Below are 114,465 nucleotides of genomic sequence, written 5' to 3' on the forward strand. Positions count from 1 at the left end.
GGCTACTACCGCTTCGTCAACCGCTTCAGCGGCAAGGCGCTCGATGTGTGGGAGTGGTCCACCGCCGACGGCGGCCGGATCTCCCAGTACGACGATCTCAACGGCTGGAACCAGCAGTTCCGGCTGGTCCCCGCGGACGGCGGCGGCAATCCGCAGCCGCCCGGCGGGCTGGAGGGCTGGGCCACCCGGAACGGCGGCACCACCGGCGGCGCCGGCGGCGCCACCGTCACCGTCAGCAGCGCCAGTCAGCTCGATGCCGCGCTGACCTCGACGGCCACCCAGACCATCCGGGTCAGCGGCACCATCTCCTGGTCGGGCATGCACCGGGTGGGGTCCAACAAGACCATCATCGGGGTGGGCTCCGGCGCCACCATCGCGGGCGGGGGCCTGAACCTCAACGGCTCCCACAACGTCATCATCCGCAATCTCACCTTCCGCGACTGGGACGACGACGCCATCAACATCCAGGAAGGCTCCACCAACATCTGGGTGGACCACAACACCTTCACCAACGGCTATGACGGCGCCGTGGACATCAAGCGGGAGTCGGACTACATCACCGTCTCCTGGAACCGCTTCTACAACCACGGCAAGACCATGCTGCTGGGCCACTCCGACAACCACACCGCCGACATCGGCCACCTGCGGGTGTCCTACCACCACAACTGGTTCGACGGCACCGGCTCCCGCCACCCCCGGGTCCGCTTCGGCAACCCCGTCCACGTCTACAACAACTACTACTACAACAACGACTACGGCGTGGCCTCCACCATGAACGCCGGCGTCCTGGTCGAGGGCAACTACTTCGAGAACGTCGACGACCCCACCCATGTGGGCTACGGCTCCTCCGACCCCGGCAGCCTGGTCGCCCGCAACAACCACTTCGTGGGCTCCGGCACCCCGGAAACCGCCGGCAGCACCGCATCCATCCCCTACTCCTACCACCTGGACAGCGCGAGCAGCGTCAAGAGCATCGTCACCGCCGGCGCCGGCGCCGGCCGGATCTGAGCCCCACATCCGGTCCGCAACGCACGCCCCGGCGGCACCGGCACCCCTCCCCGGGCGGAACGGCGCCCGGGGAGGGGCGCGACGGACTCAGCCGCGCGGCCCGGCCGTCCGCTCCGGCTCGCGCAGCTCGGCCAGCACCGCATCGGTGAAGAACGGCCACACCTCCGCCGCCCACGGCCCGAACGCCTGCCCGGTCAGCACCACGCACGCCGCGCCCGCCTCCGGATCGACCCACAGAAACGTTCCGGACTGGCCGAAGTGCCCGAAGGTGCGCGGCGAGGAGGAGGCGCCCGTCCAGTGCGGATGCTTGCCGCCCCGGATCTCGAAGCCCAGCCCCCAGTCGTTCGGCTTCTGGTTGCCGAAGCCGGGCAGCACACCGCTCAGCCCAGGGAACACCACCGAGGCCGCCTCCGCCACCGTGGCCGGGTCCAGCAGCTTCGGCGCCTGGAGTTCGGCCGCGAAGCGCAGCAGGTCCTCCACCGTGGAGACCGCGTCCTTGGCGGGCGAGCCGGTCAGCCCGGTGTCCCGCATGCCCAGCGGCTCGAACACCGCCTGCCGCAGATACTCCGGGAAGGGGATGCCGCTGGCCTTGGTCACCTGGTCGGCCAGCACCTCGAAGCCGGAGTTGGAGTAGATCCGGCGCTCCCCGGGCCGCGCCTGCACCCGAGTCCCCTCGAAGGCCAGCCCGGAGGCGTGCGCCAGCAGATGCCGGACCGTCGAGCCGGGCGGTCCCGCCGGCTCGTCCAGTTCCACCGCGCCCTCCTCGACCGCCACCAGCACCGCGTAGGCGGCCAGCGGCTTGGTCACCGAGGCCAGCGGGATGGGCCGTCCGGTCGGCCCGTGCCGCCCGGCCACCGTGCCGTCCGCCAGCACCACGCCCGCCGCCGTGTCCGGCACCTGCCACTCGTCGACCAGCGCCAGACTGCGCAGCGTTCCGCCCGCCCGGGCGCCTCCACCGGTGTCCATGCCCTGCTCGCTCCTGCCCGTGCCCGCCGTGTCAGCCATGCTCCGAGCCTAGCCCGGCGGGCCGCCTGGGCCCGGAGATCCCCGGCCGGACCGGCTTGCCTGGAGTGGACTCCAACTTTGTACGGTGCAGGCATGACCGTCACCGACACCGCTCCCACGGCTCCCACGGCAGCGAAGACCTCCGACGGCACCGGCCCGGCGGCCCCGGACGGTGACGCCTGCGTCACCGCGTCCGTCGCCCATCCCCGCCCGGACGGCCAGGACCACTACACCATCAGCGAGGTCGCCGCCCTGACCGGCCTGAGCGCGCACACCCTGCGCTGGTACGAGCGGATCGGGCTGATGCCGCACATCGACCGTTCGCACACCGGCCAGCGGCGGTTCCGCAACCAGGACCTGAACTGGCTGGAGTTCATCGGCAAGCTGCGGCTGACCGGCATGCCGGTGGCGGACATGGTCCGCTACGCCGAACTGGTCCGGGAGGGCGACCACACCTTCGAGGCGCGCCAGGACCTGCTCCGCACCACCCGGGACGATGTGCTGCGCCGGATCGCCGAACTCCAGGACGCCCTGACCGTGCTCGACTACAAGATCCGCTTCTACGGCACCGCCGCCCCGCCGGCGGCGGACCCCGCGGCCGGCACCGCGGAAGGAGCCGGCACCCCCGCGCGGACGCAGCGGAGGTAACCGTGCAGAAGGCGTGCCCCCCGATCGTCCTTCGGCGTTTGCCAACCCGAGAGCGCCGGACCGCTCGCTCCCGCGGGCCCGGCGCCGCGGCACAGGAGGGCACCAGCCATGCGACGACCCATCCGGCACCGGATGGACGAGTTCCCGATCCTCGATCCGGATCCGACCCGGCCCTACGTTCCCGACACCCCGGCCCTCTGGCACCTCGGCGGCCGTCTGCTCACCACACCCCGCCCCGCCAGACGCACCCACTACCACCTCATCCCGCACGGTCTGGCCTTCCACTGCGTGCTGTGACGTGACATGACGTATCGGGGCATGGTGTACCGGGCGCCCCGCGCCGGAGGGGCCCGCCGGGTCAGCCGGCCGCCGACTCCACCGTCAGGGGAACCGGGAGGGCGCCGGAGACCAGGACGGCCGCGAACTCGCCGGCGGACTCCTCGGTGAACGGCTCGGCCATGCCGCCCTGGATCTGGAGCGTGCCGCCCCCGATCCGCTCGTGCACGGACGGGGCGGAGACCACCTCGCCGTCCATCACGATGGCCACCTGGTTCTGCGGCGGGCCCTGGAGGGCGAGTTCCTCGGTGAGATCGCCGAACTGACCGGCACCGGCCTCGGACAGCTCGATCTGGACGAGCCAGCCCGTTCCGGTCTGCTGGTCCAGGACCGCCTCCGCCGCCGTCACCTCGGTGCCGGTCATCGCCGAGGGCCCCAGCAGATACTTCACCGGCGGTTGCCCCTCGGTGCTGCCCGGCCCGCAGGCGATCACCGGCTGCTGTGGGTCGTGGCCCCGGGCGGCCTCCGCGGCGGCCGTGCCGTCGGCGCAGTCCAGGGCGTCGAACTCCGCGGCCAGCGGCAGGCCGGGGCCGGCCGGCATCCCGCCGGAGCCGGCCGCCTGGTGGGAGAGGGCCAGCACCGGGCGGAAGTGCAGCGCGCCGGGCCTGGCCAGCGCCCGGAGGCTGCGCTCGCCCGCGGCCGGGCCGGTCAGCAGCACCCCGCCCCGTCCGTCGGTCTCCACCGTCACCTCGCCCAGCTCCAGCGCCTCGGCCCGCTGCCGCAGCTGGTCGGCGACCCGGCCGAGGCTCTCCTCGTCCAGCGGGGACCCGGGGGTGTAACGGACGGTGACCCGCTCACCGCCCGCCGCTTCCTCCCCGCCGGCGCCGGAGGAGGAACCGGAGGAGTCACCGGGGGAGTCACCGGAGGAGGAACTGCACGCGGTCAGCGCGGCGGCGGCCGGCAGCGCCAGCAGCACGGCGGTGAGTACGGGAACGGCACGGCGGCGGATTCGGATCGGACGCATGGTGCCCAGTCTCCCCATCGCCCGCCGCCCGCGCAGGAGTTCCGGCCATCACAGCACGGCGACGGCATAGCCGGCGAATCCCGCGGTGAGCACCGCGGCGATGCCGCGGTGGCCGGCCGTGGCACCGCTCCACGGCGCCTCGAAACGGCGCACCGCCCGGCCGGTCACCACCAGGAGCAGGGCGAACAGCGGCAGCCAGGCCAGCCGGGCGGCCACCCAGCCCGGCGAGGCCGGCGCCTCGGTCAGCCCGGGCAGCGGGCCGAACGGCGCGCTGGTCACGGCCACCGCCAGCATCGCGGTCTGGTGCCAGCACAGGATCGTCATGGCGGAGAGATTGACCACCACGACCGGAGCCCACAGCCCGGGGCGGCGGCGCAGCAGCCCGTCCAGCCGGCCGCGCAGCAGCACCGCCGCGCCCGACTGGGCCGCCGCCAGGGCGAGCACCAGCAGGGACGGCGGGTGGGAGTTGGTGCGCGTCCCGCCCGGCACGCCCACCAGGGAGGCCGGGTAGCCGAAGACCAGCAGCAGCACGGCGAACAGCGCCGCGCCCCCGGCCAGCAGCAGCCGGGCGGCGGGGCGGCGCAGCCGGCCGGTGCCCCAGGCCACGCCGAGCTGGTAGCCGAACAGCCAGCCGGGCAGCAGATTGAGCAGGCCCAGCCAGCCCGGCATCGCCGCCGCGTACGGGCCGTAGCGCAGGAAGTCCACGACGGCGACGGTGAGCAGCAGCGGGGCGGCCGAGCCGAGGCCGCCCAGCCGCTGCGCGGCACGCAGACAGAGCGGGGTGAGTGCGGTGATCACCGCATAGATCCCGACGAACCACAGCGGCTGCACCACCAGCACCACGGCGGTGCGCAGCGTGCCGTCCGGGACCCCGGCGGCGCCGAGCAGGGCCAGCAGCCCGGCCCAGACCGTGGCCACCCCGACCACGGGACGGCCCAGCCGGGCCAGCCGCCCGCGCAGCCAGCGCGCCGTGGGCTCGCCGCGCCCGGCGCAGCGCCGCAGCGAGCGGACCGAGGAATGGCCGCCCACCAGGAAGAAGATGCCCAGCATCTGGAACAGCCAGCTCGCCGGGGCGAGCTCGGGGAGGGCGGCGAGCGGGCTGGCGTTGCGCAGCGCGCCGTCCCCGGGGCCGAGGGTGAAGCCGCCCACCAGCCAGTGCCCGGCCGGGACGGCGAGCAGCGCCAGCGCCCGCAGCCCGTCCACGGCCCGGTCCCTGCCGGGCGGGGTGCCGGCCTCGATCCGGCGGCACAGCGACCGGGCGGCGCGCTCAGCGGCGGCGGGCATCGTGGCACTCCTGGGAGCCGGGGGAGCAGGTGACGGCGGTGTGGTCGCCGAGGGCGATCGCGGAGAAGTTGCGCAGCGCGTCGGTGCCGGGCTCCAGATAGCCGGCATGGCCGTCCACGGTGCGGGCGGTCACCACCCGGGCGCCGTATGCCGGGCCGGTGGGGTCGGGGCCGTGCCCCAGGCCCAGCACCTGCATATCCGGCACCCGGCCCACCCAGTCCTCCGGGGCGCGGGCCGCCCACACCCGGGCGGTGGTGCCCAGCGCCTCCGCGCTGCTCGCCCGGGTGCCGGGCGCCGCGAAGAAGACCAGGTCACCGGCGTCTTCCGGGGCCAGCCGGGCGGCGGCCAGCCCGCACACCACGGCGCCGTAGCTGTGGCAGAACACCGCCGGCGGGGCCGCGTCGGTCACCGCGGCCAGCCCGGCCAGGAACCGGGCCAGCCGGGGTGCGCCCGCCTCGGCCAGCCGGCCGGCCGCGGCGTCCGCCCCGATCTCGCCGGGGGTGGTGTAGCCGACCCAGGCGATGACCGCCGGGGCGGCCGAGGGGTCGTCCTGGGCCATCCGCCGCAGCAGCCCGCGGGCCATGGCGTCGGGGGTGGCGTGCCGTTCCAGGTCGTTGCCGGTTCCCGGCACGATCACCGCGATCCGCTCGGCCGCCGCGAGATCGCCGTACACCTCGGCGAAGGTGCCCCGGCCGCGCGGGTCGAAGGCCAGCAGCTGCCGTCCCGGCTCCGGTGGCTCGCCGAAGTGCGCCATCCAGGCGCGGGCGTTGGCCGCGTACCGCAGCTCCGGCGGCGCCCCGTCCAGATTGCCCGCCACCCGCGGGTGGCGTTCGGCCAGCCGGCCGGCCGCGGCCGGGCCGAGTGCCGCGAAATAGGCGGCGACCTCGGCGGGCGCGGCGCCGGCCGGGTCGGGCGGCCCGGCTCCGTCGGCCAGCCAGGCCGCGGTGCCGGGCGGCTGCCCGGTGATCAGCGGTGTGCCGAAGGCCGACCAGCTTCCCGTGCCCAGCACGGCGAACAGCGTGGCGGCGGCCACGGCGCGGCGGCTGCGCGGCATCGCGGTTCTCCCTCTCTCCTGCGGTTGCAGGGGGGAGACTGCGGTCGCGGCTGCCGCCGGGGCGTCACACCGTGGCGCCAAACCGCGCGTAGTACCCGGGTAGGGGGCGGGTGAGGCGAAACAGCGGCCTCGCCGCCGGGCGGGGCCCGCCTCACGGCCGGCCGGGGCTCAGGACCGGCCGGGGGTGATCAGGCCGGATTCGTAGGCCAGGATCACCGCCTGGGCCCGGTCCCGCAGGCCGAGCTTGCCGAGGATGCGGCTGACGTGCGTCTTCACCGTCTGCTCGGCCAGCACCAGGGTCTCGGCGATCTCGGTGTTGGACAGCCCCCGGGCGATCAGCTCCAGCACCTCCCGCTCGCGGGCGGTGAGGGCCTTCAGCCGCAGCGCCGGGCGGTCCGCGCCGCGCGGCGGGGCGGGCCGCCGGCGGGCGAAGTCGGCGATCAGCCGGCGGGTGACCGAGGGAGCGAGCAGCGCGTCCCCGGCCGCCACCACCCGCACCGCCGCGATCAGGTCGGACGGCGGCGAGTCCTTGAGCAGAAAGCCGCTGGCACCGGCGCGCAGCGCCTCGTAGACGTAGTCGTCCACATCGAAGGTGGTCAGCATCAGCACCCGGGGGCGGTGGGTGATGCCGCGCGGCGGGTCCAGGATGCGGCGGGCCGCCTCCAGACCGTCCAGCACCGGCATCCGCACATCCATCAGCACCACGTCCGGGTGGCGGGAGCGGGCCAGTGCCACGCCCTCCTCGCCGTCGGCGGCCTCGCCGATCACGTCGATGTCGCTCTGCGCGGCCAGCAGCGCGGCGAAGCCGGCCCGCACCATGCTCTGGTCGTCGACGATCAGTACCCGGGTGACGGTCACAGGGGCAGCGTAGCGGTGACCCGGAAGCCGCCGTCCGGGAGCGGGCCGGTCTCCAGGGTGCCGCCCACCAGCCGGACCCGCTCCCGCATGCCGACCAGGCCGTGGCCGGTGCCGGCCGCGCCCGCCTCCACGGCCGGGCCGCCGGAGGCCGGGCCGGGGGAGGGGCCGTTCCGCACCGTGACGTCCAGCGCGTCGCCCTCGATGCCCAGGGTCACCGTGGTGGGCGCGCCGGGCGCGTGCCGCACCACATTGGCCAGCGCCTCCTGAACGATCCGGTAGGCGCTCAGCCCGACGGCCTGCGGGACGGCCGGGACCGGGGGCGCCTCCGGGCCCTCCCCGGCCACGGCGGGCAGCCGCAGCTCGGTGGGGATGCCCGCCCGGCGGGTGGCGTCCACCAGGCCGGGCAGATCCGCCAGGCCGGGCTGCGGGGTGCGTTCGCCGCCGTTCTGCTCGCTGCGCAGCACGCCGAGCAGCCGCCGCATCTCGCCCAGCGAATGGCGGGCACTGGCCGCGATGGCCGCGAACTCCTCGCGCGCCTCGGGCGGCAGCCCGGCCAGCCGGTAGGGGGCGCTGTCCGCCTGCACGGTGATCACCGACATGTGGTGGGCCACCACATCGTGCAGCTCGCGGGCGATCCGGGCGCGCTCCTCCAGCAGGGTGCGCCGGGCGCGCTCGGACTCGCTGATGGTCTCCTGCTCGGCCAGCCGGCGCCGGGTGAGCATCAGAGCGCGCAGCGAACCGCCGAGCGTGAGCACCACGCCGGCCAGCACGGTCAGCACCACATGGGAGCCGGAGCTGCGCTCGGGGGCGAGCAGGCCGAGGACCAGCGAGACGGCGGCCGTGGCGGCGAAGACGGTGATCAGGGTGCGCCGGTTCTCGGTGAGCGAGAGCGCGGCGCACAGCAGCAGATAGCCCACCACGGTCATGGGCGGCCACGGCCAGGACAGCGTCCGGTCGTCGGCGGCCAGCAGGGCCAGCGCGGTGGCCGTGTCGGCGGCGAGGACGACGTACCAGACCTGGCGGGGGCGGGCGGCGGCGAACAGCAGCGGACCGGCCTGGAGGATGCCCAGCAGCCCGGCCAGGCCGCCGTCGAGCCGGTCCGGCCGGTCCAGCACGATGATGGTGACCGGCAGCAGGGCGGCGGTGGCGGCGAAGGCCAGGGCGTGCGGCAGCAGCCGCGGCAGCGGCACCGGGCGCGGCATCCGGCGGCGCGGCGGGACGGCGGCGGTCGCGCCGGCGTCCCGGGCCTGCTGCTGCTCCATAGCCCGCAGCGTACGGCCTGCGCCCCGCCGTGCGGCGGCGTGCCCGCGGCCCGGTCCGTTGCCGCCGCAGACCTTGAGCGGGCTAGAGCTCGGCCAGCAGGGCCTTCTTCTTGTCGCTGAACTCCTCGTCGGTGAGCAGTCCGGCGGAGTGCAGCTCACCGAGGTGGCGGATGCGCTCGGCGATGTCGGCCGGATCGGCCCGCCCGTTGCGGCGGGCCTGCGGCTGGACCGGCACCAGGTCCTCGGGCGCGGAGTTGCGCACCGCGTACAGCACGCTGGCGGCCAGCGGCAGCGATTCGTGGACCAGTCCGTAGCCGAGGCCGAACACCACGGCCGCCGGGTCCTGGTCGGCCGGGCCGGGCTCCTCCGGCTTGTCCGGCGCGCCGTCCGGGCCGCGCCGGATCAGCCGCAGATGCCCCCCGGCGATCTCCGGCGAGCGCCACTCCACACCGGCCAGCTCGCCGATCGCAAAGGTCTGGTCGCCGGCCTTCCACTTGGCCGAGGAGGCACCGGTCCAGAACCAGCGGAAGGCCACCGCCGTGCCGTCGAAGGTGACCTTGGCGTCGTACGCCTTGAACTGGAGCGGCGCGGCCGGCGCCGTGACCAGGAAGGCGGTGCAGGGGCGGTCGGCGTCCGGCCCGAGCCCGGAACCCAGCTCGGAGGCGTAGTACTCGGCCAGGGTGGCGCGCTCGGCGGGCAGCACCAGCCGGTAGGGGTCGGCAGCCTCACGGAGCTGCCCGGCGGCGCACTCCACCAGGGGATCCGCCCCCTTGCGGGGCACCGCACGCAGGACCACGGTCCCCCGCTTGGCCCCCGGTGCCAGTTCGACCGAACTCAGCGCCTCGTACGGGATGCGGCGCTCCCCCAGCACCTGGAACAGCCTGGGTGTACGGAGCCCCCGTTCGAAGCGGATGAGTACAGAATCGGTGTCGAACTCCCAGGAGGAGTGGATTCCGGCCAGCACATCACCCATAAGGGTCATCGTATGTGCCATCCGTGCGGTAGGGGCGGGTCCGGTCCGGGAGGGGGGCGGATGTGGCTCCCGGGGCATCCGCGCGGTGCCCGGAATGCCCCGGTCGGTACCGGCGGCCCGGGCCGTGGCCCGTCCCGGCGGGACCGGGGGGCCGGGGGGCCGGGGGGCCGGTCAGTAGGCCAGTGCGGCCCCGCCGCCGGCCGGCCCGCCGGTGCCCTCCGGGCGGAAGCGGCACCGGGCCGCGTCGGTGAACCAGCCGAGTTCGCCCAGCCGGCCGGTACCGACGCGGGCGAACGCGGCCAGACTGTCCGTCCCCGGTTCGAAGTACCCGGCATGGCCGCTGACCCGCTCGGAGCTGAGCAGCAGGGCCCCGAACTGGGGGCTGACCGGATCGATGCCATGGCCCAGCGGACCGACCGACAGATTGGGCACATCGGCGATCCAGTCGTCCGGCGCCCGCGTCGCCCACACCCGGGCCGTGGTGTCCAGCGCGGCGGCGCTGGAGGCCCGCATCCCGGGGCTGGCCACGGCCACGATGTCGGACACCCGGTCCGGCAGCTCGTCGGCGGCCATCCCGCAGACCACCGAGCCGTAGGAGTGGCAGATCAGGGTGGTCCGGGCGTCGCCGGGCAGCCCGGCCAGCAGGCCGGTCAGCCGCTCGGCGCCGGCCTCGGCCAGCTCGGCGGTGGCGGCGGCCACGCTCATGCCGTTGGGCGTGACGTAGTCGCCCCAGGCGATCACCGCGGTCGGCACCTCGGGGGCGGCCTTGCGCTGCTCCCGGTAGAGCGCGGTGGCCATGCCCACCGGGGCGGACCACTTCAGCGCGGTGCGCTCGAAGTTCAGCAGGTCGTTGTCGATGCCCGGCACGATCACCGTGATCCGCTCGGCCCGGTGCAGATCGCCCAGCACCTCGGCGGCCCGGCCGCGGCCGTCCGGGTCGAAGGCCAGGATCTGCCGGTGCGGCCTGCGCAGCGAGGCGTAGCGGTTGGCGCGGCGGTTCACCGCCCGCCGGCCCGCGGAGGTGAGCCGCTTGTTGTCCAGCCGGGTGCGTTCCTCGGCCTCGGCCTGGGCCAGGGCGTAGCTGTTGGCGGTGTAGCGCAACTCCACCGGGGCGCCGTTGAGATTGCCCACCACCAGTGGATAGTCGCGGGCCAGGGCGAGCTGCTGGAACCCGGAGAGGCCGCTGAAGAAGCCGGCGATCTCGTCCGCCGGGGCGCGGGGATCGGGGAGCGCGGCACCCTCGACCGTCTCTTTTCGCCAGGCGCCCAGCTGCACCGAGTAGGCGTCGGGCGGCGGCGATCCGCCGTGGGCCACCCAGCCCGAGGTGACCAGGACGGCGAACACCACGGCGAGTTGGAGCACTACACGGCGTGCGGCGGTCGTCACGCGACCGCCGGCGGGAGGAACGGGAGAAAGGGATGGTGCATGCACTAGTCCCGCATCATAGGCGGGACCTGCGGACAAACCGGGATCTGCCGGGGCGTGGATCACCCGGTGCGGGGGGCGCGCGGCGCCGGTGGCGCCGTGTCCCCGCCGTGACCTGCGCCGGTGCCGGCGGGCTCCACCGGGTGTGACGTGCCCGACATTTCGGCGATCCGGGCGCGGAGGGCGCGGACCTCGGCGGTGAGTTCGGCCACCGCCACGGAGAGTTCCTCGGTGCTGCGGTCATCCCGCTCGAAGCGGGCGATGAACCAGGCGGCGATATTGGCGGTGACCACGCCGAGCAGGGCGATCCCGCCCAGCATCAGGCCGACGGCCAGCAGTTTGCCCATGGGGGTGACCGGCGAGGTGTCGCCGTAGCCGACCGTGGTCATGGTCACGAACGCCCACCACACCGCGTCGCCCAGGGTTTCGATGGTGGAGCCCTCGACGCCGCGTTCCACTTCCAGCACGGCGAGTGAGCCGAACATCAGCAGCCCGGCGCAGCAGCCGGCGACATAGGTGGTCAGCCTGATCTGCGAGGCCATCCTGGCCCGTTCGCCGACCAGCAGCAGGGCGGAGACCAGCCGCAGCAACTGCAAGGGACGCAGGATCGGCAGCAACACGGCGAGCAGCGCGAAGGGATGGCGCCGGACGAAGTCCCAGCGGTCGCGGGAGAGCACCAGCCGCACCACATAGTCGCCCGCGAAGGCCGCCCAGACCAGCCAGTTGACCGCCTGGCACACCACGGTCACGGTGCGCGGCGGGTCGGTGACCACAATGGGCACGGCGTAGGCGACGCCGAACACCGCGGCCAGGGAGAGCAGCGGCACCTCGACGCGCCGCTCCCAGCGGGTCCGGGCGTGCTCGGCGGGCCGCGCCCCGGTTGCGGCGGCGGTCGGTGGCGTGGCCGCTTCCTTCGGCGGTCCGGGAACGGCGGATTCCGGCACAGCAGACATGCCCCGCATGCTAAGGCCCGCCACCGCCGGTCCCGCCACCCCCGTCCGTGTCCCCGCCCCCGGCCCGCCGCCGGCCGGGGGCACCCAGGGCGAAGGGGGCCGGTCCTCCCCCCGCCCAGGGCGGGGGGAGGACCGGCCCCCTTCGGGAGCCGTGCGCGGCGCATGCGCCGCCGTCGCGGGCCTACGCGTCGCCGCCCATGGTGCCCGGGTCGGCGGCGGTGACGTCCAGGATCTGGTAGCGGTCGATGGCCTGCTTCAGCGCCGAGCGGTCGATCTTCCCTTCCCGGGCCAGCTCGGTCAGCACCCCGACCACGATCGACTCGGCGTCGATGTGGAAGAAGCGCCGCGCCGCGCCCCGGGTGTCGGCGAAGCCGAAGCCGTCGGCGCCCAGCGACTGGTAGGTGCCGGGCACCCAGCGCGCGATCTGGTCCGGCACCGAGCGCATCCAGTCGGAGACCGCCAGCACCGGGCCCTGCGCGTCCTGGAGCTTGCGGGTGACATACGGCACCTGCTGCTCCTCCTCCGGGTGGAGCAGATTGTGCTCCTCGGCCGCGACCGCGTCCCGCCGCAGCTCGTTCCAGGAGGTCGCGGACCATACGTCGGCCTTTACGTGCCACTCCTCGGCCAGGATGCGCTGGGCGGTGAGCGCCCAGGGCAGCGCGACACCCGAGGCCAGGATCTGGGCCGGGATCTCGCCCCCTTCGGCCTGCCGGAACCGGTACAGGCCCTTGAGGATGCCCTCGACGTCCACGTTCTCCGGCTCGGCCGGGTGGTGGATCGGCTCGTTGTAGACGGTCAGGTAGTAGAAGACGTCCTCGGCGTTCTCCCCGTACATCCGGCGCAGGCCGTCCCGCACGATGTGTGCGATCTCGAAGCCGAAGGCCGGGTCGTAGGCGACACACGCCGGGTTGGTGGAGGCCAGCAACTGCGAGTGGCCGTCCGCGTGCTGGGTGCCCTCACCGGTCAGGGTGGTCCGGCCGGCGGTGGCGCCCAGCACAAAGCCGCGCGCCATCTGGTCGGCCATCTGCCAGAACTGGTCACCGGTCCGCTGGAAGCCGAACATCGAGTAGAAGACGTACACCGGGATCAGCGGCTCGCCGTGCGTGGCGTAGGAGGAGCCGGCGGCGATCAGGGAGGCCGTGCAGCCCGCCTCGCTGATGCCGTCGTGCAGCATCTGCCCGGTCGGGGTCTCCTTGTACGACAGCAGCAGGTCGCGGTCGACCGACTCGTAGGTCTGGCCCAGCGGGTTGTAGATCTTGGCGGTCGGGAAGAGCGAGTCCATGCCGAAGGTGCGGTACTCGTCCGGGGCGATCGGCACGAACCGCTTGCCGATCTCCTTGTCCCGCATCAGGTCCTTCAGCAGCCGCACAAACGCCATGGTGGTGGCGATCTGCTGCTGTCCGGAGCCCTTCTTCAGCGCCGCGTAGGTCTTGTCGCCCGGCAGGACGAGCGGCTTGGACCGGTCCACCCGGGTCGGCACATAGCCGCCCAGGCCCTTGCGCCGGTCGTGCATGTACTGGATCTCCTCCGACTCCCGCCCCGGGTGGTAGTACGGCGGCAGGCCGGACTCCAGCTCCTTGTCGGGGATCGGCAGGCGCAGCCGGTCGCGGAACCCCTTGAGGTCGTCCACGGTCAGCTTCTTCATCTGGTGCGTGGCGTTGCGGCCCTCGAAGTTGGGGCCCAGCGTCCAGCCCTTGATGGTCTGGGCCAGGATCACCGTGGGCTGCCCCCGGTGCTCGGTGGCCGCCTTGTACGCCGCGTAGATCTTGCGGTGGTCGTGGCCGCCGCGCCCGAGATGCAGCAACTGGTCGTCGGTCATGTTCTCGACCATCGAGCGCAGCCGCTGGTCGTCGCCGAAGAAGTGCTCACGGATATAGGCGCCGGTCTCCGTGGCATAGGTCTGGAACTGGCCGTCCGGGGTGGTGTTCAGCTTGTTGACCAGCACGCCGTCCCGGTCCTGGGCCAGCAGCGGGTCCCAGGAGCGGTCCCAGACCAGCTTGATCACGTTCCAGCCGGCGCCGCGGAAGACCGACTCCAGCTCCTGGATGATCTTGCCGTTGCCCCGCACCGGGCCGTCCAGCCGCTGGAGGTTGCAGTTGACCACGAAGGTGAGGTTGTCCAGGCCCTCCCGGGCGGCCAGGGTGAGCTGCCCCAGCGACTCGGGCTCGTCCATCTCGCCGTCGCCCAGGAACGCCCACACCCGCGAGCGGGAGGTGTCGGCGATGCCCCGGGCGTGCAGATAGCGGTTCATCCGCGCCTGGTAGATGGCGCCGATCGGGCCCAGGCCCATGGAGACGGTGGGGAACTCCCAGAAGTCCGGCATCATCCGCGGGTGCGGGTAGCTGGACAGGCCGTGCGGGGCGCGCGATTTCTCCTGGCGGAAGCCGTCGAGGTGGGACTCGCTCAGCCGGTCCAGCAGAAAGGCCCGGGCGTAGACGCCCGGCGAGGCATGCCCCTGGAAGAAGATCTGGTCGCCGCCGTCACCGGCGTCCTTGCCCCGGAAGAAGTGGTTGAAGCCGACGTCGTAGAGGGACGCGGAGGAGGCGAAGGTGGCGATGTGGCCGCCCACCCCGATGCCGGGGCGCTGGGCGCGCGACACCATGACCGCCGCGTTCCACCGGGTCGCGTTGAGGATCTTGCGCTCGATCTCCTCGTTGCCGGGGAAGAACGGCTCGTCCTTGGTCGCGATGGTGTTGACATAGTCCGTGCTGCGCATCTCGGGCACGGCCACCCGCTTCTCACGGGCCCGCTCGATGAGGCGGAGCATCAGGTAGCGGGCCCGTTCCCGGCCTCGCTCGTCGACCACGCCGTCGAGCGAGTCGAGCCATTCCTGGGTCTCCTCGGGATCGAAATCCGGGACCTGGCTGGGAAGGCCGCCAATGATGATCGGGTTGCGATCTGATCCGGAAGCCACGCTGTTCCTTCGCTGTTAGATGTTGCTCTGCAGGTGTCGCGCCGCCTTCCATCGTGGACCTCCGGAAGCGAAACGTCATCTCTACTGGGCGGTAATACCCACGGAGTGAGACGGCACCCCCTGCGCCGGGCGCCGGCCGCCGTACGGGGATGGCGGCAGCCAACCGGCCACCCTACGCCCGGCGGGCGGCGCCCCGGTGGGCCACCCGGCCGTTTCATGTGGCGGAGATCACGCAACCTCTGGTGCAATGCGGGAGGCAATACGCTGCCATCCGGGGTGATGCGGTGCGGTGTGAACCGCAAAGTCAACGTTTGGGCAGGCTCACGCCTCAGGTACTTGCGAGAATCAGCCCGCCCGTGTGGACTACGGCTCAATGTCCGCGCGGACGCGCGGGTGACCGGCCGGTTCCCCTCCCCGGGGGAGCCAAGCCCATCAGGCTGTCAACAGGAGCAGGAGGCCATCGGTGAGCGCGACCGCGGACCACGCGGAGGAGCGGACCAACCCCGCCGCAAAGCTGGGTTTCGAACCCGGACAGGTGGTCCAGGAGATCGGCTACGACGACGACGCCGAGCAGGAGCTCCGCGAGGCCGTCCGGGCCGTCATCGGCCAGGACCTCGTGGACGAGGACTATGACGACGTGCCGGACGTCGTACTGCTGTGGTTCCGCCAGGACGACGGTGATCTCACCGACGCGCTGGTGGACGCCACCGGTCTGGTCGACGAAGGGGCGCCCATCTGGCTGATGACCCCCAAGACCGGGCGCGACGGGCACATCGAGCCCAGTGATATCGGCGAGGCCGCCAAGACCGCGGGACTGGCGCAGACCAAGACCATCAACGCCGGCAAGGACTGGTCCGGCAGCCGGCTGGTCACGCCCAAGACCGCGGGACGGAAGTAGCCGGAAGCAGCCGGAAGCAGACACGCAGCCGCAGAAGGCTTCCCCACCGCCTGCCGGCCCTCGCCGCCGGCAGCCCTCATCCCGGGCCGGCCGGCCGCCCGGCCCGGGCCCGTACCCCGTGCGTGTTCCGCGCGGCCGTGCGCGGCCCGGTGCCGCGGTACCCGGCCGGCGCCGGGACGCCCCCCGCCCGGGCCGCCGGAGCCCCCGCCCTAGACTGTGCGCGTCCGGCCCGCCCCGGCCCTGGAGGGACCGCATGGCCAGCACGAGCACGCCGATCGCGCCCGGCGCCCCGGCCCCGGATTTCGCGCTGCGCAGCCAGCACGGCGAGACGATCGAGCTCGCCTCCTTCCGGGGCGAGAAGAACGTCGTCCTGGTCTTCTTCCCGTTCGCCTTCACCGGCATCTGCACCGGGGAGCTGTGCGCGCTGCGCGACGAGCTGCCCCGGTTCGTCAACGCCGGCACCCAGCTGCTGGCCGTCTCCAGCGACGCCCCGTTCGCCCTGCGGGTCTTCGCCGACCAGGAGGGCCTGGAGTACCCGCTGCTCTCCGACTTCTGGCCGCACGGCGAGGTCTCCCGCGCCTACGGGGTGTTCCACGAGGGCAAGGGGTGCGCGCTGCGCGGCACCTTCGTCATCGACCGGCAGGGCACGGTGCGCTGGAGCGTGGTCAACGGCATGCCGGACGCGCGCGACGTGAAGGACTACGCGGCGGCCCTGGACCGCCTCTGAGCGGGCCGCCGGGCGGCGCGGGGAACCCGCCGCCCCGGTTCCGCCGTTCAGCCGACGGGTGCCCCGGGCAGATGGGACAGTGGGCTGCGGCGCCCCCGGCGCGCCGCGGCCGGCGGCCGGGCCCGGGCGCGGGCGCGGCACGAGGCGGAACCGGAAGACATCTCCAGGAGGATCGGTGGCAGTCAGCCTCAGCAAGGGCGGCAACGTTTCCCTGACCAAGGAAGCGCCGAATCTCACGGCGGTCACCGTGGGGCTGGGCTGGGAGGCCCGGGCCACCACGGGCGCGGCCTACGACCTGGACGCCAGCGCCCTGATGCTCAACGCCGGCGGCAAGGTCATCAGCGACCAGCACTTCGTCTTCTTCAACAACCTCAAGAGCCCCGACGGCACCGTGGAGCACATGGGTGACGAGCTGGTCGGCTCCACCGGCCGGCCCGGGGCGGAGGAGGACGAGGAGGAGATCAAGGTCGCGCTGGCCGAGGTCGGACCCGAGGTGGAGCGGATCGTCTTCCCGGTCTCCATCTACGAGGCCGAGGCCCGCGGCCAGAACTTCGGCCAGATCCGCAACGCCTACATCCGGATCCTGAACCAGGCGGACGGGGCCGAGCTGGCCCGGTACGACCTCACCGAGGATGCCTCCTCCGAGACCGCCATGGTCTTCGGCGAGCTCTACCGGCACCGCGGCGAGTGGAAGTTCCGCGCGATCGGCCAGGGGTATGCCTCCGGTCTGCACGGCATCGCCCTGGATTACGGTGTCAATGTCTGATTCAGGCTGATGGAGATTGAACGAAAGCTGTTCCGAAAGCTGATCGAACTGTGCTGAAGTTGGCCGCTACAGCAGCCTGATGCCGTGATCTTTGAGCAGGAGACGGGAACACCGTGATTCTGAGAACCTTCGGCTGGTCCTTTGCCGTGACCGGCATCGGGATGGCAGCCGCCTACATCTTCTGGGGCTGGCAGGGCTTCGCCGCCGTGGCGATCCTGTCCGTCCTGGAGATTTCGCTGTCCTTCGACAACGCGGTGGTCAACGCGGGCATCCTGAAGCGGATGAGCCCGTTCTGGCAGCGGATCTTCCTCACCATCGGCATCCTGATCGCGGTCTTCGGCATGCGGCTGATCTTCCCGGTCGCCATCGTCGCCGTCACCGCGGGCGTGGGGCCCGTCGAGGCGGTGGAGCTGGCCCTGGACGATCCCGACCAGTACGAGCAGATGGTGACCGACGCCCACCCGTCGATCGCCGCCTTCGGCGGGATGTTCCTGCTGATGATCTTCCTCAACTTCATTTTCGCGGAGCGGCACATCACCTGGCTGGGCTGGCTGGAGCGCCCGCTCGCCAGGCTCGGCAAGATCGACTCCTTCTCGGTGGGAGTGGCCCTGTCGGCCCTGCTGGTCTCCGCCGTGGTCATGGCCCCGCACGCCCACCAGCACGGCGGCACCCACGCGGACAAGACCTCCACCGTGCTGCTCGCCGGCCTGGCCGGCATCCTCACCCACCTGGTCGTCGCCGGACTCTCCGGCTACTTCGAGAACCGGCTGGAGGAGGAAGAGGAACGGGCCGAGAAGGCCGAGGAGGCCGCCCGGCGGGCCGGCGGCCGGCCCTCGGCCCTGGTGGTGACGGGGAAGGCGGCCTTCTTCCTGTTCCTCTACCTGGAGGTGCTGGACGCCTCCTTCTCCTTCGACGGGGTCATCGGCGCCTTCGCCATCACCAACCACATCTTCTGGATGGCCCTGGGCCTGGGCATCGGCGCGATGTATGTGCGGTCGCTCACCATCTATCTGGTGCGCGAGGGCACCCTCGACGAGTACCGCTACCTGGAGCACGGCGCGCACTACGCCATCGGCGCGCTGGCCGTGATGCTGCTGATCACCATCCGCTGGCAGCTGCCGGAGGAGGTCACCGGCCTGGTCGGGGTCGGCCTGATCGCGGCGGCGTTCTGGACCTCGGTCCGGCACAACCGCCGGGACCGGGCACGCGAGGCCGAAGACCGGCCAGTTGTCACCTCCGGGGTGTGAGCGGCCCCCGAACGCGGAAACCTCATGGCGGGGCAGGCCGGCGCGAGCCGGGCCTGCCCCGCCAGGCGTGGGCACGGCCGGACACCGCCGGTGACGGCGGGATGGCGGACCGCCCACACCGTCCGGGCGGCAACGGCGCCGACGGCGACGGATGCGACAGATGCGACGGATATCGGGAAGCAACGGGCAAGGGGCGGCACGATGGGTTCCCTGTTGGAGTACTTGCGGCGCAGCCGCACGCCGGTGCAGAGGTTCGACACGGTCGGCGGCGCGCACACCTACGCGATGGAGCTGACCCGGCGCGCACCCCAGGTCTCGCTCACCAAGCACGGCGGCACCTCGGGCACCCTGCGGGTCAATCTCACCTGGCGGATGCGCACCTCCGACATGATGGGGTCCAACGTCAGAGGCGGCAGCCGCAGCCTGCGGGACGCGGTGCGCAATCCGCTGGCGCTGTTCAAACCGGCCGAGGTGGTCGGCCACACCCAGGCGGTGTCCTCGGTCGACTTCGACCTGGCGTGCCTGTACGAGCTGAAGGACGGCAGCCGGGGCGCGCTCCAGCCCCTGGGCGGACTGCACGGCGAATTCAACGAACCGCCGTACATCGAGCTCAGCGGCGACGACCGGTTCGGCACCGCCTCCGGTGAGGACCTGTACATCAACATGGACCACGCCGAGGACATCGCGCGGATCCTGCTCTACGTCTACATCAAGGACGGTTCGCCGGCCTTCGCCCGTGCCGATGTGATCATCAGCGTGCTGACGCCCAACGGCCTGACCATAGAGGTCGGCCTGACCGATCCCAATCCGCAGGCGCGGGCCTGCTCGGTGGCGATGATCGAGCATCACCGCGGCGAACTGGTGGTCCGCCGCGAGGTGCGGTACGTCTACGGCTTCCAGTCCGAGATCGACCGCCTCTTCGGCTGGGGCCTGAGCTGGGGCCGCGCCGGCACCGCCCGCTGACCCGCGGCCGCCCGCCGTTTCCCCGCCGCCCGGGCCGTCGCCGGTCAGGGGCCGGCGTGGCCGGGACGGAACTGCGGGCCCTGCGGCGGCAGGGTGAACGCCGGATCCGGCTGCGGGACCGGGGTCGTATCGCGCGGCGCCGGCGGCGGATGGCCGCCCCGCGCCGGGGCGCCGCCCGGCGGCGTGCCGCCGCCCGGCACCGCGCCGAAGGCCGCGGCCAGTTCCGCGGCACCGCCCGGGAAGCCGCGGCGGGTGGCCCGGAACATCCAGCCGGCCCCGCCCCGCGACACCTCGCCGCACACCAGGGCGGTGTCGCGCGGCGAGACCACCGCCAGCGGCAGTTCCCCCACCTCCCCGCCCGCCGCGTCCCGCAGCAGCAGCCGCAGCGGCCCGGCCGACGCCAGCAGCGCGCCCCCCGCGTCCACCGCCAGCACCAGCCGCTGCACATCCGGCGCCAGCCCGGCCAGGGCGAGCTGCACCGCGTCGAGGGGCGGGCCGCCCGCCGGCGGCGGCAGCCGCCGGACCTGGCCGCTCGGATGCTGCGTCCGCGGCCCGGCCACAAAGTCCTCCGGGCCGCGCACCCGCCCCGCCGGCCCCAGCAGCAGCACCGACAGCCGGGGCCGCGCCTGCGCCGCGCCGCCGCCGCGCGCCGGCCAGTGCGCCTCGGCCCGCAGCACCGGGGTGCCCAGCGCCAGCACCGAGCCTTCTCCAAGTACCCGCGTCATACCGAAATTCTGCCTGCCGTGCGGCGTGAAGCAGCATTGTCGTAACACATCGGACCGTACGATGTGCGCCGGGCCGGTATCGCTCAGATCCGGCCACCTCCCCCACCGGCCCTCCTGGCCATATCCGTTCCGTACCACCAGGACCACCGACCGTAAGGGGTGTCGCATGCGGCACTACGGGCAGCTCACGTCCGCCGAGCGCGGAGCGCTGTTCCACCGTGAGCCGGCCGAGTTCGGGCTGGACTCCGACGTCCGTACCCTGGGGACGGCGCTGGGCGCCACCCTCTACTGCCCGGCGACCCGGCCCCGGCTGGCCTTGGACATCCGCAGACAGGCCGCCGCCGGAGCGGTCTCCATGGTGCTGTGCCTGGAGGACTCCATCAGCGACGCCGATGTCCCCGGCGGCGAGGACAATCTGGTGCGTCAGCTCCGGGAACTGCATCACGAGGACGCCGCCGGCGGGCTGCCGCTGCTGTTCGTCCGGGTCCGCACCCCCGCCCAGATCACCGGGCTCACCACCCGGCTGGGACCGGCCATCGCCCTGCTGGCCGGATACGTACTGCCGAAGTTCACCGCCGAGTCCGGCCCCGCCTTTCTGGAGGCCCTGACCGCCGCCGAAGTGCTGTGCGGACGGCGGCTGCTGGCCATGCCGGTGCTGGAATCCCCGGTCCTGCTGCATCTGGAGACCCGCGCCCGGGCGCTGGCCGACACCGCCCGCCTGCTGGAGAAGTACCGCGACCGGGTACCGGCGATACGGCTCGGCGTCACCGACTTCTGCGCCGCCTACGGCCTGCGCCGCACCCCCGACATGACCGCCTACGACGTCCGGCTGGTCGCCTCCGTCATCGCCGACGTGGTCAACGTCTTCGGCCGCGCGGACGGCACCGGCTTCACCGTCACCGGCCCGGTCTGGGAGTACTTCCGCCCGCAGGAACGCATCTTCAAACCGCAGCTGCGCACCAGCCCGTTCAGCTACCGCGGCATGGAGCGGCTGCGCCACCAGCTCATCCAGCGCGATCTGGACGGGCTGGTGCAGGAGATCGAACTCGACCGCGCCAACGGCCTGCTGGGCAAGACCTGCATCCATCCCTCGCACATCCCCGTGGTGCACGCCCTCTCCGTGGTCAGCCACGAGGAGTACAGCGACGCCGTGGACATCCTGGGCACCGGCCCGGACGGCGGCGGAGTGCTGCGCTCCGCCTACACCAACAAGATGAACGAGGTGAAGCCGCACCGGGCCTGGGCGGAGCGCACCATGCTGCGCGCCGAGGCGTTCGGGGTGGCCAGGGAAGGCGTCGACTTCGTCGACTTCCTCACCACCGCCCGGGCCGCATGAACCGCACCCGGGCCGGCGCCGGACGGCCGCCGGACGCGCCCGGCGGGCACGGCACCGGCGGGCACAACAGGAGAGGGACCGAGGAATTGACGGCGACGGCCGAGGGAGGAAATCCCGGAATGACGGTCTGGGCGGGGGAGTGGGCCGCGCGGAAGCTGGGCCTGGAACTGCACGGCGACAGGCTGCACGAACTGCTCGGCCTGGCCATCCGGGACAACAGCAGACGGGCCCAGCTCCTGGTCTCCCTGGTGCTGGGCAAGCATGTGCCGCAGAGCCCGGCCGTGGTGCACGGCACCGGCCGGGAACTCGGCGAACGGGTGCGCCGGCTGCTGGGCGACGCCGAGGCGGACACGGCCGTGGTGCTCGGCTACGCCGAGACCGCCACCGCCCTGGGCCACAGCGTGGCGGACGGCATCGGCCGGGTGCCGTATCTGCACTCCACCCGGCGCCCGGTGCCCGGCCTGCCGCCGTACGGCGGCTTCGAGGAGGAGCACAGCCACCACTCCTCCCATCTGCTGCTCCCGGAGAACCCGCGGCTGCTGGCCGGGGACGGGCCGCTGGTGCTGGTGGACGACGAACTGTCGACCGGCCGTACGCTGCGCAACACCATCGCGACGCTGCACCGCCGCCACCCGCGGGAACGGTATGTGATCGTGACCCTCACCGATGTGCGCGGCCCGGCCGACGCCGCCGCCCTGGACAAGGCCGCGGCCGGGCTGGGCGCCCGGGTGGACGTGGTCTCGCTGGCCCGCGGCCGGGTCACCCTGCCCCAGGACGTGCTGCGGCGGGCCCGCCGGGTGCTGGACGAGCACACCGCCCGCCGGCCCCCGGCCGCGGACGCCCCCGGCACGCTGTGCGGCGAGATCACCACCGTGGACCTCGGCTGGCCGGCCGGGCTGCCGGACGGCGGCCGGCACGGCTTCACCCCCGCCCACGCCGCCCGGCTGGCGGCGGCCCTGCCCGGCATGGCCGCCCGGCTGGCCGCCGCGCTGCCCGGCGGGGCGCGGCGGGTGCTGGTGCTGGGCAGCGAGGAACTCATGTACGCGCCGCTGCGCATCGCCGCGGCCCTGGAGGAACTGGCCGGCACCGGCGGGCAGCGGGCCGGCCACGGCAGCCGCGATGACGCCGGCGACCGCCCGGCCCGCCCCGCCGCCGCTCCGGCGCCGCTGCCCGCCCCCCGCCCCGCCGCCGCGCCGCACCCGCCGGCCGGCTGCCGGGTGTACTTCTCCTCCACCACCCGCTCGCCGGTGCTGCCCGTGGACCACCCCGGGTACGCCATCCGCAACGCCGTCACCTTCCCCGCGCACGACAACCCGGCGGACGGCCCCGGCCCGCGCCACGCCTACAACATCGCCGGGCGGCGCTGGGACGCCATCGTGGCCGTCACCGACTCGGCCGGCGACACCCCGGAGCTGCACGCCCCCGGCGGCCTGCTGGACAAGCTGGCCGCACACACCCCCCGGGTGGTGCACGCCGTGATCCCGGCCCACCGCCCGCTGCCCGCCTCCGCCCGCCCGCTGCGCGGCCCGGAGTTCTCCTCCTACCCGGCACCGGACGTGGGCTGGCTGCTCAAGGACCTCTCCCGGGTCACCAGCCTGGAGACCCCCACCGAGGAGAAGGAGGAAGCCATCCAGGGCGGGCGGCACTACGCCGAGATGCTGCCCGTCGAATACCAGCCGACCGCCGAGTACCAGCGGCTCTTCGAACGGGCCCTGGCCGACTCGGCGGCCCGGGTGGCCCAGGCCGTGGCCACCGTCACCGACACCGTGCTGGCCGAACGCTCCCCCCGCCCGGTACTGGTCTCGCTGGCCCGGGCCGGCACCCCCGTCGGGGTGCTGATGCGCCGCTGGGCGCAGCACGCCCACGGCCTGGACCTGCCGCACTACGCGGTGTCCATCGTGCGCGGGCGCGGCATCGACACCACCGCGCTGCGCTGGCTGGCCGCCCACCACGACCCGGCCGACGTGGTCTTCCTGGACGGCTGGACCGGCAAGGGCGCCATCACCCGCGAACTCGCCGAGGCGCTGCGCGGCCACCCCGGCTTCGACCCGTCCCTCGCGGTGCTGGCCGACCCCGGCGGCTGCGTGTCCACCTACGGCACCCGGGACGACTTCCTGATCCCCTCCGCCTGTCTGAACTCCACCGTCTCCGGTCTGATCTCGCGCACCGTGCTGCGCGGCGACCTGATCGGGCCGGACGACTTCCACGGCGCCAAGTTCTACCGGGACCTCGCCCCGGCGGACGTCTCCCTGCGCTTCATCGAAACGGTGTGCGGTCATTTCCCGTCCGCCGTGCCCGGCGCCATGCCCGACACCCCGGACCGGGCGCCGGACTGGGCCGGCTGGCGGGCCGTGGAACGGATCAGCGAGGAGTACGGCATCGGCAGCGTCAACCTGGTCAAGCCCGGGGTGGGGGAGACCACCCGGGTGCTGCTGCGCCGGGTCCCCTGGCGGATCGTGGTCCGGCGCGGCGCCGGAGCCGATCTGGACCACATCCGGCTGCTCGCCGAGCAGCGCGGCGTTCCGCTGGAGGAGGCCGACGACCTGCCCTACACCTGCGTCGGACTGATCCATCCGCACTACACCCGGGGCGCCACCGGCGCCGACGGAAAGGCCGTGAAGTGACCCCGACCGTTCCTGTTCCCGCTCCCGCTCCCGCTCCTCTTCCCGCTCCCGCTCCCGCTCCCGCTCCTCATCCCGCTCCCGCTCCGGTGCCCGCCGCCGACCGCCCGGTGATGGTCGCCAGCGATCTGGACCGCACCCTGATCTACTCCGCCGGCGCCCTGATGCTGGCCATGCCGGACGCCCGGGCGCCCCGGCTGCTCTGCGTGGAGGTGCACGAGGGCCGGCCGCTGTCCTTTGTCACCGAGACCGCGGCCGGGCTGTTCGCCGAACTCGCCCGGGAGGCGCTGTTCGTCCCGGTCACCACCCGCACCCGCAAGCAGTACCGCCGCGTCCGGCTGCCCGTGGCCGAGCCCGCGTACGCGATCTGCGCCAACGGCGGCCACATCCTGGTGAACGGCCACACCGACCACGACTGGCACCGGCACATCCGGCAGACCCTGGCCGCGTCCTGCGCCCCGCTGGAGGAGGTGCGGGAACGCATGTGGCACACCGCCGACCCGGTCTGGGTGCGCAAGGAGCGCACCGCCGAGGAACTGTTCGTCTATCTGGTGGTGGAGCGGGACAGCTTCCCCGAGTCCTGGGCCAAGGACTTCGCGGGCTGGGCGGAGGAACGCGGCTGGACCGTCTCCGTGCAGGGCCGCAAGGTGTACGCGGTGCCGCGTCCGCTGACCAAGAGCGCGGCCGTGGCGGAGGTGGCGCGGCGCGCCGGGGCCGGGGAGATCCTGGCGGCCGGCGATTCGCATCTCGACGCCGATCTGCTGCTGGCCGCCGCGCACGGCTGGCGGCCCGGCCACGGCGAGCTGGCGCTCAGCGGCTGGACCGCGCCGCATGTCACCGGTCTGACCGCGTCCGGTGTCGTCTGCGGCGAAGCAATCCTGCACGCCCTGCTCGCCCGGATCCGGGACCGCGCCCGGACCCGGCCGGCCCGGCCGGCTCCGCGGACCGCGCCGACGCCGGACGGGCGTTCATGAGCTCCCGCTCCCGGGAGGCGGCCAGCGCCCGCTGCCGCCGCTCGGCCTCGTCCAGGTCCGGATGGCGGGCCCGCCAGTACGGATTGTCGTGCGGCAGCCGCCCGCTGATCCGGCCGTACATGCCGAACACCAGCAGCAGCAGCCCCACCGCGTAGCTGAACAGCACGTTCTGCATCCGGAAGTTCAGGAAGTTCGCCTCGCGCTCCAGCACCGCCAGGTGGTAGAAGCCGCTGAGCAGGAACAGCACCCCCAGCACCAGATTGAGATTCGAGGCGAAGTTGCCGCCGCGCACCATCCCGGTCAGCAGCACCAGACCGACGAAGACCGACAGCACACTCAGTGCGCCGTTGGTGCTCAGACCGAGCACGGTGTCCTCCGCGGTCTCGAAGATCCCGATCCGGTCGATCAGCCCGAGCACACCGAACACGATCAGAAACGCGCCGATCAGCCCGGCGCCGACGCGATAGACGGTGCTCAGCCGGTGGTCGACGGGCAGGTGCTCGTCCAGACGGGCCTGCCGGGCCAGGCCGCGCAGACCGCCGACGGGCAGCCGCCGCTCATTGCCGCCCTCCAGGAACACGGACATACCGGGCCTCCTCCTGCCGTGCCGGCAAGCGTTCCACCGGCCGCCCGGGTTCCCCGGCCGCACCCCGCGTAACGCGGGCGGCTCAGCCCCCGCAGCAGCCGCCCCCGCAGCAGCCCCCGCCCCCGGCGGGCGCGGCGGGCGCCGCGGCGGTCCCGCCGCCCCGCCCCACCGCCACCGTGGACAGCAGCTTCACCGTGTCGTCATGCCCCCGCGGACACACCGCGGGCTCCCCGGACGCGGCCATCGGCCGGCTCTCCTCGAACTGCACCCCGCAACTGCGGCAACGGAACTCGTATCGCGGCATGCCGGAAGCGTAACCCGCCGCGGCCCGCACCGGCCCGGGCCCCGACTTGTCCTGCCCGGCCCTGCCCGGCCCTGCCCGGCCCGGTCCCGCCCGGTCCGCCGGTTCAGCGGGGGGTGCCGCGGATGTCGTCGACCACGGCGGCGGCGATGTCGCGGACGGCCCGGGTCTCGCAGAGGAAGCGCCAGTAGTCCGGGTTACGGCCGCCCTCCTCCAGGGCGGCGACGGCGGCGTCGAGCCGCTCCACCGCGTCGTCCAGCGGCCGGGCGTGCCGGGGATCGGGCATGCTGCGCCCGGCCATGGCCAGCCGCTGCGCGTCCCGGACGGCGAACCGGGTCCGCTCGATCTCCTGCTGCGGGTCGAAGGAGACCTCGTTCAGCCGGCGCAGCCGGTCACCGGCGGTGTCCACCAGCTCGTCGGTGCGGGCCAGCAGCTCCTGCACGGCGGCGATCCGGGCCTGGGCGTCCGCCCAGCGCTGCGTCTCCCGGGCGCGCTGCGCCTCGCGCAGCGAGTCCTCGGCCCGCCGCACCGACTCGGCGGCCTGTTCCGGCACCCGCTGGAGATCCTGCCAGCAGGCCGCGCTGAACCGGCGGCGCAGCTCGCTCAGCACCGGCTCCACCTGACCGGCCCGGGTGGAGATGGCCTCCGCGCGGGTGCGCAGCGAGGCCAGCCGGCGGTCGATCCCGCCCGCCCGGCGCGGCAGCTCCGCGGCCTCGGCGCGGATCGCCTCGGCCTGCCGGTGCAGCTGCTCGGCGCGGCCCAGGGTGGCCTGCACACCGTGCCGGGCGGCCCCCTCGTTGAGCAGCCGCAGCTCGGGGCCGAGCGCCGCCAGCGCGGCGGCCGACTCCTCCGCGGCGAAGCCGGCGGCGCGGGCGGCGTCCAGCGCCTCGGTGGCGGCCAGCAGTGTCCGTTTGGCCTGCTCCACCGCCGGGGCCAGCCGGGCGAGCTGCTGCTCGGCCCGCTGGAGCAGCGGGGCCAGACCGGCCGCGAACCGCTCCAGATCGGCGCGGGTGCGCTCCATCTCCTCCCGTATCCGGCTCAGCTCCTGCTGGGCCCGGGTGGCGGTGGCCGCGTCGAGCTGCGGGCTGTCCAGGTCGTGGGCGTCCACGGTGCTGATGTAGCGGTGCGAGACCTGGTCGATGCGCTCCCCGAGGGCGGAGAACTCGGCGGCGGCCCGGGCGCCCTGCGGGGAGCCGTCGGCGGCGCCGATGGTCTCGATGGAGATCCGCACCTCGCGCTGGGCGGTGTCGAGCTGGTAGAACGCCTCGGCCGCCGCGTGCTTGGCGCCCTGGGCCAGCGACCGCAGATCCTCCACCCGGCCGCGGCCCCAGCGGCGGGTGCCGCCGCCGGTGAAGGAGCCGGGCAGCGCGGCCAGGGCGGCGGCCAGCAGCGGCAGGGGCAGCAGCGCGGCCGTGGCCGGCCCGGCCAGCCCGGCCAGGACATCCGCGCCCGGCGCACCGGCCCGGCCCCGGGAGCGCCGGGGCGGCCGGGGCTCCTGCTCCGGGACGGTGGTGCTGCGCGCCGCCCGCGCGCTGTGCGCCGTCTGCCTCACGTACTCCCTCTTCCCGACGCGGTGCCTGCCAAGCCCGTGCTCCGGGACGGGCCGCCGGGACGCCCGGGACACCCGTGCCGTGAGCCGGTTCCCCATTCTTCCACCCGCTCCCGGGACCGGGCAGGGAACGGTCATCGGCAAGGGACGGGCCGGCCGGCCGGCCGGGCGCGGGGCGGGGCGATGTGCGGGCGGGCGGGGCGGGAGGGCCGGGGCCGCCGGGATCAGCCCGCGGGCCGGACGGTGATGCTGCCGTTGTTGCTCTCCGCGCTGATCACATGCTCGTCGCCGCCGCGCGCCACGGACACCTCCTCGTTGCCGTTCTCGGCCTGCGCCCGGACGTCGTAGCGGGCGTCGCCCGGCACCTCGATGGTGGTGGAGCCGTTCACGGAATCCGTCTCCACCAGCGCCGGGGCGGTGGACAGCGAGAGGTGGATGGAGCCGTTGCGGCTGCTGGCGCTGACCGTGTCCGCATCCACCCCGCTGGCGGTGATCCGGCCGTTGTCGGCCTCCAGGGCCAGCGGCCCGGAGGAGCCGGTCACGGTCAGCGCGCCGTTGCTGGAGGACAGGTCCAGCCCGCCGGTGAAGCCGGCCGCCTCCAGCGCGCCGTTGCTGCTGCTGGCCCGGACCGTCAGGCCCTCCGGCACGGTCACCACATGCCGGCCGTCGCACCGGGTGACGATGCCCTCGCAGGACACCTTCAGCTCCAGCCGGCCGTCGTCCGTCATGGACCAGGTGATGCCGGTGCGGCCCTGCACCTTCTCGGCGCGGAACCAGCGGGCCACCTCCACCTCGCCGTCCAGGGCCGGATCGGTGGCCAGCTCCACGCGGCTGTTGTGCGCCTCGATCACCAGGGGCTCGCCCTCCGCCAGATCCGCCAGCGAAAAGCTGCGCCGCTGGTCCGCGATGTCGTGGGTCTCCTCGGCGCAGGCGGTCAGCACGCCGGAGGCCAGCAGCACGGCACCGGCCGCCAGCAGGACCCGCGGCGCGGTGCGGTTGCTGCGGTACCGGGCGCGCGGCGGGCCCGCCGGCCCGCCGGTCGCGGCTCGCAGAGAGTTCTCCGTCGGGTCCTTGCGCACGCTCGTCGTCATGACCGGAACGCTATGGGCCGCCCGCCGCCCGGACCATCCGGGCGGCCACCGGACCCCTGGTGGGGATTCCCCCACCTTCCGCCCTGTACGCTGGTGCGGTCGGGATCCCGGGCGCATAGCTCAGTGGCAGAGCGCTTGCCTTACAAGCAAGATGTCACAGGTTCGAACCCTGTTGCGCCCACTCGTCGCAGGCGCCGCCGAGCGGTGCGGGAGCCCGGTTCCGAAGGTGTGGGAACCGGGCTCGTGGTGTGTGCGGGGCCGGTCAGACGGGGGTGGGGCGGTCGGGGTGCGCGCCGCGGAGCAGGCGGGCGGCGACCAGGCCGGCACCGGCCAGCGCCACCAGGGAGAGCCCGGTGGCGATCCAGCTCGCGCCGAGCAACTGCGCGCCCAGATAGCCGAGGCCGACGCTGTAGGCCGACCAGGCCACGGCGGCAACCGCCGACCAGGGCAGGAACTCCATGGCCCGGCGGTGCGAGACGCCCGCGCCCAGGCTCACCACGGCGCGGCCGGCCGGCGCGAAGCGGGCCAGCACCACCAGCGGGCCGCCGCCGCGCACCAGCGCCAGGCCCAGGCGCTGCTGAGCGGCGGTCAGCCGGCGGGAACGGCTGATCAGCCGGGTGTAGCGGCGGCTGCCGTGGCGGGCGAGGCGGTAGGCGGCGAGATCGCCCAGCACCGAAGCGGCGGCGGCGCACAGCGCCAGCAGGAACAGCTCGGGCAGGTGGGCGTTGGCGTGCGGGGCGGGCAGGCCGGCGACATCGGCGGCGGCACCGGCCGCGAGGGTGGCGGCGGCGACCACGACGGCCCCGCTGGGCAGCACGGGCAGGAAGACGTCCAGCAGGATGGACAGCACGATCACCACATAGATCCACGGGGCGTACAGCAGTATCCCCAGTGCCTCCAGCACGCGCTCCCCCGTTCCCCGTGGCCGCCCGGTACGGGTGGCCGGCTCCAGGCAGCCTTGTCTATCGCGGCCACCTCGGTCCGGCGACCCAGTTGTGGTCGAGACGCGCGCGCCCAGGCGTCTCCGTTCCGCCGTACAGCGTACGCCCCGTCACTGACACGGTGGACTGCGGGCCGGGTCCGGCCGAAGGGCCGGTGAACGCGGGCAGGCTCAGCCCGTGACCATGACCACGCATCGGGGCACGAGGACGGCGAGGAGGCACACGATGCGAAGCAGCAGGTGGCGGGTGCGCACCGCGGTGGCAGCAGCGGCGGCGGCGGCGTTGACGGCGACGGCCACGGCGGCGCTGCCGGGCGGTGCGGCGGCGGCCGTGGCCGCTCCGGCAGCCGGCGCGGAGGGCTACTGGCAGCATGCCTGGGGCGAGTTGCGGCAGGTCCCGGCCGGGGGCGGCGGCCAGGCCCCGCTCCGGGCCGTGACGTACGACACAGCACTGGTGCCGGAGGGCGCGGTGATCCATGTCGCGCACAGCGTGGCGGACGGCGCCACTTCGGTGGTCCTGTCGGTGCGCGGGCTGCGGCCCGGCCACACCTATGGCGCCCATGTGCACGCCGAACCCTGCGGACCGGACCCGCAGGATGCCGGACCGCACTACCAGAACGTCACCGGGGACGATCCCGCGCTGGCCAACCCGGACAACGAGGTGTGGCTCGACGTCACCCCCGGGGAGGACGGCAGGGGCTGGTCGAGGGCCCACCAGGACTGGGTCTTCCGCCCGGCCCCGGCCCGTTCGGTGGTGCTGCACGCCCGCGCCACCTCGACCGGCGAGGACGGCCGCCCCGCGGGTGACGCGGGCGAGCGCGTGGCCTGCTTCACCGTTCCGTTCTCGCCGTACCACTCCTGAGACACCGCAAGGGACCAGTGGCCCGGGGCCCCGCGCGGGGTCCCGGGCCGTACCGTGCGGAGAACCGGGCGGGGCGGCGGGGGCTTTCCGGGCCCGGCCCGCCGTCCCGTACAGTGGACGGCGCAGAAGGGGAGTAGCTCTTCGCCGGACCGTCGACATACTGGCGCCGCCCACGGGCGGTGCCCGGCGCCCGGAGGCGGGCCGTCCGCCGCGCATCGCGCGGGCGGGCCCGTCAGCGAGACCTTCGGCCGCAGTGTCCCGACGCCGCATGCCCGGCGTCCCGGTCGCTGCCGGGCCGAAGTGTGCGCTCCCGCGGATTCCTCGGCCCGGCGGCCCGAGCAGTGAGGAATCCCGCCCGTGTTCAGTCTCTCCGTCGCCGCCGTCACCTTCGGTGTGATCTTTCTCGCGGAACTCCCGGACAAGACCGCCCTGGCCGGGCTGCTGCTGGGCACCCGGTTCCGGGCCTCGTTCGTCTTCGCCGGGGTGGCGGCGGCCTTTGTGGTGCATGTCGCCCTGGCGGTGGCGGCCGGCAGCCTGCTGAGCCTGCTGCCGCACCGCCCGGTGCAGGCCGTGGTAGGGGTGCTGTTCCTCACCGGTGCGGTGCTGCTGCTGCGCCACCGGGCGGCGGACGGGGAGCAGGTGCGGGCGCCGCGCGACACCTCGTTCTGGCGGGTGGCGGGCGCCGGTTTCATGCTGATCCTCGCCGCCGAACTGGGCGATCTGACCCAGATCATGACGGCCAATCTGGCGGCCCGCTACGACAGTCCGCTGTCGGTGGCGGTGGGCGCGCTGCTGGCGCTGTGGTCGGTGGCCGCCATCGGCGTTCTGGGCGGGCGTGCGCTGATGCGCCGGGTGCCGCTGAGGCTGATCACCCGTATCGCCGCCGGGGTGATGCTGGTCCTCGCGGCGCTGAGCTTCCGGGAGGCCCTGGGCGGCTGAGCGGACGCGCCGCGCCGCGCCGGTCGGACAGGGGTGTACCGGGCCGGGGCGGCCGGCTCGGGGCGTCACCGTGGCGGGGAGGGATGGCCGGTGACGCGAAGGCCGCCCCGGTCCGGAGCGCGGGTCAGCCGGCGGTGGCCGGTGAGCGGGATATCCGGCGGGCGATGCCGCCGTCGGCGGGTGACACCCGCAGCCCGCTGAGGTCGGGCACGGCGAGGTCGGGGCCGAAGGCGGCGGCCACCCGGCCGACGCCGACCACCCGCATGCCCGCCGCCCGGGCCGCGCCGATGCCGGCCGCCGAGTCCTCGAACACCACGCAGCGCCCGGGCGCCACGCCGAGTTCGGCGGCGGCCTTGAGAAAGCCCTCCGGGTCCGGCTTGCTGGCGCTGACGGACTCCGCGGTGATCCTCAGCCGCGGCATGGGCAGGCCGGCCGCGGCCATCCGCACCTCGGCCAGCGGTGCGTCCGCCGAGGTGACCAGCGCGTGCGGAAAGCCGTCCAGGGCGGCCAGCAGCGCGGCGGCGCCGGGGATCGCCACCACCCCGTCCACATCGGCCCGTTCGTCGGCCAGCATCCGGGCGTTCTCGGCGAGATTGACCTCCGCCGGGCGCTCGGGCAGCAGTTCAGCCATGGTGGCGTGGCCCTGGCGGCCGTGCGCCACGCTCATCACATGGTCGCCGTCCAGCCCGTGCGCGGCGGCCCAGCGGCGCCATACCCGTTCCACCACGGCGTGCGAGTCGACCAGGGTGCCGTCCATGTCCAGCAGTACGGCATGGGCGGACAGTTCGGGCGGTGCGGACATCAAGGGCTCCTGAGGCGGTGCGGCGGCGGTGCGGGGGTGCGGGTGGGTGACGGGCGGGCGGGCGTGCCGTGGACGGGCACAGGCAAGTGGCTCCGCCCGCCGTTGGTCGGGGCGTCTGGGGCGGAGCCACTTTGTTCTCTCACGATACAAAACCGGGGCGAGGGTGTGCCAGTCCCCCCGGTGAACTTCCGCGCCCGGCCGGCCGGACTCACTCCTGCTCACCGACTGCTCACCGACGGGGGAGGGCCGGTGTATCCACATGGCCGGGACGTCTGTCGAACAGTGGTGCATAATCGCCCCACGGCCGTTGCAAGAGGCCCGGCGAGGGGAGGTGCCGTCAGATGCAGGGTGCGGCGCACTGCGCGAGGTGCGGCACAGCCGTGGGCGCGGACGGCAGCCCGCGCTGTGAGTGCGACAGACCGTCCGATTCGCCGCCCCGGATCTATGTGACCCTCGGCGAGGCGGAGGCCGTACGCGACCCCGCCCCCGAGGACCTGGCCCGGTTCTCGGCCCCGGCCGCCTCGGACGTCCCGGGCCCCGGCGACAGCAGCGGTGACGGTGCCGTCCGCGGCGAAGGCCCGGTCACCGGCACCGGCCTGATGCCCTACCAGCGGTCCCGTCCCGCTCACGCCCGGCCCAGGAGCCGGGCCCGCACCTCGCTGCTGGCCGGCGGCGCCGCCGCGCTGGTGATGGGCTGTACGGCGGTGGCCACCTCGCTGCTCGGCGGCGGCGCCGCCCAGCGCGCAGACAACGACTCCCGGCGGTCGGACGACCGCACGCTCGCCCTGCCGGACGGCGACCTGACCGCGCTGGAGGAGTGGGCGTCCCCGGAGCCGGACGAGGACGTGGTCGCCCCGGTGACCGAGGAGGAACCGGAGAACGGGCAGCCGGCCACCGGCGAACCGGCGGACGAGCCGTCGGCCGCGCCCTCCCCGGCCGGTTCCGGCGGCAGTGACGTGGCCGACCCCGCCTCGCCGGAGCCCGGCGCGGGCAGCGGACCCGCACGCAGCGGCGGCGAGTCCGGCCGGCCAGGGAAGGACCAGGGCAGCGGCAACGGAGCCGGTGCCGGCGAGCAGGACGGCGGCAGCGGTGCGGACGGCGGCCACAGCCACCGGGACGACCAGAACGACCGGGACGACCAGAACGACCAGAACGACCAGAACGACGCGGACGGCGGCGAGCCCGGCACCGGTACCGGCGGCAGCGGGGACGGCGGCACCGGCGGCGAGCCGGACGGCGGCGCGGCCGTGACCTCCCTGGCGGAGGGCGACTCCGGACCCGAGGTCGCCGAACTCCAGGACCGGCTGCGCCAGGTGCTGTGGTACTTCCGCTATGTGGACGTCCCCGACGGGGTGTTCGACTGGCAGACCGAGTCCGCGGTGGGCACCTTCCAGCTCTGGTACGGCATCCGCGGCGACGCCTGGGGCGTCTACGGTCCCCACACCCGTGCCGTGCTGGAGCAGCACACCAGCTATTCGTGAACCCCGGCAGTCGGCCGCCACGGCCCGCGCCGCTCCCGCCCGCCGCGCCCGGGGGCGGGCCCGCACCGCGCGCGCAGCGCTGCCGTCGACCTGGGGAGGAGCAACCACCGTGGCGGAGACCGGATCTGCCTGCGCGTTCTGCGGCGGGCCGGACTGCCGGGACGGCTGCCCGCGGCGGGCGGAACCTGCCGCCGGGCCGGCCCTCTACGGCACCGTCGCGGCCGATGACCGGCCGCTGACCGCCGATCCCGCGGACCTCGCCCTCTTCTCCGACTCCGGCGCGGACGACACCGTGGTCCTGGCCCCCGTCCCCGCCGGTTCCGCCGGCCGGTCCGGCCGCCCGCGCCGGAGCCGGACCGGCCGGACCGGCCGGCGGGGACGGCTGCGGGCCGCCGCCCTGGCCGCCGGCACGGTCGGCGTGGTCATGGGCTGCACCGCGGTGGTCAGCGCGCTGATCACGGGCGGCGGGGACGGCACGCCCGACCGGGCCGAGGAGACCGCCCGGCCGAAGCCCTCCCTCGCCCTGCCCGACGGCGGCCTGGCCGAGAGCCCCGACACCGGGGAGGTGGACTCGCCGTCCCCGGAGGAGGAACTGCTCTCCGCGTCGCCGACCGCGTCGCCCACCGCGTCCGCCACGACCGGATCCGAGCCGACCGGTCCGGGCGGCACCGCCCCGGAGACCTCGCCGGCTCCGGAGCCTTCGGCCACCCGCTCCCCGTCGCCCACCACCCCCGCGCCCACCGCCACCGCCACCGGCGACGGGGACGGCGAGCCGGACGAGGCCCCGGTGCTGCGCCGCGGGGACAGCGGCCCGGCGGTCGAGGAACTCCAGCTCCGGCTCCGCCAGGTCCCGCACATCTACGACGGGGAGATCACCGGCGACTTCGGCCGGCGGACCGAGGAGGCGGTCAGCCGCTTCCAGTGGTGGTACGGAGTGCACGGCGACGAGCCCGGCGTCTACGGCCCCCGCACCCGGGACCGCCTGGAGGAGATCACCCACCACGGGGGCGACGGCGACCGGGACGGCGACTGGGACGGCGACCGGGGCGGTAACCCCTGACCGCGTTCGCACAGCCGTACGGCATAATCGCGGCGAACGTGCGGAGGGGCGTGGAAGGGGGAGCCCGAAGTGACCACAGGACCCGGTTGCGCCGAGTGCGGGACGGCGGCGGGACCACAGGGCTGGCCCGACTGCGACTGCGTGACCCGCCCCCTGCCCCGCATCTTCGTCACCACCGACGCCGTGGCCGACCCGGAGCGGACCGGGGCCGCGACAGCCGATCTGGAACTCTTCGAACACCGCACGGACGGCGCCCTGGTCCTGCTGGACCGCCCGCCGCGCCCGGCCCACGCCGCACCGCGCAGCCCCGCCCTGATCGCGGGCGTGGTCGGCGGCGCGGTGGCCGTGCTGGCCGGCTGCACCGCACTGCTGGTCGCCATGCTCGGCGGCGCCACCGGCGGCGGCCCCGAGACCGAGGACCGCGGCAAGCCCACCCTGGCCCTGCCCGACGGCGGGCTCGCCGACCCGGAGGACGAGGAAACCGCACCCGCCCGGGAGACCACGGAGGAGACCGCCGAGGATTCCGCCGGGCCCTCGCCCGCGGAGCCGGCGGAGAGCGAACCGCCGCCGTCCGGGGAGACCGCCCCGGCACCCTCCCCGGACCCGGCCACCACCCGTCCCGGCCCCGGCCCCAGCCCAGGGCCGACCCCGGAGACCACCCCGGAACCCGCTCCCGAACCGACGCCCGAGACCACGCCCGAGCCCGAGTCCACCGCCCCCGCACCCGTGCTGAGCAGGGGCGACACCGGCCCGGAGGTCGAGGAACTCCAGCACCGCCTGCGCCAGATCCCCAACATCTACGACGGCGGCATCACCGGCGTCTACGACAGCGACACCCGGGCAGCGGTGATCAAGTTCCAGAACTGGTACGGCGTGCACGGCGACGACAAGGGCGTTTACGGCCCCCGCACCCGGGCCCGTCTCGGCGAACACTCCACCTACCCGTAAGCCCCGGCCGCCGCCGCGGCGGCGGGCATCCGGCAGCGCAGACGAGCCGGGCTGTACGCCGGGTTCTGTGCCTCGGGGCCTCGCGGCCGGCCGAGGCGGCGGCCATCCATCTAGGGCTGCCGTTGCCGGCAGCCTCCAGCGGTCTACCCGCGGACTCGGGCGGGCCGCCCTCGAACGTCCGCGCAGGGCCGTCGGCCGACGGCCCCTCTTGACCTTGCTCCGGGTGAGGTTTACCGAGCCGCCCAGGTCACCCTGGGCGCTGGTGGTCTCTTACACCACCGTTTCACCCTTACCGGGAGTCCTGACGGACCCCGGCGGTCTGTTTTCTGTGGCACTGTCTCGCGGGTCACCCCGGGTGGCCGTTAGCCACCACCCTGCCCTGCGGAGCCCGGACGTTCCTCGGCGGGACCATACGTCCCGACGCGACCGCCCGCCCGGCTCGTCTGCGCTCCCCATGGTACCGGCCGGGGCGGGGGCACGGCCCGGCGTAGGGTGCTGGGGCCGCAGAAGGCGAAGAGAAGGCGCCGAGAAGGCATCGAGAAGGCGAAGGAGTGGGCGAGAGTGCTGGTGCTGCTGCCGCCGTCCGAGGGCAAGGCCGAACCGGACGGCGGTGCGCCGCTGGACCTGGCCGCCCTCTCCCTGCCCGGGCTGACCGCGGCCCGCGCGGCCGTGCTCAACGAGCTGACCGGGCTCTGCTCGGCGGACGGAACCAAGGCCCGCGAGGTGCTCGGCCTGAGCGAGCGGCAGGCCGCCGAGGTCCGCAGGAACGCCGCGCTGCGCACCGCCCCGGCCCTGCCCGCCGCCCGGCTGTACACCGGCGTCCTCTACGACGCGCTGGGCCTGGCCTCGCTGCCGCCGGCGGCCCGGGGCCGGGCCGAGCGCTCGCTGCTGGTCTTCTCCGGCCTGTGGGGCGCGCTGCGGATCACCGACCGGGTGCCCGCCTACCGCTGCTCCGGCGGGGTGCGGCTGCCCGCCCTGGGCGGGCTGGCCGGGCACTGGCGCGGCCCGCTGGGCGCCGTGCTGCCGGCCGAGGCGGGCGACGGGCTGGTGCTGGATCTGCGCTCGTCGGCGTATGCGGCGATGTGGAAACCCGCCGCGCGCGGCGACCTGGCGCGGCGCACGGTCACCGTGCGGGTGCTCCACTCCCGCCTGGTGGACGGGGTGGAACGGCGCAGTGTGGTCAGCCACTTCAACAAGGCCACCAAGGGCCGGATCGTGCGCTCGCTGCTGACGGCCGGGGTCCCCGATCCGGCGACCCCGGCGGAACTGGCCGGCACCCTGCGCGACCTCGGCCACCGGGTCGAGGGCGGAGACCGCCCGGGTCGCCTGGACGTGATCGTCAGCGAGCTGTAGCTACGCCACCCGGCCGCCGGGGCGGCGCAGATGGGAGGTGTCGTTGAACAGCCGGACACTGGCATTGCCGTCCGGGAAGTAGGCGACGGCCGAGAGGGACGCCGCGGCCAGCTCCATCCGGTACAGCGCCTCCGGCGGCGCGCCCAGCGCCAGCCGGACCAGCGTCTTGATCGGCGTCACATGGGTGACCAGCAGCACCGTCATGCTGCCGTGCCGGGCCAGGATGCGGTCCCGGGCCGCGCTCACCCGGCGGGCCACCGTGGCGAAGCTCTCCCCGCCGGTCGGCCTGGCCTTCGGGGACGCCAGCCAGGCGGCCAGGTCCTCCGGGTAGCGGGCCCGCACCTCCTCGAAGGTCAGCCCGTCCCAGGCACCGAAGTCGGTCTCCCGCAGGCCGTTGTCGATCCGCACCGGCAGCCCGAGCCGGTCGCCGATGGTCTCCGCGGTCTGCACGCAGCGCTTGAGCGGGGAGCTGAGCACCGCCTGGACGGTGCCCCGGGCGGCCAGCGCCCCGGCGGCCAGCTCGGCCTGCCGCCGGCCGGCCTCGGACAGCCCGGGGTCGGTGCCGCCACTGCCGGAGAACCGCTTCTGCGGGGTGAGTTCCGTCTCCCCGTGCCGCAGCAGCACAAAGGTGGCGGGCGTGCTGAGCACCGCCCAGCCCATCGGCGGCGGCGTCGCCGCGGGCGCCGCTTCCCGGTTCCGTTCCGGCTCCGTCTCCGGCGCGGGTTCCGGCTCCGGGGCCGCCACCGGGGCCGCCGCCGGCTCGCCTTCCGGGGCCAGGGCGGCCGGCGGGGCCTTGGGGCGCCACTCCTGGCCGCGCCGCCCCGCGTCCATCGCCTCGTTGGCCAGCCGGTCCGCATGCTTGTTCCGCTCCCGCGGAATCCACTCGTAGCGGACCGTGCCCCCCGGACGGACGGCCCGCGCCTCCGCCACCAGCGGCCGGATGTCGGGATGCCTGACCTTCCAGCGCCCGGACATCTGCTCCACCACCAGCTTGGAGTCCATCCGCACGCGGATCCCGGCCCGCGGGTCCAGCTCGTGCGCCGCCCGCAGACCGGCGATCAGCCCCCGGTACTCGGCCACATTGTTGGTGGCCCGGCCCAGGAACCCGGCGGTCTCGGCCAGCACCCGCCCGGTGGCCGCGTCCCGCACCACCGCGCCGTACCCGGCCGGGCCCGGATTGCCCCGGGAACCGCCGTCCGCCTCGACGATCAGTTCGTGCTGTGCGCCGCCGGCCGCCGGACTCACAGACCCGACTCCGGCGTGCGCACCAGGATGCGGCTGCAGTTGCCGCACCGCAGCACGCTGTCGGCCGGCGCCTGCCGCACCTCGTTCAGCTCGGTGAGCGCCAGCTCCTGGCGGCAGCCCTCGCACCGCTTCTGGTGCAGCCGGGCCGCGCCCACCCCGCCGTACTGGCCGCGCAGCCGGTCGTAGAGCTTCAGCAGCGGGTCGGGGATGCCGGCGGCGGCCTCGGCGCGCCGGGCGCGCACCTGCTCCGCCTCCGCGTCGATCTCGCGCAGCGCGGCATCGCGGCGGCCCACCGCCTCGGTCAGCTTGTCCTCCAGGGCGGCCACCGCGGCGCCCAGTTCCTTGGCGCGCTCGGCCGCGGCCTCGTTGCGCTCCATGATCTCCAGGACCACGGTCTCCAGATCGTCCTGGCGGCGGCCCAGCGACACCAGCTCGCTCTGCAGGTTCTCCAGGTCCTTGGGGCTGGTGATCTCCCCGGAGTCCAGGCGGCGCTGGTTGCGGGCGGCCCGCGCCCGCACCTGGTCCACGTCCTGCTCGGCCTTGGTCTGCTCGCGCGCGGTGTCGCTCTCCTCGGTCTGGGCGGCCACCAGCAGATCGCGCTGCTGGCCGATCTCGGACTCCAGGGTGCGGATCTCGGCGTGCTCGGGCAGATTGGCGCGCCGGTGGTCGAGCTGGGTGAGCCGGACGTCGAGGTCCTGGACGTCCAGCAGGCGGATCTGATCGGCGGGCGCGGCGTTCAGTTGGGGGCTCCAAAGGGGGCGAGAGGTGGGGTGGGGGACATGGCGGGGGCCGAGTCCGCGTGCGCGGTCCAGGGGTCGGTCACCTGGTGCGAGACATGGGTGCGGAGCTGCCAGCCATGGCGGTCGGAGACGGCGTCGAGCTGTGCGGCGGCCTGCTCGCACCAGGGCCATTCGGTGGCCCAGTGCGCGGCGTCCAGCAGCGCGGGACCGCTCTCCCCGCCGCCGGCCGGGGCCGGGGCGTCGAAGACGGCCGCCTCCCGGGCCTCGGAGGCCGGATGGTGGCGCAGATCGGCGGTGAGATAGGCGTCCACCCCGGCCGCGCGCACCGCGGGGAACAGGCTGTCGCCCGAGCCGCCGCACACCGCCACGCTGCGGACCGGCCGCTGCGGGTCGCCGGCGGCGCGGATGCCCTGCGCGGTGGCGGGCAGCCGGGCGGCGGCCAGCCGGACCAGCCCGGCCAGCGGCAGCGGCGCCGCCGGGACGCAGATCCGGCCCAGGCCGCGGCGGCCGGCCGGGTCGTCGGGGTCGGGCACCAGCGGGCCGGTGACGCGCAGATCGAGCGCGCCCGCCAGGGCGTCGGAGACGCCGGGGTCGGCGCGGTCGGCGTTGGTGTGCGCGACATAGAGCGCGATGCCGTGCCGGATCAGGGTGTGCACCACCCGGCCCTTGAAGCCGTCGGCCGCCACGCTGGTGGTGCCGCGCAGATAGAGCGGGTGGTGGGTGACCAGGAGCTGGGCGCCGCGGGACACGGCCTCGTCGGCGATCCGCTGCACCGGGTCGACGGCGAACAGCACCCGCTCGACCGGCTCGGCCGGATCCCCGCAGACCAGCCCGACGGCATCCCAGTCCTCGGCCCGCTCGCGGGGCCAGAGACCGTCCAGCGCGCTGATGACTTCCGAAAGTACGGGCACGCGCTCAGGCTACCGCTCCGCGGCCGGCCGGCCTCCCCCCGGCGGAGACCCGGCCGCCAACGCCGGGGCGGGCGGAGCACAATCGAATGGTCCGTCGCCGGGGAATGGGGCATCCGTCACTCTTAACGGTGAAGCGTACGGACCCGAGTTGTCCGGTTCACCGTGCGAATCTAACGTCATGCCCCATGACCGCACGACTCCCCGCAGAGCGCGCAGACCGCGCAGAACACCCGGAACACGCAGGCCGCGCGGAGCAGTCCACCGGCCGGGCGGCCGGTGAGGTCCGGGCCCCGGCACGGGAGGGCGCGCCGCCGGCCGGCGGGCCGCTGACCGTCACCGCCGAAGGCGCCTATGGCGCCCGCCTGGTCAGCCGCGCGGTCGCGAGTGGGCCGGAGGGGAACGCGGAGCCGGGGGAGCGGCCCGGGCGGTCCGGGCGGCCGGAGGGGGGCGACGGCGGCGGCTGGCATGCCGAACGGTGGACGCTGGACGGCCCGGAGCCGTATGTGGTGCCGCTGCCCTGCGACCGGCCCGAGGAACCGGACACCCAGGTCTCCCCGCTGGCCGACGGCCGGGTGCTGCTCTGCCGCCGCGCCGCCGGCCGGCACCACTTCTCCCTGGTCTACCCTTCCGGCCCGCGGACTTCGGAAGTCACCCTGGGCGCGCTGGAGGGGGAACAGGTACTGCTGCTGCCGCCCGTGCCGGACGGCGGGCGCGCCTACGCGCTGGTGCCCCAGGAGCGGGACACCGCGCTCTGGCTGGTCTGCGGCGGCGCCTTCGGCCCGGAGCTGGTCGCCCGCATTCCCGGCGGCTGCTCCGGCGGCGCCTGGCTGGACCGGGCCGGGCGGCTGCTGGCCCTGGACCGCACCGGCCCGGACGGCAGGGTCGGGGCGGTCACCGTGGACGTCCGGGCGGGCGGCGAGCCCCGGCCGCTGCTCCAGATCACCGAGCACAGCAACGACCGGCTGCTGCTGGCCGATCCGGACAGCGGGCTGCTGCTGGTGCGTTCCGACGCTCCGGGCACCGACCGGATCGGCTGGGGCGTGCTGGGCAGCCACCGGCCGGTGCGGTTCCCGGAGGCCCTGCATCCGGAAGGGCTGAGCATCACCCCGATCGCCGTGCAGCCGGGTCAGGCGCTGCTGCCGGAGGGCTGCGGGGTGGCGCTGCGGATGTCCGGCCCGGCCGGGGAGTGGGTCGCGGTGTGGCGGCCACAGCAGCGGGAGCTCCAGCATGTCGCACCGCCGGAGGGCTGGCTGCCCGGCTGCGCGCTGTGGACGGCCGAGGGAGAGCTGCGGCTGCCGTACGCCACCGCGCACACCCTGTGCGGCCTGACCCGGCTGGCCGTTCCGGTGCCCGACCCCCGGCCGCCGCGGCCGGCGCCGGCCGCGGCGCCGCACGGCGCGCCGCGGCACGCGGGCGCCCGGCGGGACGGGGAGGGCGCGCCGGGCCGACCGGGCGCACCGGGGGCGCCGGGCGCGCAGGGCGCACCGGGGTCACCGGGGTCACCGGGGTCACCGGGGTCACCGGGCGAGGGGGCCGAGGCGGGCGAGGCGGTGTGCAAGCCGGTGCCCCTCCAGCAGGCACCGCTCGCCCGGGTCTGAGCCGCCGGCCCCGCCGTCCGCGTCACAAGCCCCCCGGCTGTACCAGTGTCGGTGTGATAGGGCAGAGTGTGCTTCGATGCACCGCCCACGGCATCCGGCCGGGGCCACGGTGGGAAGAACGGGGACAACGGGGAGCACAGGGGGACACATGGCGGCATCCCGGGCGCCGGAGCCCGATGTCTGGGCCGCCTTCGAGGCGGCCAAGGGCTTCATGCCCCCCGACGAAGGACTCGCCCTGTACGCCGCGGCGGCGGAGGCGGCCGACGGGCTGCGCCTGCCGCTGCTGGAGATCGGCAGCTACTGCGGCCGGTCCACCCTGCTGCTCGCCGGGGCCGCGCGCCGGGCGGGCACCGTGGCCGTCACCGTGGACCACCACCGGGGCAGCGAGGAGCAGCAGCCCGGCTGGGAGTACCACGACAAGGAGCTGTGGGACGCCGAGGCCGGGGCCATGGACACCCTGCCGTTCTTCCGCCGCACCCTGCGGGCCGCCGGTGTGGAGGACCATGTGGTGGCCGTGGTGGGCCGGTCCGTGCCGGCCGCCGCGGTCCTCGGGCCGGGCGACGCCCGGTTCGGCCTGGTCTTCATCGACGGCGGCCACACCGAGGCACAGGCCGCCGCCGACTACGAGAGCTGGGTGCCGCAGCTCGCGCCGGGCGGTCTGCTGGTGATCCACGACGTGTTCCCCGACCCGGCCGACGGCGGGCAGGCGCCCCACCACATCTGGCAACGGGCGGTGGCCTCCGGTTCCTTCGCCGAGGGACCGGTCACCGGCTCACTGCGGGTGCTGCGGCGGACCGCGCCGGGGCAGTGAGGGGTGAAGACATGTCCGGCCCGGTGTGGAGCAACATCACGGCGGCATCACAAGCGTGTCGCCTGGGCAACAGTCACGGCTACCGCGCGTACCCACCGGGAAGTTCGTCCGTACGATGGGCCCGCCCGGCCCAGACAGATCAGAGCATGACAGTCCGAATCACGATACCGACGAAGGAACTGATGTGAACAACCGCTCGCTCACCCGAGGCGATGCAGCAGTAATCGGAGCAGCGGTGCTGCTGTTCATCGCCTCGTTCCTCACGCTCCGCGAAGTGGACGCCGGCGACTTCGGTGGCCAGGACTGGAACGGCTGGTCCTCCGACTGGTTCCCCGTCCTTCCGTCCGTCTTCCTCGCCGGGATCATCGGCGCGGCCCTGATCGTGATGTCCCGGTTCGTGCCGCCGCCCGTGCAGGCCAAGGAGTACCTCGGCCTGCGCCTCGACCAGTGGGGCGTGGCGCTCTCGGTGACCTCCTTCTGGGCCGCCTTCTGGACCTTGATCGGCGCTCCGGACGGAGTGGACAACGGCGCCGGCATGATTCTGGGCTTCATCGCCGCCCTGCTGCTGGCCGCTGCCGCCGCTGCCACCCCGATGATTCCGGCGCTGAAGCAGCCGCTGCTGACCGCGGGCTCCTCGTCGCCGCAGCCGCAGGCTCCGTACGGTCAGCAGCCGCCCGCTCAGCCGCAGCCGGGCTACGGCTACCCCGGTCCGGGGACGGGGGCGCCGGACCCGAACGCCTCCGCGCCGACCCAGTTCGCCGGCCAGCCGGCCCATCAGCAGTTCGGCCAGCAGCCGCCGGCCCAGCCGCAGCCCGCCGCCGCGGCCTCGGCGGACCCGAACTTCCAGCCGTTCTGGTTCGCGGTGCCGGCCGCCCGGCCGCTGTACGGGGAGGACGGCTCGCCCTCGCCGATCGCCGAACTGACCCCGGGCACCTGGTACCTGGCGGTGGAGCAGCGCGGTCAGACGCTGGTCGCCCAGACCCAGGACGGCCGCCGCGGCGTTCTCCAGGACACCTCCAACATCCAGCGCGGCTGAGCCGCCGCACACCCACCGGCGGCCGTGGGGCCGTGGGGCCGTGGCCGGACCATCGGTCCGGACCGCGCCCCACGGCCCCTTTCCGGTTCAGTGGGCGCGGTGACCGGCGGGGTCGCAGCAGTCGGGGGAGAGGCCGGTGGGGAGGTCCTGGCCGCCGAAGACCTGGCAGGTGGCGGGGTCGCCGGTGAGCGCGGCGACCGCCAGCAGCACGGAGCCCGCCGTCCAGGAGGTCTGTTCCTCCGGCCAGACGGCCTGGTCGGCGTAGACATAGCCGGTCCAGTACAGGCCGTTGCCGGCGCGCAGATGCCGGATCCAGCGCAGGATCTCGGTGGCCCGCCGGGTGTCGCCCGCCGCCCAGAGGGCGAGCGCGAGTTCGGCGCTCTCCCCGCCCGTGACCCAGGGGTTGGGCAGGACGCAGCGCACGCCCAGGCCCGGGACCACGAACTCGTCCCAGCGCCCGGCGAGCCGGGCCAGCGCCTCCGGCCCGCGCACCGCGCCGCCGAGCACCGGGTAGTACCAGTCCATGGAGTAGCGGGATTTGTCCAGGAAGCGCTCGGGGTGGACACGGATCGCATGGCCCAGCCGGCCGGCCGCCAGTTCCCAGTCCGGCTGCGGCTCCCCCCGCAGGTCCGCCAGCCGCAGGGCGCAGCGCAGGGCCTGGTAGACCGAGGAGGAGCCGGTGAGCAGGGCGGCGGGCACCGCCGTTCCGTCGGGCTCCCGGCGCCAGCCGATCTCGCCGCCCGGCTGCTGGAGCCGCAGCACGAAGCCGATCGCCCGGCTGACCACGGGCCACATCCGGCTGCGGAACACCTCGTCGCCGGTGGCCAGATAGTGGTGCAGCACGCCGACCGCCGCATAGGCGCAGAAGTTGGACTCCTTGCCGTGGTCCGCGGGGCGGGTGGCATCGCCGTCGGCGTAGGCGGCGTACCAGGAGCCGTCCGGGTTCTGGTGGTCGGCGAGCCACTGGTATGCGGCGGCGGCGCGGGTGTGCTCGCCCGCGGTGTCCAGGGCCATGGCGGCCTCCACATGGTCCCAGGGGTCCAGGTGGTGGCCCCGGAACCAGGGGATGGCGCCGTCCTCGCGCTGCAGGGCGGCGATGCCGGCCACGGTCCGGGCGGCCTGCTCGGCGGTGAGCACGCCGGGCAGGGCCAGGCGTGCGGTGTGTTCCGGGACGGTCACGCCGGCTCCGCGTCACCCGCCGCCGCCACCGGCGCCGCGCGGTGGGGTTTGGTGGCGTAGGCCACGAAGCTCTTGCCCAGCAGCGGGTCCAGTGCCTGCTCGGCGGCCCGGGTGAGCAGCGGTTTCTTCATGATGTCCCAGACCAGCAGGCGATGGTAGGCGCGTACCGGCAGGGCCTTGTCGTTGTCCACGCCGAAGGCGCACTTGAGCCACCAGTAGGGCGCGTGCAGGGCGTGCGCGTGGTGGGTGCCGTAGGGCCGCAGCCCGGCCTCCCTGATCCGGGCGAGCAGTTCGCCGCCCCGGTAGATCCGGATGTGCCCGCCCTCCACCTCGTGGTAGGCGTCCGAGAGCCACCAGCAGACCTTCTCGGGCCCGTACCGCGGCACGGTGACCGCGATCCGGCCGCCCGGCCGCAGCACCCGGGCCGCCTCGGCGATCAGGCCCTTGTCGTCGGGGACGTGCTCCATCACCTCGGAGAGGATGACCGCGTCGAAGTGGCCGTCGGGGTAGGGCAGGGCCAGGGCGTCGCCCACCACGGCCTCGGCGCTCGCTCCCGGCGGGACCTCGCCGCCCTCGGCCATGGCCGCGAACCACTTGCCGACCTCGGCGATCTCCCCGGCGTCCTGGTCCAGTGCGACCACCCGGGCGCCGCGCCGGTAGCACTCGAAGGCGTGCCGGCCGCCGCCGCAGCCCAGATCCAGGACCCGGTCGCCCGGGGCCAGCGGGAAGCGGGTGAAGTCCACGGTCAGCACGCGGTCAGCTCCTCTGCTCGAGGGGGGAGGGGGCGGCGGCCGGCCCGCCGAGGGCCGTGCGGTAGTGGGCGACGGTGGAGCGGGCGGCCTGTTCCCAGGTGAAGCGGCGCAGCACCCGCTCCCGGCCGGCCGTGCCCAGCCGGGCGCGCAGCGCGGGGTCGTCCAGCAGCCGCGCCAGGGCGGCGGCCAGCGCGCCGCTGTCTCCCGGGGGCACCGCCAGGCAGGTCTCGCCGTCCGGGCCGGCGACCTCGGGGATGGCTCCGCCGGTGGTGGCGACCAGTGGTGTCGCGGTGGCCATGGCCTCGGCGGCGGGCAGCGAGAAGCCCTCGTAGAGCGAGGGCACGCAGGCGATCTCGGCGCCGCGCAGCAGCCCGGCCAGTTCCTCGTCGCTGATGCCCTTGACGAACTCCACCGCACCGGCCGCCAGGCCGAATCGTTCCAGCAGGTCGCGCACGGGCCCCTGCTCCGGGCGCTGCCCGACCACCACCAGATGGGCCTTCGGGTGCTCGGTGCGCAGCTTGGCCAGTGCCTCTATCAGATGCGCCAGGCCCTTGAGCGGTACGTCGGCGCTGGAGGTGGTGACGATCCGGCCCGGCACCCGGGGGGTGCCGGGCAGCGGCCGGTAGACCCGGGCGTCCGCGCCGATGGGCACCACATGCACCCGCTCCGGGCGCACCCCGAAGTCGTCGATGATCTGGCCGCGGGAGGAGGCGGAGACGGTGAGCACCGAGGGCAGCCTGCGGGCCACCCGCCGCTGCATCCGGGTGAAGGCGTACCAGCGGCGCATGGACAGCCGGCGGCCCCGGGTGGTGGCCGCGGCCAGCTCCAGCCGGCGGTCCACGGTGATGGGGTGGTGCACGGTGGTGACCAGCGGCAGGCCCAGCCGGGGGACGCCGAGCAGGCCGTAGCCGAGGGTCTGGTTGTCGTGCACGATGTCGAAATCGCCGCGGCGGGCGGCCAGCAGGCGGCGGGCCCGGAGGGAGAAGGTCAGCGGCTCGGGAAAGCCGCCGGTCCGCATGGTGGCCACCTCCAGCAGGTCGATCCAGTCGCGGAACTCGTCGCGGCGCGGGGTGCGGAAGGGGTCGGCCGGGCGGTAGAGGTCCAGGCTGGGCAGCCGGGTGAGGGTGACGCCGCCGCCCGTGCCCGCCGGCGGATCGTCGAGCTGGGGGTAGGGCTGGGCGGCGATGACCTCGACCCGGTGGCCCAGGCGGGCGAGTTCGCGGGAGAGGTGGCGGACGTAGACGCCCTGCCCGCCGCAGAAGGGGTTGCCCTTGTAGGTCAGCAGCGCGATGCGCAGGGGGCCGGCCCCGTCTGCCTCTGCGGTCACGCCCGGCTCCCTTCTGACTACGCGTGGGCTGGAGCGTAACCGCTCGTTTCCAAGTAGAACAAGTTCTGATATGGGTGGGCTACTGGCCGGTAGGTCGAGCTGACGATACCGGGCCCCAGCCCATTGTGCGGGTCCGCCGCCGGGTGACGCGCGCCACGGCCGCCGGGCGGGCGACACCCGGCCGCCGGTTCCCGCCCCGCGCCGCGCCAATTAAGCTGCAACGTGTTCCAGTGACGACCCCGGGCCCGGCCCCGGTCTCCGGCCCTCGACCGGACCCGGCCCGAAGCGAGTGTCCGTTCGAAGGCCCCATGCGATGACCACCCCCCAGGACCGGCAGGACCGGCAGGACCGGCAGGACCGGCAGGACGGGCACGACCCGCGGCGGCCCGGAGGCAGCCCCGCCCGGACCGAGCGGCAGCGCGCCCGCCGCCGGCGCATCCTGGACGCCGCCACCCGGCTGGCCTCCGCCGGCGGCTTCGACGCGGTGCAGATGCGGGAGGTCGCCGAAACCTCCGGGGTGGCGCTCGGCACCCTCTACCGCTACTTCCCCTCCAAGATCCACCTGCTGGTGGCCGTTCTGCACGACCAGCTGGAGCAGTTGCGGGCCAATCTGCGGGACCGCCCGCTGCCCGAGCCGGACCCGGCCGCACGGCTGGCGCACACCCTCCGGCGCGCCTTCCGCGCCCACCAGCGCGACCCGCGGCTCGCCGAGGCGATGATGCGCGCGCTGCTGTTCGCGGACCGCTCCGCGCGCGAGGAGGTGCGCGGCGTCTTCCGGCTGACCACCGCGATCCTGCTGGACGCCTCCAACCTGGCCGGGGAGGAGATCCCCGGCCGGCTGAGCACGGTCCGGGTGATCCAGCACACCTGGCACGCGGCCCTGGTGAGCTGGCTCTCCGGGCAGATCACGCTGGAGCAGGCCCAGGCCGACATCGAGACCGTGTGCCGGCTGCTGACCGTCCCCGCGCCGCCGGACTGAGCACCGCGCCGGACCCGCGGCGGGCCGCCCGGGTGGCAGGCCCCGTGCCGGGCCGGAAAGCGGGCGGCTATCGTGTGGGGGCTACTTGCGTAGCAGCAGTACCCAGCCCGTGAGCGGGGGAAGCCGGTGCGAATCCGGCGCTGACCCGCAACCGTGACGGGGTCGCCGCGCGGCGGTGACCCCGGAGCCGGAACACCCGCCCCGGGCCGCACTGGCTCGCCGACCGTCCCGACGACCGTGGGCGGCCGGCACCGCCGAGGAATGCGGAGCTGAGCCGGTTGCCGTCACTGCGCCTTGCCGCGCCGTGGAGGACAGCCGTGCCCTGACTGCCCACCACAGTGAGAGGCGAACCACCGACATGAACACCCCGCGCACCCGCCGCCGGACCGCCGCCGGCCTGGCCGTCGCCGCAGTCGCCCTGCTGCCGTTCGCCGGCCCCGGCGCCCCCGGCGCACACGCCCACGGCTCGGCCACCGAGGGCCTCTACGGCGACGGCGACGCCACCTGGGACGGCGTCTGGCGGCAGTCCTGGTCCCTGCTGGCCCTGCACAGCGCCGGCATCACCCCGCACGAGGAGGCCGTGCACTGGCTCACCGGCCAGCAGTGCGAGGACGGTGCCTTCCCGGCCTACCGGGCCGACACCGAGCAGCCGTGCGGCGACGACACCCCACGCGACACCAACGCCACCGCCGCCGCCGTCCAGGCCCTGCACGCGCTGGGCGGGCACGAGCAGCAGATGGGCGAGGCGCTGGTGTGGCTGCTCGACGTGCAGAACGAGGACGGCGGCTGGCCCTACAACCCGGGCGGCGCCACCGACGCCAACTCCACCGCCGTGGTGCTGGGCGCCTTCACCGCGGTCGGCGACCCCGGCTATCTGGAGGAGATCGGCACCCTCCCCGACGCGCTGGCCGCCCTCCAGCTCGGCTGCGACGCCGAGGAGGCGCAGCGCGGCGCCTTCGCCTGGCAGCCCGAGGCGGACGGCTCGCTGTTCGCCAACGACCTGGCCACGGTGGACGCGGTGCTGGCCGCCCACGGCAGCGGCCTGCTGGTGGAGCCGGCGGACCCGGCCGGGGACGGGGCCGCCGCGCCCCGGCCGCTGGAGTGCGACCCGCCGCGGGAGACGGACGGTGCCCCGCGGGCCGACGCCGAGGCCGGCGCCGCCTACCTGGCCGCCAGGCTGGCCGCGGGCGACGGCCATCTCAACAACGACCTCACCGACGGACAGCCGGACTACCTCGGCACCGCCAAGGCCGTCATGGCCCTGGCCGCCGGCGGCCACCGGGCCGAGATCGCCGCCCCGCTGGAATGGCTCCGGCAGCACCACGGCGAGTGGGCCGGGTACCAGGAGAACCCCACCGCGCTGGCCGCGCTGGCCCTGACCGCGCACGCGGCCGGGGCCGACGCGCGGGACTTCGGCGGCACCGACCTGATCGCCGCGCTGGCCGCGCTGGGCCCCGAGCCGCAGACCCCGCTGGACGAGGTGCCGGAGGACACCGCCACCGATGACGGCAAGGCCGCGGAGGGCGACGCGGATGCCGGCACCGGAACCGGCGCCGGCGATGGCCAGGAGGACGTGGAGGAGGAGGATTCCGGCTCGCTGCTGTGGCTGCTCGGCATCGGCCTGCTCGCCGGTGCCGGCATCGGCCTGCTGCTGGCGCTGCGCGGCCGGGGAACCGCCAGGAACGGCGACACCTCCGGCTCCGCCGACGCCGACGCCGACGGCAACGGCGACGGCAACGGCGACAGCGGCAACGAACCGAAGCAGCAGCCCTGATGCCGCGGATGTCCCGCCGCCGTGCCTCCCGCCCGGTTCCCGGCCCGGTGCCACCCGCTGCCGCCGCGGTCGCGGCGGTCTCCGGTACCGGCCCGGCGGCGGGCCCGGGCGGCCGGAGGCGGCGCCGCACGGAGGCGTCCGCCGGGCGGACGGCGCGGTTCCGGGCGTCCTCGGCGGCCGTCGCGGTCGCCGTCGTCGCCCTGACCGCGGTCGTCGCCGCGGTGGCGCCGGCCGGGGCGGCCTGGGCCGCCGACACCAGCGGCTACCGCTACTGGTCCTTCTGGCACCGGGCGCCGGAGGCCGGCGGCGAGTGGCGGTACGCCACGCAGGGCCCCGGCAGCTACCGGCCGGCCGACGGCGAGGTGCTCGGCTTCCGCTTCGCGGTCAGCGTGGACGCCGCCGACGCCGACCGGCCGCGCACCGACGCCGGCTTCGACGATGTCTGCGGCGGCACCCCGGCGCCCGGCACCGGCAGCCGCCGGGTCGCCCTGGTCATCGACTTCGGCACCGAGGCGGACGCCCCGGCCGGTGAGCTGCCCCCGCAGGGCGACGGCGGTCCGCGCACCGAGTGCGCCGTGATCGACGACGGTGCCTCCGCCGCCGAGGCACTCGCCGCCGTGGCCTCGCCGCTGCGCTACAACTCCGAGGCGCTGCTGTGCGCGATCGCCGGCTATCCGGCCGAGGGCTGCGGGGAGCAGGTCGCCCTCGACCCCGGCACCGGCCGCCCCGCCGGGGCCCCGGAGGAGACCGCCGCCCGCCCGGCCGGCGGCGACAGCCACGGCAGCGACGGCGGCGGCGACGGTGACGACGGTGACGGCGGCGGCAGCCCGGCCGCGGTCTGGACCGGCCTCGGAATCGTCGCGTTCCTCGCCCTGGCCGCGGTCCGGCGGGCCCGCCGGCGCCGCCCCCCGCCCGCCTCGTCATGAACACCCGGCCCGCCCTGGGCGCGGCGCTCCGGGCGCCCGGGGCCACCCGGTCCACCGCCCTGCACGCGGGCGCCTGGTGGCTGTGGGCCCTCGGCCTGGCCGCCGCCGCCTCCCGCACCACCAACCCGCTGCTGCTCGCCCTGCTGATCACCGTGGCCGGCTATGTGGTGGCGGCCCGCCGCACCGACGCCCCCTGGGCCCGCGCCTTCCGCTTCTTCCTGGCGCTCGGCGCGCTGGTGGTGGCCGTCCGGACCGGCTTCGTGCTGCTGCTGGGCTCACCCATCGGCGGCACCACCGTGGTGCTGGTCCTCCCCGAGGTGCCGCTGCCCGACTGGGCGCAGGGCGTGCGGCTGGGCGGCCGGGTGACCGCCGAGGCCCTGTACTTCGCCTTCACCGACGGACTGCGCCTGGCCACCCTGCTGATCTGCGTCGGCGCCGCCAACGCCCTGGCCAACCCGGCCCGGCTGCTGAAGTCGCTGCCCGGCGCGCTCTACGAGGCCGGGGTGGCGGTGGTGGTCGCCATGACCTTCGCCCCGCACCTGATCGCCGATGTGCTGCGGCTGCGCGCCGCGCGGCGGCTGCGCGGCCGGGCGGACCGGGGCGTGCGCTCGGTGCTCCAGGTCGCGCTGCCGGTGCTGGAGAGCGCGCTGGAACGCTCGGTGGCCCTGGCCGCCGCCATGGACGCGCGCGGCTACGGCCGCACCGCCGAGGTACCCGCGCCGGTCCGGCACGCCACCACCGCCCTCACCCTCGGCGGCCTGCTCGGCGTCTGCGCCGGCAGCTACGCCCTGCTGGCCGCCGAGGGCGCCGCCCTGGGCCTGCCGGTGCTGCTGCCCGGGCTGGCCGCCGCGCTGGCCGGGCTGCGGCTGGGCGGGCGGCGCAGCGTGCGCACCCGCTACCGGCCGGACCGCTGGGGGTGGCGGGCCTGGGCGGTGTCCGGCTCCGGCGCGGCGGTGGCCGCCGTGCTGATCCACGCGGCGTCCGCGGACCCGAGTGCCCTGAACCCGCCCGCCGTGCCGCTGGCCGCGCCCGCGTTCCCGCTGCTCCCGGCCGCCGGGATCGTGCTGCTCGGCCTGCTCCCCGCCGTCCTCGCCCCGGCCCCGCCCGACCCGCCCTCGACCAGCAGCACCGGAGACAGCCCGCGATGATCCGCTTCGACCAGGTCTCGGTGACCTACGACGGCGCCGACCGCCCCGCCGTCCAGGGCGTCGACCTCACCGTCCCCGAGGGTGAACTCGTGCTGGCCGTCGGCCCGTCCGGGTCCGGGAAGTCCACGCTGCTGGGCACCGTCTCGGGGCTGGTGCCGCACTTCACCGGCGGCACCCTGGCCGGCCGGGTGACCGTGGCCGGGCGCGACACCCGCACCCACCCGCCGCGCGAACTCGCCGATGTGGTCGGCACGGTGGGCCAGGACCCGCTGGCCCACTTCGTCACCGACACGGTGGAGGACGAACTCGCCTACGGCATGGAATCCCTCGGTCTGCCGCCCGCCACCATGCGGCGCCGGGTGGAGGAGACGCTCGATCTGCTCGGCCTGGCCGCGCTGCGGGACCGGCCGATCGCCGCGCTCTCCGGCGGGCAGCAGCAGCGGGTGGCCATCGGCTCGGTGCTCACCGCCCATCCCCGGGTGCTGGTGCTGGACGAGCCCACCTCGGCGCTGGACCCGGGCGCGGCCGAGGAGGTGCTGGCCGTGCTGCAACGGCTGGTGCACGACCTGGGCACCACCGTGCTGCTGGCCGAGCACCGGCTGGAGCGGGTGGTGCAGTACGCCGACCAGGTGCTGCTGCTGCCGGCCGCCGGGCAGCCGCCGGTGCTCGGTGATCCGGCCGAACTGATGGCCCGCTCGCCGGTCTTCCCGCCCGTGGTGGCGCTGGGCCGGCTGGCCGGCTGGTCGCCGCTGCCGCTGACGGTGCGGGACGCCCGGCGGCGGGCCGCGCCGCTGCGCGAACGCCTCGCCGGTCATGGCGCCGGTCATGGCGCCGGTCATCCGGCCGCTCGGCCCGCCGTTCCGCCGCAGCACCGGGCGTCGTCGTCGGCGTCGTCGGCGTCGGCGGCCGGGCCGGTGCTGCTGCGGGCCGAGGGGCTCCAGGTGCGCCGGGGACGGCTGCCCGTCCTGCACGGCATCGACCTGACCGTGCGGGCCGGCGAGACGGTCGCCCTGATGGGCCGCAACGGCGCCGGCAAGTCCACCCTGCTCGCCGCCTGCGTCGGCATGCACCGGCCCGCCGCGGGACGGATCGTCCTCGGCGAGGCCGGGCTCGTCCCGCACCGCACCAGGCCCGCCGTGCTGCTGCGGCACGCCGGGCTGGTGCCGCAGGACCCGCGCGATCTGCTCTACGCCGAGACCGTGGCCGCCGAATGCGCCGCCGCCGACCGGGACGCGGGCGCCCCGCCGGGCACCTGCCGGGAACTGGTCACCCGGCTGCTGCCCGAGGTGCCGGACGCCGTCCATCCGCGGGACCTCTCCGAGGGGCAGCGGCTCACCCTCGCGCTCGCCGTGATCCTCACCGCCGCACCGCCGCTGCTGCTGCTCGACGAGCCCACCCGGGGCCTGGACTACGCGGCCAAGGCACGGCTGGCCGGCGTGCTGCGCGAGCTGACCGCCGCGGGGCATGCCGTCGTCCTGGCCACGCACGATGTCGAGCTGGCCGCCGAACTCGCCCACCGGGTGGTGGTGCTGGCGGACGGCGAGGCCGTGGCCGACGGGCCGACCCCGGAGGTGGTGGTCGCCTCCCCGGCCTTCGCGCCGCAGATCGCCAAGGTGCTGGCGCCGGAGCCCTGGCTGACCGTCCCCCAGGTACGCCACGCCCTCGCCCCCTCAGCCCCCTCTGCCTCCTCCGCAGGCCCGGATCCCGAGCGGGCGGCGCCATGACCCGCGCCCCCCGTCCGGTCCGGCTCGGGCCGCGCTCCGCCGCCGCCCTCGTGCTGCTCTCCGCGGTCGGCGTGGCCGCCTTCGGCTGGCCGCTGCTGGCCGCCCGCGGTTCCGGCCTGGCCCACTCCGCGGACGCCCCCTGGCTGTTCGCCCTGCTGCTGCCGCTGCTGCTCGCCGTGGTGGTCGCCACCATCGCCGACACCGGCCTGGACGCCAAGGCCGTGGCCATGCTGGGGGTGCTGGCCGCGGCCGGGGCGGCGCTGCGCCCGCTGGGCGCGGGCACGGCCGGGCTGCAGCCGATGTTCTTTCTGATGGTGCTCGCCGGGCGGGTGCTGGGGCCGGGCTTCGGCTTTGTCCTCGGCGCGGTGTCGATGTTCGCCTCGGCGCTGCTCACCGGCGGTGTCGGTCCCTGGATGCCGTTCCAGATGCTGGCCATGGGCTGGTTCACCATGGGCGCCGGGCTGCTGCCCGCCCCCGGCCGGCTGCGCGGGCGCGGCGAGCTGCTGCTGCTCGCCGTCTACGGCGCCGCCGCGTCGCTTCTCTACGGCCTGGTGATGAACCTCCAGGGCTGGCCGTACATCGCGGGCATGTCCAGCTCGATCTCCTTCGTGCCCGGCGATCCGCTCGGTGACAATCTGGCCCGCTTCGCCGCCTATGTACTGGCCACGTCCCTGGGCTGGGACATTCCCCGCGCCCTGCTCACCGTGGTGCTGATCCTCACCGTGGGCGGCCCGGTGCTGCGCACCCTGCGCCGCGCCACCCGCCGCACCCGCTTCCACCCCGCCCCCCGCTTCACCGACACCCCCGCCGACGCCGCCGCTGATGCCGGCACCGGCGGATTCCGGCCGCCTCCGCCGTGAATCCGGTCCGGACCGGGGGTGTGGAGTTGGTCACCCCGGCCGTCCCCGGGGGCGGCAACGGTGCCGGGCGGACAGTCGGCCGGGAGCGGCGCGGTTTCTCTCCGAGGCGCCAACGCGGGCCTGCGGTACGGGTGGTGCGCCGGGCGCGATCCGTTCCCCGCGTCCTCCCGCGCGAGGTGTGAGATACGTCCGGCGGGCGAAAAGCGGCGGAATCCGGGACTCCATACATGGGATGATCGGATTACCGCAGCGCGGCGGAGCACCAGACCGCCCGAGCATCCCGGAGAGGTGAATGTCCCAGCCCGGCCAACCCGCCACGGCCGTCGCCGAACCCCGCCCCGTACAGACCCGCATACCGTTCCGCCTGCCGGCCCGCGGCCGACGCGGGCGCCGGCCCTCCCCCGGACAGCTCGGCCCCCGGGGAAGGTCCGGACTTCTGCTCGTTCTGATCCTGGGCTCCCTGACGGCCATCCCGCCACTGGCTCTTGACCTCTACCTGCCCGCACTGCCCGGCGTCGGCGACGCGCTCGGCACCAGCGCCGCCACCGTCCAGGTCACCCTCGCCGCCTGCCTCGGCGGCCTCGGCCTGGGCCAGCTCATCACCGGGCCGATGAGCGACCAGCTCGGCCGCCGCCGCCCGCTGATCGCGGGCATGACGGTGTTCGCGCTGGCCTCGGTCGCCTGCGCGCTGGCACCCACCATCGAGACCCTGATCGCCTTCCGCGCCCTCCAGGGACTGGCCGGAGCGGCGGGCGTGGTCATCTCCCGGGCCGTGGTCCGGGACATGTTCGACGGCCTGGCCATGGCCCGCTTCTTCTCCACCCTGCTGCTGATCTCCGGCGTCGCGCCCGTCCTGGCCCCGGTCTTCGGCGGCCAGATGCTGCGGATCACCTCCTGGCGCGGCCTGTTCGTGGTGCTGGCCGGCATCGGGGTGCTGCTGGTGCTGGCCGTCGTCCGCTGGCTGCCGGAGACCCTGCCGGCGGAGCAGCGGCACGGCGGCGGCATCCGCACCACCCTGCGCGACATGCGCGGACTGCTGCGCGACCGCGTCTTCACCGGCTATCTGCTCACCTGCACCGCCACCTTCGCCGCGCTCTTCGCCTATGTCGCCGCCTCGCCGTTCGTGGTGCAGGAGATCTACGGCGGTTCGCCGCAGACCTTCAGCCTGCTGTTCATGGTGAACTCCATCGGGCTGGTGACGGTGGGCCAGATCAACGGCAAGATCCTGGTCGGCCGGGTCTCCCTGGACCGGGTCACCGCCCTGGGCCTGGCCACTCTCCTCCTCGCGGCCACCGCCCTGCTGCTGATGACCAGCGGCGTCTTCGGCCGGGTCGGCCTGCTTCCGGTGGCCGCCGGCCTGTTCGTGCTGATGTCGGCCATGACGCTGGTGCTGCCCAACGCCAACTCCCAGGCCCTGATGCGCACCCCGCACGCCGCCGGTTCCGCCTCCGCGCTGCTCGGCGCGGCGCAGTTCGGCCTGGGCGGGCTGGTCTCGCCGCTGGTCGGCATCGCGGGCGAGGACACCGCCGTGCCGATGGCCGTGCTCCAGCTCACCGCCGTGCTGCTGGCCATCGCGGCCTTCCTCGCCCTGTGCCGCCCCTGGAGCCCCCGCCCGGCCATCCCCGGCAACGGCCATACCATCGCCGCCGCCAGACCGGACTGACTCCGAACGGGACGGAGAACGGGACGGACACCCCTGGCCCGGCGGGCCGTGCTGGGGGGCCGGGGGTGGTGTGTGCCCTGTTTGCTGTGCAGTTGCTCTCGTTGTGCTCTCATGGCGCACTCACCGGACTGCGGGGTTCCGGGTCGGCCGCTACGGTTGTTCGCGTCTGTGAACCCGAGGGGGAACAGCGTCACATGGGTGCAGGTGCCATCAGATGCCCGGGCGGTATGTCCCGGCCGGGCGGGCGCGGGCACCCGTGCAACCGGAGGGGAATCATGTTGCTGAGGAACATCGCCGCATCGGTGTGCACCGCCGTGCTCGCGGCAGCCGGCGTCGCCGTCACGGCCTCCACCGCGGAGGCCGCCTCCTACCCGACGTGCAACGCCGCCAAGAAGAAGTACATCTCCGACACCCGGTATGTGGTGCAGCCGTTCTACGAGCGCACCGGCTCCCGGAACTGCGTGATGGGCTACGGGGCGCAGTCCGCCGGCGTGGTGCGTCTCCAGTTCGCGCTCAACGACTGCTACAGCGCCATCTCCATCGAGGAGGACGGCATCTACGGCAGGAACACCAGGGATGCCGTGCGTTACGCCCAGGAGCGGGGAGGCGCCGGCGTGGACGGCGTCTACGGGCCGGAGACCCGCAAGGCCATGTACTGGGGGATCTACGAAGACGGGCGCGGGTTCCGGGGCTGCGGCCGGCCGAAGGTATGAGAGAAGAGGAGGGGAAGATGAACCGCAAACTTGCTTCCGTCCTGGGGACCCTGGTCCTGGGCGCGGCTGCCGTGCTGGTGACTCCGGGGACGGCCCAGGCCGCGTACCCGACCTGCAACGCCCAGAAGGTGAAGTACGTCTCCGGCTCGCTGTTCACCTACCAGCCCTACTACACGGGCACCGGCTCCCGGAACTGCGTGATGGGCTACGGGGCCCAGTCGAACGGCGTGTACGCGCTCCAGAACGCCATCGATTTCTGTTACCGGAACATCTCGGTGGACGGGATCTACGGTCCGCAGACCCGGCAGGCGGTGTGGGACGTGCAGGCCGAGGAGAACGTCGGCCGGGACGGCGTCTACGGCCCGGTGACCCGCAAGGCCATGGAGTGGCCCCTGTACGAGGGGGGACGGGGCGGCGGCTTCAAAGGCTGCACCGAACCCGGCTTCTGACCGGCATTCCCCCCGCCGCTTCCGCGCGGGCCCGGCCCCGGAGTCAGCCCGGCTCCGCGGTGCCGGGCCCCGGCGGGCGGCGGCGCGCGAGGGTGATGATCTCCGGGCTGTCCGGCGTCAGCGGACTGCGGTCCCAGTCGCCGTACTGCCCGGTGACGGCCAGTCCGGCGCCGGCCAGGAAGCCGGAAAGCTCCGCCGCGCCGAGGAAGCGCAGCGTGCTGCGGCTGATCTCGGGGCGGTCCCAGTCCGGGCTGGTGCAGGTGTGGGTGAAGGAGAGCAGGCCGTCGGTGAGCGGGGTGACCACCTCGCACTCGCTCCGCACCACGGTGCCGGCTGCGTCGGTCACCTCCCCCGAATAGCGCAGATGCCAGTCCTCCCACTCCCGCGTCAGGGGGTTGCGGGTCTCGAAGGCGAAGACGCCGCCGTCGGTCAGTGCCCTGGCGATCGCGGCGAGCGCGCCGCGGATCTCGTCGTCGGTGAGCAGCACCTGGAAGGCGTGACCGGTCATCACCACCAGGTCGAACTCCCGCTCCCGGACCGGGGCCGAGGCCAGGTCGCCGTGGATCCACTCGATGTCCCCGCCGCCGGACCGTGCCACCTCCAGCATCCCGGCGGCCGGGTCCAGGCCGCACAGCCGTCCGGTGTGGCCCGCCGCCCGCGCCCGGTGCAGCAGCGCCCCGGTGCCGCACCCCACATCCAGCACGGAGCCGGCCGACATCAGCAGCGGCAGATAGAAGGCGAAGTCCCGGCGGCGCTCGGCGGGTGCGAAGAGATCGTAGAGCGCGGCGAGACGGAGTTCGGAGAACTGTTTGTCGACCACGGCCGCCCACCCTGGCACGCCTGCCCGCCGGCCGGCGACCGGATTTCCGGGAGCCCGGGCCTGCCCGGCGGCCACCGCGGGGAGACGCAGGGCCGGGAGACGCAGGGCAGGGGGACAGAGCGGCTGCGGGCGCCGGGGCCCGGGCGGTACGCCCGCCGGGAGCGGGCGGTTACCTTCGACACATGGACATTCCCGCGCTGCTGAAACGTTCCTCAGGGCCCGTCACGCGCAGTCGGCTGGTCGAGGACCTGCGCGCCCTGGGGCTTGCCGAGGGCGACACCGTGATGTTCCACACCGCGATGTCGGCGATCGGATATGTGCCCGGCGGCGCACAGACCGTCATCGACGCCCTCGCCGAGGCGGTGGGGGAGCGGGGCACCCTGATGGTGACCTGCGGGTGGAACGACGCCCCGCCGTACGACTTCACCGCCTGGCCGCCGGAATGGCGGGAGGCGGTACGCCGGACGCAACCGGCCTTCGACCCCGGCCGCAGCGAGGCCGACCACGGCTACGGGCGGCTGCCGGAGGCGCTGCGGCGGCAGCCGGGCGCGGTGCGCAGCCGCCATCCGGACGCGAGCTTCGCCGCGCTGGGCGCGGCAGCCGCCGAGCTGATGGACCGGCACCCGTGGGACGATCCGCACGGCCCGGGCAGCCCTCTGGCGAAGCTGGTGGAGCGGGACGGCCGGGTACTGCTGCTGGGCGCGCCGCTGGACACCATCACCCTGCTGCACCACGCCGAGGCGCTCGCCGACGCCCCCGGCAAGCGGTTCGTGGAATACGAGCAGCCGGTCCTGGAGAACGGCCGGCGGGTCTGGCGCCGCTTCACCGACATCGACACCGAGCACGGCGCCTTCGACTACTCGGCCGTCGAGCGCGGGGGCAAGGACGCCTTCGCGGTGATCGCCGAGGATCTGCTGGCCGCCGGGATCGGCATCCGGGGCAGGGCCGGCGCCGCGCACTGCCACCTCTTCCCGGCCCGGGAGACGGTCGCCTTCGCCCGCACCTGGATCGAGGAGGAGTTCCGCGATGCCGCCCGGTGAGCGGGACGGGCTGTTCGTGTACGGGACGCTGCGTTTTCCCGAGGTGCTGCGGGCGCTGCTGGGCCGGGTCCCGGAGCGGGTGCCCGCCGCCGTGCGGGGCTGGCGGGCGGCGGCACTGGACGGGCGGGCGTATCCGGGCCTGGTGCCCCGGGCGGCGGCGGTGACCGAGGGGGCGCTGCTCCGGGGGCTGGCCGCGGCGGACTGGGCGGTGCTGGACCGCTTCGAGGGGGACGAGTACCGGCTCGCCCGCATCCCGCTCGCCGGCGCCGGCGAGGCGTCGGCCTGCGCCTACCTCTGGGCGGGCGGTGCGGTCCGGGCCGAGGACTGGGACGCCGGGGAGTTCGCCACGCGCCATCTCGCGCGGTATGTGGCCCGGCTGGGCGGATGATTCCCCTACCGTGGCGGCCATGACCGGTCCCGGGCCCGCCGCCGCTGCCGAATCCGCCGAGCTGGCGGCGCTGGTGGCGGAGGTGTCGGCGCTGCCGGAGGGGCCGGGCCCGTGGTGCGGCGGCGTGGTCGTGGTGGCCGGCCACGGGCGGCGCACCGTGGTCCGGCACGCCGCCGGATGGGCCCTGCGCCACACCGCCCGGGACCGTGAACTGCCGCCCGCCGGCCGGGAGCCGGTCCGGGAGAGCACCCTCTTCGACCTGGCGTCGCTGACCAAGCTGTTCACCGCGGTGGCGGTGGCGCGCGAGGCGGAGCGCGGCCGGGTCGCGCTGGACGAACGGGTGGCCGTGTACGTCCCGGAGTTCGGCCGCCGCGGCAAGGGCCGGATCACGGTCCGGGATCTGCTGACCCACCGCGGCGGGCTGCCCGCCGAACTGCCCCTGTACCGGCAGCCGGACCGCCCGGCCTCGCTGGAGCCGCTGTGGGCGCTGCCCCCGCAGCAGCCGCCGGGACGGCTGCGCCGCTACTCGGACCCGGGCATGATCGCGCTGGGCGTGCTGCTGGAACGCGTCACCGGGCGAGGGCTGGCCGAGGTGATCCGGGACGGGATCACCGGGCCGCTGGGCATGGCGGACACCCGCTTCGGTCCGGTGGCGCCGGAGCGTGCCGCGGCCACCGAGGACCAGCGCCGCCCCCGCGCCAGGGCCGACCGCGGGATGCTGCGCGGCGAGGTGCACGACGAGAACGCCGCCGCGCTGGGCGGCGTGGCCGGCCACGCCGGGCTGTTCGGCACGGCCGGGGACCTGGCGCGGTTCTGCCGGGCCCTGCTCGCCGGGGGCGGCCCGGTACTGCGGCCGGAGACGGTGCGGGCGATGTGGCAGCCGCCCGGGCTGGGCTGGGAGCTGGACCAGCCCTGGTTCATGGGGGAGCTGGCCCCGGGTGCGGCCGGTCACACCGGGTTCACCGGGACCAGCCTGGTGGTCCATCCGGCGAGCGGCGCGTTTGTGGTGATGCTCGCCACCACCGTGCACCCGGTGCGGCCCGTGCGGCCGGACCACCGGCCCCGGGCCGCCGCCGCCACCCGGCTGGCCCGCGCGCTCCGCCTACACTCGCTGCCGTGAACAGCACCTCCGAGCAGCTCCGCACCGCGCTCGACGGCCTGCTGGAGGGCCTGCCGCCCAGGCGGCTCACCGCGGCCGTGGAGCGGCTGATGGCGCAGTACCGGGCCCCGGCCGGGGCCGCCGCCGCCCCGCCCCGGTCCGCGCCGATACTGCGGGACCGGGCGGATGTGGCCGCGTACGCCGCCTACCGCATGCCCGCCACCTTCGCGGCGGTCCGCGCCGCGCTGCGCCATCTGGCCGCCCGGCTGCCCGGCTGGACACCGGCCGGACAGCTCGACATCGGCGGCGGCACGGGCGCCGCGGTCTGGGCGGCGGCCGGGGCCTGGCCGGGGGAGGACGGGCGGCGGCGGCCCGTGACGGTGCTGGACTGGGCCGGGCCGGCGCTGGAGCTGGGGCGCGAACTGGCCGCCGGGGCCGCCGACCCGGTGGTGCGCGGCGCGCGCTGGCAGCGCCTGCGGCTGACCGGGGACGCCTCGGCGGAACTGCCCGGGGCGGAGCTGGTCACCGTCTCCTATGTGCTGGGCGAGCTGCCGGAGGAGGCGCGGGAGGCGCTGGCCGTCCGCGCCGCCCGGGCGGCCGGGCCGGCGGGCGCGGTGGTGCTGGTGGAGCCGGGCACACCGGACGGATACCGGCGGATACGGGCGGCCCGGGAGCGGCTGCTGGCCGGGGGGATGACGGTGCTGGCGCCCTGCCCGCACGGCGGGCCGTGCCCGATCGGGGCGGACGGCCGTGACTGGTGTCACTTCGCCGCCCGTACCGCCCGGTCCGCGCTGCACCGCCGGGTCAAGGGCGCGGAGCTGGCCTGGGAGGACGAGAAGTTCAGCTATGTGGCGGCGGCCGGCCCGGAGCTGGCCGGACGCGGACGCGGACGCGGGGACGGGAACGGGGACGGGGAGGCGAGCGGGCGGATCGTGCGGCGCCCGCAGCAGCGCAAGGGGCAGGTGCTGCTGGATCTCTGCACGGCCGGCGACGGCCTGCGCCGGGTCACCGTCACCCGCCGCGATCCCGAGCGCTACCGCGCGGCCCGGGACACCGCCTGGGGCGATCGCTGGCCCCGGCCGGGCGGGTAGCGGGCACGGGAATTTCGCGCGCCGGGCGGGCGTTGGCGCTGACACCCGTGGGGCCGGGCCGTCGGGAAGGACCGGAGGGCAGGGAGCGGCCCGGAGCGGGAAGCGAAGGAAGCGGAAGCCGTCCGCCCGTGGTGCGGCCGGGCCGATTACGCATTCTTTCCCGTCACAAGGCAGGATGGGCGGAATAATGGCCACGCGGCCATGAAGCCCCTCGGACGAAGTGAGGCGGTAGGCGAGCCCATGGAACGCGAGAGCAGAATCCCCCGCTGGATGCGCCGGAAGGCCCGGAGTGCGGCCCGCGCCGATGCCGCCGCCAGAGCCCGCGAGGAACTGCTGCTCGCCATCGCCGGGGCGGGCTTCCCGCTGGCCCCCGCCGCCCACCCGCAGGACTACGGCTGTTCCTGCAACCGCATCGGCTGTCCCACCCCGGGCCGTCATCCGGTCTCCTTCGCCTGGCAGACCCAGGCCACCACCGACGCGGAGCAGGTGCTGCGCTGGCTGCGCGCCGAGCCGCGGGCCAATTTCGTCACCCCCACCGGCCAGCTGCACGATGTGCTGGACGTTCCGCTGGAGGCGGGCGGCGCCGCACTGGAACGGCTCACCGCCCGGGGCGCCGAGATCGGCCCGGTCGCCGTCGCCGACCCGGACCGGATGCTCTTCTTCACCAAGACCCGCAACACCGCCGCCGACGACGACGAGTGGTGGCCCTGCGAGCTGGACTGCCACCCCGAGACCATGGACGAACACCCCGGCCTGCGCTGGCACTGCCGGGCCAGCTATGTGCTGGTGCCGCCCTCCACCGTCCCGGCCGACGGCGGGGTGCGCTGGCTGCGCGGCCCGCAGTGGCCGCTGCCCGAGCCGCTGACCCTGCTGGAGGCGCTGACCGACGCCTGCGCCGCATACGCCGGGCGCGACCCGGCCGGCCCCCGCGGCGGGGACGGCGAGAGCATCGGCCAGCAGGCCGGGGCCTGGCCCGCCTCCTGACCCGGCGCCCGGGCGGCCGGCGCCCGGCGGGCGGTCAACCCCGGGCGCGGGCCGGGCGTCCCGTAGAGCAGAAGCGGAGCAGCAGCAACCGTTACCGGACGACCGGGAGGTCTCCTTGAGTGCCAACGGCTCCCCCCGCCGCCCGTCACGATCCCCGGCCCGGGCCGTCGCCCGCGCGCTGCGCCCGGCGTCCTTCGGCGCCCCGCCCGAGGGCGCCCGCATGGACCGCATCCGGCGCTCCCCGCAGTTCCGGGACGGCGCGTTCCGCAACGAGGGGCCGACCAGCGTCGGCCCCAACGGTTCGGGCCCCGCCCTCTTCCGCGAGCTGCTGTTCGGCCCCGGCCGCCGGCGCCGCCGCCCGGCCTCGGCGCCGCCGCCGCACACCGCCCCGCCCCAGGGCCCGCCGGCCGGCGGGCTGCGGCTGACCTGGCTGGGCCATGCCACCGTGCTGGCCGAGATCGACGGCCACCGGGTGCTGTTCGACCCGGTGTGGGGCGAGCGCTGCTCGCCCTTCCGGTTCGCCGGGCCGCGCCGCGTGCACCCGGTGCCGCTGCCGCTGGACGCGCTCGGGCCGCTGGACGCGGTGGTGATCTCCCACGACCACTACGACCATCTGGACCTGCCCACCATCCGGGCCCTGGCCGGCAGCGAGGCGGTCTTCGCCGTGCCGCTGGGCGTGGGCGCGCATCTGGAGCACTGGGGCATACCGGAGACCCGGATCCGCGAACTGGACTGGCACGAGTCGGTGCGGGTGCGGGAGCTGACCCTGACCGCCACCCCCAGCCGGCACTTCTGCGGGCGCGGCCTGATCCGCCGCTCGCTCACCCTGTGGGCGTCCTGGGCGGTGGCCGGTCCCGGCCACCGGATCTTCCACAGCGGGGACACCGGCTATTTCCCGGGCTTCGCGGCCATCGGCGCGGAGCACGGACCGTTCGACGCCACGATGATGCAGATCGGCGCGTACAGCGACTACTGGCCGGACATCCACATGACCCCGGAGGAGGGGCTGCGGGCGCACCAGGACCTGACCGGCGGGGTGCTGCTGCCGATCCACTGGGGCACGTTCAACCTGGCCCTGCACCCGTGGGACGAACCGGCCGAGCGGACCGCGGACGCCGCGGCGGCGGCCTCGGTGCCGGTGGCGCTCCCGCGGCCGGGCGAGCCGTTCGAGCCGTCGGGCCGGCTGCCCACCGCGCGCTGGTGGCGGCCGTACGCCCGCCCGCCGGGACACCGCGCGGCCGTGGCGGGGAAGGAGCAGCCGGAGGCGGCGGCCCCCGCGCCGTCCCCGACGAGCGCGGAGCGCCGCTGAGCCGCCCGCCGGCCGGCCGGCCCGGCTCAGGGGCGCATGGGGTCGTGTCCGAGCAGCATCAGCCGGTGGCGCCACTCGCGTTCCGGCACGGCGGCGCTGGGGCCGGCCTCCAGCTCGGTGCGCACCGTGTCGATGACCTGGGACATCACCACCACATCGGCGTCGGTCAGATCGACCCGGCGCTTCTGCAGGATGGACAGCACCCGGCGGCCCTGCTCACTGCCGGACTGCTCGGGCAGGGCCTCGGTGTCCTCGTCCGCACTGCTGGTGCGCAGCCAGGCGCGCAGCTCGGCCGAGGTCATGTTGACGAGCTGGTGGAACTCGTCCCAGAGATGCTGGAGTTCCGGGCTGGCGGTTTCGGGCATCGTCGCTCCTTCTGGTCCTGGTCCTGGTCCCGGCGCGGGTGCTCCTCGTCAGGCGGCGGCGGTTTCGCGGACGTCCTCGGCGGTGCGTCTGTCCAGCGCCACCCGCACCAGTCCGGCGGTCAGCCGGGGCAGCTCGTCCTCGCCGACCAGGCCGGAAAGTTCCTCCGGCCCGGTGGGCAGGCCGACGCGGCGGGCGCCGTCCTGTACCTTGCGGTCCGCGAAGGGGGCGTAGTCGGGCCAGACGCCCTGCGCCTCGCGCAGGAAGATCGCGGCCCCGGCCGGTCCGATGCCCGGCACCTCGGTGAGCCGCCGCTTCACCTCCTCGGGGCCGTCCGCGTCCGCGCGCAGCCGGCGCAGATCGCCGCCCCAGCGTTCCCGCACCAGCTCCGCTCCCTTGCCGAGCATGGTGGCGGTGGATTCGTCGTACCGGCGGTAGCCGCCGCGGCCCAGGGCGTCCACCCGCTCCTGCCAGTCGGCGCCGGCCATGTTCTCCGGGCTGCGCAGCCCCGCGCGGAACAGCTCCCGGGCCGCGGCGACCGCCGTGTCGGCGCGGATCCGGGCGGACAGCAGCATGGACAGCACCAGCAGCTGATAAAGCGGCTGCGGGGTGTCCCGCAGCCGGATGCCGGCCTCCTCGGCGTAGGTCCGGCCGCAGCGGTCCAGTACCGCCCGCGCGGTGTGCCGGGCGGCCCGGCCGCCGGAGCCGTCGGAACGGCGTGCCGCACTCACTGCTTCTCACCGGCTCTCATTCGTCTGCTGCCGGCCGCGGGACGGCCGGTCAGTCGGTTTCCGGGCGCTGCTCGGTGCGCTCGCTCTTGGGGCCGCGGCCCCGCTCGGTCCGCGGACCGCGGGCGCGCCAGCCCTCCTCCTCGGCCAGGTCCTCCTTGGCCGCCTCATTGGCGTACTGGTCCGGCACGCCGCTGTCCTCGGCCTGCTTGCGTTTGTGGGTGCGACGGATGTCGTAGCGCTTGCTGCCGGGCTCGGGCATCAAGATCACCTCTCGCCGCGGCGGGTTCCCCGGCCGGGAGACATCAAACCGGGGGCGCGGGAGCTCACGGTGATTCCGGAGCGTTACATAACAGGTGTCGTGCCGGACGCGGCCGTGGTTCTAGTGTGACCCACGGCACTGGGCACGACGACGGCAGTGACCGGACGGACGGAGGGGCACAGCGATGGCCGTGGACACCGAGCCGGGGGAGTGCGCGCGCGAGCTGCTGGCGGCCGGGACGCCGGCTCCCGGCACCCTGCTCACCGTCGTCTGGCGGGACCGGTACGCCCCGCGGGTCGGCCGCTGGTGCGCCCAGGACCTGGACCACCGGGCGCGGGCCCGCTGGCTGTCCGCCGCCGAGGGCGGGCACTGGCGCGAGGGCTATCTGGTCTGGCAGTACGACGGCCGGGTGTACACCGCGGCGGAACTGCTGGCGGCGATCGCCCGGGCGGCCGGGGCGGCGGACTGGACCTGCCCCCGGGACGGCGCGGCGGTCGAGGACTGGCTGGTTCACGCGGTGAGCGGCCGGACGCTGCGCCATCTGTGGACCCACCGGCCGCTGATCTTCTTCGGCGGGCCCTGGGACGCGCGGGTGATCTACCGGCCGCGCGAGTGCTGGCCGGTGCGGCACTGCTATCCGGAGCCGGACAGCCGGACCGCGGCGGAGTGGGGCCCGGCCGAGGCCCGGTCCGGGGACGTGCCGCGCTATGTGCCGGAGTACGGGCCGCGGCAGGGCGATGTGTGCATGCGCTGGGCGGTACCGGCGGCGGCCCCGTCGCCGCTGCACGTTCCGGTGCTCGGCCGCAACCCGACCTGCCCGTCCTGCGCCCTCTCCGACACCTGGCGCGACAGCCGCGGCTGGGTGCACTGCCGGCACTGCGGCGCCGTCAGCTACTGAACAGGGCCCGCCCCTTCCCGCGGCGCCCGGCCCTGCGGTCAGGCGCCGGTGGCGGACAGGGCGCCGGAGATGCGGAAGAGCAGAGCGGCCTCGCCGTCGCCCTCGGCCGGGACATGGGCGGTGAGGATCGCCATCCGGTCGATGGTGACGGTCTGCTCGGGCTCGCCCTCCATCAGCGCCTCGACATACTCGTCCACCACCGGGGTCACGCCGGTGGCCCAGGTCTTCTGCTCGTGGTGGTGGACGGTGAAGAACAGCAGCGCGCCGCCGTCCGTGGTGCGCAGGCCCAGCGCGGCCAGCGCCGGGTCCTCGGGCGGCAGGTCCTCGTGCTGCACATAGAACGCCGGGTCGGTGCTCTCGCCCTCCCGCCGGGCCAGTTCCTCCGAGGTGTAGGGGCCGTCGGCGAACGGGCCCTCCCCGGTGCGCAGGTAGTCCCCGTAGGCGGCGCTGATCCCGGCCGGGTCCAGGGCCAGGCCGTCCGCCGCGGCGGCGGCCGGGTCGGGGCTGGGGCCGCCCGCGGTGCGCACCGCCACCGCATGGCCGTCCTCGTCCTGCGCGAACTCCGGCACCGCGCTCGGCGGCAGCAGCGACAGATAGGACGCCTTCCAGTCCTCCTCCAGCGAGCCGCGGGTGAAGACCAGCAGCCAGCGGTTGCCGTCGCCGCGTCCGCTGAGCGTGTCGGCGAGGAAGAACTTCGGCCAGCCGGCCAGGCGCGGGATGTGGAAGCGGGTGTCCTCGAAAGCCAGCGGGCGGTAGTCGGGATTGCCCTCCGGGTGCACCTCGTGCCGGGCCCGGTGGCCGGCCCGGTTGATCTGACCCAGCGCCCCGGTGTCCACGGTGCGGTTGAGTTCCTCGTCGTAGACCAGGTTGGCCTCGTTGCTGACCTCGGCGTAGTGCTCCAGCACCGCCTGTGCCTCGGTCTCGGTGACCGCGGGCACCTCGGCCCGCTCGCCGTGCACCGTCATGCAGCCGGCCAGGGGCAGCGCCAGGGAGACCGCCAGGGCGATGGACGCCGCTTTGGACCGTGCCCTCACCAGCATGCTGGACCCTCCCCGTGGTTCGCGTGTTGTTCGCGGGTGCGCACCTCAAGACCCGTGCGCCAGCCGTGTGCCGCGGTGCCAGGGCATCGTATCCATGTCCGGGGCGCCGCCCGGCATGGGATGATGCCGCGCACCGCGGCACAGGGCCGCGGGGCCGGCGGGGACGGCGGGGACGGCGGGGAGGGAGAGTGCGCATGGCGGGCACCGGCATCGACAGGGGCACCGGCACCGGTGGCGGCGGGGAGCCCGGCGCGGGCGCGGCGGCTGAGCCGTCGTTCCGGGACGCGCTGGCGCGGCTGAGCGCCGCCCAGAAGACGGCCAGGGGGGTCTCCTTCTACAGCCGCTGGATCAACCGGCCGCTGGGCCGGGTGCTGGCCGCCGCCGCCTTCCGGGCCGGGCTGACGCCCAACCAGGTCACCCTGCTCAGCGCGGCCTGCACCTACTCCGCCATCGCGGCCGTCGCCCTGCTGCGCCCCTCCTGGGCCCTGGGCCCCGCGGTGTGGGCGGTGCTGGTGCTGGGCTTCGCGCTGGACTCCGCGGACGGCCAGCTCGCCCGGCTGCGCGGCGCCTCCAGCGCCTCCGGGGAGTGGCTCGACCATGTGGTGGACTGCGCCAAGCTGGTGCTGCTGCACGGCGCGGTGCTGATCTCCTTCCACCGCTTCCACGAACTCCCCGGTGACGGCTGGCTGCTGGTGCCGCTGGTCTACCAGCTCGCGGCCGTGGTGACCTTCTGCGCCGGGCTGCTGGCCGAGAAGCTCAAGCCCCGCCCCGCCGCGGGCACCGGACCGGGGGCCGGCGCCGCGCCGCCCTCCCGGCTGCGGGCCCTGGCGCTGCTCCCGGGCGACTACGGGGTGATCTGCACCGTCTTCCTGCTGCTGGGCGGCGGGACGGCGTTCCGGACCGGATACGCCGTGCTCTGCGCGGCCCAGGTGCTGCTGTGCGCGGCGCTGCTGGCCAAGTGGTACCGGGAGCTCTCCGCCCGGCCCGCCGGCTGAACGGCGGCGGGCCCGGTCAGGACTGCCCGGCGGTGCGCGGACGCGGCGGCACCAGCGCGTCCAGCACGCCCCGCAACTGGGTGCTGGAGGTGTGCACGGTGTACGGGAAATAGACGACTTCCACGCCCAGCCTGCCCATCTCCTCCTCCAGCGCGACCCCCTTGGGCGTGCCGCGCCAGTCGTCGCCCTTGAACAGGCGGTGGTAGCGGAGCTGGTGCCACATCCGCGACGTGTCGCCGGGCGTCTCGGCGACCGCGGCGTCCACAAAACGGATGCTGCGCACGATCTCCAGGCGCTCCACCAGCGGGACCACCGGCGGGCGCCCCTTGGCCTGCTCCGCCGCCTCGTCCGCGACCACCCCGGCGATCAGGTAGTCGCACTGACTGCGGGCGTGCCGGAGCACATTGAGATGGCCGATGTGGAACAGGTCGTAGACCCCGGGCGCGTAGCCCACGAGATGTGCCGGCATGGTGACGGTGTCCCCCCGATCGAGACGCGGCGGATGAGTGACGGCCGGGGACCGGCAGCGGTGCCGGCCGGTGGCCCCGGTGGCGGGCGGTGCGGATCCGTGTCTCCCGCACGAATGCGCGACCCGGCGCCCCCCGGACGATCCCCGACGATATCGCGGGCCGCTCTGCGTGACAGGAGAAACGCTCATCCTGGCCGAATCGCTGACGCTCTGTGGTGGGCTGCGGTTAGTCTGAAGTTCACCCGCTGTCAGGGGAGGCAGCCGGGGGGAGGGGAGACCGACGGTGCGCGAGCAGCAGCGCGGAGAGGCCGTTGAGCGCCTCCTGCTGGTATCCACCAACTATGCCCCGGAGCGGGCCGGTATCGGACCGTACGCCACCCAGGTCGCCGAACACTGGGCGGCCGAACGCGGCGCCGAGGTCCATGTGCTGGCCGGCATGCCGCACTACCCCGCCTGGCGGGTGGACCCCGACTACCGCGGCCGGTGGCGCGGCGTCGATCTGCGCGCCGGAGTGCGCGTGCACCGCCGCCGGCACTCCGTGCCGTCGCGGCAGACGGCCGCCCGCCGCGCCCTGTACGAGGCGTCGATCCTGGCCCACGGCCTGATCGCGCCGCCGCGCCTGGGCGGCCGGCCGGACGCCGTGCTGGCGCAGATGCCCAGCCTGGCCGGCGGGCTGCTCGCCGCCCGCCTCGCCCGCCGGTACCGCGCGCCGTTCGTTCCCGTGGTGCAGGACCTGATGGGCGCGGCGGCCGCGCAGAGCGGCATCGACGGCGGCGGCCGGGCCGCCTCGGCGGCCTCCGCCGTGGAGCGCCGGGTGCTGCGCCGGGCCGCCCTGGTCGGCATCATCCACGAGACCTTCCGGGACCGCGTCAGATCCCTGGGTGTGCCGCAGGACCGGATCCGCCTGGTGCCCAACTGGGCGCATGTGGCCCGCCCGGCCGGCAGCCGCACGCAGAGCCGGGCCCGCCTCGGCTGGCCGCCGGACCGCACGGTGCTGCTGCACGCCGGCAACATGGGCCTGAAACAGGGCCTGGAGGTGCTGATCGACGCCGCCCGGCTGGCCCCCGAACTCCTGGTGGTGCTGATGGGCGACGGCAACCAGCGGGAGGCACTGCGCCGCCGGGCCGGGGACCTGCCCAATGTGGAGTTCCTGCCGCCCGCCGAGGACGGCGACTTCCCCGATGTGCTGGCCGCCGCCGACGCCCTGGTGGTCACCCAGCGCGCCAGCGTCCTGGACATGAGCGTGCCCTCCAAGCTGACCTCGTACTTCACCGCCGGACGGCCGGTCATCGCCTCGGTCGCCGAAGCGGGCGGCACGGCCGAGGAGATACGCCGCTCGGACGCCGGCTGGCTGGTCGCGCCGGAGGATCCGGCCGCACTCGTGGCCGCCGCACGGGAGATGGCCGCGGATCCCGGTGCAGCCGATGCCGTCGGGGCACGTGGTTTCGACTACGCTCGCACCCATCTCGGCCGGCAGGCGGGCCTCGGCCGGATCTCCGCCCTGCTGGACGAGGCGCTGGACCTCCACCACGGGGGGTGAGAAGGCGCGCGGAAGGGGAGCGGCGGATGAGCCACGGCGGAGCACGGGACGACCTGCGGGCGGACACCCGGGAGATCGCCATACTGCGGGGAGACGCGGTCCGCGGCGCACTGCCCCCGGCCGGCGGCGGGATACCCGGCGGCGCCCACGCTCCGGACGAGCCGGACCTGCTGCGCGAGCAGTTCCGCCAACTGCTGCGCTACCGCCTGCTGATCACCCTGGGCGTGCTGCTCGGCCTGGCCGGCGGCCTGTATCTGGGCATGACCGCCCAGGACACCTACATCGCCACCGGCGAGGTGGTGGTGCGCGCCCCGGCCCGCGACCCCTTCGAGGGCACGACTCTGGACCGGGTGGCCATGGGCTCCGAGCGCCGCACCGCGGTCAGCGACACCGTCGCCGCCCGCGCCGCCTCGGTGCTGGGCCTGCCCGAGGACGCCGCCGACGGTCTCAAGGCCGACCTCCAGGTCACCAACCCGCCCAACACCGAGGTCCTGCGGTTCGCCTACACCGCCACCGACCCGCGGGCCGCCGCCGAGCGCGCCAACGCCTTCATCGCCGCCTATCTGGGCAACCGCCAGGAGTACGCGGACGGCCAGGTGGAGACCATGGTGGCGCGCTACACCGAGCAGCGGGAACCGCTGCTGGCCCAGCTGGAGACGCTGGATCTGGACATCAACGAGGCCCCGGACGGCAGCCGCGCCTACGACGAGGCGGTCGCCACCCGGGCCGCGGTGACCGCCCAGATCGGCGACATCAACAACCAGATCAGCGTGCTGCGTTCGCTGGACACCTCCGGCGGCCGGGTGATCACCCGGGCCACCGAGCCCGGCAGCCCGTCCGGCCCCGGCCTGGTGATGATGCTCGGCCTCGGCGGCACCGTCGGCATCGGCGCCGGGCTGCTCGCCGCCTGGATCCGGCTGGTCTTCGACCCCCGGGTGCGCTCCGCCGGCGACGTCACCCGGGCCCTGCGGGCGCCCGTGCTGGGCGTGCTGCCGCGCGGCGCCCGGCCCGCGCCCGGACAGTTGCTGGCCGAGGGCCGGCTGGCCGAGGAGATCCGGTCCGTCGCCTTCCGGCTGGCCTACGACGAGACCTTCGCCGCCCGCCGCCGGCTGCTGGTCGTCGCGCCGCGCGGCTCCATCGGGACCCCGCTGGTCACCTCGGTCAATCTGAGCGCGGCCTTCGCCGAGATGGGCAAGGACGCGCTGCTGATAGAGGCCGATCTGCGCACCCCCAGCCTGACCGAGCAGCTGCGGCACGCGGACGGCGTGCGGCCCGGCTGGGCCAGCGCGCCCGGCCGCGGCGACGGGGTGTGGCCCACCGGGCTGCGGGTGCCGATCGACGCCGGCGAGTCCGGGGTCTTCGACCTGGTGCCCGGCCTGCGGGTGCGCAATGTGCCGCGGGCGCTCACCTCCCCGGCCGCCAGCCGGCTGATCGAACACGCCGACGCCAAGGGCTCGGTGGTCGTCGTCCTGGCCCCCGCCGTGCTGTCGTACGCGGACGCCATCGCGCTGGTCGACCGGGTGGACGGGGTGCTGGTGGTCTGCGACCCGCGCGAGGTGCGCCGCGACGACCTGACCCGGGTGCGGGAACTGGTGGTCGGCGCCGGCGGCCTGCTGCTCGGCGCGGTGCTGCACTCCTGGGGCACCGGCAGCGACCAGGACAGCGGACGCGGCGCCGGGACACCCCGGGCCAAGGCCCCCGGCGGGCAGCGGCCGGCCGCCGGAGAGCAGCGGAAGCCGGCGCCCAGAGCGCCCGCCGCCGAGGACGGCGGCGCCCTCACCGCGACCGTGCCGTCGGCCCGTACCGAGACCGGTGCCGGGCGCGACCCGGCCGGCTACCGGGATGTGGGCTCGGAAACCCTCGGTCTGCGCATCGTCGACCCCGACGAGCTCGAAGAACGCGCCAACCGCCAGTGAGCGCGGCACCTCCCGGCGAAGGCCCGCGCGCCGGACGCGGACGCGGCATCCGGACGATGGCGGCCTCCGTCGGCGACCAGGGCGTCTCCGCGCTGACCAACATCGCCGTCGTGGTCTTCGCCGCCCGGCAGTCCACCGCCCGCGACTTCGCCGACTTCGCCGTGGTCTACACGGTGTTCACCGTGCTGCTCGGCGCGGCCACCGCCTATGTCGGGCAGGCGCTGGTGCTGCGCCGCGGACCGCGGACCGCGGGGCACTGCCGCGGCTCGGCCCTGTTCACCCTGGCCGCCTCCGCGGCGATCGGCGCCGCGCTGCTGCCCGCCGCGCTGCTGACCGGCGGCGGGATCGGCGGCGGCGTCGGCGGGGGCCTGGCCGCGCTCGGCCTGGTGCTGCCGGTGGTGCTCACCCAGGACGCGCTGCGCTACGGCTTCTCGGTGCTCGGGCGGCCCCAGCTCGCCCTCGCCGCCGATCTGCTGCGGCTGGCGTGCGCCGTGCCCGCCCTCGCCCTCCAGCCCTACGGCAGCTCACCGGGGCGCCTGGTGCTGGTCTGGGGGCTCTCCGCGGTGCCGGCGCTGCTGCTGGGCGGGGCGCTGCTGCTGCGGGCCACCCGGGGCGCCCCGCCGGCCCCGCTGCGCGGCCTGCTGGGCCGCCAACACCTCGGCCGCCGCTTCGTGGTCGAGTTCGGGGTGGGCAATGCCGGTACCCAGCTCGCGGTGATCTGGCTCGGCGTCCTCGCCGATCCGCTGGCGGTGGGCGCGCTGCGCGGCGCCAGCACCCTGTTCGGCCCCATGAACGTCCTGTTCAACGCCACCACCGGGTTCGGCCCGCCGCTGCTGGGCCGGATCGCCGGCCCGCGCCGCCAGGCCCGCGCCACGGCCCTGGCGGGCGTGGCGCTGGCCGGCACGGCGGCGCTGTGGGCGACGGCGCTGGCGCTGCTGCCCGGCGCGGCGGGACGGCAGCTCCTGGGCGACACCTGGTCGGCGGCGGCCGGGCTGCTGCCCGCCACCGGCAGCCAGTACGCGGCCATGGCCGTGGGCGTCTGCGGCCTGCTCACCCTGCGGGTGCTGGCGCCCAGGACCACGCTGCCGCTCCAGGTGGTGTTCTCCCTGCTCTCCGTCGGCCTGCTGCTCGGCGGCTACGCCCTGGGCGGGGTGCTGGGCGCGGCCTGGGGCCTGTGCGCCGGCTCGGCCGCCAAGGCCCTGGCCACCCGCCTCCGCATCCGCGCCCTGCTGCGCCCGCCCGCGCCGCCGCCGCCCGGCGGCACGGCCCCCGGTCCCGGCGGACGGACGACGGCGCGGCGCGATGCCGCCCCGCACGGCACTGCCGGTGCGGAGGACGGCCGGGGGGCCGGGGCGTGAGCGGGCGGTCGTGGGGCCTGGTCGTGCTGGTGGTCGGCGGCCTGCTGGGCCTGCTCGTGCTGGCGGAGAGCTGCGAGGCGGGCCGGAACGGACCGGGCTCCCCGCCGTCGTCCCCCTCGGACCGGTTCGACGCGGGAGAGCCGCTCAGCCCAGCCGGGTACGCCGCTCCTCCCGGAAGGTGCTGATCAGCAGCAGGCACAGCGCGGCGATCGCCACCCGCCCGGTGGCCTGCAGCAGCGGACCGCGCAGCAGGATGAAGGCATAGCCGGCCACCAGCGGGGTGATCACCGCCACCACATTGCCCGGTGACGGATCGTCCAGGGTGCGCCGCACATAGCGGCGGTCGGTGCGGGCCGCCAGATAGCCCAGCCCGATGAAGCCCGCCGTCATGCCCAGCGGGCCGAAGTCCAGCCAGAGCTCGGTCCACAGCGGGGACGACAGATTGGTGTTGCCCATCCCCATCCACTCGCCGATCATCACCCCGCTGTCCTCCGGCTTGCCCGTCCAGATCGCCCGGGGCACGAAGAACAGCACCGTGCCGGAGAGCTGACGGCCGTAGGAGTGGCCGGCGCCGTCCCCGACATAGGTGATGGTGTTGGCGAACATGCCGAGCTGGTCGTAGTCCTTGACCACCAGCGGCTCCAGCAGCGAGCTGCTGTTCATGGGCTGGTAGCCCTCGTCGTCGTAGCGGAACCGGTCGGCGAACGGGAAGACCAGCAGCGCCAGGATCACCCCGAGCCCCAGCGCCGTCCGGTACATCACCGGGCTGCGCGGGAACAGCGTGAAGAGGAACGAGAACAGGACGGTCAGAAACCAGAACCGCGGGTTGGACAGCGGGTTGTTGACGATGATGTTGAGCCCCAGCAGAGCGGCCCACACCAGCAGCACGCTCGGCCGCCGCCGGGCCCGGCGGGAGGTCACCAGCCAGCGGGTGTAGAACAGCAGGGCCAGCAGCGCGGGCACCGTGCCGAAGCCGCGCAGCAGGGCGTTGCCCGCCTGCCCGGTCTCGTCGCCCGGCTGGGCACCGGCGTTCTCCAGCAGCGTCTCGCTGATCTCCTGGCGGCTGGTGAAGAAGACCCCCAGCCCGCCCAGCGACATGATCATCAGGGCGCTGGCGGCAAAGGCCAGGCCGACCAGCAGATACAGCCGCAGGCGGTGCACCCGGGCGGGCGCGCGGTGCCAGGCCGGACGCAGCGAGGGGCGGCTGCGGGCCAGCAGCGCCCCCACGTCGAAGGCCACCACGCCCAGCAGCACCAGCGCGGTGGCCAGCAGCACATCGGAGCGGGCGCCCACCACCGGGGTCGGCTCCCGGCCCAGCACGCTCTGGGCGAGCGGGGCCACCCCCATCGACACATAGCAGAACAGCCAGAACGCGCCCTGGATCAGCCGGCGCCGGCCGGAGAGCACCATCGCCGACAGCCGGGCCCCGGCATAGAGGGTGACGGCCAGTTGGAGGAGAAAGGCGACATCCCGGGTGCCGTCGCCGTCCTCGGCGGTGATCAGCATCGGCATGACCGCCACCAGCCCGAGGATCAGCGGCAGGGCGGTCGCCCGGGACAGCACCGCGCGCCGGGCGGCCCGTTCGCCGGACACCGGGCGAAGCAGTCCGGTCAGTTCCGTCGCCACCGCGTTCCTCCCCCGCCCGGCCCCGTGCACCGGCCTGTCGCTGCGGCGAGTCTAGCCCTCGCCCTTGCCCCGCCCCGCCCTCGCCGCCGGCGCGCGCGGTGCCGGCGGGGGACGCGTCGCGCCGACCGGGGGACGGGCCGCGGGGCCGGGGACTAGACTTCCGCTGTGCGGGGCGGTGTTCGGCCGGTGAGGGGAGACACCGGCGGCCCGCCGGGGTGGGCGTCGTCGACCCCTGTCGTCCTGCCGGTCCGGCCCGGGACGAGCGGCAGCCGGTGCCATGCCGGCCGGCAGCGCAGCCAGGCAGCAGTGGGAGCAGCGCGGCCGTGGCCGGCGGTGAACCGGCCCGGCGCCGAAGGAGTTGACGCTATGACCGTCGTGCACCGGATACGCAATGCGGTCCGCAGGCTGGGCATCGACATCACCCGCTATCCGGCCGGCTGGTCCGGGCCGCAACTGGTGCAGCTGCTCCAGGCGCACGGCATCACCGTGGTGCTGGACGTGGGAGCCAACGAAGGCGAGTACGGCGCGATGCTCCGGCGCCACGGCTACCGGGGCAAAATCGTTTCCTTCGAGCCGCTGTCCGGCCCGGGGAAGGCGCTGCGGGCCCGCACCGGGGCCGATCCCGGCTGGTCGATGCACGCCTGCGCGCTGGGCGAGGAGTCCGGGGAGATCACCGTCAACGTCTCCGGCAACCGGGGCGCCAGCTCCTCGGTGCTGCCGATGCTCGACCGCCATGCCGAGGCCGCCCCGCACGCCCGCTACATCGGCACCGAGACAGTGCCGCTGCGCCGGCTGGACGAGCTGTGGCCGGAGGCGGCCGGACCGGACGACCGGGTGTTCCTCAAGATCGATGTCCAGGGCTACGAGGCCCAGGTGCTGCGCGGCGCCGGGGCGCGCGCCAAGGAGTGCCACGGGCTCCAGATCGAGGCGTCGTTCGTCCCCCTCTACGAGGGCTCGCCACTGCTCGCGGAGGTGCTGCGCACCGGGCAGGAGGAGCTGGGGCTGACCCTGATGGCGGTGATCCCGGGCTATGTGGACCCGGCCACCGGACAGATGCTGCAGAGCGACCTGGTGCTGTTCCGCGAGAGCGGCCGGGGCGGCCGGCGCGACGAGGACGGCCGGGAGGGGGAGGCGGAGTGAAGGTCCTGCACGTCGTCACCCTGCACACCCCCACGCACGACTTCGGCGGGCCCACCCGGGTCGCCCTCACCCTCACCCGCGGCCTGCGCGCCCGGGGGGACCAGGCCCTGGTGACCGCACTCGGCGACCGCTTCGACGGCGGCATGCCCGACGAGGTGGACGGCGCCCCGGTGAAGCTGTTCCGGGCCCGGCATGTGCTGCCCCGCTTCGAGGTCAGCGGCATCACCTCCCCGGCCATGCTGGCCCGGGCCGGGCGCCTGGTGCGCTCGGCCGACGTGGTGCATGTGCACCTGATGCGTGACCTGGTCACCCTCCCGGTGGCGCTGCTGGCGCTGCGGGCCGGGACACCGCTGGTCGTCCAGACCCACGGCATGGTGGACGCCACCGAGAAGCGGGTGGCGAAGCTGGTGGACGCGCTGGGCATGCGGCGGGTGCTGCGCCGGGCGGACGCCCTGCTCCACCTGACCGAGGGCGAGCGGGACGCGGTCGCCGAGGTGACCGCTCCCCGGCCGACGGCCCCCGGGCTGCGTCTGGTGAACGGTGTCCCGCCGCAGACCGAGGTCCGCTCGGGCCGGGTACGCCGCCCGCCCGTGGTGCTGTTCGCGGCCAGGGTGCAGAAGATGAAGCGCCCCCAGGACTTCGTGCGGGCGATCCCGGCCGTGCTCAAGGAGCATCCGGATGCCCGTTTCCAGATGGCCGGGCCGGACACCGGGGCGATGGCCGCGGACCTGCTCGCGCTCGCCCGGGATCTGGGCGTCGCCGACGCGCTGGAGTACCTCGGCCCGCTGCCGCACGAGGAGGTGCTGCGCCGGATGCGGGCGGCCGACGTCTATGTACTGCCGTCCGTGTTCGAGCCGTTCGCGGTGTCGATCCTGGAGGCGATGTCGGTCGGGCTGCCGGTGGTGATCACCCGTACTGGCGGGCTGGGGCCGGAGGTGGCCGAGGCGGGGGCCGGACGGGTGCTGGATCTGGCGGAGGAGGCGGACAACGGCGAGGCGGTAGGCCGGGCGGTGTGCGAATTGCTGGAGCCGGCGGCCAACGCCGCCGCCACCCGGGCCTGTCTGGAGCTGATCCGGGAGCGGTTCACCGAGGACGCCGTGGTGGACCGGCTGCGCGGGATCTACCGCGAGGTGCTGGCCCGGCGCACCGGCCGTCCGGCGGACGCGGGCTGAAACCGCCGGGCGGGTGCCGGCACATTCCGGCACCCGCCCGGCGTGGTACGCCGGTGACGGCGCTCAGCCCGGTGGACCGTTCCGCCGGGCGTACTCGCGGGCCTTCAGCCCGATCTGCCAGCGGTAGAAGCTGAGCGCCAGCGCGAAGTCGAAGCCCGCCCGCCCGTCCAGAAAGCCGCGCTTGTAGAGATAGCCGTAGGCGAACGACACCAGGGGCTTGAGGGGAACCTTGTGAAAGAGCTGTCCCTGCCGGGTTTTCGCCTGCCGGATCTCCTCGCGCGCCCCGGGCGCGGTCTCCAGCCACGCCTCCCAGTCGGAGTAGCGGTTGTGCCGGTCGAACCAGGTGCGCACCGGGTCCAGATCGTTGTGCTCGATGGGTGCCCGCAGCCGGGCCACCGGTTCGCCCAGCGGCTGGTAGTGGCCCTCCTGCTCGCCCATGCCGGGCGCGTGCAGGTCGTCCGGCTCCGGGTAGCGGCAGCGGGTGCGGTCCAGCAGGGACCGTTTGACCATGGTGTAGCCGTGCCGCAGCCGCCGCCCGGCGAACCAGTAGCCCAGCGGGATGTCGAAGGCGGCCGGCCGGACCGGCCGGCCGTCCAGGAAGATCCGTTCCAGCTCGGCCAGCATCTCGGGGCTGGGCGTCTCGTCCCCGTCGAGGAAGAGCAGCCAGTCGGTCTCCGGATGGACGTTCTCCAGGCACCACTGCTTCTTCTTGGGGTACTTGCCGTTCCAGGTGTAGGGGACGACCTCCGCGCCCTCGGCCTCGGCCAGGGCTCTGGTGTCGTCCGTGGAGTCGGAGTCCACCACCACCACGGCCTTGAACCGGCCGATCACCGAGCGCACCGTGGAGACGATGTTCTCGGCCTCGTTCTTGGTGGGAATCGCCACCACTATCGGGAGCGTGGGAGGTCCGGCCATGGGATGCGTTCAGTCCTTTCCGTTCGCCTCGTCCAGCAGGTCCTGGTACTCGGGGCACAGTGCCGGGATGGCTTCCTCGGCTCCGGTGATCTCGCCCGTGCGCAGGGCCTCGACCGCCGCCTGCCGGTCCCGCCCGGCGACATAGCCCACGCGTTCGCAGGTCTCGTAGCCGGTGGCCAGGATGGCTCCCGGATCGGTTCCCTCCGGGACGGTGTCCTCCAGGTACTCCTGCTCGGCGGGGGAGAAGGCGCGGTCCTCCGGTTCCCTGATCTCTTCCTCGGGCACCGGCTTGCCCAGCTCGTCGGCGCCCTCGAAGGGCTCGTCTGCTTCTTCCGCCTCCTCCCCGCCGGTCCGGTCGCCGCCCGCGGAGCCGCCGCCGGCGTCGGAATCACCGTCCTTGCCGCCCTCGTCGTCGTCCGTGCCGGAGGTCGTACCGGACTCCGGCTCGCCGCCGTTGTCCGCCGGGCCGTTGCCGCCGGCGTCCTGGGTGGCGGACGCCGATGGCTCGGCCGGACCCTCGCCGCTGCCGCTGCTGCACGCGGCGAGCACGGCGGCGGCCGTCAGGACGGCCGCCGCCATGCCCAGTGCCCGGTGGCGCCTCACGGCGCCCCGAAGGTGAGGACGAGGACCGGCTGGCTGCCGGACGACGCCTCACGGGAGTACCAGCGCAGGGTGTCACCGCCGGACCCGACGCCGCCCATGTCCAGTGTGGAGCCGAGCAGCGCGCCGATCTCCGCGGTGTCCAGCGGCACCGTGTAGACGCCGCCGGGAGTGGTGGCGCCGCTGATGGTGCCGTACACCGTGGACCCCAGCGTGGGACGGGTGTTCCAGGTGGTCGATTCGTCCCAGGCCGAGGTGGCCGGGACGAACTGGGTGTCGTCCGCGGAGCCCGCCGTGGAGTCGGTGGTGAGGGTCAGCCGCAGCGCGGCCGACTTCAGCACCTGACCCGAGGGGGCGGCGGGCACCTCGAACCGCATGTACGCCAGATAGCCCGGGTAATCGCGCGTCACCAGCTGCTGGTGCGTGCCATAGGCCGAGCCGGCGGCGAACTCGTTGACATAGGTGTCCGCCACGGGCGTCACCTCCGTCACCGTGTCGCCCGGAATGAAGGCCGCGTCGTAGTGTGCCTCGATCCGGGCCGCGGACAGCGTGCTGTAGTAGACGGCCGTCTCGTCGAGCCGGCCCTGGAAGAAGTCCGAGGAAGGACGACTGGGCCAGTTGTTGAGACGGTCGCCGCCGACACGCCAGTAGCCCGGGGTGGAACCGAAGTTCTGGGCCGTGGTGTGCAGGCTGTTGGACGCGACAAGAGTCCCGTCCACATACAGGCGCATGCCGTTGGTGCCGAGCGTGGCCGCCACATGGTGCCACTCCCCGTCGTTGTAGGCGGCGGGGGAGGTGATGGTGCGGGAGGCACCGTTGTACACGCCGAAGGTCAGCCGGCCGTCGTCGCGCATGTAGAGGTGGCGGTCGTACCAGTTGCTGAGCTGGAGGATGCGGTTGCCGAAGCCGATCAGCCGGCCGCCGCTGGTGGTCTCGGTGCTGAACCAGGTCTCCAGCGTGAACTGGTTGGTGGAGCTGAAGCCGGTGTCGCTGTAGGTGTAGCTGTCCGTGCCGTCGTGGCCGACGCCGCGGGCATCCGGCCCGTTCACGGCGGGCGGGGTGATGCCCCGGCTGGGCCCGCCGCGGTGGACACCGCTGTTGTTGTCGCCGGACGCGTCCGACGCGAAGTTGCCCGACGTCTCGTTGTACCGCCAGTACAGCAGCGGATCGTCGGCCAGCACCGCGTCCGTGTACGGCTGGCCGCTGGAGGCGGCCGTCACCGTCACCGGGGAGGAGAGCGCGCTCACATTGCCCGCCGCGTCGGTCGCCGAGATCCGGTAGCTGTAGGTCTGACCGGGGGTGACCGAGGTGTCGGTGAAGGAGAGCTGCGGACGCTTCCAGGGGACGGAGGAGCCCTGCACCGTGTGGATCGGGCTGCCGCCGCCGTCCCGGTAGACGCGGTAGGTGAGCAGGCTGTCGTCGAGATCCAGGCTGGAGCGCCAGGTCACGTCGATCTCACCGGCCCGGATGCTGGTCGCGTAGGCCTCGACGGTGACCGGGTCCCCGGTGTCGGGCTCACTGGCGAACCGGGTGAGACCCCACTGGGGCGCCCCGTTCACCCTGGTGAACTCGCCGCCGACCCAGAGGTAGTCGCGCCCGTCGCCCGGGTGGTTCTCGGACACCGTCATCACGCGCGGGCCGATGGACTCGCCCATGCCGTCATTGGTGTCGGGGAACCAGCCGAGCATCGTCGGGTCGTCCACCGACTGCGCCGTCAGATGGATGCGCGTCTGGTTGGGGAACGCACCCATGCTGGAGCAGTCGTGGGCGTGGTGACCGCTGTAGAGCACCCCTTCGAAGGCATGGACCGCCTGGGTGGCTCCCAGGCAGGTGTCCCGCCACCGCTCGTCGAAGGTGTCCAGTTCGATGGCCAGGCGGCCGTCGAACACGCCGCCGCCGGTGCCCTCGTTCGCGGTGTAGATGCCGGTCTCGTCGATGTAGAGGTCCTGCACCGTCGAGTTGTTGTGGATGAAGCCCGGGTAGCTGCGCACCATGGACGCGTCATCGGCGTCCACGACGGCCAGCGCGTGCGTGCTGACGCCGTTGATGGTGAAGAAGTTGCCGCCCAGGACGACATTCTGGCCGTCCGGCGTGACATCGACGGCCTTCCCGATCTCGTCGCCGTCGGCCACCCAGTTGAGCAGGGTGCCCGCGGTGTCCACGGCGCCGAAGTACTGCCGGGACTGGCCGTTGAGCGAGGTGAAGTCTCCGGCCAGATAGACGCGGTCGCCGTGGGCCGCGATGGAGCGGACGGTGGCGCTGGAGGCGACCGGGAACGACACCGGAGTGCAGGTGTCGATGTCGATCGCCGCCACCGAGCTGGCGCCGATGCCGTTGACCGCGCCGAAACGGCCTCCGACGTACAGCGTCTCGCCGTCCGGGGAGACCTCCAGGGCCCGCACTGTCTCGACACCGGAACCGATGGTGAAGGACAGGTCGCAGCCCTCGATGGGCTCGCCCGTCGCCGCGTCCAGCGCGACGAAGTTGCGTGCCGGGACCTCCTGTGTGCCCGCCTCGGCCCCGGGGGGCCGGACGGTGGTGAAACTTCCCCCCGCGAAGACCACACCGTCCGCCTCGGCAAGGGCCCAGACAATGCCGTTGGTCTGCCAGGTGGGCAGCTCGTCCGCCGTGATGGCGATCGGCGGGGTCAGGGCCTCGGCGGATGGTGCGGCTGCGCCCTCAAGACCGGCCAGCGAAGCGCCGGTGAGCGCCAGCACACCGGCCAGCGTCCCGAGTCTTCGCCCGGCCGTCGAGCGGCTCTTTTCCATGTGCTTCCCCCATTAAGGGTGTTGATCTCCGGCTGAGCCGGAAGGGGTGCCTGTTGCGCTGTTCTCCTGTGGCCGCCACCGCTGGGTGGATCAGCGGAACCATAGGGCTCCGGGGGCGGTGACGTCCGGCACTTGAACAAACCGTCAATCACTTGTTGAAGAATTGGTGTGGAACGGGTGAAATCGCTGGTGTGTCACGGTGTTCCGGCGCCGGTTCCGGCTAGCGGTCCACGCGCACGCGGGCGCCGGAGAGTTCTGCCTCCAGGGTCTCGATGTCCGCCCGGACCATCAGCTCCGCCAGTTCCCGCCATCCGGTGACGGGCTGCCAGCCGAGTTTCTCCCGGGCCTTGCCGGCGTCCCCGATGAGGGCATCGACCTCGCTGGGGCGCTCGTACTTGGGGTCGTAGCGGACGTAGTCGGTCCACTCCAGACCGGCGGCGGCAAAGGCCGCCGCAAGGAACTGCCGCACGGTGGCGGACTGGCCGGTGGCCACCACATAGTCGTCCGGCTCGTCCTGCTGGAGCATCAGCCACATCGCCTCCACATACTCCGGGGCATAGCCCCAGTCCCGCACCGCGTCCAGATTGCCCAGATAGAGCTTCTTCTGGAGGCCGGCGTGGATGCGGGCCACCGCGCGGGTGATCTTGCGGGTCACAAAGGTCTCTCCGCGGCGCGGCGACTCGTGGTTGAACAGGATGCCGTTGGTGGCGTGCAGGCCGTACGCCTCGCGGTAGTTGACCGTGGTCCAGTAGGCGAACACCTTGGCGCAGCCGTACGGGCTGCGTGGATGGAAAGGCGTCAGCTCGTTCTGCGGTGGTGGTGCCGAGCCGAACATCTCGGAGGAGGACGCCTGGTAGACCCGGGTGTCGATGCCGCTGGCGCGCACCGCCTCCAGCAGCCGCATGGCGCCGAGGCCGGTCACGTCGCCGGTGTACAGCGGGACGTCGAAGGAGACCCGGACATGGGACTGGGCGCCCAGGTTGTACACCTCGTCCGGCTGGATGTCGCGCAGCAGGTTCACCAGTGCGACACCGTCGGACAGGTCCGCGTAGTGCAGTTCCAGGGCACGGCCGAAGTCCTGCGGCTCCTGGTAGATGTGGTCGATGCGCTCGGTGTTGAACGACGAGGAGCGGCGCAGCAGGCCGTGCACCGTGTAGCCCTTGGACAGCAGCAGTTCGGCGAGGTACGAGCCGTCCTGCCCGGTGACTCCGGAGATCAGTGCGGTCTTGCTCATCGGGGCATCACTCCCTGGGCGGGCGTCATCACGACGGAAGCGGACTGAAGGAACGAACGGTGAAGAAGGTGACACATTGGCCAATACAGTGTGTTGTGCACGTATATGGGCGGAGCGGGCTCCGCACCTCCGTAACAAGCCATGACAATCAGGGAGAACCCGGAGAATTCCTCACGGCCCGCGGTCCCGGCTGGCACAATCCGCACCATGACGTCTGACGCCGCATCGTCCCCGCCTCTGCTCCCGCCCGCCGCCCGGGTGTTCGTCGCCGGACACCGGGGCCTGGTCGGATCCGCCGTCGCCCGCCGGCTCGCGGCCGAGGGCTGCCAGGTCCTCACCCGCACCCGCGACGAGCTCGATCTGCGCGACGCCGAACGCACCGCCCGCTTTCTGCGCGCCGAGCGCCCCGACGCGGTGGTGCTGGCCGCCGCCAGGGTCGGCGGGATCATGGCCAACAGCACCTACCCGGTGCCGTTCCTGGAGGACAATCTGCGCATCCAGCTCAGCGTGATCGCCGGGGCGCACGCCGCGGACGTCGACCGGCTGCTGTTCCTGGGCTCCTCCTGCATCTATCCCAAGCACGCGCCGCAGCCGATCCGCGAGGAGTCGCTGCTGACCGGACCGCTGGAGCCCACCAACGAGCCCTATGCGCTGGCCAAGATCGCCGGCATCTGCCAGGTGCAGTCCTACCGGCGCCAGTTCGGCCGCCGCTACATATCCGCCATGCCGACCAACCTCTACGGTCCCGGGGACAACTTCGACCCCGAGACCTCCCATGTGCTGCCCGCCCTGATCCGCCGCTTCCACGAGGCCAAGGAGGCCGGCCGCGAGGAGGTGGTGCTGTGGGGCAGCGGCACCCCGCGCCGGGAGTTCCTGCACAGCGACGACCTGGCCCGCGCCTGCCTGCTGCTGCTGCGCGCCTACGACGACGAGACCCCCGTCAACGTCGGCTGCGGGCAGGACCTCGCCATCGCCGAACTGGCCGCGCTGGTCGCCGACGCGGTCGGCTACCGGGGGCGCATCGGCTGGGACACCGGCAAGCCGGACGGCACCCCGCGGAAGCTGCTGGATGTGTCCCGGCTGGAAAAGCTGGGCTTCGCCCCCCGGATGCCGCTGGAGACGGGCATCCGGGAGACCTATCGGTGGTGGCTGCACTCGGGCTCCTAGCCGCTCGCCGGGCCCGGCGGGGCGGCCGGCGAGGAATCGGAACGGCAAGGGGACGGAAAACGGAACGAGCGGACAACGGAAGGGCAACGGCCGGGGCGCCGTCGCGGTGTGATGGTGAAGAGGGCCGGCAGGGCGCGAGCGGTTCCCCTTCGCTCCCTGCCGGCCGGGGTGCGCCGGACTTCAGTACGCTCCCCGCGCCTCCACCACGGCCCGGAAGGTGCGGGTGAGCACGTCGAGATCCTCGGTGACCGACCAGTTGTCCGCGTAGGACACATCGAGCGCCACGCCCTCGTCCCAGGACAGATCCGAGCGTCCGCCGACCTGCCAGGGCCCGGTCAGACCGGGCTTGACCTGGAGCCTGCGGCGCTCCGCCGGGGAATACCGGGCCACCTCGTCCGGCAGCGCCGGACGCGGACCCACCAGCGACATCTGCCCCAGCAGGACATTGAGCAACTGCGGCAGCTCGTCCAGCGAACTGCGCCGCAGCAGCCTGCCCACGCGGGTGATCCGCGGATCGTTGCGCAGCTTGAACAGCGGGCCGCCGCTCTGCTCGTTGGCCGGCTCCAGAGTCGCCCGCAGCTGCTCCGCCTCCAGGATCATGGTGCGGAACTTCCACATGGTGAACGGAACACCCCGGTGGCCGATCCGGGTCTGCCGGTAGAAGGCCGGACCCCTGGAGTCCAGCTTCACCGCCAGCGCCACCACGGCGAACAGCGGAGCCAGCAGCAGCAGGCCGAGGGCCGCCCCGGAGCGGTCCATGATCTCCTTGAGCACCACCTGCGGCCCGCGGCGGGTGGGCGGTGCCACATGCAGCAGGGCCAGCCCGGCCGCGCTGGAGACCCGCACCCGGCGCAGCGCCGTCTCGGCCAGGCCGGAGGTGACCGCCAGCGGCATGCCCGCGTCGTGCAGCGCCCAGGTGAGCCGGCGCAGCCGGTCCCCGGTCACGGCCGCGCCGGGAATGATCAGCACCTGGTCGGCCTCGGTGCGGCGGGCGGCCCGGAGCACCGCCTCGCCGTCCTCGGCCGAACCGGCCGCGGCCGGTTCGGCAGTCCGTCCCGCGGTCCGTCCGGCGAGCCGCCCGGCCTCGGGAACGCCGCCGGTCAACGGCTCACTGCCGACCGGGACCGCGCCGACCACCACATAGGGGTGATCGGTGCGGGCCGCGAGCTGGGCGGCGACGGCGTCGGCGGGACCGGGCTCACCGACGATCAGCACCCGCTGCACGGCCTGCGCCTGATGCCGGGCGGCGGTGAGATGGAGATGCAGAAAAGCGCCGGTGACCGAGGTGATGAACACCGCGGGCAGCAGCGCGGACAGTGCGGTGACGACCGGGGCCGCCTCGCCGGAGAGCACCCGCAGCACGGCGAGCGCGCCGAGCAGCAGACACCAGTCGTGCAGCGACGCCAGCAGGCCCCTGGACTCCGCCAGCATCCCGCGGGTGTAGCGCAGGTTACCGGTTCTTATGCTGAGCCAGGTGGCCGTGGCGAGGAACGCGGCGAACACGGGGTGCGGCTGGCGGTGCAGCGAATAGACGGTCAGAAACGGAAGAAGTACCCCACAGGCGTCGGTGACCAGCGTGACCGTGAGGTACCAGCCGGCCTTGTCGGCGGTGCGGACCTGGTGGCGTACGGGCGTATCACGATGCACGGTTTCTGGGCTTGCAGTGCCCGAAAATCGCATGAACCCCCCTACAAGGTGACGGTGAGGGTGGCCCGTCCGCCTCTCCCCACGGCGGCGCGAGCACCGCAGCAGCGTAGGGTATCTAACTGTCGTTTGTCTGAGGTTTGTTGAAACTTTGCTCGGGTGTCCGGATTCTGTGTGCGTTTTCAGACCGCCCGGCGTGGCCCGCGTACGGGCAGTATGAGCGCACCCCCGTGCTCCGGGTGGCCGAGAACCTCCACCGGATGCCGGTAGACGGCGGTCAGCAGCTCGGCGGTGAGGACCGTCTCCACCGGGCCGTCCGCCAGCACCCGCCCCCCGGCGAGCACCGCGGCCCGGTCCGCGGCACCGCGCGGCGCCGGGCGAGCTCCCGGGCGCTCCAGGTGTCCGCCGGGCCGATCAGCGCCCCGGCGAAGGCGTTGACCGCCACCCCGGTGAGAATCAGCGTCACCACCTCGGTGCGCCCGCCGGAACGGGAGAGCACATGGCGCCGCCGCGGTCTCAGACGGCCATGGCCGCGCCAAGATCCCGGAACATCGCCGTGTTCAGCGAGAACGCCCGCCGGCACTCGTCCACGATGCGGAGCTTCTCCGGCTCGTCGGCCGGCACGGCATCCAGCCGGGCGCGGTACTCGCGCTTGTAGGCCGCCGGATTGGTGATGTCCTCGAAGACATAGAACCGGACCCCGTCGCCCTTGCGGGCGAAGCCCCAGGTCTTCTCGGCCGTGCCGCGGATCACCTGGCCGCCCGAGAGATCGCCCAGATAGCGGGTGTAGTGGTGGGCCACATAGCCGCCCGGCCAGGAGCGGGCGACCTCAAGGATGCGCGCCGCGTAGCTCTCGGTCGCCGGCAGCGGGCGCAGCGCGGCCCGCCAGTCGCCGCCGTCGTGCAGATGGTCCAGATCCCGCTCCAGTGCGGCGGTGCGGGCCAGCTCCGGACGGATGAACGGACCGGCCACCGGGTCGCCGGCCAGCAGGGAGGTCGGTGCCTCCAGCGCCCGGTAGACGAACCAGAGCTGCTCGGTGTACCGCCGGAAGCCCTCCCGCCCCAGCCGTCCGCCCAGCAGGTCGCTCATGAACACGGAGTTCTCGGCCTCGGTGTGCTGCTCGTGCGAGGCTTCGCGGATCAGTGTGGAGAACGGCGTGCTGTCGAGCGGGGGTGTATCGAATGCGGACAAAGCGGGCCTCCCGTGACCGGTGCGGCAGGGTGTGGCCGAATGTCACACCCGTGCCATCCTTGCCAGTTAGGCTTACCTAAGTCAAGCGTTCGATTAGGTATGCCTAAGTTCGCGCTCCGTAGTCCTTCCCGCGGTCCCTCATGACCGTCCGGCCGCCCGGGCGCGGCGGCTCAGGGCAGGGTGAGTATCTCGGCACCCGTCTCCGTGACCACCAGCGTGTGCTCGAACTGCGCCGAACGGCTGCGGTCCCTGGTCACCACCGTCCAGTTGTCGTCCCACATCTCCCACTCATGGGTACCCAGGGTGAGCATCGGCTCGATGGTGAAGGTCATGCCCGGCTTGATGACCGTGGTGGCGTTCGGGTCGTCGTAGTGCGGCACGATCAGACCCGAGTGGAACGAGGTGCTGATCCCGTGCCCGGTGAAATCGCGCACCACCCCGTATCCGAAGCGCCGGGCGTAGGCCTCGATCACCCGGCCGATGACATTGAGCCGCCGGCCCGGCCGCACCGCCTTGATCGCCCGGTTCAGCGCCTCCCGGGTGCGCTCCACCAGCAGCCGCGACTCCTCGTCCACCGCCTCCTCGCCGCCGACCAGGAAGGTGGCGTTGGTGTCCCCGTGCACCCCGTCCACATAGGCCGTGATGTCGAGATTGACGATGTCCCCGGCGTTCAGCACGGTCGAGTCCGGGATGCCGTGGCAGATCACCTCGTTCACCGAGGTGCACAGCGACTTGGGGAAACCCCGGTAGCCCAGGGTGGACGGATACGCCCCGTGCGCGATCAGGAACTCGTGCGCGATCTCGTCCAGCCGGTCGGTGGTCACCCCCGGCGCGATGTGCCCGGCGGTCTCCACGATCGCCCGCGCGGCGATCCGCCCCGCCACCCGCATCCGCTCGATGGTCTCCGCGCTCTGCGTCTCCGGCCCCTGGTAGGGGGACGGCCCCTTCTTCCCGACATACTCGGGGCGGGCGATCGACGGCGGCACCGCACGGCGCGGTGAAAGCCTTCCGGGTACAAGCACTGACTGGCCAGACATGCGCCTGAGTGTAGTCGGCGCAGGCCAGAACCGGCCCGGCCAGCCCGCCGGTGGTCGGCCCGGGCCGCGGCGGGCAGGATGGCTGCATGGCACTCTTCAGACGCAGGCCCGCCTACGGCAAGCCGGGCGAGTGGTACTACTGCCTCAAGCACCACAAGGTCGAGGAGGGGCCGGAGTGCCCGGCCAAGGACCGCCTGGGCCCGTACCCCAGCCGCACCGAGGCCCGGCACGCCCTCGAACTCGCCGACAAGCGCAACAAGTCCTGGCAGCAAGACCCCCGCTGGAACGACCCCGACGCCGACCCCGACGCCGACCCCGACACCGGCAGTACCGCCGAGTAACCCCCGTCGGTACGATCCCGCCATGAGCGACGCCACTGAGGGACAGCAGCAAGGGCAGCAGCCGACGCGTTCCGCGCGCAAGGACCCCTGGGAGCTGCCGGACGTCTCCGGCCTGGTCGTCGGGGTGCTCGGCGGCACCGGTGACCAGGGGCGAGGCCTGGCCTACCGGCTGGCCCGGGCCGGGCAGAAGGTGATCATCGGCTCCCGCCGCGCGGAGCGCGCCCGGGCCATCGCCGCCGACGGACTGCTCGGCCCGGCCGGGGTCGAGGGGGCGGACAACGCCGCGTGCGCCCGCCGCAGCGATGTCGTGATCGTCGCCGTCCCCTGGGAGGGCCACGCCGCCACGCTCTCCGCGCTCCGCGCCGAACTGGCCGGCAAGCTGGTCGTCGACTGCGTCAATCCGCTCGCCTTCGACAAGCGCGGCGCCTTCGCGGTGCGCCCGCCGGAGGGCAGCGCCGCCGAGCAGGCCGCCGCCCTGCTCCCGGACTCCCGCGTCACCTGCGCCTTCAACCACCTCTCCGCCGTCCTCCTCCAGGACCCCGCCGTCGACCGGATCGACACCGACGTGCTGGTCCTCGGCGACTCACGCGCCGACTGCGAGACCGTGCAGGCCCTGGCGGGCCGGATCCCGGGGATGCGCGGCATCTTCGCCGGGCGGCTCCGCACCGCCCACCAGGTCGAGGCCCTGGTCGCCAATCTGATCAGCGTCAACCGCCGCTACAAGGCGCACGCCGGCCTCCGCCTCACCGACCTCTGACGGCGCGGATGCCGTCTCTCACTCCCCGAGTACGAAGGGAAACTGACCGTTTCGCCTCAACGTGTGACAGTTTGTGTATCGTGCGTGATCATTCTGTGACTTCCGGTTATAGGTTGCGCTCTTAATTTACTTGCTCGTGCCACCTAGGGTGGTGGCCCGTGACTGGTGACCGGGAATCAATCGCCATATCGACAAGACGATTTAGAGTCCCCATCTGGCTGACTCCGGCTGTGGCACTGGCCGTTGTCGCGACGGGATCGGCACTGCTGGCCGGATCGGCCACCGGTGAACCCGCAAGTGCCGGCCCCTGCGCGGGTGGTGACTACGACTTCAACGGCGACGGCGTACGGGACACCGTGATCGCCGACCCGGAGGCCACGGTCAACGGACAGCCCGGCGCCGGCCAGGTCACCGTCGTCTACGGTGACGGACAGGGCGTGGTGCAGCTCCATCAGGATCTGACCTGGGTCCCCGGCATGGCGGAAGCGGGCGACGCCTTCGGCTTCTCCCTCGCCTCCTACGACCGCAACCAGGACGGCTGTGCCGATCTGGTGATCGGCGCCCCCTTTGAAGGCATCGCCGACGCCGACGAGGCGGGGTCGGTGTGGACCGTCTTCGGTTCCCACGAGGGCATCGGGCCCGACACGGGTGCGGAGAGCCAGAACCAGTCCAACGCCGACGTGCCCGGCGCAGCCGAGCCGGGCGACCTGTACGGCTATGCGCTGGCCGCCGGAGAGACCGCGTCCCATGACCCGTTCCTGGTCGTCGGCGTCCCCGGCGAGGACATCGGCTCGGTCACCGACGCCGGTCTCATCCACTATGAGGGTTCCGGTATCAATGCGAACGTCCACCAGGACTCAGCGGGAGTGCCGGGCGTGGCCGAACCGCACGACCGGCTGGGCGCCTCGCTTTCCGCCACCGCGGAGCGCCTCGCCGTGGGCTCCCCCGGCGAGGCCATCGGCGACAAGGAGTTCGCCGGCGGTGTGCAGATCTTCGACCATGCGCCGACGTCCGGGGCGCCGACACCGCTCGGCTTCCTCAATCAGTCCGCCGGGCCCGCCGCCGCCGAGGCCGGGGACCGATTCGGTACCGCTGTCGCCCTGGTCCCGCACCCGGACGGGGCTGGTGCCTCGTATCTGGCGGTCGGCGCCCCCGGCGAGGACGTGGGCAGCGTCGGGGACGAGAACTACATCTCCGACGGCGGCAGCGTCGCCGTGTTCGACGTGGCCGCCGACGGCACGGCGGTGCCGATGGGGCCGGCCGTCCTCCAGGAGCGCAGCCCCGGTCCGGACCGCTCCGACGCCGGCGACTTCCTCGGCCAGACCGTCGCCGCCACCGTGCACAACGGCGTCCTGCATCTGGCGATCGGCGTGCCCGGCGAGGAGGCCGTGGAGGACACCACCGACCACGGCGGTGTGCTGCTGGCCACGGTGACCGGCACCGGCGTCTCCGGCACCCGCTGGTTCGCGCCCGGACACGGCCTGCCGAGCACCGCCGGGGACCGCATGTACACCGGTACCGCCGTCGCCGCCGCTCCCGGCCACTTCCTGGTCGGCGCCGCGTACGAGTCGCCCGGCACCGCACCCGGTGCCGTCTACACGATCCCCTGGGACGCACCCGACGGCGGTGCCCCCAGCGCCCGGTTCGCGCCCGGTGAGGGCGGCATCCCGGCCGGCGGCACGGCCTTCGGGAGCGCGGTCCGGTGAGCGCGCGGCAGGAACACACACCGGAGAACCGGACCGACCACCAGCGGGGGCAGGGCATGACGAGTGGACGCCAGGGCCGTTCCGGCCGGGGACACCGCGGCGCAGCGCTGCTGGGCGCCCTCACCATGCTGCTCGCCACCGCACTCACCGGGCCGGCCGGCCTGGGCCTCACCGAGGATGCCGCAGCCGCCTCCCCGAAGGCCGCGCCCGCCGCGCCCGCCGCGCCGACCGCGTCCGCCGTGACCCGGGCCATCGCGTCCGGCACCGCGGCCACCGAGGCGGTGGCGCGGGCCGCCGCCGAGACCGGCGGCGAGCCCGTGGAAGTGACCGGGCTGCGCCAGGAACGGCGTGATGTCTTCGCCAATCCCGACGGCTCGTTCACCGCGCACGAATACACCCAGCCGGTGCGGGCCTGGAAGGACGGAGCCTGGGCCGGCATCGACACCTCCCTCACCGACGCCGCCGACGGCACCCTCGCCCCCCGCGCCACCACCGTGGGGCTGGCGTTCTCCGCCGGCGGCGACGGCCCCTTCGCCACCCTGCGCACCGCCGGCCGGGAGTACGCGCTGAGCTGGCCCGAGCCGCTGCCCGCCCCGCAGGTGGACGGCGACACCGCCACCTATCCGGACGTCCTCGACGGCGTCGACCTCGTGGTCCGCGCCGAGACCGAGGGGTTCAGTTACTTCTTCGTCGTCAAGACGGCCGAAGCCGCACAGAACCCCGCCCTGGACGGCCTCACCGTGGAGGTGGCCACCACCGGCATCGAGGTCGCGGTCACCGACGGCGGCGGCCTGCGCGGGACCGACGCCGAGACCGGCGGCACGGTGTTCGAGTCCGCCCCCGCGATGATGTGGGACTCCTCCGGCGGCCCCGCCCCCGCCGCCGGGCCCGGGACGGCCGGGACGGCCGCCCGGGACCTGGCCGCGGCGCCCGGCGCCGCCTCCGGCCCCGCGCTGGACCTCGCCGACGCCGGGGCCGGCGCCCCCGTCGCGCTGACGGCCGGCGACACCACCCTCACCGTCGCACCCGACCGCGCCCTGCTGCGCGGCGCGGACACCGTCTATCCGGTCGTCATCGACCCCTCGCCCCGCACCACCTCCCGCAACGCCTGGACCTCGGTGCTGTCCGGCCGGCCCTCCTACGCCGAGTGGAAGTACTCCGGCAGCGCGGGCGTCGGCAAGTGCCCGTCGAACTACAACCCGACCTCCTGCGCCAACGTGGGCGTGCGGCGCCTGCTCTACACCTTCCCGATGTCCTTCTACCAGGGCAAGCAGATCCTCAGCGCCCAGTTCTCCGCCCGCGTCGCCCACGTCTACTGGGCCGACGCCTCCGCCGAGCCGATCGACCTCTACCGGATCGGCGGCCAGAACTACCGGGTGACATCCGGCAGCAACTGGGGCAACACCAGCGACGACTGGGACGACTATCTGGCCACGGTGGACCGGAACATCTCCCCGACCTCCTGCTCCAGCAGCGCCAACCTGCACTTCACCGACGGCGAACTGCTCACCGAGGTCAAGACCGTGGCCTCCGGCGGCTGGAGCTATCTCTCCCTCGGGCTGAAGGCCAAGGACGAGAGCACCTACCCCGGCTGGAAGCGGGTCTGCGGCAACACCTACCTCAAGATCACCTACAACACTCCGCCCGCCCAGGTCGACTACCGGCTGATGTCCACCAACCCCGGCGGCCGCTGCACCTGGGGCACCGACCGGCCCTACACCGACCGGCTGCCGCAGCTGCGTGCCGAGGCCCGCGACCCGGACCACAACTCCTCCGGCACCGACCAGGTGAAGATGCGCTTCCGGGTCGCCTGGACCAAGGCCGACGGCACCGAGGGCAGCTACAACTACGACACCGGCTACAAGTCGCCCAACAAGGGCACCGTCTTCACCCACACCGTGCGCTCCGTCGTCCCCGAGAACACCGTGATCCGCTGGGCCGCCCGCGCCTACGACGGGGACAGCTGGGGCCCCTGGAGCTATGAAGGCCAGCCGGCGGGGTGCCAGTTCATCTGGGACAGCACCCGGCCGCAGGCCCCCGAGGTCAGATCCGACGAGTACCCGGCGGACGACAACTGGCGGGCCGGAGTCGGCATCCAGGGCACCTTCACCTTCCAGGCCGCCGACTCCGACGTGACCGAGTACGGCTACGGCTTCGACGGTGCGCCCCTCACCAGGATCCCGGCCGGAGCGGGCGGCGGCCCGGCAACCCGCACCTGGACCCCGCAGGAGCCCGGACGCCACTGGGTCACCGTCGTCGCCTACGACGCCGCCGGTCACGCCAGCGTGCCCGCCCAGTACGAGTTCCTGGTCACCAACGGCGTCGAGCCCATCGCCCAGTGGCACCTGGCCGACCCGGCCGGCGCCGAGGCCGCCCACGACACCACCGGCCGCTACCCGCTGACCCCCGGCCCCGGCGCCGTCTTCGGCGTGCCGGGCCCGGGCGACGCGGACAGCGCGGTCCGGCTGGACGGCACCGACGCCGCCTATCTGGACGCGGGCGACACCGTCATCAACACCGACGCCGGTTTCACCGTCAGCGCCTGGGCCAGGCCGGGCACCCTGGACCGCGACATGACCGTGCTCAGCCAGGACAGCACCGGCGAGCCCGGGCTGGTCCTCGGCTTCGACGCCGGCGCCCAGGCATGGTTCCTGTCCACCCCGGACCAGGACGTCCAGGCCATGACCGACTGGACCGCCACCGCCGACGGCGTGCCCGTCACCGCCGGCACCTGGGCGCTGCTCACCGCCGTCTACGACCCCGACGCACCGGGCGGCCCCGAACTGCGCCTCTATGTCGACGGCACCCTGGCCGCCACCGCCGACCGGCCCACCGCCTTTCCGTCCCGGCAGGGCTTCCAGCTCGGCCGCACCCTGGCCAAGTCCGGCTACCGCGACCACTTCGCCGGTGACCTCGCCGATGTGCGGGTGTTCGACCGGGCGCTGCCGGCCGCCCGGATCGGCGAGATCGAGGACAACGTGCCGCAGCGCCTGGCCTACTGGCCGCTGGACGAGGCGCCGGACGGCCAGGCGGCCAACGTCCACTCCGGCGGCCAGCCGCTCACCCTGCACGGGGCGGCCGGCATCTACCGGCCCGCCGACCCGCTGTTCGACGAGTCCGCGCTGGTCGGCGACGGCCATCTGGTGCTGGACGGCACCGCCGCGTGGGCGGACACCGCGAGCCCGGTGGTCACCGGCGCCGGCAGCTACACCGTCGCCGCGCGGGTGCAGCTCGCCACCCTGGACTCCCCGGAGTCCCAGACGGTGCTCTCCCTGCCCGGAGCGCATGCCGACCGGCTGGTGGTGCGGTACCAGGCCGCCACCGGCCAGTGGGAGATGGCGGTCGCCGACTCCGACAGCGCCTCGGCGACCGTCCGTACCCTCACCGACGACCAGGCCCTGCCCAGCAACGACGGCTCCGGCCAGCATCTCGCCGTGGTCTTCGACGCCCTCACCCAGCAGGTGCGGCTCTACATCGACGGACAGCTCTCCCTCAGCGCCGACGGCTACGACTACGCCACCTGGCCGTCCGTCGGCGGCCTTCAGGTCGGCCGCTCCGCACAGGGCGGCGGCGGCGAGTACCTCGCCGGTGTGCTCGACGAGGTCCGGGTCTACGCCGGGGCCGTCGACGCCACCGGCATCGCCCGGATGAACCAGCTCGTCGGCGACCCCGAACTGTAGACCGGCGCACCGGGACGGGAGGAGCCCATCCCTCCCGTCCCGGGCCGCCGTTGCCCGCCCCCGCTCCTCGCCCGCATTCCTCCCGTGGAGTCTCCATGGCCTTTGGTGGTCGTCTTCTGCTGTCCCGCATGCCCCGGTATGCCGCCCGGAGCACGGTGCTCGGCGTCCTGCTGACACTGGCCTCGGGAACCGTGGCAATCCTGCCCGCCCGGGCCGACGAGGGCGGGCGTCCCGAAGTCCAGCACAGCGGCGATCCGGTGCGCGGCGAGGAGGCCGGGGCCGCGCCCGGTGCCGGCAAGGACCCGGCCGCCGAGGCCGCCGTCACCCGGCTCGCGCCGTCCGCGTGGCCGGAGGCGGGCAGCGTCGAGCTGGCGCTCGCCCCCCGCTCGTCCGACCCGCTGCTCGCGCCTCTCGCCCCGCGCCTGCCGGGCGCCGAGACCGCCGGTGATCTTCCGGTGGCCGTCGCGCCCCTGCCCGGTGCGCCCATCGCCGCGGCCCGCCGGGCCGGCAGCGGCCCGGCCCGGGTGCGCGTCACCACCCCCGGCGAGCAGGCCGCCCGGGCCTGGGGCAGCGCCGCCCTGCTGGCCGTCGACCGGGCCGACGGCTCCCGCGCCGACGCCCCCGTCGAACTGGCCGTGGACTACAGCGCCTTCGCCGAGGCGTACGGCGGCTCCTACGGTTCCCGGCTCCGTCTGGTGGAACTGCCCGCCTGTGCGCTGACCGCCGCGCCCGGCACCGAGGGCTGCGCGGCCGAGGTCGCCGAGCTGGACTCCGTCAACGACCCGGGCTCCCGCACCGTCACCGCCACCGTCACCGCCGCGGGCGACGACGGCGGGAAGCGCACCCGGACCGTCACCGCCGACGCCGACGCCGATGCCGCCGCCGTCACCGACGACGACGCCCCCGCCGCCACCTCGGGCGGCACCGTCTACGCCCTGATGGCCTCGGACTCCTCCGCCCAGGGCGACTTCACCGCCACCAGCCTCGCCCCCTCGGCAAGCTGGACGGCGGGCGGTTCCTCCGGCGGCTTCTCCTGGAGCTATCCGCTGCGCACGGTGCCGACCCCCGGCGGTCTCACCCCCAGCGTGGGCCTGAGCTACTCCTCCCAGGCCACCGACGGCCGCACCTCCGCCACCAACAACCAGGGCTCCTGGATAGGGGAGGGCTTCTCCTACGAGCCCGGCTACATCGAGCGCCGCTACAAGCCGTGCGCCGACGACGGGCACGAGAACTCGGCCGAGCAGTGCTGGGCGTTCGACAACGCCACCGTGATGCTGGCCGGCGCCGGCGGCGAACTCATCCGGGACGACACCACCGGAAAGTGGCATCTCTCCTCCGACAACGGCGCCCGCGTCGAGCACCTCACCGGCACCGTCAACGGCGACAACAACGGCGAGCACTGGAAGATCACCACCGCCGACGGCACCGAGTACTACTTCGGCCTCGGCCGCCTCCCCGGCTGGACCAGCGGCGACGAGCAGACCGCCGCCACCTGGACCGCCCCCGTCCACGGCGACGACCCCGGCGAGCCCTGCTACAGCACCACCTTCGGCAACGCCCACTGCAAGCAGGCGTGGCGCTGGAACCTGGACTACGTCAAGGACCCGCGCGGCAACGCCATGGCGTACTACTACGCCGCCGAGACCAACCACTACGCCCAGCACGGCGACACCTCCGCCGACGGCGCCGCCTACCACCGCGGCGGCTACCTCAAGCGCATCGACCACGGCCTGCGGCACGGCTCGGTCTACGACACCAAGGCCCCCGCCCGGGTCGTCTTCCACACCGCCGAGCGCTGCCTGCCGGACGCGGCATTCGACTGCGCCCCGGCCAAGTTCACCGAGGCCAACGCCGACCACTGGCCCGACGTGCCCTTCGACCGCTACTGCGCGGCGGGCGGGCCCTGCGACATCAGCCAGACCGCCCAGACCTTCTGGACCCGCAAGCGGCTGACCGGCATCACCACCCAGATGCGCAGCGGCACCGCCGACTACGCCGATGTCGACAAGTGGACCTTCACCCACCTCTTCACCGACAACGGGGACGACACCAAGACCCTGTGGCTGTCCGAGATCGACCACGAGGGCCGGGCCGGCGGCACTCTCGGCCTGCCCTCCGTCCAGCTCCAGGGCATCCACCTGGTCAACCGGGTGGACAGCCCGGACGACAACATCGACGCCTTCCACCGCTACCGCCTGGCCACCGTCCTCAGCGAGACCGGCGCCCAGCTCGACATCACCTACGCCCCCACCGAATGCACCGCCGACGCCCTGCCGCAGCCCGGCGCCTCCACCAAGCGCTGCTACCCCGTCGTCTGGACCCCGCCCGGCAGCATCGACCCCACCACCGACTGGTTCCACAAATACGTCGTCCAGGAGATCATCCAGACCGACCGCACCGGCGGCGGCGACGACATGGTCACCCGCTACGACTACCAGGGCGACGCCGGCTGGCGGCGCACCGAGCCGGACGGGATCACCGACGAGGAGTTCCTGACCTGGGGCCAGTGGCAGGGCTACGGCAGGACCACCGTCACCAGCGGCAACGGCGAGGTCACCGACACCCGCGTCGACTACACCTACCTCCAGGGCCTGCACGGCGACGCCCTGCCCGGCGGCGGCACCCGCAGCCACACCGTCACCGACTCCACCGGCACCACCCACACCGACCACGTCGAATACACCGGCTTCGAGATCGAGGCCCGCACCTGGGTCGACGGACAGGTCAGCGCCAAGTCCCTCACCACACCGTGGAAGCACACCACCGCCACCCGCACCGAGGAGTGGCGGACCTACCGCGCGACCACCACCAAACCCCGCGAGCAGCGCGGCCACACCCGCCTCGCGGACGGAAGCTGGCGCATCACCAAAAGCAGCCAGACCTACGACACCGCCACCCCCACCGCCCGGCTGATCCGCTCCGAGGACCTCGGCGACCTCGCCGTCAGCGGCGACGAGCAGTGCACCCGCCTGTGGTATGCCGACAACCCGGCACGCCACATCTTCGAGCTGCCCCGCCGCAGCGAGGCCGTCTCCGTCGACTGCTCCGCCACCCCCGACCGCGCCACCGACGTCATCGCCGACGAGCGCACCTTCTACGACGGCGGCGGATACCTCGACGCCCCCACCGCGGGCAACCCCACCACCACCCAGCGGCTCAGCGACCACGACGGCACCACGCCGACATACCAGACCACCGGCACCACCACCTACGACGGATTCGGGCGCCCGCTCACCCAGACCGACGCCTCCGGAGCCACCACCACCCGCACCTACACCCAGACCCACGGCCTGACCACCCGCACCACCTCCACCAACGACCTCGGGCACGTCACCACCACCGACTACGCCCCCGCCTGGGGCGCCGCCCTCGGCCAGACCGACCCCAACGGCAAGCGCACCGACCTCGCCTACGACGCGCTCGGCCGCCTCACCTCCGTCTGGCTCCCCGACCGCGCCACCACGCAGACCCCCAGCATCAAGTACAGCTACGACATCCGGCAGAACAAGCCGACCGTCGTCAAGACCGAGCGGATCGAGAACGACGGCTCCTACGGCGTCGAATACTCGCTGTACGACGCGATGCTGCGCCCCCGGCAGGCCCAGTCCGAGGGCCCGGACGGCACCCGGATGGTCGCCGACGTCTTCTACGACGGCAGCGGACGCCGCAAGCTCGTCAACGCCACCTACAACGCCCAGGGCCCGCCCGGCGGCGAACTGCTGCTGGTCAACAGCGGCGACGTCGGCGCCCAGACCGCGTTCGTCCACGACGGCCTCGGCCGCGTCACCGACGAGATCTTCCAGGTCTCCGGCGAGGAGCAGTGGCGCACCAGCACCGCCTACGACGGTGACCGCACCCACGTCACCCCGCCGCAGGGCGGCACCGCCACCACATCCTTCACCGACGCCCGGGGCCGGGTGACCGAGCTGCGCCACCACCGCGGCTCCGGCTACGACAGCACCCACTACACCTACACTCCGGCCGGGCAGCCGGAGACCGTCACCGACGCCGACGGCAACGTCTGGCGGCACGAGTACGACCAGCTCGGACGCAAGGTCAGGACCACCGACCCGGACGCCGGCGTCAGCACCACCGTCTACGACGCCATGGACCGCCCGGTGTTCACCACCGACGCGCGCGGCGAAACCCTGTCCACCGTCTACGACGAGCTGGGCCGCCCGGTCTCCACCTGGGAGGGCGCGCCGCTCACCGGCACCAAGCTCACCGAGACCCGCTACGACCGCACCGGCTGGCTCGGCCACGCCTGGGCAACGCTGCGCTTCACCGGCGGCGGGCAGTACATCGCCACCGTCGTGCAGTCGATGGACTCCCTCTACCGCCCGCTGAAGACCGCCTACTCCATCCCCTCCTCCGAGGGCGCGCTGGCCGGCATCTACACCTTCACCACCACCTACAACCGCGATGGCACGGTGCAGGGCCACGGCCTGCCGGCCGCCGGCGGGCTGCCCGCCGAATCCCTGGTGTACGGCTACGACGAGCTCCAGCGCCCGGTCTCCATGACCGGCTCCACCTCGTACATCACCGACACCCTCTACTCGCCCACCGGGCAGCTCCAGCAGCTGGAGATGTCCACCGGCAGCGGCAGGACCACCTGGCAGACCTTCTTCCACGAGCACGGCACCGAGCGGCTGACCCGCTCCGTCGTCGACATCGAGAACATCACCGGCCCGGCCGGGGCCAGCCACTACAGCTACGACCAGGCCGGCAACATCCTGGCCATCTCCGACCTCCCCGGCGGTTCCGGCGCCTCGCCCGACCTCCAGTGCTTCGCCTACGACAGCCGGCAGCGGCTCGCCGAGGCGTGGACCCCGGCCGCCACCGCCAACACGGCTGCCGGCTCCGGCACCGTCGGCGCCACCCTCGGCGGCGCCCTGCCGTCCGCCTGCGACGCGGCCCCGGGCACCGGCCCGCTCGGCGGCCCCAGCCCGTACTGGACCTCCTGGACCGTGGACGCCATCGGCAACCGCACCCAGGAGATCCGCCACGACACCGGCCTGAACGCCGCCGACGACATCACCCGCACCTACACCTACGGCGAGAACGGCGCCGGCCCGCACGCCGTCACCACCGTCACCGAGAACACCCCCACCGGAGACCGGCAGTACAGCTACGCCTACGACGACGCGGGCAACACCACCGCCCGCACCATCGGCGGCGACACCCAGACCCTGGACTGGGACGCGACCGGCAGGCTGACCAGGGCCACCGAGGCCGACGGCACGGAAACCAGCTACCTCTACGACGCCGCCGGCACCCGGGTGCTGCGCCGCGACGCCACCGGCACCACCCTGTACCTGCCGGGCATGGAGCTGCGCCAGGAGACCGGCTCCACCTCGGTGGAGGGCAGCCGCTACTACTCCTTCGGCGGCTCCACCGTCGCCCTGCGCACGGCCGCCGACGGCGTCCGCTTCCTCGCCTCCGACCACCAGGGCACCGCCCAGCTCGCCATCGACCCGGCAACCGGGCAGACCGTGCAGCGCCGCTTCACCCCGTACGGCGGGGAGCGCGGCACCCCGACCGGCACCTGGCCGGGCGAGAAGGGCTTCGTCGGCGGCACCCTCGACCCCTCCACCGGCCTCACCCACCTCGGGGCCCGCGAATACGACCCCGACCTGGGCAAGTTCCTCTCCGTAGACCCGCTCATCGACTACGCCTCCCCGCAGCAGATGAACGGCTACGGCTACGCCAACAACTCCCCGGTCACCCTCTCCGATCCCACCGGTCTGCTCCCCTGGGGCGGCTGCATCACCGCCCAGTGCGTCAAGGACAACGGCGGCTACAGCACCTACGACCCGGGGGTCGCGGACGCCGAGGTGAAGGAGGACTCCGCCGAGGAACAGGTCCAGCTGGCAGAGACCAACCTCGCCACCGCCAAACAAGGTGTCTCCGACGCCGTCGACGAGCTCATCGACATCGCCATGGAGGAACTGGGCATCACCGCCGCCCTGGACTGCTTCTCCACCGGCGACCTGGCGGCCTGCGGTGAGACCGCCCTGAACATCGCGGGCACCTTCCTGGGCGGCCTGGCCGGGAAGCTGCTGGCCAAGTACGGCGCCCCCTGGCAGTGGAACAAGGCCTACCAACTGGCCAAGCGCGTCTACGGCCTGGTCGACAAGCTCTGGACCTCCTGGGACAACATCGGCAAGTACACCGACGCCCTCGGCCTGGCCGAGGACGCCCTGGCCGCCGCCCGCGCCAAGGTCCGCAACGCCAAGAGCAAACGTGACCTGGACAAAGACGGCTGCCACAGCTTCCTACCGGGCACAGCCGTCCTGCTGGCCGACGGCAGCATGGTCCCGATCGAGGACGTCGAACTGGGCGACGAAGTCGTCGTCACCGACCCCGAGACGGGCGAGACCACCACCCGCGAGGTCGCCGGCACCATCGTCACCGAGGACGACAAGCACTTCGTCAACCTCACCCTCACCACCGACGACGCCTCAGCCGGCACCGCCGCCCTGATCTCCACCACCACCCACCCCTTCTGGGTCGTCTCCGAACAGCAGTGGATCGAAGCCGGGAACCTCACCCCCGGCATGACCCTCCGCACCCCCGACGGCGACACCGTCACCCTCAAGTCCACCCACTACTTCACCCAACGCCACCGCACCCACGACCTCACCATCACCGGCATCCACACGTACTATGTGCTGGCGAGTAGGACTCCGGTCCTGGTTCACAACTGCGGTAGCAGGCCCGATGGACCGGATCCCGACGGAAATATCGTCTACCGTGCGCTGGCTGAGAATGATGACCCTGCAATGGGATTGACGGCTAGGGCTCCCGGCAATGCAGGGGTCAGTCCTCTGTCGCATGTTGCCGGAAAGAAGCTGACGCCATGGATCTCGACAACCAAGAACCCCGGCATTGCATTCGATAAGTACAACCAAGGTCATGGGGTGGTTGCGATCGACCTGAGGCGCATTCCGTATAGCTACGTGGATATCTCTTCTGGTCCGTTCCTGTCGAGCAGGAGGCATAACGCCTACGCCAGGAAAGACTCAGAAGTCTTGGTCTGGCAGAATGTCCCGGCGGAAGCAATCGTCGGACACTGGCCTGGAGGGTGAACATGGATGACCTGCTGGAACTTCTAGACGAAGCATGGGATGACGAGTCTGGATTTCTCGGAAAGCTTCGGTCTGGGGAATTTGATCTCGATGCTGGCGAAGCGTACGTAGCGCTACTTTCTCGGATTCCCCCGATCGGTGAGACTGTGGAAGCGAGACTCGTACAACTCATCTGGTTCGCCCCCATGTTCATTGAGTGGCAACTGGAGCGAGCCGCCAAGAGCGAGGATGAGCTCAAGCAGCTAACTCGCATTGCGACTCAGGTGCACGAAGCAGTATCGAACGTTCTCGGGATTCCGTAATTCACTTCACTTCTTCGGGTCTGTAAGTGAATGCCAGGCAGTGAGCCCTTTCCAACCTGCCACGGGGGTTCGGTAGTTGGGCTGACAACGTGGTGAAGCCCCTGGTAGATGGGTTTTCGACCAAGAGAACCGTCTCCACCAGAGGCTTCACGTGCTTGTCCACCCGTCGGGCGTCGACGTGTCCAGCTCCGCTCTCCGCTTCCTCACGCACACGCAGCAGTTGCGGCGGCACCGCCGTGCAATCGGCTCCCGATGTGTGTAGCCCGCACAGCGGGGCGAATTGCTCGAGCATCCACAGCCCGGGTCCGCCCTCGGCCCGCTGTGCCATGGCTTCAGCGGAGAAGGACATCAGGAGGGCGGCACAGAGACCTTATGGGTCGATTGTGGCCATAACGATTGACATATCCGGTCTGCTGCCTCAGGTTTCCAGACTCGGCACCGCACGCTCGGTCCAGCGGCGCGACGACGAAGGGCACCGTCGACCTCGCGCTGCGCGAGTACGTGGGCTGCTGTCGCCGGCTGGGAAAGATGTTCGAATTCACGGAACTGATTACGAAATCTATGAAGAGTCGGAGCATGCGCTGTTTGGAGTGATTGAGGGCGCGGAGATTAGCACCGATAGAAGACCGTGGTTCAGGCCGGCAGTGGTGGTTAGTTCAACATCGGATTCCTGCCCGAGGGTCAGGTTTTTTCAGATTCGTTGGAGAGTTCCATGGAAAGAAGTCGCCTTGCGCAACTCCTCGCCGGGGCTGACGAGGTGCGGGTTCTCTCGCGAACTGCCCTCGTCGAGGGTGCTGACTACGACATCTGGCCTGAAGCGGTCGAGACTAAGCGTCTCATCTCGATCTACGAGAGGCGCGAGCGCGGAACCCGGCGTTCTGGACAACCTTCGCTTGGTTTCGGCGAAGCACTCGATGCGCTTCGCGCCTATAGTGGCGCTGGGCTTGCGATGGGTTTCATCGATGATCGGCGTGGAAGTGGATACTACTTCCAGCTTTTCCTGGATCCAGAAACCCGTTCGGTCGTCGCTTGTATTGGGGTGAAATCAGTCGGGAATCTTCAGGACTTCTAGTGCTCTGACCGGGAACGTTTGCCGCAATTGTTGAGGTGCCCATAGTCGCTTTCACGCAGGTGGTGATCCTGGTGGATCGGCACTGTGGTGCCTGCAAAGGCGATCCGCGCGGCGTCCATGGCGCGGTAGAGATTGGAGGTTAACACCAGCAACCTTGATGGCGGCAATTGCGTTGAGGTGGCCGACGGCATCGCCGGGGTGGTGCCGGTCCGGGACAGCAAGCGGCCCGCAGGGGCCGTCCTGGCCGTGCCGGCCGATGCCTGGCGGGAGTTCGTGGGGGATGGCCGTCGCTGGCCGCTGACTTCGGAGTCGGGTCTCTCCCCTGGCCGCTCCGTTGGTGTCGGCGCACCGGTGACGCCGACGCGGGCCGCTCTTGCCCTGATTGTCTGCGCGCTCCCCGTGGCCGCCGCGTGGTGTACCTCGCGCAGGCGAACTGGCTCGGCATCGTGCAGGTGCTGCCGGCGGCGGTGTCGTCGAATCCGGCGTGCTGCTCCGGGCCGCGTGGGAGCGCCCGTGCGGTCACTGATCCCGACCGTCCCGTCTCCACCCGGTCCGGTGGCCCGGCGTGCCTTTGAAACGAATGCGTCACAAGGGCTGCGTACCAGCTCCCCGGATCCGCTCGGCGGACGAAGATGGCCTGGGCCTCACCAATCCCCTATGGGTGTGGAGCAGTTGTGCCCATCCAGGGTGCTGAGACCGGCGGGCCGGTGTGGTCGGCGTGTGACACGCACAGGATGAATACAGGGGAGGGCGGGGGAGATGGAACCGCTGGGTCCGGACGATCCGCGCACGGTGGGGCAATACCGGCTGCTCGGGCGGCTGGGGGCGGGCGGCATGGGGGAGGTGTTTCTGGCGCGCTCGGACCGGGGGCGCATGGTGGCTGTCAAGTTCGTACAGCCCGAGCTGGCCCGGGTACCGGAGTTCCGGCGCCGCTTCCGGCGCGAGGTGGCCGCCGCCCGGCGGGTCGAGAGCCGGTGGACCGCCCCCGTGCTGGACGCCGATACCGAGGCCTCGATTCCCTGGATCGTCACCGGTTACATCCCCGGCCCGTCCCTGCACGAGGTGGTGACCGGTGAAAGTGGCCCGCTGCCCGCGGTCACCCTGCTGGCGCTGGCCAACGGACTCGCCCGGGCGCTGCGCGACATCCACGCCGCCGGACTGATCCACCGCGACCTCAAGCCGTCCAATGTGCTGATCACTCTAGACGGACCGCGGGTCATCGACTTCGGTATCTCCCGGGCCGCCGAGGGCACCACCACCGGTCTGACCACCACTGGCGGGGTGATCGGCACGCCAGGGTTCATGTCCCCGGAACAGTGCCGGGCCGAGTCGCTCACCCCGGCGTCGGACATCTTCGCGCTGGGATCGGTGCTCACTTTTGCCGCCACCGGCCGCACCCCCTTCGGTGAGCTGGACAGTGGGCTGCACGCGCTGCTGCTGCGCATCGTGCAGGACCAGAAGGATCTGGACGGAGTGCCGGAGCCGGTGCGCGGGCTGGTCGAGGACTGCCTGACGCCCGACCCGGCCGGCCGTCCCGACCTGCTCGACCTGCTGGAACGCACCGCCGCGTCAGCGCCCTGGGACAGCGCCGACGCGCAGGCCGGGCCGTGGCTTCCGGCGGTGCTGGTGGCCGCGCTGGGCCGGCACGCGGTGGATCTGCTGGACTCCGAGGCCCCGGAGGTGGAGCAGCCGCCGCCCGCGGGTTCCGGTCCGGGCCACACCAGGCCGGTCACCCCTCCGCCCACGGCTCCGACGGAGCCGGTCCGGGCCCCGGTTCCGCCGCCGGGCCCACCGGACGCGGCGGTGCCCACCCCGCCGCCGTATGTGCCCGCGTCCGCGCCCGCGCCGGAGCGGCGGCGCAGGCGGGCGCCCCTGCTGCTGGCGTCCGCCGCCACGGTGCTCGTCGTACTGACCGCCGGTACGGTGATCGCGCTGGCCGGGGACGGCTCGGAGGGTGGCGGCCGGACCGACCGGAGCAGCAGCCGGACCGACACCGGCACCGACAGCACGCCGACACCGACTCCCACCCCGACTCCGGAGGAGTCCGAGCCGGAGCCGGAGGAGACCGATCCCGAGGAAACGGAGCCCACGCCCACTCCGGAACCGGAACCGGAACCGGAACCGGAACCGGAGCCGGAGCCGGAGCCGGAACCCTCCGTGCTGCCCGGCTCCTTCGGGGGAACGTGGGTCGGCGGCAGTACGGTGCGCAACGACATCGTCTACCGCATGGAGGTGTACACCGGGTCGGTGGGAGACGCCATCGGGGACTACTGGGCCGTCTATCCCACGGCGATGTGCCACGCGACCATCTATCTGGAGTCCGTGGACGATGACCGGGCGACCGTAAGCCTGGACCGCATCTACGACATCCCGGCGGACAGTTGCGTCTATCCCGGAACCCAGACGCTCAAGACGCACTCCGACGGCTCGCTCACGCTCGACTGGCCGGACGCCGGCGCGGCACTGACGCGGGCCGATGACTCGGGAGTGCCCTGGGAGTTCCAGTACAACTGGTGGTATCAGGACGCCTATGGCCAGGACAACTGGCTGACGGTCAACGATGGCGAGGCCGGCGACACCGTCCTGTACTGGGAAGTCCGGTCGTATGCGGGCACCTGCACCTGGGCGCACGTGCTGATCGCGGTGGTTGGTGATGGCAGCCTGTTCTTCGGCCCGGCGGAGCAGGTGTCCGGGACCGGGTCGATGAGCTGCACCGGGGTCCCGGCCTTCACCTTCGGCCCGCCCTCGGGGAGTCAGGCAGCCCTGTACGGCTTTCCGGACGGGCGGCTGCTGGCCACCGTGATCGCCGGCTGAGGGCGCGCCGCCGGATCTCGACCTGGCTCCGGGGCTCCCATGCGGACTGCTTGTGTGCGTCCCTGGTTTCCGGATGGCCGGCCGTGTGACGGGCCGCGCTCGGGCGTCAGCCCCTGTGGTCTGTGAAGACTTCGACAGGGCACCGGGCGCGGCCGGCGCGTTCGATTCTGGCGTCGCTGGTGATCAGCGGGACGCCGAGGCCTTCGGCGAGGGCCACGTACGTCGCGTCGTACGGGGAGAGGTTGTTCCAGAGTTCGCGCACGCGCGGCATGACGGGCATGTGCTCCATTCTGCGGATGGGCAGGAGCGCGAAGGAGTCCCATGCCATATCGAGCTGTACATCGGACAGCTTTCCGCCGCGGTGGCGCCCGCGCAGTGCGGAGGCGACCTCGACGTCCAGCAGGTGCGGCGCGGCCAGGCGTTCTGCTTCGACACGTTTGCGCACGGCTTCCCCCACCGGGCCGGCGTCGGCAACGAGGTGCGCGACGGCTCCCGCGTCCACCACGATCACGAACGCTCCCGTTCGGCCTCGATGTCGGCCAGCACCTCCTGGGTGGACAGCCGTGCCGTCACCCGGTCCCTGATGCGGGCGACGACGTCCGCCATGGTCGGAGTGGCGGCCTCCTGCTCCAGCAGTGCCCGCGCGTACGCCTGGAGGGACTGCCGTTCCCGTGCGGCCCTTATTTTCAGCTCGGCGAGTGCGTCGTCGGACAGGTCGCGGACGTAGAGAGTAGCCATGCGACAAGGGTAGTCGCTCAGCCAGCAAAGTGCTGGCTGGCTTCTGGCGCCCGGTATCCGGGAGCATCGGTGGCTGGGGGAGAATGGGCGGGTCAGACCGTCCGGGAGCACAGAAGTACGGAAGTCAGCCCATGTCACAGTTCAGTCCGGCCGCCGACCGGCGGTTTGCCGTGTATGCCCTGGTCGTCTGTGTGCTTGCCGTCGCGGCGGCGGTGGTGTCGTTCGTGCAGGGGAACTGGCTCGGCATCGTATGGGTGCTGCTGGCGGGGGTGTCGTCGAATCTGGCGTGGTACTACGGCCGCCGCGCCCGCTCCCGGGCCCGCGCGGCGGGCTGACCGGCGTGGCCGGCGGTCACGCCTCGAAGCGGAAGCCGAAGAGGCCGCCTTCATCGTAGGCGTCGGTGAGTACCGGGTCGATCACATAGGGCTCGGCGCCGAAGCCCAGGTGGCGGGCCTTCGCCAGGTCGTCCTCGTTGATGGTCACGATGTACTGGATGTGCTCGGCCCGGGTGATGTCCACTGCCACCTCCAGGGCCCGGGTGAGCTGGCGGTCGTCCACACCATCGAAGATGTGGCTGTCGTGCACCAGGAAATCCGGGCCCCGGCCACCGCGGTGGGCGATCACAGACGTGGCCAGGTCGAAACAGAAGATCGCCATCTTGTTGATACCGTGGCTGACATCGCTGCTGATCTTCGGAGTGATCTTCAGGCTGTTCCGGCCCGCCTCCACCGAGAGATACGCCGGACGGTCGCTGCCGTACAGCCTGCTGGCGAGTTCGTGGAAGAGCACCGTCGCCTGGCTGATCTGGTGCTGCCGCTCCCGCAGGTCCGTGTCCAGTTCCCTGATCAGAGTGATCCGTGTGGCCTCGATCTCCCGGCTGCTCGCCTCCACGGCCTGGGCGACGTCCAGCCGGTGCTGGAGCGCTCCCAGCTTGGATTCCTCCTGAGCGAGAAGCTTCTGCAGTGCCGTGAGTCGGTCGAGTGCGCCGCCTTCGCTCAGCTCCTTGAGTACGGCGCTGAGTTCCGTGTCGAGCCGTGCCCGCTCGGCTCGTCGGGCCGCGATGCCGTGGCGGGCCGTCTCGATCTCCGCGCCGAGGTAGCTCTGCCGGTTCCGCACCACCGCTGCATGGAAGGCGCGGACCTCGTCAAATCTGCGCAGGGCCTGGTCGGGAAGGGTCAGGCCCAGTTCTTCGTACGCCTGTTGCAGGTAGCGCACTTCGGGATCAACGGCCTCGGCCACTGCCTTTTCGAGGTGTTCGAGATTGCGCCGGTCGATCACATCCTGGGTGTTGAGTTCCTGGATGCGCCGGGTGAGCTCATCGGCACGTTCCTTGAGCTGCTCGTACTGGGGAACAACCCGGAAGGCGGCGATCTCCTGCTGGAGCTCGGTGATTTTGGCCTTCCGCACGGCGATCTCGCCGCGCAGATCGGCTGTCCTGCCGATCACCTTTCCCCAGAAGGGGTCGTCCACGGCCTTCTTGAGCTGGTCCCTGGTGGCCTTCTTCGCCGTGATCTCCTGGTAGCGGGCGGCAAGCGCCGAGTCCAGCCCGAGCAGATGGGCCAGATTGGCCGTCGCGCTCGCCTCCGGCTGACGGGCGAAGCTGCGCACCGCCTCATTGAAGCCGTGGCTGCCGATGCGGCGCAGCAGAAAGGAGAGCATGGCCCGGCCGCTGACCCCGGGATGGTCACCGGTGAGGCCGAAGAGATCGCGTTCGATGAGGGTCTGCCACTCGGCAAGCGGGATCTTCTCCCCGCTGCCCGTGCCGTCCGTGCCTCCCGGTTCGCCGAACAGTCCCTGCTGGGCCTCGCGACCGGTGAGCGCGGGGCGCAGGGTCACGTACTTCGCGTCACCGCCGGACCGGCTGACCCGCAGTTCCTGTTCCAGGCCCGGCCAGTCCATCCGCAGGGAGAAGACGGTCCTGCGCAGTTCCTGGTGGGCGAGCAGGTGCTTGTTGTCGAAGCGTGCGCCCAGCAGGAAGTGGAGCAGTTCGATCATGCTCGACTTGCCGGAACCGTTCCGGCTGTCGGTGGACGTGCTGGCTGTGGTCTTCCGGGCCACGAGAAGGTTGAGGCCGGCCCGGAACCCGACCGTCTTGAACCGCTCATCGTCAGCGCTCAGCCCGCGGAGCATGGGCGGCCCCCCTGGTGAGCAGGTCGTTCTTCAGTTCCACCAGACCGAGCGCATACAGGACGTCCAGCGCCAGGACGAACCAGCCGAAGGACAGCGGAGCCGGATGGTCGTTCTCGGACCGCCACTCCTTCAGCCGGGACCATGCCTGGCTCACGGTGAGCGGACGGTCCAGTTGCATCACGATCTGCGCACCGACGGCGAGCAGCGCGCGGTCCGGAGCAATTCCCTTGGTGGGCGTGATCATGCCGGCGCCGCTCCTTCCTGCTCCGGTCGCTCCGGCCGCCACCCCGGCGGGGGGACTTCGAAGATGTCGCACTCGTCGAAGAAGTAGGCGAGGACGGCCTTGGCGGCCTCGTCCCGGTCCCACCGGGGAGCCTCCTGCCCCAGCACATAGCGTTGCATCTGCCAGAGAATTTTGTCCGTGTCGTCCCCGTACTCCTGCCTCATCCGTGCGTAGTACGCCCGGAACCCGGCCGCTGTCTCATCCCGTTCCTGCGGATCAAGCAGGCTGCGATAGTACTGCTCGACGAGATGCGCATACGGTCTCCCGGCTTGCAGCACCTCCCGCGCGTGCTCCGAGAGTTCATTGAAGTCGACCTTGTGGATCGTGGGCAGTGGGACCGGGACGGCCGAGGCACAGGCGCGCCGGCGCTTCTCGGCCAGATGCCTCAGCAAGGGCTCGATCTCGGCCAGCCCGATGCGGTAGACGACCCGCTCGACCGGGATCGTCTCACCGAGCAGCCGCTCCATCCTCACCCGGTCGAGATACATCGCCTCGTGCCAGAGCTTCTGCGGGCCCATCTGCTGGAAAACCACGCGCGGGAAGGTCCGGCCGGCGTCCATGAGGAGTCCCGAGACGACCGGATGGACACCGCCGCGCTGATCGTTGTGGACGAAGACAAAGGTGTCGAACTGCTCCGGCCGTTGGACGACGGCGCTCTCCACGTCGCCGAGGAACTTGCTGCGCACCGACGACACATCAAAGGTCTCCGGTGCGTAGCAGGCATACAGGGCACGGGTCGACGTCCGCAGGCCATCCCCTCCGAGGTCGCCGATGCTGCCGGCAGTCCGGATCGGGACGTAGTCGTCGTGACGCAGTTCCATCAGGAGGTGAAACAGCTTTTCGAACTCGCTGCCGGAGCTGTGTCCGAGACCATCAGCCTGAACTTGCTGTGCGCATACTGCACTTGATGAGGAAGCACCGGCCCCGTCCTCCGCCTTCATGCACGGCAGACGCCCCGGCGGGTGATCGGACAGCCCTCTGGGCGACTTGTCGCCCACCTTACCCTTCGTTCCGTGGCGGGATGAACACCCTCGGTGGGCGGGGTAGTCCAGGGTGCAGTGGTGCTGCGGGGTGCCCCGGGCCGGAGGGAACGGGCCGGGGCACCCCTGGTGGCGACCGCGTGGTGGGTAGCGGTCGCCCGGAGGCGGCAGCGGCGGGGCGCCGTGAAGGGGGAGCACGGCGTCGCGCGCCGGCCGGTGCCGCCTGGTCGGGCCCGCGCCGGGAGTCAGCGGAAGCTGTGCTCCGGGGCGGGATAGACGCCGGTGACCACGTCGTCGCCGAAGGCGCGGGCGGCGTCGCCGAGGGCCTCGCGCAGCCGGGCGTACTCCTTGATGAAGCGCGGCTTGCGCCCGCCGGGCCAGTCGGTCATGCCGGCCATGTCGGTCCAGACCAGCACCTGGGCGTCGCACTCGGCGCCGGCGCCGATGCCGACGGTCGGGATGTGCAGGGAGCGGGTCACCTCGGCGGCCAGTTCGGCGGTGACGAGTTCCAGGACGACGGCGAAGGCTCCCGCGTCCTGGACGGCCTTGGCGTCGCGCAGCAGCTGGTGTGCGGCCTCCTCGCCGCGGCCCTGGACGGGATGGCCGCCGAAGGCGTTGACGGACTGCGGGGTCAGGCCGACATGGGCCATCACCGGGATGCCGGCGTCCACCAGCAGCCGGATCTGGTCGGCGGAGCGTTCGCCGCCCTCCAGCTTGACCGCCCCCACCCCGGCGTCCTTCATCAGCCGGGTGGCGCTGCGCAGGGCCTGCACCGGGCCCTCCTGGTAGGAGCCGAAGGGCAGGTCGCCGACGATCATGGCCCGGCGGGTGCCGCGCACCACGGCCGCCGAGAGCATGGTGATCTGGTCCAGGGTGACCGGCACGGTGGAGTCGTAGCCCAGGGCCACGTTTCCCATGGAGTCGCCCACCAGCAGCACCGGGATGCCGGCCTCGTCGAAAACGGAGGCGGTCAGCGCGTCGTAGGCGGTGAGCATCGGCCATTTCTCGCCGCGCTCCTTGGCGCGGGCGATGTCACGTACGGTGACCCGGCGGCTGCCCTTGCCGCCGTAGAGTACGGACTGCTCCGGTGATTTCCGGGCAGCCTGATCCTGCTGCGTCATCGCAGTTCTCCTGTCGTCGTCTCGTGGCGCCTTGGCGGCGTCCCCGGAACGACTCCATGGTGGCACCGCGTACCGGAGACGGGAACCGTGGGCCGGGCGCGCAACCGCGCTGTGGGTGATGTCACACCGCCGTACCGGGCGGGTCGCTCCCGGGTACGGAGCGGACGGCGGCGGAACCCCGGGTGGCGTGCCGGTCGTCCTGTTCCGCATGGGCAGCATGGTCAGGACGCCCCGGGTCCCGGAGCAGGCCGGGACCGCGATTGTCCTGGAACGCCCAGGTTCCCCTAAGGTCCTGGGTGGCACCCGCGACAGCCAGTGAGGGTTTTTGCACATGGCACGTACCGAGAGCCCGGCGGGCGGCCCGGGCTCCGCACCTGAGCCACAGAGCGGCACGGGGGAGGCGGAACTCCGGACGGCGGCGCGTCCGGCCGGGTCTGGTGGGAAGGACGCGCCGGATGTGACGCAAGGGAAGGCAGGGGCGGGTGGCGCGCGGTCGTCGCCGCCCCGCTGGGGCGACCGCGCCGGCCGCTGGCGGCGCGGCCTGGTGCCGGCCGCCCTCGGCCTGCTGACGGCGGCGGTGATGCTCAGCCACGCGCACATCCCCAATGTGGTCGGCAACCTCGGCAGCCTCGCCGAGACCTTTCTGCCCTGGGCCGGGCTGGCCCTGCCGGTGCTGCTGGCCGCCGCGCTGTGGCGGCGCTCGTGCACCGCCCTGATCGGCGTGCTGATCCCGCTGCTGGTCTGGTCCGACCTTTTCGGCGGTCTGCTGCTGGACAAGACCTCGGACGGCGGCGACCTCACCCTGGCCTCCCACAACGTGGACGCGGAGAACCCCGATCCGGCGGCCACCGCCGCCGTACTCGCCGGCTCCGGCGCCGATGTCCTGGCCCTCCAGGAGATGCCGCAGGAGCAGGTCGCGGTGTACGAGGAGGGCCTGGCCGAGACCTATCCCCACCACGCGGTGCAGGGCACGGTCGGGCTGTGGAGCCGCTACCCGCTGGACGAGGTGCGGCCGGTGGACATCGGCCTGGGCTGGGTGCGGGCGATGCGCGCCACCGTGGCCGCGCCCGACGGCGAGCTGGCCGTCTATGTGGCGCACCTGCCCTCGGTGCGGGTGCAGCTGCGGGCCGGGTTCACCGCCGGGCGGCGGGACGACGCGGCCGATCTGCTGGGTGCGGCCATCGCCGACGAGCGGCTGGAGCGGGTGATACTCCTCGGCGACCTGAACGGCACCATGAACGACCGCGCGCTGGCGCCGGTCACCGCGCAGCTCCGCTCCACCCAGGGCGCGGCCGGGGCGGGCTTCGGCTTCACCTATCCGGCGGGCTTCCCGCTGACCCGGATCGACCACATCCTGGTGCGCGGCCTGGAACCGGCCACCTCCTGGACCCTGCCGGCCACCGGCAGCGATCATCTGCCGGTGGCCGCCCGGGTGTCGTAGCCCGGCGGAGCCGCGCCGCGCGGGTCAGCCCTCGTGCCAGCGGCTGGTCAGGGGCAGCCGGCGGTCCTTGCCGAAGACCTTGCGGGAGATCTTGGTGCCCGGCGGGTACTGCCGCCGCTTGTACTCGGCGGCGTCGACCAGGCGCAGCACCCGCCGCACCAGCTCCTCGTCGAAGCCGGCGGCCACGATCTCGTCCCGGCCGTGGTCGAGGTCGACATAGCGTTCCAGGATGCCGTCCAGTACCGGGTAGTCGGGCAGCGAGTCGGTGTCGAGCTGGCCGGGGCGCAGTTCGGCGGAGGGCGGCTTGCTGATCGAGTTCTCCGGGATGGGCGGGGTCTCGCCGTGTGCGGCGGCGTGCGCGTTGCGCCAGCGCGCCAGCCGGAAGACCGCCGACTTGTAGACGTCCTTGATCGGGCCGTAGGCGCCGACCGAGTCGCCGTAGAGGGTGGAGTAGCCGACCGCCAGCTCGCTCTTGTTGCCGGGGGCCAGCACGATCTGGCCCTCCTGGTTGGAGATGGCCATCAGCAGGGTGCCGCGCAGCCGGGACTGGAGATTCTCCTCGGCCAGGCCGGTGAGCTCGGTGGCCGCCAGATAGGCGTCGAACATCGGGTCGATGGGCACGGTGCGCAAGTGCAGGCCGGTGCGGCGGGCCAGTTCGGCGGCGTCGTCCCTGGAGTGCTGGGAGGAGTAGCGGGACGGCATGGAGACGCCGTGGACGTTCTCCGGGCCGAGGGCGTCGCAGGCGATGGCGGCGGTGAGGGCGGAGTCGATGCCGCCGGACAGGCCGATCAGCACGGTGCGGAAGTGGTTCTTGCGCACATAGGCCCGCACGCCGGTGACCAGCGCCCGGTACATCTCCTCCTCGTCGCCCAGGCGCGCGGCCCGGCCGCCCGGGTACTGCACCGGGTAGCGCGGCAGCGGCTCGGCGGACAGGGTGCGGTGCACGATGGTCAGGCGCCCGTCCTCGCCGGCGCCGTCCGCGCCGACCGTGCCGGCCGGCGGCTCGGGCGCGGCGGCCGGGAGGTCCATGTCCAGCAGCAGGCACTCCTCGGCGAACTGCGGGCCGCGCGCCACCACCGTGCCCTGGGCGTCGACGACGATCGAGTCGCCGTCGAAGACCAGCTCGTCCTGGCCGCCGGTGAGGGCGAGGTAGGCGAGGGCGCAGCCGGCCTCCTCGGCGCGCTTGCGCACCAGGTCCAGGCGGGTGTCGTCCTTGTTGACCTCGTAGGGGGAGGCGTTGACCACCAGCAGCAGGCCGGCGCCGGCGGCCCGGGCGGCGGGCACCCGGCCGCCGTCCTGCCACAGGTCCTCGCAGATGGCCAGGGCCACGTCCACGCCGTGGACGCGGATCACGGGCAGGGTGTCCCCGGGGACGAAGTAGCGGAACTCGTCGAAGACGCCGTAGTTGGGCAGATGGTGCTTGGCGAAGGTGAGGACCACCTCGCCGTGCTGGAGGACGGCGGCGGCGTTCTGCGGGGAGCCGGCCGGCTGGCCGTAGCGGGGGAGCCGCTCCTGGCTGCGGTCCAGGTAGCCGACCACCACCGGGGTGGCGCCCAGGCCCTCGCGGTCCAGGCGGGCGGCGAGGTCGTGCAGGGCGGCGCGGCCGGCCTCCACGAAGGACGGGCGCAGCGCCAGGTCCTCGACGGGGTAGCCGGTCAGCATCATCTCCGGGAAGGCGACCAGGTGGGCGCCGCGCTCGGCGGCGTGCCGGGTCCAGCGGAGGACGGCGTCGGCATTGCCGGCGAGGTCTCCGACGCAGGAGTCGATCTGGTTCAGGGCGAGACGCAACTGGGGCACGTCTCCGAGTCTAGAGGGCTAATCGTCCAACTGACGTTATGAGCCTGCTCACGCCGCGTTCCCGGATTCCCCCGCGGTGCGCGGTGACGGCTTGTCCGAAATCGAGCGGTAAGGATGCTTTTATCTGGTTGTTCACGTTCCAGGGAGAGGGCGAAGGAGAGAGTCATGCTGAAGACCCCTGTGATCTCCGTCTGTCTCGGGGTGCGCGACACCCAGGCGTCGGTCGGCTTCTTCAAGAAGCTGGGCTTCACCGCGCTGCCGGGCGGCGGCGATCCGGACGACGACCTGCGCACGCTGCTGTTCGACGGCGAGTTCGCGTTCACCGTCTACCGGGACGAGCACCTGCGCCGCTGGATGCCGCCGCTGCGCGACACCCCGGTCGGCACGTTCGCCACCTTCTCGCTGGCGGTGGACGACTTCGACGCCTATGTGGCGAGCATCCGCCCCTTTGTGGAGGTGGCCCGCGAGCACGAGTACGAGCAGCAGAAGCTGTTCTACTTCTTCGACCCGGACGGCCACGTCTTCGGTGTCATCCAGAAACGCCCCTGACGGGGACTTGAGCACGGGCACGGGCGGGGGCACCGCGTTCAGCGGCCGAGGGCCGGGGCGGCGTGGCGCAGCGCGCCGAGCAGCTGGTCGGCCGGGTCCGAGCCCGCGGACAGCAGCCGCCCGCGGCGCAGCGCGGCCTGCCGCCCGCGCCGCAGACACCAGGACCACCAGGCGTCCAGCCGGC

At 73.6% G+C, this 114,465-nt stretch carries 102 protein-coding genes, 1 tRNA gene, 1 other RNA gene, 2 pseudogenes and 1 riboswitch (1 of these 107 only partly in view); of the genes and pseudogenes, 58 read left to right on the plus strand and 48 right to left on the minus strand.

Translation table 11 applies throughout. The features are described from left to right. Positions 1–1,008, plus strand: a 1,008-nt coding sequence (locus BM242_RS11100; RefSeq protein WP_107365111.1) for a pectate lyase family protein, incomplete at its 5' end; no start/stop codon positions are given. An 87-nt stretch (positions 1,009–1,095) separates the two neighbouring features. On the opposite strand, the gene BM242_RS11105 is transcribed toward BM242_RS11100, so the two are convergent. Then, entirely contained in the window at positions 1,096–1,974 is an 879-nt protein-coding gene (locus tag BM242_RS11105) for a serine hydrolase domain-containing protein (RefSeq protein ID WP_093838606.1), read from the minus strand. 132 nt (positions 1,975–2,106) lie between these two features. On the opposite strand from BM242_RS11105, the gene BM242_RS11110 reads away from it, so the two are divergent. After that, positions 2,107–2,661 (plus strand): MerR family transcriptional regulator, encoded by a 555-nt coding sequence (locus BM242_RS11110; RefSeq protein ID WP_093838607.1) that lies wholly within the window; start codon positions 2,107–2,109, stop codon positions 2,659–2,661. Between the two features lie 108 nt (positions 2,662–2,769). Continuing rightward, positions 2,770–2,958, plus strand: coding sequence for a hypothetical protein (locus BM242_RS28890; RefSeq protein WP_139238317.1), 189 nt, complete (start codon positions 2,770–2,772; stop codon positions 2,956–2,958). A 61-nt stretch (positions 2,959–3,019) separates the two neighbouring features. Here the strand turns inward: BM242_RS28890 and BM242_RS11115 are convergent, their stop codons facing one another. The 9 genes from BM242_RS11115 to aceE form a co-directional block, all read right to left on the minus strand. Beyond that, positions 3,020–3,961, minus strand: coding sequence for a SecDF P1 head subdomain-containing protein (locus BM242_RS11115; RefSeq protein WP_093838608.1), 942 nt, complete (start codon positions 3,959–3,961; stop codon positions 3,020–3,022). A 48-nt stretch (positions 3,962–4,009) separates the two neighbouring features. After that, complete coding sequence (locus tag BM242_RS11120; protein WP_093838609.1) at positions 4,010–5,245, minus strand: acyltransferase family protein; 1,236 nt, start codon at positions 5,243–5,245, stop codon at positions 4,010–4,012. Continuing rightward, positions 5,229–6,299 (minus strand): alpha/beta hydrolase, encoded by a 1,071-nt coding sequence (locus tag BM242_RS11125; RefSeq protein WP_093838610.1) that lies wholly within the window; start codon positions 6,297–6,299, stop codon positions 5,229–5,231. The genes BM242_RS11120 and BM242_RS11125 overlap by 17 nt, the downstream gene beginning before the upstream one ends. 168 nt (positions 6,300–6,467) lie before the next feature. Continuing rightward, positions 6,468–7,157 carry a response regulator gene (locus tag BM242_RS11130; protein ID WP_281254678.1) on the minus strand — a complete coding sequence of 230 codons (690 nt, stop codon included), beginning with the start codon at positions 7,155–7,157 and terminating at the stop codon, positions 6,468–6,470. Beyond that, complete coding sequence (locus tag BM242_RS11135; RefSeq protein ID WP_093838611.1) at positions 7,154–8,419, minus strand: sensor histidine kinase; 1,266 nt, start codon at positions 8,417–8,419, stop codon at positions 7,154–7,156. The genes BM242_RS11130 and BM242_RS11135 overlap by 4 nt, the downstream gene beginning before the upstream one ends. A gap of 82 nt (positions 8,420–8,501) precedes the next feature. Next, positions 8,502–9,392, minus strand: coding sequence for a DUF4429 domain-containing protein (locus tag BM242_RS11140; RefSeq protein WP_093838612.1), 891 nt, complete (start codon positions 9,390–9,392; stop codon positions 8,502–8,504). 171 nt (positions 9,393–9,563) lie between these two features. Continuing rightward, positions 9,564–10,778, minus strand: a complete 1,215-nt coding sequence (locus tag BM242_RS11145; RefSeq protein ID WP_093838613.1) for an alpha/beta hydrolase — start codon at positions 10,776–10,778, stop codon at positions 9,564–9,566. Between the two features lie 101 nt (positions 10,779–10,879). After that, positions 10,880–11,770 (minus strand): potassium channel family protein, encoded by an 891-nt coding sequence (locus tag BM242_RS11150; protein ID WP_093838873.1) that lies wholly within the window; start codon positions 11,768–11,770, stop codon positions 10,880–10,882. Positions 11,771–11,951: 181 nt separating this feature from the next. After that, positions 11,952–14,684, minus strand: a complete 2,733-nt coding sequence (gene aceE / locus BM242_RS11160) for a pyruvate dehydrogenase (acetyl-transferring), homodimeric type (RefSeq protein WP_093838615.1) — start codon at positions 14,682–14,684, stop codon at positions 11,952–11,954. Positions 14,685–15,147: 463 nt separating this feature from the next. On the opposite strand from aceE, the gene BM242_RS11165 reads away from it, so the two are divergent. The 5 genes from BM242_RS11165 to BM242_RS11185 all read left to right on the plus strand — a co-directional run bounded on the left by BM242_RS11165 (position 15,148) and on the right by BM242_RS11185 (position 19,285). Further along, on the plus strand, positions 15,148–15,582 hold the full coding sequence (locus BM242_RS11165) for a DUF3052 domain-containing protein (RefSeq protein ID WP_093838616.1): 435 nt from the start codon (positions 15,148–15,150) through the stop codon (positions 15,580–15,582). A 253-nt stretch (positions 15,583–15,835) separates the two neighbouring features. Next, the gene (locus BM242_RS11170) at positions 15,836–16,309 is read left to right on the plus strand and encodes a peroxiredoxin (RefSeq protein WP_093838617.1); all 474 of its coding nucleotides are present in this window, start codon (positions 15,836–15,838) and stop codon (positions 16,307–16,309) included. Between the two features lie 175 nt (positions 16,310–16,484). Beyond that, on the plus strand, positions 16,485–17,075 hold the full coding sequence (locus BM242_RS11175) for a TerD family protein (protein ID WP_093838618.1): 591 nt from the start codon (positions 16,485–16,487) through the stop codon (positions 17,073–17,075). 113 nt (positions 17,076–17,188) lie between these two features. After that, positions 17,189–18,322, plus strand: a complete 1,134-nt coding sequence (locus BM242_RS11180) for a DUF475 domain-containing protein (protein WP_093838619.1) — start codon at positions 17,189–17,191, stop codon at positions 18,320–18,322. Positions 18,323–18,523: 201 nt separating this feature from the next. Next, entirely contained in the window at positions 18,524–19,285 is a 762-nt protein-coding gene (locus tag BM242_RS11185; RefSeq protein WP_093838620.1) for a Tellurium resistance, read from the plus strand. A gap of 44 nt (positions 19,286–19,329) precedes the next feature. On the opposite strand, the gene BM242_RS11190 is transcribed toward BM242_RS11185, so the two are convergent. Then, the gene (locus tag BM242_RS11190) at positions 19,330–20,010 is read right to left on the minus strand and encodes a TerD family protein (RefSeq protein ID WP_175541370.1); all 681 of its coding nucleotides are present in this window, start codon (positions 20,008–20,010) and stop codon (positions 19,330–19,332) included. 166 nt (positions 20,011–20,176) lie between these two features. Between BM242_RS11190 and BM242_RS11195 the strand changes: the two genes are divergently transcribed. The 3 genes from BM242_RS11195 to BM242_RS11205 all read left to right on the plus strand — a co-directional run bounded on the left by BM242_RS11195 (position 20,177) and on the right by BM242_RS11205 (position 24,941). Then, positions 20,177–21,346 (plus strand): HpcH/HpaI aldolase/citrate lyase family protein, encoded by a 1,170-nt coding sequence (locus BM242_RS11195; protein WP_093838622.1) that lies wholly within the window; start codon positions 20,177–20,179, stop codon positions 21,344–21,346. 119 nt (positions 21,347–21,465) lie between these two features. Continuing rightward, entirely contained in the window at positions 21,466–23,970 is a 2,505-nt protein-coding gene (locus tag BM242_RS11200; protein ID WP_093838623.1) for a phosphoribosyltransferase, read from the plus strand. 110 nt (positions 23,971–24,080) lie between these two features. After that, positions 24,081–24,941 carry an HAD family hydrolase gene (locus tag BM242_RS11205; RefSeq protein ID WP_342746951.1) on the plus strand — a complete coding sequence of 287 codons (861 nt, stop codon included), beginning with the start codon at positions 24,081–24,083 and terminating at the stop codon, positions 24,939–24,941. Here BM242_RS11205 and BM242_RS11210 read toward each other — a convergent pair. From BM242_RS11210 to BM242_RS11225, 4 genes and pseudogenes are all read right to left on the minus strand, one after another. Then, positions 24,877–25,527, minus strand: a pseudogene (locus BM242_RS11210) (DUF4383 domain-containing protein); the annotation flags it as partial. The gene BM242_RS11205 and the pseudogene BM242_RS11210 overlap by 65 nt on opposite strands. An 82-nt stretch (positions 25,528–25,609) precedes the next feature. Further along, the gene (locus BM242_RS11215; protein WP_093838874.1) at positions 25,610–25,831 is read right to left on the minus strand and encodes an FmdB family zinc ribbon protein; all 222 of its coding nucleotides are present in this window, start codon (positions 25,829–25,831) and stop codon (positions 25,610–25,612) included. A 103-nt stretch (positions 25,832–25,934) separates the two neighbouring features. Beyond that, entirely contained in the window at positions 25,935–27,266 is a 1,332-nt protein-coding gene (locus BM242_RS11220) for a coiled-coil domain-containing protein (RefSeq protein WP_245834010.1), read from the minus strand. Positions 27,267–27,601: 335 nt separating this feature from the next. Further along, a complete protein-coding gene (locus BM242_RS11225; protein WP_175541371.1) occupies positions 27,602–28,468 on the minus strand; it encodes a DUF4097 family beta strand repeat-containing protein in 867 nt (288 codons plus the stop codon). Positions 28,469–28,577: 109 nt separating this feature from the next. Between BM242_RS11225 and BM242_RS11230 the strand changes: the two genes are divergently transcribed. Further along, positions 28,578–28,649: transfer RNA gene (locus BM242_RS11230), tRNA-Val, on the plus strand. A gap of 81 nt (positions 28,650–28,730) precedes the next feature. On the opposite strand, the gene BM242_RS11235 is transcribed toward BM242_RS11230, so the two are convergent. Then, positions 28,731–29,372 (minus strand): VTT domain-containing protein, encoded by a 642-nt coding sequence (locus BM242_RS11235; protein ID WP_175541372.1) that lies wholly within the window; start codon positions 29,370–29,372, stop codon positions 28,731–28,733. Between the two features lie 262 nt (positions 29,373–29,634). On the opposite strand from BM242_RS11235, the gene BM242_RS11240 reads away from it, so the two are divergent. Next, entirely contained in the window at positions 29,635–30,270 is a 636-nt protein-coding gene (locus BM242_RS11240) for a superoxide dismutase family protein (protein WP_093838626.1), read from the plus strand. Positions 30,271–30,627: 357 nt separating this feature from the next. Further along, complete coding sequence (locus BM242_RS11245; RefSeq protein ID WP_093838627.1) at positions 30,628–31,209, plus strand: TMEM165/GDT1 family protein; 582 nt, start codon at positions 30,628–30,630, stop codon at positions 31,207–31,209. A gap of 124 nt (positions 31,210–31,333) precedes the next feature. Here BM242_RS11245 and BM242_RS11250 read toward each other — a convergent pair whose 3' ends face one another. Beyond that, on the minus strand, positions 31,334–32,011 hold the full coding sequence (locus BM242_RS11250) for an HAD-IA family hydrolase (protein ID WP_093838628.1): 678 nt from the start codon (positions 32,009–32,011) through the stop codon (positions 31,334–31,336). 380 nt (positions 32,012–32,391) lie between these two features. On the opposite strand from BM242_RS11250, the gene BM242_RS11255 reads away from it, so the two are divergent. From BM242_RS11255 to BM242_RS11265, 3 genes are all read left to right on the plus strand, one after another. Then, on the plus strand, positions 32,392–33,492 hold the full coding sequence (locus tag BM242_RS11255) for a peptidoglycan-binding domain-containing protein (protein WP_175541373.1): 1,101 nt from the start codon (positions 32,392–32,394) through the stop codon (positions 33,490–33,492). Between the two features lie 109 nt (positions 33,493–33,601). Then, complete coding sequence (locus BM242_RS11260) at positions 33,602–34,552, plus strand: peptidoglycan-binding domain-containing protein (RefSeq protein ID WP_093838630.1); 951 nt, start codon at positions 33,602–33,604, stop codon at positions 34,550–34,552. Between the two features lie 141 nt (positions 34,553–34,693). Next, positions 34,694–35,500: a peptidoglycan-binding domain-containing protein gene (locus tag BM242_RS11265; RefSeq protein ID WP_093838631.1), complete on the plus strand. Its 807-nt coding sequence runs from the start codon at positions 34,694–34,696 to the stop codon at positions 35,498–35,500. 38 nt (positions 35,501–35,538) lie between these two features. Here the strand turns inward: BM242_RS11265 and rnpB are convergent. Beyond that, positions 35,539–35,942: RNase P RNA component class A (rnpB, locus tag BM242_RS11270), an RNA gene on the minus strand. A 119-nt stretch (positions 35,943–36,061) separates the two neighbouring features. On the opposite strand from rnpB, the gene yaaA reads away from it, so the two are divergent. Next, complete coding sequence (gene yaaA, locus BM242_RS11275; protein WP_093838632.1) at positions 36,062–36,853, plus strand: peroxide stress protein YaaA; 792 nt, start codon at positions 36,062–36,064, stop codon at positions 36,851–36,853. Here yaaA and BM242_RS11280 read toward each other — a convergent pair whose 3' ends face one another. Genes BM242_RS11280 through BM242_RS11285 form a run of 3 tightly spaced genes read right to left on the minus strand, consistent with a single transcriptional unit; the run spans position 36,854 to position 39,749 of the window. Further along, a complete protein-coding gene (locus tag BM242_RS11280; protein ID WP_217652445.1) occupies positions 36,854–38,098 on the minus strand; it encodes a bifunctional RNase H/acid phosphatase in 1,245 nt (414 codons plus the stop codon). After that, complete coding sequence (locus BM242_RS29865) at positions 38,095–38,838, minus strand: zinc ribbon domain-containing protein (protein WP_217652454.1); 744 nt, start codon at positions 38,836–38,838, stop codon at positions 38,095–38,097. The genes BM242_RS11280 and BM242_RS29865 overlap by 4 nt, the downstream gene beginning before the upstream one ends. Further along, a complete protein-coding gene (locus BM242_RS11285; RefSeq protein ID WP_093838634.1) occupies positions 38,835–39,749 on the minus strand; it encodes a Nif3-like dinuclear metal center hexameric protein in 915 nt (304 codons plus the stop codon). The genes BM242_RS29865 and BM242_RS11285 overlap by 4 nt, the downstream gene beginning before the upstream one ends. A 185-nt stretch (positions 39,750–39,934) precedes the next feature. Between BM242_RS11285 and BM242_RS11290 the strand changes: the two genes are divergently transcribed. The 3 genes from BM242_RS11290 (at position 39,935) to BM242_RS11300 (ending at position 43,194) form a co-directional block, all read left to right on the plus strand. After that, positions 39,935–41,347 carry a hypothetical protein gene (locus tag BM242_RS11290; protein WP_245833992.1) on the plus strand — a complete coding sequence of 471 codons (1,413 nt, stop codon included), beginning with the start codon at positions 39,935–39,937 and terminating at the stop codon, positions 41,345–41,347. A gap of 148 nt (positions 41,348–41,495) precedes the next feature. Beyond that, complete coding sequence (locus BM242_RS11295; protein ID WP_093838635.1) at positions 41,496–42,158, plus strand: class I SAM-dependent methyltransferase; 663 nt, start codon at positions 41,496–41,498, stop codon at positions 42,156–42,158. A 184-nt stretch (positions 42,159–42,342) separates the two neighbouring features. Next, entirely contained in the window at positions 42,343–43,194 is an 852-nt protein-coding gene (locus BM242_RS11300; protein WP_093838636.1) for a DUF5336 domain-containing protein, read from the plus strand. An 87-nt stretch (positions 43,195–43,281) separates the two neighbouring features. Here BM242_RS11300 and BM242_RS11305 read toward each other — a convergent pair whose 3' ends face one another. Genes BM242_RS11305 through BM242_RS11315 form a run of 3 tightly spaced genes read right to left on the minus strand, consistent with a single transcriptional unit; the run spans position 43,282 to position 46,452 of the window. Then, on the minus strand, positions 43,282–44,373 hold the full coding sequence (locus tag BM242_RS11305; RefSeq protein ID WP_093838637.1) for a prenyltransferase/squalene oxidase repeat-containing protein: 1,092 nt from the start codon (positions 44,371–44,373) through the stop codon (positions 43,282–43,284). Then, positions 44,370–45,125 (minus strand): class I SAM-dependent methyltransferase, encoded by a 756-nt coding sequence (locus BM242_RS11310; protein ID WP_093838638.1) that lies wholly within the window; start codon positions 45,123–45,125, stop codon positions 44,370–44,372. The genes BM242_RS11305 and BM242_RS11310 overlap by 4 nt, the downstream gene beginning before the upstream one ends. A 4-nt stretch (positions 45,126–45,129) precedes the next feature. Further along, positions 45,130–46,452 (minus strand): glycosyltransferase family 4 protein, encoded by a 1,323-nt coding sequence (locus BM242_RS11315; protein WP_093838639.1) that lies wholly within the window; start codon positions 46,450–46,452, stop codon positions 45,130–45,132. A gap of 313 nt (positions 46,453–46,765) precedes the next feature. Here BM242_RS11315 and BM242_RS11320 point away from each other — a divergent pair, with 313 nt between their 5' ends. The 9 genes from BM242_RS11320 (at position 46,766) to BM242_RS11360 (ending at position 56,688) form a co-directional block, all read left to right on the plus strand. Continuing rightward, positions 46,766–47,431 (plus strand): TetR family transcriptional regulator, encoded by a 666-nt coding sequence (locus tag BM242_RS11320; protein WP_093838640.1) that lies wholly within the window; start codon positions 46,766–46,768, stop codon positions 47,429–47,431. 117 nt (positions 47,432–47,548) lie between these two features. Beyond that, positions 47,549–47,628: riboswitch (cobalamin riboswitch) on the plus strand. Between the two features lie 161 nt (positions 47,629–47,789). Then, entirely contained in the window at positions 47,790–49,205 is a 1,416-nt protein-coding gene (locus BM242_RS11325) for an SCO2321 family membrane protein (RefSeq protein ID WP_107365112.1), read from the plus strand. Next, a complete protein-coding gene (locus BM242_RS11330) occupies positions 49,205–50,131 on the plus strand; it encodes an SCO2322 family protein (RefSeq protein ID WP_342746953.1) in 927 nt (308 codons plus the stop codon). Before BM242_RS11325 ends, BM242_RS11330 begins: the two co-directional genes overlap by 1 nt. After that, positions 50,128–51,279 (plus strand): CbiQ family ECF transporter T component, encoded by a 1,152-nt coding sequence (locus BM242_RS11335; RefSeq protein ID WP_093838641.1) that lies wholly within the window; start codon positions 50,128–50,130, stop codon positions 51,277–51,279. The genes BM242_RS11330 and BM242_RS11335 overlap by 4 nt, the downstream gene beginning before the upstream one ends. Continuing rightward, a complete protein-coding gene (locus tag BM242_RS11340) occupies positions 51,276–53,003 on the plus strand; it encodes an ABC transporter ATP-binding protein (protein ID WP_093838642.1) in 1,728 nt (575 codons plus the stop codon). The genes BM242_RS11335 and BM242_RS11340 overlap by 4 nt, the downstream gene beginning before the upstream one ends. Beyond that, a complete protein-coding gene (locus tag BM242_RS11345) occupies positions 53,000–53,863 on the plus strand; it encodes an ECF transporter S component (RefSeq protein WP_093838643.1) in 864 nt (287 codons plus the stop codon). The genes BM242_RS11340 and BM242_RS11345 overlap by 4 nt, the downstream gene beginning before the upstream one ends. Before the next feature lie 292 nt (positions 53,864–54,155). Further along, a complete protein-coding gene (locus tag BM242_RS11350) occupies positions 54,156–55,526 on the plus strand; it encodes a multidrug effflux MFS transporter (RefSeq protein ID WP_093838644.1) in 1,371 nt (456 codons plus the stop codon). 275 nt (positions 55,527–55,801) lie between these two features. After that, positions 55,802–56,239 (plus strand): peptidoglycan-binding domain-containing protein, encoded by a 438-nt coding sequence (locus BM242_RS11355; RefSeq protein WP_175541374.1) that lies wholly within the window; start codon positions 55,802–55,804, stop codon positions 56,237–56,239. Between the two features lie 17 nt (positions 56,240–56,256). Continuing rightward, entirely contained in the window at positions 56,257–56,688 is a 432-nt protein-coding gene (locus tag BM242_RS11360; RefSeq protein WP_175541375.1) for a peptidoglycan-binding domain-containing protein, read from the plus strand. Positions 56,689–56,731: 43 nt separating this feature from the next. Here the strand turns inward: BM242_RS11360 and BM242_RS11365 are convergent, their stop codons facing one another. After that, a complete protein-coding gene (locus BM242_RS11365; RefSeq protein WP_093838647.1) occupies positions 56,732–57,508 on the minus strand; it encodes a class I SAM-dependent DNA methyltransferase in 777 nt (258 codons plus the stop codon). Between the two features lie 182 nt (positions 57,509–57,690). Between BM242_RS11365 and aac(3) the strand changes: the two genes are divergently transcribed. The 6 genes from aac(3) to BM242_RS11395 all read left to right on the plus strand — a co-directional run bounded on the left by aac(3) (position 57,691) and on the right by BM242_RS11395 (position 63,419). Next, positions 57,691–58,548 (plus strand): aminoglycoside 3-N-acetyltransferase, encoded by an 858-nt coding sequence (gene aac(3) / locus BM242_RS11370; RefSeq protein WP_093838648.1) that lies wholly within the window; start codon positions 57,691–57,693, stop codon positions 58,546–58,548. Next, the gene (locus BM242_RS11375) at positions 58,535–58,936 is read left to right on the plus strand and encodes a gamma-glutamylcyclotransferase family protein (protein WP_093838649.1); all 402 of its coding nucleotides are present in this window, start codon (positions 58,535–58,537) and stop codon (positions 58,934–58,936) included. Before aac(3) ends, BM242_RS11375 begins: the two co-directional genes overlap by 14 nt. Before the next feature lie 19 nt (positions 58,937–58,955). Next, the gene (locus BM242_RS11380) at positions 58,956–60,056 is read left to right on the plus strand and encodes a serine hydrolase domain-containing protein (protein WP_175541376.1); all 1,101 of its coding nucleotides are present in this window, start codon (positions 58,956–58,958) and stop codon (positions 60,054–60,056) included. Next, positions 60,053–61,126 (plus strand): small ribosomal subunit Rsm22 family protein, encoded by a 1,074-nt coding sequence (locus tag BM242_RS11385; RefSeq protein WP_245833993.1) that lies wholly within the window; start codon positions 60,053–60,055, stop codon positions 61,124–61,126. The genes BM242_RS11380 and BM242_RS11385 overlap by 4 nt, the downstream gene beginning before the upstream one ends. 240 nt (positions 61,127–61,366) lie before the next feature. Next, positions 61,367–62,110, plus strand: a complete 744-nt coding sequence (locus tag BM242_RS11390; protein ID WP_093838651.1) for a bifunctional DNA primase/polymerase — start codon at positions 61,367–61,369, stop codon at positions 62,108–62,110. Between the two features lie 115 nt (positions 62,111–62,225). Continuing rightward, on the plus strand, positions 62,226–63,419 hold the full coding sequence (locus tag BM242_RS11395; RefSeq protein WP_425443833.1) for an MBL fold metallo-hydrolase: 1,194 nt from the start codon (positions 62,226–62,228) through the stop codon (positions 63,417–63,419). A 26-nt stretch (positions 63,420–63,445) separates the two neighbouring features. On the opposite strand, the gene BM242_RS11400 is transcribed toward BM242_RS11395, so the two are convergent. Genes BM242_RS11400 through BM242_RS11410 form a run of 3 tightly spaced genes read right to left on the minus strand, consistent with a single transcriptional unit; the run spans position 63,446 to position 64,772 of the window. Further along, a complete protein-coding gene (locus BM242_RS11400) occupies positions 63,446–63,784 on the minus strand; it encodes a DUF3140 domain-containing protein (RefSeq protein WP_093838652.1) in 339 nt (112 codons plus the stop codon). 48 nt (positions 63,785–63,832) lie between these two features. Further along, positions 63,833–64,513, minus strand: coding sequence for an HhH-GDP family DNA glycosylase (locus BM242_RS11405; RefSeq protein ID WP_245833994.1), 681 nt, complete (start codon positions 64,511–64,513; stop codon positions 63,833–63,835). Positions 64,514–64,562: 49 nt separating this feature from the next. Then, positions 64,563–64,772 (minus strand): hypothetical protein, encoded by a 210-nt coding sequence (locus BM242_RS11410; RefSeq protein WP_093838653.1) that lies wholly within the window; start codon positions 64,770–64,772, stop codon positions 64,563–64,565. Positions 64,773–64,956: 184 nt separating this feature from the next. On the opposite strand from BM242_RS11410, the gene BM242_RS11415 reads away from it, so the two are divergent. Continuing rightward, entirely contained in the window at positions 64,957–65,670 is a 714-nt protein-coding gene (locus BM242_RS11415; RefSeq protein ID WP_093838654.1) for a hypothetical protein, read from the plus strand. Positions 65,671–65,708: 38 nt separating this feature from the next. Here BM242_RS11415 and BM242_RS11420 read toward each other — a convergent pair whose 3' ends face one another. After that, positions 65,709–66,710 carry an SCO2278 family lipoprotein gene (locus BM242_RS11420; RefSeq protein WP_093838655.1) on the minus strand — a complete coding sequence of 334 codons (1,002 nt, stop codon included), beginning with the start codon at positions 66,708–66,710 and terminating at the stop codon, positions 65,709–65,711. Between the two features lie 194 nt (positions 66,711–66,904). On the opposite strand from BM242_RS11420, the gene BM242_RS11425 reads away from it, so the two are divergent. After that, positions 66,905–67,705 (plus strand): CDP-alcohol phosphatidyltransferase family protein, encoded by an 801-nt coding sequence (locus BM242_RS11425; protein WP_175541377.1) that lies wholly within the window; start codon positions 66,905–66,907, stop codon positions 67,703–67,705. Between the two features lie 16 nt (positions 67,706–67,721). Here the strand turns inward: BM242_RS11425 and BM242_RS11430 are convergent, their stop codons facing one another. Further along, the gene (locus BM242_RS11430; RefSeq protein ID WP_093838656.1) at positions 67,722–68,174 is read right to left on the minus strand and encodes an FAD synthase family protein; all 453 of its coding nucleotides are present in this window, start codon (positions 68,172–68,174) and stop codon (positions 67,722–67,724) included. A 283-nt stretch (positions 68,175–68,457) separates the two neighbouring features. Between BM242_RS11430 and BM242_RS11435 the strand changes: the two genes are divergently transcribed. Genes BM242_RS11435 through BM242_RS28895 form a run of 4 tightly spaced genes read left to right on the plus strand, consistent with a single transcriptional unit; the run spans position 68,458 to position 73,173 of the window. Further along, a complete protein-coding gene (locus BM242_RS11435; protein WP_245833995.1) occupies positions 68,458–69,714 on the plus strand; it encodes a glycosyltransferase in 1,257 nt (418 codons plus the stop codon). Positions 69,715–69,740: 26 nt separating this feature from the next. Further along, positions 69,741–71,630 carry a lipopolysaccharide biosynthesis protein gene (locus BM242_RS11440; protein ID WP_107365113.1) on the plus strand — a complete coding sequence of 630 codons (1,890 nt, stop codon included), beginning with the start codon at positions 69,741–69,743 and terminating at the stop codon, positions 71,628–71,630. 56 nt (positions 71,631–71,686) lie between these two features. Next, positions 71,687–72,988 carry an MATE family efflux transporter gene (locus BM242_RS11445; protein WP_245833996.1) on the plus strand — a complete coding sequence of 434 codons (1,302 nt, stop codon included), beginning with the start codon at positions 71,687–71,689 and terminating at the stop codon, positions 72,986–72,988. Then, positions 72,985–73,173: a hypothetical protein gene (locus BM242_RS28895; protein WP_139238318.1), complete on the plus strand. Its 189-nt coding sequence runs from the start codon at positions 72,985–72,987 to the stop codon at positions 73,171–73,173. The genes BM242_RS11445 and BM242_RS28895 overlap by 4 nt, the downstream gene beginning before the upstream one ends. On the opposite strand, the gene BM242_RS11450 is transcribed toward BM242_RS28895, so the two are convergent. Beyond that, positions 73,133–74,500, minus strand: a complete 1,368-nt coding sequence (locus tag BM242_RS11450) for a hypothetical protein (protein ID WP_425443840.1) — start codon at positions 74,498–74,500, stop codon at positions 73,133–73,135. The genes BM242_RS28895 and BM242_RS11450 overlap by 41 nt on opposite strands. 480 nt (positions 74,501–74,980) lie before the next feature. Between BM242_RS11450 and BM242_RS11455 the strand changes: the two genes are divergently transcribed. After that, positions 74,981–75,754 (plus strand): FkbM family methyltransferase, encoded by a 774-nt coding sequence (locus tag BM242_RS11455; protein WP_093838657.1) that lies wholly within the window; start codon positions 74,981–74,983, stop codon positions 75,752–75,754. Further along, positions 75,751–76,926, plus strand: coding sequence for a glycosyltransferase (locus BM242_RS11460; protein WP_093838658.1), 1,176 nt, complete (start codon positions 75,751–75,753; stop codon positions 76,924–76,926). Before BM242_RS11455 ends, BM242_RS11460 begins: the two co-directional genes overlap by 4 nt. Positions 76,927–76,989: 63 nt before the next feature. Here the strand turns inward: BM242_RS11460 and BM242_RS11465 are convergent, their stop codons facing one another. From BM242_RS11465 to gmd, 4 genes are all read right to left on the minus strand, one after another. Further along, positions 76,990–77,841, minus strand: a complete 852-nt coding sequence (locus BM242_RS11465; RefSeq protein ID WP_093838659.1) for a glycosyltransferase family 2 protein — start codon at positions 77,839–77,841, stop codon at positions 76,990–76,992. A 9-nt stretch (positions 77,842–77,850) separates the two neighbouring features. Then, a complete protein-coding gene (locus BM242_RS11470) occupies positions 77,851–78,444 on the minus strand; it encodes a hypothetical protein (RefSeq protein ID WP_139238319.1) in 594 nt (197 codons plus the stop codon). Next, positions 78,441–81,209 (minus strand): LamG-like jellyroll fold domain-containing protein, encoded by a 2,769-nt coding sequence (locus BM242_RS11475; RefSeq protein ID WP_093838661.1) that lies wholly within the window; start codon positions 81,207–81,209, stop codon positions 78,441–78,443. The genes BM242_RS11470 and BM242_RS11475 overlap by 4 nt, the downstream gene beginning before the upstream one ends. Positions 81,210–81,429: 220 nt before the next feature. Continuing rightward, positions 81,430–82,443, minus strand: a complete 1,014-nt coding sequence (gene gmd / locus BM242_RS11480; RefSeq protein ID WP_093838662.1) for a GDP-mannose 4,6-dehydratase — start codon at positions 82,441–82,443, stop codon at positions 81,430–81,432. 207 nt (positions 82,444–82,650) lie between these two features. Between gmd and BM242_RS11485 the strand changes: the two genes are divergently transcribed. Next, positions 82,651–83,610, plus strand: a complete 960-nt coding sequence (locus BM242_RS11485) for a GDP-L-fucose synthase family protein (protein ID WP_093838663.1) — start codon at positions 82,651–82,653, stop codon at positions 83,608–83,610. A gap of 180 nt (positions 83,611–83,790) precedes the next feature. Here the strand turns inward: BM242_RS11485 and BM242_RS11490 are convergent, their stop codons facing one another. The 4 genes from BM242_RS11490 to map form a co-directional block, all read right to left on the minus strand. Further along, positions 83,791–85,290, minus strand: a complete 1,500-nt coding sequence (locus BM242_RS11490; protein WP_093838664.1) for an exopolysaccharide biosynthesis polyprenyl glycosylphosphotransferase — start codon at positions 85,288–85,290, stop codon at positions 83,791–83,793. Positions 85,291–85,436: 146 nt separating this feature from the next. Beyond that, positions 85,437–85,598, minus strand: coding sequence for a hypothetical protein (locus BM242_RS29345; protein ID WP_175541367.1), 162 nt, complete (start codon positions 85,596–85,598; stop codon positions 85,437–85,439). 172 nt (positions 85,599–85,770) lie between these two features. Continuing rightward, positions 85,771–86,445, minus strand: coding sequence for a biliverdin-producing heme oxygenase (locus BM242_RS11500; RefSeq protein WP_093838666.1), 675 nt, complete (start codon positions 86,443–86,445; stop codon positions 85,771–85,773). Positions 86,446–86,615: 170 nt separating this feature from the next. Beyond that, positions 86,616–87,482 (minus strand): type I methionyl aminopeptidase, encoded by an 867-nt coding sequence (gene map, locus BM242_RS11505; protein WP_093838667.1) that lies wholly within the window; start codon positions 87,480–87,482, stop codon positions 86,616–86,618. 86 nt (positions 87,483–87,568) lie between these two features. Here map and BM242_RS11510 point away from each other — a divergent pair, with 86 nt between their 5' ends. The 8 genes and pseudogenes from BM242_RS11510 to BM242_RS28900 all read left to right on the plus strand — a co-directional run bounded on the left by BM242_RS11510 (position 87,569) and on the right by BM242_RS28900 (position 102,428). Beyond that, on the plus strand, positions 87,569–87,823 hold the full coding sequence (locus BM242_RS11510; protein WP_093838668.1) for a hypothetical protein: 255 nt from the start codon (positions 87,569–87,571) through the stop codon (positions 87,821–87,823). A 22-nt stretch (positions 87,824–87,845) separates the two neighbouring features. Beyond that, the gene (gene npdG, locus BM242_RS11515; protein WP_093838669.1) at positions 87,846–88,580 is read left to right on the plus strand and encodes an NADPH-dependent F420 reductase; all 735 of its coding nucleotides are present in this window, start codon (positions 87,846–87,848) and stop codon (positions 88,578–88,580) included. Positions 88,581–88,810: 230 nt separating this feature from the next. After that, positions 88,811–90,286 carry an integrin alpha gene (locus tag BM242_RS11520; RefSeq protein ID WP_093838670.1) on the plus strand — a complete coding sequence of 492 codons (1,476 nt, stop codon included), beginning with the start codon at positions 88,811–88,813 and terminating at the stop codon, positions 90,284–90,286. Between the two features lie 56 nt (positions 90,287–90,342). Then, positions 90,343–93,966, plus strand: coding sequence for a LamG domain-containing protein (locus BM242_RS11525; RefSeq protein ID WP_175541378.1), 3,624 nt, complete (start codon positions 90,343–90,345; stop codon positions 93,964–93,966). A 128-nt stretch (positions 93,967–94,094) separates the two neighbouring features. Beyond that, positions 94,095–101,054 carry an RHS repeat-associated core domain-containing protein gene (locus BM242_RS30795; RefSeq protein WP_093838672.1) on the plus strand — a complete coding sequence of 2,320 codons (6,960 nt, stop codon included), beginning with the start codon at positions 94,095–94,097 and terminating at the stop codon, positions 101,052–101,054. A gap of 2 nt (positions 101,055–101,056) precedes the next feature. Beyond that, positions 101,057–101,356 carry a hypothetical protein gene (locus tag BM242_RS11535; RefSeq protein ID WP_093761213.1) on the plus strand — a complete coding sequence of 100 codons (300 nt, stop codon included), beginning with the start codon at positions 101,057–101,059 and terminating at the stop codon, positions 101,354–101,356. Between the two features lie 151 nt (positions 101,357–101,507). Further along, positions 101,508–101,609: pseudogene (locus BM242_RS30140) on the plus strand (IS5/IS1182 family transposase); the annotation flags it as partial. Positions 101,610–102,068: 459 nt separating this feature from the next. Then, complete coding sequence (locus BM242_RS28900) at positions 102,069–102,428, plus strand: hypothetical protein (protein WP_139238320.1); 360 nt, start codon at positions 102,069–102,071, stop codon at positions 102,426–102,428. Here the strand turns inward: BM242_RS28900 and BM242_RS31150 are convergent. Next, positions 102,425–102,619: a histidine phosphatase family protein gene (locus tag BM242_RS31150; protein WP_175541368.1), complete on the minus strand. Its 195-nt coding sequence runs from the start codon at positions 102,617–102,619 to the stop codon at positions 102,425–102,427. The genes BM242_RS28900 and BM242_RS31150 overlap by 4 nt on opposite strands. Between BM242_RS31150 and BM242_RS31155 the strand changes: the two genes are divergently transcribed. Both BM242_RS31155 and BM242_RS28505 read left to right on the plus strand, forming a co-directional pair. After that, complete coding sequence (locus BM242_RS31155) at positions 102,561–103,166, plus strand: DUF397 domain-containing protein (RefSeq protein ID WP_093838673.1); 606 nt, start codon at positions 102,561–102,563, stop codon at positions 103,164–103,166. The two genes, BM242_RS31150 and BM242_RS31155, sit on opposite strands and share 59 nt — an antisense overlap. A 21-nt stretch (positions 103,167–103,187) precedes the next feature. Then, positions 103,188–105,242, plus strand: coding sequence for a serine/threonine-protein kinase (locus tag BM242_RS28505; RefSeq protein ID WP_107365117.1), 2,055 nt, complete (start codon positions 103,188–103,190; stop codon positions 105,240–105,242). 106 nt (positions 105,243–105,348) lie between these two features. Here the strand turns inward: BM242_RS28505 and BM242_RS11550 are convergent, their stop codons facing one another. Both BM242_RS11550 and BM242_RS11555 read right to left on the minus strand, forming a co-directional pair. After that, entirely contained in the window at positions 105,349–105,753 is a 405-nt protein-coding gene (locus tag BM242_RS11550) for a type II toxin-antitoxin system VapC family toxin (RefSeq protein ID WP_093838674.1), read from the minus strand. Continuing rightward, complete coding sequence (locus tag BM242_RS11555) at positions 105,750–105,980, minus strand: FitA-like ribbon-helix-helix domain-containing protein (protein ID WP_093838675.1); 231 nt, start codon at positions 105,978–105,980, stop codon at positions 105,750–105,752. Before BM242_RS11555 ends, BM242_RS11550 begins: the two co-directional genes overlap by 4 nt. Before the next feature lie 131 nt (positions 105,981–106,111). Here BM242_RS11555 and BM242_RS11560 point away from each other — a divergent pair, with 131 nt between their 5' ends. Then, positions 106,112–106,315 carry a hypothetical protein gene (locus BM242_RS11560; RefSeq protein WP_093838676.1) on the plus strand — a complete coding sequence of 68 codons (204 nt, stop codon included), beginning with the start codon at positions 106,112–106,114 and terminating at the stop codon, positions 106,313–106,315. Positions 106,316–106,331: 16 nt separating this feature from the next. Here the strand turns inward: BM242_RS11560 and BM242_RS11565 are convergent, their stop codons facing one another. From BM242_RS11565 to panB, 4 genes are all read right to left on the minus strand, one after another. Then, positions 106,332–108,110 (minus strand): ABC-three component system protein, encoded by a 1,779-nt coding sequence (locus tag BM242_RS11565; RefSeq protein WP_093838677.1) that lies wholly within the window; start codon positions 108,108–108,110, stop codon positions 106,332–106,334. Then, positions 108,088–108,354: an ABC-three component system middle component 6 gene (locus tag BM242_RS11570; RefSeq protein WP_093838678.1), complete on the minus strand. Its 267-nt coding sequence runs from the start codon at positions 108,352–108,354 to the stop codon at positions 108,088–108,090. The genes BM242_RS11565 and BM242_RS11570 overlap by 23 nt, the downstream gene beginning before the upstream one ends. Continuing rightward, positions 108,351–109,391, minus strand: coding sequence for an ABC-three component system protein (locus BM242_RS11575; protein ID WP_139238321.1), 1,041 nt, complete (start codon positions 109,389–109,391; stop codon positions 108,351–108,353). The genes BM242_RS11570 and BM242_RS11575 overlap by 4 nt, the downstream gene beginning before the upstream one ends. A 227-nt stretch (positions 109,392–109,618) precedes the next feature. Continuing rightward, complete coding sequence (panB, locus tag BM242_RS11580; protein WP_093838680.1) at positions 109,619–110,494, minus strand: 3-methyl-2-oxobutanoate hydroxymethyltransferase; 876 nt, start codon at positions 110,492–110,494, stop codon at positions 109,619–109,621. 457 nt (positions 110,495–110,951) lie between these two features. Here panB and BM242_RS11585 point away from each other — a divergent pair, with 457 nt between their 5' ends. Then, positions 110,952–111,935, plus strand: coding sequence for an endonuclease/exonuclease/phosphatase family protein (locus tag BM242_RS11585; RefSeq protein WP_245833999.1), 984 nt, complete (start codon positions 110,952–110,954; stop codon positions 111,933–111,935). Between the two features lie 24 nt (positions 111,936–111,959). On the opposite strand, the gene BM242_RS11590 is transcribed toward BM242_RS11585, so the two are convergent. Further along, the gene (locus BM242_RS11590; protein ID WP_093838682.1) at positions 111,960–113,732 is read right to left on the minus strand and encodes an NAD+ synthase; all 1,773 of its coding nucleotides are present in this window, start codon (positions 113,730–113,732) and stop codon (positions 111,960–111,962) included. Positions 113,733–113,897: 165 nt separating this feature from the next. On the opposite strand from BM242_RS11590, the gene BM242_RS11595 reads away from it, so the two are divergent. After that, positions 113,898–114,281, plus strand: a complete 384-nt coding sequence (locus BM242_RS11595; RefSeq protein ID WP_245834000.1) for a VOC family protein — start codon at positions 113,898–113,900, stop codon at positions 114,279–114,281. Between the two features lie 38 nt (positions 114,282–114,319). On the opposite strand, the gene BM242_RS11600 is transcribed toward BM242_RS11595, so the two are convergent. Further along, positions 114,320–114,465, minus strand: the 3' portion of a protein-coding gene (locus BM242_RS11600) for a polysaccharide pyruvyl transferase family protein (protein ID WP_093838683.1). Its footprint extends 790 nt past the window's final position; only the last 146 of its 936 coding nucleotides appear in the window; its start codon lies off the right edge, out of view; it ends in the stop codon at positions 114,320–114,322.

Origin of the sequence: Streptomyces aidingensis, assembly GCF_900112355.1 — a bacterium.
Taxonomy (GTDB): Bacteria; Actinomycetota; Actinomycetes; order Streptomycetales; family Streptomycetaceae; genus Streptomyces; species Streptomyces aidingensis.

Bases quoted from the DNA above. Each gene is read 5' to 3' on its own strand.
- BM242_RS11360 (WP_175541375.1), top strand. From the start codon at position 56,257: ATGAACCGCAAACTTGCTTCCGTCCTGGGGACCCTGGTCCTGGGCGCG.
- BM242_RS11425 (WP_175541377.1), top strand. From the start codon at position 66,905: ATGGCGGGCACCGGCATCGACAGGGGCACCGGCACCGGTGGCGGCGGG.
- BM242_RS11225 (WP_175541371.1), bottom strand. From the start codon at position 28,468: ATGACGACGAGCGTGCGCAAGGACCCGACGGAGAACTCTCTGCGAGCC.
- BM242_RS11455 (WP_093838657.1), top strand. From the start codon at position 74,981: ATGACCGTCGTGCACCGGATACGCAATGCGGTCCGCAGGCTGGGCATC.
- map (WP_093838667.1), bottom strand. From the start codon at position 87,482: ATGTCTGGCCAGTCAGTGCTTGTACCCGGAAGGCTTTCACCGCGCCGT.
- BM242_RS11450 (WP_425443840.1), bottom strand. From the start codon at position 74,500: ATGCCGATGCTGATCACCGCCGAGGACGGCGACGGCACCCGGGATGTC.
- BM242_RS11350 (WP_093838644.1), top strand. From the start codon at position 54,156: ATGTCCCAGCCCGGCCAACCCGCCACGGCCGTCGCCGAACCCCGCCCC.
- BM242_RS11215 (WP_093838874.1), bottom strand. From the start codon at position 25,831: ATGCCGCGATACGAGTTCCGTTGCCGCAGTTGCGGGGTGCAGTTCGAG.
- BM242_RS11240 (WP_093838626.1), top strand. From the start codon at position 29,635: ATGCGAAGCAGCAGGTGGCGGGTGCGCACCGCGGTGGCAGCAGCGGCG.
- BM242_RS11490 (WP_093838664.1), bottom strand. From the start codon at position 85,290: ATGCGATTTTCGGGCACTGCAAGCCCAGAAACCGTGCATCGTGATACG.
- BM242_RS11430 (WP_093838656.1), bottom strand. From the start codon at position 68,174: ATGCCGGCACATCTCGTGGGCTACGCGCCCGGGGTCTACGACCTGTTC.
- BM242_RS11340 (WP_093838642.1), top strand. From the start codon at position 51,276: ATGATCCGCTTCGACCAGGTCTCGGTGACCTACGACGGCGCCGACCGC.
- BM242_RS30795 (WP_093838672.1), top strand. From the start codon at position 94,095: ATGCCCCGGTATGCCGCCCGGAGCACGGTGCTCGGCGTCCTGCTGACA.
- BM242_RS11140 (WP_093838612.1), bottom strand. From the start codon at position 9,392: ATGGGTGATGTGCTGGCCGGAATCCACTCCTCCTGGGAGTTCGACACC.
- BM242_RS11355 (WP_175541374.1), top strand. From the start codon at position 55,802: ATGTTGCTGAGGAACATCGCCGCATCGGTGTGCACCGCCGTGCTCGCG.
- BM242_RS11345 (WP_093838643.1), top strand. From the start codon at position 53,000: ATGACCCGCGCCCCCCGTCCGGTCCGGCTCGGGCCGCGCTCCGCCGCC.
- BM242_RS11485 (WP_093838663.1), top strand. From the start codon at position 82,651: ATGACGTCTGACGCCGCATCGTCCCCGCCTCTGCTCCCGCCCGCCGCC.
- BM242_RS28505 (WP_107365117.1), top strand. From the start codon at position 103,188: ATGGAACCGCTGGGTCCGGACGATCCGCGCACGGTGGGGCAATACCGG.
- BM242_RS11555 (WP_093838675.1), bottom strand. From the start codon at position 105,980: ATGGCTACTCTCTACGTCCGCGACCTGTCCGACGACGCACTCGCCGAG.
- BM242_RS11105 (WP_093838606.1), bottom strand. From the start codon at position 1,974: ATGGACACCGGTGGAGGCGCCCGGGCGGGCGGAACGCTGCGCAGTCTG.
- BM242_RS11205 (WP_342746951.1), top strand. From the start codon at position 24,081: ATGGTCGCCAGCGATCTGGACCGCACCCTGATCTACTCCGCCGGCGCC.
- BM242_RS11475 (WP_093838661.1), bottom strand. From the start codon at position 81,209: ATGGAAAAGAGCCGCTCGACGGCCGGGCGAAGACTCGGGACGCTGGCC.
- BM242_RS11290 (WP_245833992.1), top strand. From the start codon at position 39,935: ATGACCGCACGACTCCCCGCAGAGCGCGCAGACCGCGCAGAACACCCG.
- BM242_RS11150 (WP_093838873.1), bottom strand. From the start codon at position 11,770: ATGTCTGCTGTGCCGGAATCCGCCGTTCCCGGACCGCCGAAGGAAGCG.
- BM242_RS11115 (WP_093838608.1), bottom strand. From the start codon at position 3,961: ATGCGTCCGATCCGAATCCGCCGCCGTGCCGTTCCCGTACTCACCGCC.
- BM242_RS11190 (WP_175541370.1), bottom strand. From the start codon at position 20,010: ATGACGCGGGTACTTGGAGAAGGCTCGGTGCTGGCGCTGGGCACCCCG.
- BM242_RS11250 (WP_093838628.1), bottom strand. From the start codon at position 32,011: ATGTCCGCACCGCCCGAACTGTCCGCCCATGCCGTACTGCTGGACATG.
- npdG (WP_093838669.1), top strand. From the start codon at position 87,846: ATGAGCGACGCCACTGAGGGACAGCAGCAAGGGCAGCAGCCGACGCGT.
- BM242_RS11120 (WP_093838609.1), bottom strand. From the start codon at position 5,245: ATGCCCGCCGCCGCTGAGCGCGCCGCCCGGTCGCTGTGCCGCCGGATC.
- BM242_RS11200 (WP_093838623.1), top strand. From the start codon at position 21,466: ATGACGGTCTGGGCGGGGGAGTGGGCCGCGCGGAAGCTGGGCCTGGAA.
- BM242_RS11325 (WP_107365112.1), top strand. From the start codon at position 47,790: ATGAACACCCCGCGCACCCGCCGCCGGACCGCCGCCGGCCTGGCCGTC.
- BM242_RS11170 (WP_093838617.1), top strand. From the start codon at position 15,836: ATGGCCAGCACGAGCACGCCGATCGCGCCCGGCGCCCCGGCCCCGGAT.
- BM242_RS11570 (WP_093838678.1), bottom strand. From the start codon at position 108,354: ATGATCACGCCCACCAAGGGAATTGCTCCGGACCGCGCGCTGCTCGCC.
- BM242_RS11400 (WP_093838652.1), bottom strand. From the start codon at position 63,784: ATGCCCGAAACCGCCAGCCCGGAACTCCAGCATCTCTGGGACGAGTTC.
- BM242_RS11595 (WP_245834000.1), top strand. From the start codon at position 113,898: ATGCTGAAGACCCCTGTGATCTCCGTCTGTCTCGGGGTGCGCGACACC.
- BM242_RS28900 (WP_139238320.1), top strand. From the start codon at position 102,069: ATGGAAAGAAGTCGCCTTGCGCAACTCCTCGCCGGGGCTGACGAGGTG.
- BM242_RS11195 (WP_093838622.1), top strand. From the start codon at position 20,177: ATGCGGCACTACGGGCAGCTCACGTCCGCCGAGCGCGGAGCGCTGTTC.
- BM242_RS11110 (WP_093838607.1), top strand. From the start codon at position 2,107: ATGACCGTCACCGACACCGCTCCCACGGCTCCCACGGCAGCGAAGACC.
- BM242_RS11535 (WP_093761213.1), top strand. From the start codon at position 101,057: ATGGATGACCTGCTGGAACTTCTAGACGAAGCATGGGATGACGAGTCT.
- BM242_RS11410 (WP_093838653.1), bottom strand. From the start codon at position 64,772: ATGCCCGAGCCCGGCAGCAAGCGCTACGACATCCGTCGCACCCACAAA.
- BM242_RS11185 (WP_093838620.1), top strand. From the start codon at position 18,524: ATGGGTTCCCTGTTGGAGTACTTGCGGCGCAGCCGCACGCCGGTGCAG.
- BM242_RS11390 (WP_093838651.1), top strand. From the start codon at position 61,367: ATGGAACGCGAGAGCAGAATCCCCCGCTGGATGCGCCGGAAGGCCCGG.
- BM242_RS11335 (WP_093838641.1), top strand. From the start codon at position 50,128: ATGAACACCCGGCCCGCCCTGGGCGCGGCGCTCCGGGCGCCCGGGGCC.
- BM242_RS11560 (WP_093838676.1), top strand. From the start codon at position 106,112: ATGTCACAGTTCAGTCCGGCCGCCGACCGGCGGTTTGCCGTGTATGCC.
- BM242_RS11415 (WP_093838654.1), top strand. From the start codon at position 64,957: ATGGCCGTGGACACCGAGCCGGGGGAGTGCGCGCGCGAGCTGCTGGCG.
- BM242_RS11465 (WP_093838659.1), bottom strand. From the start codon at position 77,841: ATGGCCGGACCTCCCACGCTCCCGATAGTGGTGGCGATTCCCACCAAG.
- BM242_RS11380 (WP_175541376.1), top strand. From the start codon at position 58,956: ATGACCGGTCCCGGGCCCGCCGCCGCTGCCGAATCCGCCGAGCTGGCG.
- BM242_RS11320 (WP_093838640.1), top strand. From the start codon at position 46,766: ATGACCACCCCCCAGGACCGGCAGGACCGGCAGGACCGGCAGGACCGG.
- BM242_RS11330 (WP_342746953.1), top strand. From the start codon at position 49,205: ATGCCGCGGATGTCCCGCCGCCGTGCCTCCCGCCCGGTTCCCGGCCCG.
- BM242_RS11440 (WP_107365113.1), top strand. From the start codon at position 69,741: ATGAGCCACGGCGGAGCACGGGACGACCTGCGGGCGGACACCCGGGAG.
- BM242_RS11510 (WP_093838668.1), top strand. From the start codon at position 87,569: ATGGCACTCTTCAGACGCAGGCCCGCCTACGGCAAGCCGGGCGAGTGG.
- gmd (WP_093838662.1), bottom strand. From the start codon at position 82,443: ATGAGCAAGACCGCACTGATCTCCGGAGTCACCGGGCAGGACGGCTCG.
- BM242_RS11125 (WP_093838610.1), bottom strand. From the start codon at position 6,299: ATGCCGCGCAGCCGCCGCGCCGTGGCCGCCGCCACGCTGTTCGCCGTG.
- BM242_RS28890 (WP_139238317.1), top strand. From the start codon at position 2,770: ATGCGACGACCCATCCGGCACCGGATGGACGAGTTCCCGATCCTCGAT.
- BM242_RS11420 (WP_093838655.1), bottom strand. From the start codon at position 66,710: ATGCTGGTGAGGGCACGGTCCAAAGCGGCGTCCATCGCCCTGGCGGTC.
- BM242_RS11445 (WP_245833996.1), top strand. From the start codon at position 71,687: ATGGCGGCCTCCGTCGGCGACCAGGGCGTCTCCGCGCTGACCAACATC.
- BM242_RS11375 (WP_093838649.1), top strand. From the start codon at position 58,535: ATGCCGCCCGGTGAGCGGGACGGGCTGTTCGTGTACGGGACGCTGCGT.
- BM242_RS11565 (WP_093838677.1), bottom strand. From the start codon at position 108,110: ATGCTCCGCGGGCTGAGCGCTGACGATGAGCGGTTCAAGACGGTCGGG.
- panB (WP_093838680.1), bottom strand. From the start codon at position 110,494: ATGACGCAGCAGGATCAGGCTGCCCGGAAATCACCGGAGCAGTCCGTA.
- BM242_RS11135 (WP_093838611.1), bottom strand. From the start codon at position 8,419: ATGGAGCAGCAGCAGGCCCGGGACGCCGGCGCGACCGCCGCCGTCCCG.
- BM242_RS11525 (WP_175541378.1), top strand. From the start codon at position 90,343: ATGACGAGTGGACGCCAGGGCCGTTCCGGCCGGGGACACCGCGGCGCA.
- BM242_RS31150 (WP_175541368.1), bottom strand. From the start codon at position 102,619: ATGCCGTCGGCCACCTCAACGCAATTGCCGCCATCAAGGTTGCTGGTG.
- BM242_RS11295 (WP_093838635.1), top strand. From the start codon at position 41,496: ATGGCGGCATCCCGGGCGCCGGAGCCCGATGTCTGGGCCGCCTTCGAG.